Below are 115,343 nucleotides of genomic sequence, written 5' to 3' on the forward strand. Positions count from 1 at the left end.
AGATCGGCCAATCTCAATGCCTCTAGTTCTTCTGGCAATATGTTGACTTTTTCTAGCTCGTAAAACGGTACACCATTGGGCTTAAAGCAATGGTGCGCTGCACGTCCACATATGCGTCTTTCTATTTTTGGTCTCGCCATCACATCCTCTCTACAAAACGCCTTCACCTTACGCCCGTTTATGGCATATGCCAATTATAGTTTTTAGCATATGCCAATATCTTAGTTTGCAAAAATCGTATCCATAGCGAAATATTCGTTAGACATCTAATAATAATGCAACAACACATACAAACCACCATACGATTCATTGACATGAGTCGATAAAAAACCTCGCATTTCTGTGGCTATTTTCATCAAATGTTCACCATCATTTTCACGCTTGTTAACAAATAAAGCTATAATTCATCTAACACATTAGTTTGAACACTAATGATTAATTCGTTACCCTAAGTGAGCTATTTAGAGAAAGGAAACTCAATATGACGTACAAAACTCCCTTACTACTAGCGATTGGTGCGCTAGCAGCGACCAACGCAAACGCAAGTGAGTGTGGAACGGTTACCATTGCAGATATGAACTGGAACTCTGCAACACTGATTGCCAATGTGGACCGTTTTATTCTTGAGCACGGCTACGGCTGTGATGCCGAACTCATCCCAGGCGACACCATGCCTACCGGCACCTCAATGATTGAAAAAGGACAGCCCGATGTGGCACCAGAACTTTGGAGCAACAGCCTTAAAGATGCGCTAGACAAAGGTGTTGAAGAAAAACGCCTACGTTATGCTGGTAAAGCACTCGTCGATGGCGGTGAAGAAGGTTTCTGGATCCCTGCCTACCTTGTTAAACAATACCCTGAAATGAAAACCATCGAAGGTGTGAAAAAACACGCGAAGCTGTTCTCTCATCCTGAAGACAAAGCAAAATCCGCATTCTACAGCTGTCCTGCTGGTTGGAACTGTCAGATCAGCGCAGGCAACCTTTTCAAAGCAATGGATCTTGCTGACTCAGGTTTTGACATCATTGACCCAGGCTCAAGTGCCGGTCTATCTGGTTCCATCGCAAAAGCTTACGAACGCGAACAAGCATGGTTTGGTTATTACTGGGCACCAACTGCGGTTCTTGGTAAGTACGACATGGTTAAAGTCGATTTCGGTAGCGGCGTGAATGAAGAAGAGTTCGTGAGCTGTACTACTCAAGCGGATTGTGAAGCGCCAAAAGCAACCATGTACCCACCTTCACCAGTGCACACAATTACCACTGAAGAGTTTGCTTCACGTTCTCCAGCAGCGTACGACTACTTCACTAAACGTGGTTTCACCAATGCAGACATGAACCAACTGCTCGCTTGGATGGAAGACAATCAAGCAGACGGTGAAGAAACCATGTTCCATTTCCTAGAAAACTACCCACAGATCTGGACCGCATGGGTTCCTCAAGACGTAGCTAAAAAAGTGCAAGGTGCACTGTAAGACTTAGACGTTTCGTAAATGGTATAGGAATACCAAAATTGTTGTATGCCGAGACTCGCTTGAGTCTCGGCAAGAAAAGGAAGTAAACATGTCTGACTCGAATTGGCTTAGCGAATTCCCAGAAATGGATCGCTCAGATCTTAGAGCCATCCGCAAAACCTTAGATGGTGCCTATCGCGATTTCTCTCGCGAATACGGCGACCTAATTGAATCATTCTTCGACCCTCTTCTCTCATTTCTCGTTTGGTTTGAAAAACTCCTCATTTCTACACCATGGATGATCATCCTTGCTGTGTGTACCGCGTTGGTTTATGCCGCAAGTCGCTCATGGAAATTGGCTGTCGCGTGTTTCGTATCATTGATCCTGATTGGGTACTTTGGCATGTGGGAAGACACGATGCGGACGCTCAGCATCATCACGGTGTGTACCATGCTCGCCATTGCGCTCGGTATTCCGATTGGTATTGCCATGGCGCGCTCAAATCGCGTGCAATCCGTCGTAACCCCGCTTCTTGATGTTATGCAAACCATGCCCGCGTTCGTTTACCTGATTCCTGTCGTGATGCTTCTAGGTATTGGTAAGATTCCTGGCTTGATTGCCGTGGTTATCTACGCGATTCCACCAGTGATTCGTTTAACCAACTTAGGCATTCGACTGGTAGATAAAGAAGTACTTGAAGCCGCTACTGCCTTTGGTGCCAGTAAGAAGCAGCGCTTAGTCGGCGTGCAATTACCTTTGGCAATGCCAACCATCATGGCTGGTATCAACCAAACCATCATGATGGCGCTTTCTATGGTCGTTATTGCTTCGATGATTGGCGTAAAAGGCTTAGGTCAGCCAGTATTAAAGTCAATCACGAACCAGTATTTCACGCTTGGTCTGCTTAACGGCTTGGCAATTGTGGCACTGGCGATTCTGTTTGACCGTGCATCGCAAGCTTACGCAAAACGAACGCAAGCACACCTAGGAGATCTAAAACATGACTAAGCCACTTATTGAAATCAGCGGCCTGTATAAGATCTTCGGCCGAAAACCAAATTCTGTTATCGACCGTGTTAAGCAAGGACAAAGCAAAGACCAAATTCTTGCTGATACTGGACATACCGTTGGTTTAAAAGACATCAACCTGCAGATCAACAAAGGCGAAATCTTCGTTATCATGGGCCTATCTGGCTCTGGTAAATCGACTATGATTCGCCACTTCAACCGTTTGATTGACCCGACCATGGGGCAAATCTTAGTTGAAGGCGTCGACGTAATGCAGTTGTCGTCAAAAGAGCTGGAAGAGTTTCGTCGCCATAAGATGTCGATGGTATTCCAACGCTTTGGCCTGTTGCCTCACCGAACTGTGGTCGACAACGTAGCTTACGGCTTGGAAATTCAAGGTATTAAGAAAGAAGCTCGTCTTGCCAAAGCCAACGAATGGTTGGAGACCGTTGGCCTTAAAGGATACGAGAACCAATACCCTGCACAGCTTTCCGGCGGCCAGCAACAACGTGTTGGTTTGGCTCGCGCATTGGCGACAGACGCTGAGATCCTATTGATGGATGAAGCCTTCTCGGCACTTGACCCACTGATCCGAAGCGAGATGCAAGATCAGCTTATCGAACTGCAAGAGAAGCTACATAAGACCATTATCTTTATTACTCACGATTTGGACGAAGCACTTCGCTTAGGCGACCGTATTGCTATCTTGAAAGACGGCGAATTGGTACAGCAAGGTTCTCCAGACGAAATTCTGCTTCATCCTGCTGATGAATATGTAGAAGCCTTCGTTAAGGACGTTAACCGAGCACGCGCTCTTACCGTAGAAACCGTGATGCAGCCGCCAGCGTATCGCATCGCGGCGACGACCATTGAAGAAGCCTTGATAGAAATGAAACGCGTGAAGCAAGACTATGCCTACCATGTAACCGACGACGGCTATCAAGGCGTGGTGACCAAAGAGAGCTTGCTTGACGCAGCGAAAACCGATGCAGCACAAGAGCTGGATGAAGAGATCTACGAAGAAGTGCCTGTTGTCTCACCTGATTCTGTGATTGAAGAAGTGCTACCGGACACCATGTCTTGTGACTACTCACTGCCAGTTGTCGATGACGAAGGCAATCTGCAAGGCGAACTAGAACGAAGCGCAGTGGCCGAAATCTTCACTGACAATACCGAAGAGGAATCTCCGTCAAAGGAGGTCAAAACGCCACCAGCAATGGATAAGGCATCCTAATACGCAAAAGGCTCATCATCTGATGAGCCTTTTTGTTTGGTTTGTTGTCTCTTCAATATTGGTGTTATTGCTATCGCTACAGCCATATAAGCAGTGCAAAGATTAACAGACTCAACACGATACCAAGCAGAGCAATCCGTCCCTGCATTTCTGTCGAGACAGGACGATGCGGTCTTTTACCTAGCGTCAGAATATACAATCCCGCGTAACCGATACTGTAAGCAACCCTGTCTAAAAAAAGTTCGATCAACAACCAACGAACAAGTGCTCCCAATACCCTAAGCGCACCTATAACTAATTCTTCCATTTTCTTTCCTTTTCCTTCTTCTTTGCAAATCACTGACGTTAAAGAGTTTTTCTAACAGAGGCTGTTCAATGGTTTGCTTTGTTCTGACGCAGGTCTAGGAAACAAGTCTATTATTATCACGGTATACCTAAGTGACCTTAGCATACATGCAACGAGATTACTTTGGTATGTCAACTTGTTGATTTAGAGAGGAATAAAATGAAAAAGACATTATTAGCACTCACAGGTGCGGTCATTATTCTAGCAGGCTGTCAGGATGAGAAACCAGCGGAGACAACTGCGGTTGACGTTCCTCAAGCCACTGAAGTTGAAAGCACGGTTGATGCGACACCAATTGAAGAAGAGCAAGTGATCACTCCGGACACGTTCGTAGATTCTGGCCACAATGCGCAAAATGCATTGGATTGGAACGGCATTTACAAAGGTAAGCTTCCTTGTGCAGATTGTGCGGGTATCGATACCACGCTAACTCTGAATGAAGACGGCACTTACTCATTGGTAGAGCTTTATGAAGGTAAAGAAGGCGACCCAATCAAATCAGAAGGTAAGTTCACTTGGAACGAATCAGGCAACACCATTACATTGGTTGATGAGTCTGGTCCAAACCAGTACTTCGTTGGTGAAAACATGCTAATGAAGCTGGACATGAACGGCGAAAAAGCAACAGGCGAGTTGGCTTCATTCTACAACCTGAGCAAGATGCCTTAATGCTGAATAGCGATTCAATTTAATCCTGATAAAGACCAAATCCGAGCCTCCCCCGCTCGGATTTTTTCATTCTCGTTAATTAGAACGACAATCAAGAATTTTCATTTATTAAGAAAAATAACAATCCAACCAATTGACGCAAACGATTGCTATTGATAAATTGCGCCATCTTTTTTATTTGTAAGTATGTCGTATGCAAATCTTTAAACGTTTCGCTGCACTTGTTCCTGCAGTACTTTCCTTCTCTGTTTTCGCTCAAACTCAACCTATCCTTGTTCAGGGTGCAATGGATATTGAAACCAGCACATTAGTTGAAGCATTGGATGATGCGAAAGAAACCACCGTTGGTTCTTGGACTTTCTGGCAAGGTGAAATCGACGGCTACCCAGTTGTCGTGTCTCGTACCGAGGTTGGCTTAGCGAACGCTGCCGCTTCTACCACGATTGCGATTGAACACTTCAATCCTAAGTACATCATCAACCAAGGCACATCGGGCGGTCACGATCCTGAGCTATACCGTGGTGACATTGTCGTGGGCGAAGCCAGCTTCAACATGGGCTCTTACAAGTCTGAGTTTACGGAAAAAGGCAAAGGCATCGACCCAACGAAATGGCAGAACTTCGACGTAACCATGCGTCTACGTGAAAACGGTGAGTTTGTTGAACACAAACAATTCAAAGCAGATCCGGCACTGGTTGAAACCGCTCTTTCTTTGTCTGAAGAATACAAAAAAGGCAAAGTCGTGAAAGGCTTGATTGGCTCAGCAGACGAATGGAACCGCGAAGTGGATCGTATCAACTGGTTCCATGAAACGTACGGTACGTCTGTTGAAGAAATGGAAACGTCATCAGCGGCATTGGTTGCTCAAGCTTACCAAGTACCTTTCGTTGGCATCCGTATCCTTTCGAACACAGATCAACACAAGCAAGACTTCGAACCACAAACTGCGGTCGATTGTCAGCTATACACAATTGATGTGATTAAAGCGCTGATCAAAAAGCAATAGTCGCTTTTTTGAATCGCAAAGGGAGGCCGAGTGCCTCCCTTTCTTGTTTATAAGCACTGCTGTTTAAGCCAGTTGGTCAACTTAATGATTTCTGGCTGGCGAGCTCGATTCTTCTTATGCACGAAGTAAAAGCTGTCCCCCGTTTCTAAGCCGTGAGAGGGGATATAAACCAAGTCCTGAGCCTTATCCCGCTCATTCAACATGAAGTCATTGGCAAATGTAATGCCCTGATCGTAACGAGCAGCTTCGATAGCCAGCAGCATGTGACTGAAATGCTGCATATCAATATCTTTGGGCAGCTCAAACCCACCAGCTTTACACCACTCCGCCCAATCTTTACCACGCTCACGATAGATAGAATCAGTAGAAAGAATCGGATAGTGCCAAAGCGCATCTGGCATCGGTTGATCTTGAATTTCTTTCCAAATGTTGAGGCTGCATACCGGATACAAGGTCTCGTCATATAAGCGAACTGCCATGTAGTTGCGCTTTGGCTTCTGTACCGTGATAAAGCAATCACCAACGCTGTCGGTTTGCTCTGGGTCTCCTGCAACCATGTTGAGCGTCAGATCGATTTCTGGATGCTGACGCTTGAAGTCCGCCAATCGTGGGATCAACCATTTCACCGCCAGCGAGCTGTAAATCGCCAAACGTAGACTGCCCTTTTCGCCTTCACGCACTTTTTGGCTCGCCATCGCAATGGCACTGATCGCAGGGCTGATGTCTTCAAGATAGCGAAAACCGGTATCCGAGAGTGACAACTTACGACCTTGGCGAATAAACAGAGCTTCACCAAGGTAGTCTTCTAATATACGAATCTGATGACTCACGGCGCTTTGGGTTACGTTGAGCTCTTCTGCTGCAAGGGAAAAGCTCAAATTACGCGCAACGGACTCAAAACAGTGAACCGCTCTCAGAGGTGGCAATTTCATTATCTAAAAATCTCATACTTAAACTAATAAATATCATTTCACTTCATCCTATGACATCACCTACTCTTTGGCAAAGAATGAGGAGAGGAATAACGTGAAAGTCACATCTGTCGGCGCAGCCATGCTGCTATTAATTGTTGGTAACCTAATTGCGGTGCTCTCAGACGCTTTGATCAAAAGTGTCGGTAACGAGGTGCCGGTTTTTCAGTTCGTGTTTTACCGACAGCTGTCAGCAGTGATGATTTTGTTACCTGTATTCTTGCTCACCAAACAAGCACCGTTGATGGAAGGCTTTAAATGGCATGCAGTGCGTGCTCACGTTTGGCTAACTGGCGCGATTTTCATGGTGTTTGCTATCTCGTCTATGCCCCTCGCCACCGCAAATGCGATCTTTTATGCCGCTCCTTTGATCATGTTGCCACTGGCAGCGATCTTCTTTGGAGAGAAGCTTTCTGCACAATCTATTGCAGCGGCAGTGATGGGCTTTGCAGGCGTGCTTGTGATTATTCGTCCAGACCAAGTTGATTGGGCGGCACTATCTGCTCTGGTTGTCGCGGTTACGTTAGCGATCAACAACCTGTTGATCCGCAAGTTGCCAAAGAACCAATCAGTGCCACACACACTATTGATGACTAACCTAGCCGGCATTCCTGTGTCTCTATTGCTGGTGTTTATCGAGGGTGAAGCTTGGGATTGGAGCTCATTCCCGGTTGCGGCAGGTTCAAGCCTATTCATTATGATTTACGCGGCAACTTGTGTATTGGCTTATCGCTCTATCGATAGCAACAAAATCGCCAGCGCAGAATACAGCGGCTTAATTGGCGCGGTCATCGTTGGTTTGATTTGGTTTGGTGAAGTGCCAGATATCTTTATGGCAATTGGCACAGTGATGATTGTGGTGCCTTTGGTTTGGCTATCTAAGCGCGAACGCCGCAAACAAAAACAAGCCCAAGCAGCCAAACTTGCGGAAGAGCAAAAACATCATCAAGCGCCAGCAGCGTAAATGACCAAAAAAGCCGAGCATTCATCGCTCGGCTTTTTGTTTTTGGGCAACACAGATGAGCCTTGTCTTTCGTGGATTATCGACTCATTAGTTTTTGATGGCGTTAATGGTTACCGCTTTTTGCTGTAACGCTTTAAAGTCACCGCTCTGCTTAATTTGGTTCAAGGTGTCAGTAACATCAAACGTACCAACCACCTGCTTTGCGGCCTCAAAGGGTGTCACTCCTTTTTGCAATTGAAGGATGTCATAGCCTGCCGCCTTCAACGCATAAATTGCGGCTGCACCACTTGGATAGAAGTACCCCCAACCAAACTGAGACTCCACACTTTCACGGTTTTGATACTGAGTCGTAAACGCGTAGCTATCAACAAACTTGAGCTCGGAAAAATTTGGTAGCGCATTTCTCAATGCCATCACTTCAACATACCAAGCGCTGCCTTCAAACAACTCTTGGCCAAGTCCCATATTCTTCGCATAACGCTTACTGCTGGTATCAATATTGATTTGCTCCTGAGTCAAAACGATGTATTGCTTAAGCATGGTTTTCGCTTCGTCTTGGGTCATTGCTTTAGGCAAAGATTTAAACAGATCCAGTACCGCCAACTTGTAAGTTATCTGCTCTACATTCACAGGGTAACCGTTGAGCTCGTTAAAGTAATCGGCAGGATCGCTAAAGTGCTCCAACTGATAATCATGAAACATCTCATGCACAGCTAATGCAATGGTGTTGCGTTGATGCTCACCTTTTACGAAGGTCTCTGACGGCTTATACACTTGGAGATAGTACTTCGCTCCTTTAAACGCATATTGCCTTTCATACACCCCATTACCTTTGTTTATTGCGTCATGAAAGACGTGCATATTGGTTTCGTATTGATAGATATTCAGAGCACCACTTTCATTGACGCCTAACTTTTGCGCTTCTTCTGGGACTTTGGAAGGATTGACCAAATAAGCAGTGACTGGCGTGCTGCTCTTTTCATCCAAACGTAGAAAGTAAGCTGGCGTACCTGATAAGTAGTCCCCATAACCGCCCCAAACGGATTGGAATTTCAGTGCATTCACAGAGGCATTAAGTTGCTCGAAAAGCTTACTATCAACCTCACTGGTCAAAGCCGTTTCGCCTTCAGGGGAGATAAGTTTACCGAAGCCATACTTGGTTATCTCTTGCTCAGACATGTTGTGTATGTCTTGCGCCGGCGCTGCATTAATCGTGAAGTAGTAAAAACCTTCTGGGTCTGACAATCCCATTTTTTTGTAGTAATCGATGTAAGGTTGATGATACTTGTGACCAACAGGGAAATCCGTTGCAACTTGATCTTCCGTTGCCCATGAATGAACGCCAATCGTTGCGCCGCTCTCAATCGTTCGGTTTACACCTGCCAAAAACAAATCAGTGCCGCCAGAAGCAATTTGCCCACTGCTCGCAATATAGGAATCCAGCTGTTTAGCGCGAACTTGATAAGCCAGTTCGAGGTTTGATTCATCATCAACGGAACCATCAATACTGATAAACTTAAGCTGCTTCACGTTGGCGTGTTTTGTCATCATTTGCTCAAACGCCTTTGGTGAACCCTGACAAATAACACCTTGAAGCTCTGCGACGTCTCCTTTCACAACAAACGACAAACCCGGCTCTTGAGCTGACAGTTGGTCTCCACACTGAGAAGTAAATGTGTTGGTTGTGGATGTGCTTTGGTCTTTCCCTTCTGAACCACAACCAGACAATGCCACAGCAATGCTCAACGCCAATACTTGATTTTTCATTCCTTCCTCCAATAAAACACCGTTCGATAGAAGGGATGATAAACAAAAAAATCCTGTTTTCTGGCGATTCTTACGTTGGCTTACAGACGCTTAATAATCCATCGATAACACCGGTTTTGTAAGCAACTCGCATACAATTTAGGTTGCCTAAACGTTCGAGGGAGCCTCAGATAGGCATCAGCTGCTATAGTTAAAACAGTAAATAATAAAACTAGGGCAGTATTGAAATCGTCATCACCTCTCCTACTTTCTCAGCACTCTGGCATTTTTAGAGCGAGCGTTCGCTCTTGATTCGATTCATCGCTGCCTCTTTTTTGAGGGTCTGCGCATGCAAATTGGTTTCAAATCGACGCTTCAATCTTTTGTCCTTTCAACGCTTTTTCTTTTCTCTGTTTTCAGCCCTTATGCTTCTGCATCTTCACTAAAAGTAGGGACTTACCCCTGTCCTCCTTTTGTCATCGGCTCTGTTGATTCGGAGCTAAACGGCCTCAGTATTGAGTTGTGGGAACAAATAGCCAAAGAGATGAATGTCGAGTTCACTTTCGAAAACCACCCATTGGACGATCTTCTTAACTCGATAGAAATGGAACAAATCGACATTGGTGTTTCATGCATTTCTATTACTCCAGAACGTGAGTTATTCGCAGACTTCTCCCACTCTTTCTATGAGACCCACCTTGCGATTGCAGTTAAAAATCAAGGGTACCTACATACCTTACAATCGATCTTCATGAACCCTGCATTGTGGTTAATCGTAGGCGCGATCATTCTGGTTGCAGGTTTGGTTGGGGCGTTTTTCTACGCGATAGAAGAAGGGAAAAATGAAAAGCTGTATTCGATGAAAAGCCGAGTAGGACGTTGGGTTGAGAGCTTTATCCTTGGACTTCTCTTCATTACGCGAGGCCCCTTTAACTACTTCGAGTTTAAGAGTTTAACAGGACGAATCGTAACGGTGTTTATTGGTGTGTTTAGCATGCTCTTTATCGCCAGTATCACCGCCGTGCTGGCCAGCAAATTGACCCTAAGCCAAGGCTATTCTCAAATCAAAAGCATTAACGATCTCGCCAATGTCAAAGAGGGAACCAAAACCGCAACCACCTCATCTTTGTTACTGACGAGCTTCGGTATTCGTCATCAAGATTATCAAGACATGACCGCGCTTTTAAATGCATTGGATACTGGAGAAGTCGAAGCAATTGTTGCCGATGACGTAGTGCTCAAATACATGATTGGTAACGGCAGAATATCGGGACAATATGAAGATTTAGAGGTGCTGCCTTATCAGCTAGAAAAGCAGAACTATGGCTTCATCATTACGGAAAACAACCCGTATGAGGAAGAGATCAATCGCGCTCTACTGCAAATTCGTGAATCACGGAAATGGCGTAAGATTCTGGTCGATTATTTTGCAGACAAGTAGTGTTCACCACTGTCTTCTAAAATGAAAAAAGCCCTTAAGTTCAATGAACAAAAGGGCTTTTGTATTCAATCTCGTTGGCGATTATTGCGGTAGAACCACTTTGCCATCTTGAATTGGGAAAGTTTTACCTGCAGGTTTGCTTTGCATACGAACGGTTGTTGGCGCGCCAGCAACTTCGTAAGTGACATCGTAACCCACTACTTTCTCAGACGTGGTGTATTCAGTGTGACATTGCTTCTCAGTTGATGTCACAACATCACCCTTTTGTACATTGTCTTGGATCTTACGACCTGTCATCGCACCAGCAACAGTACCTGCAGCCGTCGCAATCACTTTACCTGAACCACCACCGATTTGGTTACCCAATGCAGCACCTGCCGCTGCACCACCCACAGTACCAAGGATCTTGTTGTTGTCCGTTGGTTCTACTTGATGTGTTACTACCACGTCTTTACACACTTGGTGTGGGTTTTTCACAGTTTCTGTTACCGCTTCAACAAGCGTGATATTTGCTTCTGTTGGTGCTGGTGGCGTTTTGTCTTTACAACCCGCTAGTACTGCAACAACCGCTGTTGCGATTGCGATAGATTTCATATTCATGATTTACTTTCCGATACGGTTATCTTTGTTTGGCGATATAGTAAATCTAGAAGAAAAATTCACATCAGGTGAAAACAAACGTCCGGTCATTAGCAGGTTAAAATACAGCGTTTTATAAACGCCGTGTTAGAGAAAGCTCAGAGAACGGTCAATTGGAGCGAGATCACATCAGTTTGAGCAATGAATATTGCGCTAACTACAATGCCAAGTTGAGCAAACTTTAGGCAGGCACCATCCAACGAGTCCAAAATGCAAGCAACATCGAGGCAAACATGACCCATACCAGGGTTGCAGCCGTCAATGTGCCCACCAAGCTCAAGCGGTAGCTAAAGTAGAAAACAGAAATTAGGTACGCCGCATAAGGAATCAAAGAATAGATGCCAAACAACGCCGTTTGGCGCAGAGCTTCCATGTCTCGCTCGCTACCGACAATAAAGTGTGCGATCAGAGCAAAGGTCGGAAACAAAGGCACGAGCCCTGCGATATAAAAGCTTTTCGACTTCGATAGCATGGCAATAATCAATACTGCCACGGCACCAAGCAAGGATTTAAGAAACAGACTGGTCATCAGTGTATGCCAAACACCCTAAGCTAGGCTCAAGAACAGCTCATCATCGGTTAGATACTTATGACGATGACTCAGACTGCGTAGGTGCATAAACATAAAATCAGGAAAACCAGGTGCGATAACGTTGTTTGGTTCCCAGAAGATGCCACCAACAAATACATAACGGCCTTGCTTCTCATCATCATGTAAAGGGTTGTTGATTGGTGTTGTCAATTCAGCACGACAACCTTCGACAACACAAACGATCTGACCTTTGAAGATCCCGATCACTCGTTTCACAAGATTAGCTTTAATCCCACACTTCCAAGCTTGGCGCGTTGCCCACTCATAGCCGTGTTTGTTGATCGCTTTTTTCTGTAGATGCACAACCAAATTCATCGTTCATTCCTGACTTGACCTTTGCTTGTACTATAACCAAATCGCCTGTTAGGTTTGCCGATATTAATTTATCGAAACCATAGAAGGTAAAAATCAAGAAACGAGAGCGTTACAACAAATCGCCATTTACTTAACGGTTTTTAGGATTTTTCTGACATTAGAAACAGAGTTGTGTTGCATAGAATAGCGTCACATTTATAAAAATAATTATGACAACAAGGTGACGTATGGCTTTTGATGACTACTGGAAGAAGGTTCGCGAAAAGCACCTGAAAAGTGCCAATCTAGAAGGGCTTATTGTAAAGAGGGTTCGCGCTAACACAGGAAGCAAACGCCTTCCCTATCGCACAAAATGTGGCGCGCTGTGCGAAATCAAATACAACGAAGTGTGTGAATCACAAAAAGAGTGATGACATTGCACCACCCTTTTTCATCATGACTCACTTCGATATTTAAGCGTCGATAAGGTAGTTATCACCCTCGTTTTCTAGACGGTCAAGCAATACACGACACTCATCGAGATCGAGCGGCTGCTCAAAACGACGCTTCAAATTCATCAAAAAGAAAATGTCTTCACACATCGCTTTCTCTGGCTCATCACTGATTTTCGCCACGGGAGAACCGTTACACGAAACCATCTTGATTACGATTGAGAGCGGCTTATAAACGACACCTTGTTCGTTAGTGTACTCGCCCATATCGTTTGCCAAAAACGTACCAATACCAAAGCTGATTTGTACTCGACCTTGGAAGTGCTCACAAATGTCCAATGCTTGATCAAAGTTCAAGCCGTCTGTAAATACCAAGGTTTTGGTCATAGGGTCGATGCCAAGCGATTGGTAATGCTCAATGATCTTCTCGCCCCATGTGTAAGGGCAACCACTGTCATGACGCACACCAGCGTAAGCATTACTTAGCTCTTCATCGAAGTCTTTTAAGAACGCATCAATACCAATGGTGTCTGTTAACGCAATGCCTAACGCACCGTTAAACATCTTTTGCCAACGCTGCAATGCTACCTTTTGTGAATCACGAACATTCACTAGCGCTTGGTGTCCCATAAACCATTCGTGTGCAACCGTACCGATTGGCGTGAGATCAAGCTCTTTCGCCAAATGGTAGTTACTGGTTCCAGTTAGGCTGTCAGGTAACTCTTGGCTCAGATACTGCAGCATTGAGCGCTGGGCTTGGAACGAGAAACGACGGCGGGTCGACATATCAGCAAACTTAAAGTTAGTGATATTGCGGCGTGTTAGTTCGGATTTTAGATGACTAACTTTCTTTTTAAGAACAGATTGGAATTGCTCAACTGGAATGTCTGCCCAACGTGCACGGCTGCGCACTTCGGACACAATACTCATGATGATGGTCTCGTAGAGAATGGTTTCTTTCCAAAGACCATTGATGGTGATGCGTAATTGGCTTGTGCCATCAGCCATGGTTTTAGTATTGAAAGAAACGTCACGTTGAGGGTTAAAACGAAATGCATGCAGAGCGTCAACAAACTCAGAGCTAAGATAAGGCGCGACGCCTTTCATGTACTCGATTTCTTCTGCCGAGAAAGTGATGTCTTGCAGTTCAAGAACTTCCGCTTTCACATCTGGCAGTAGTTCAGACAGGTCTTCTTCACTGCGAACAATGAATTTGTAGGACACCATCGCATCTGGATAAAGCGCTGCAACAGCACTCATCATATTCACTTTGTATACGTCAAAATCTAACGCACTTTGAATGATGCGAGACGAAAATAAATTGGTGGTCATTCGGAGCCCTTCTACACGCCCTTTTTCGTTTATACCCAAATTCCCTCAGCACGGTGCAAACCGCATCTTATTGTTTTCCCAACGAAGTTGGTGGGAAGTTCTCAACAAGGCAAACTTGGGTATATAACTTGTTGTTACTAACTAAATTGCGTAAACAATAAACACCCACTATTAGTTTGTCAACTTTTGTTACTAACCACTCTTTTTTATAAGGTTTTTACGCGCAATAATCCAACAGCTATTGTGGATAACCTGAACAGATACGCACATTCATGCTTAAACATCACCACTAAGAAAATGTATGTACGTTTCTAACAATCTGTTACTTACCCATTGATTGACTACTTGTTATGCGCTAGATTACTTACAAATCAATCTCAGGACCCAATCATGATCGTAACTGTCGACATCATTCCATTCAGACTATCTGGCTGTGCCGATAAAGGGTTGGAAGTGTTGCTGATCAAACGCTCAAATCCAGAACGCCCCTACCACGGCGTGTGGGCTTTGCCTGGTGGATTTGTGTTTGATAAAGACATGACGCACGAAGGTGGACGAGCAGCAGACGAAAACTTCGAAGCAGCACGACGTAGAATCTGCCGTGAAAAAATTCACACCTACCCTCGCCACTTTAGCGAAGCTTTTGTCGATGGCGATCCAAAGCGTGACCCTGAAGATTGGAGCCTGAACATCACCCACTACGCCTTAGTAGACCGCAATAACAAAGAACAAATCGACAACGCTGGTGTACCAGAGTGTCATTTGAAGTGGTTCCCGCTGCAGGCAATCCTTGATGGCGAAGAAACCCTCGCTTTTGATCACCAAAAGATGATTGAAAAAGCATGGCAGAAGCTGCGTGCCTCTATTGAATACACCTCAGTATTGTTGTTCGCACTCGATAAAGAATTTTTGGTCGCAGACATCATTGCCGCTTACCAAGAGTTCGGCATTGATATCAGTCGAATGACTATCAAACGCCGCTTGATTGATTCCGGTGTTCTCAAGCCAACCAACAAAGTCGCTTCCACCAATAAAGGTAAAGGCGGTAAGCCAGCCATGGTGTACACCCTAGCAAGCGACGAAGTGACCTTTTTCCAAAACTGTTTGCGTGGTTAACGCAAGCACAAAAGACAGACAAGGAGTCTGCCATGACCGTTCGAGTTAACTACCAAACCACCGCAGTTATCGACGTGGATCCTGAAAAAGGCTTCACCGAACTTTGCCCTGACGAATTGCCCGTCACTGGCGCATTAGAAATCGTTCCAGAGCTATTAAAGAACCACACTAAAGGTCGCTTAAAGCTCGTTAGCCGTGATTTGCACCCACCAAAAGCCGCTTGGGATGCAGAAACGCCAGCGAATATGCTTGAACCTGTCGGCCTACCTAATGTGGACATTAAGTGGAACCGCCATTGCGTGCTTGGTACTACGGGTGTTGAGCTGCTGGACGGTCTACCTCCTGTTCTGGAATACGATTTCCAAGTCAACAAAGGCATGGACCCAGACGCACACCCTTATGGCATCTTTTTCCACGACGTGGCTGATACCAAAACTACAGGTGCGAATGAGTTCCTTAAATTCAACCACATCGATACGGTTGTTGTTGGTGGCTTAGCGCTTGATTTTTGTGTGAAGAAATCCGTGACTCAAGCTCTCGATTTAGGTTTCAAAGTGATTGTGAACTTAGCCTCTAGCCGTGCAGTCTTGCCAGATACTATCGATGCAGTGATTGCGGAGATGGAAGAGAAAGGCGCAGTGTTTGTTAACAATGCAGATGACATCATCGTCGAGAACTTTGCGTAATTTAAGTCGGTTTAAACTAAGCCCATCAGCTTTTGCTTAAAAAGAAAACGGTCCAGCTTATCTGGACCGTTTTTTGTTTGTGGCATCTAAGAAGGGGATTACTTAATTACACCACACACAATGCGAGCACCGCCGCCGCCAAGTTTCGCCGGATGGTCAGAGTGGTTATCGCCTCCCGCATGAACCATCAAAGCACGACCTTTTACGTCATCAAGTTTTACTCGTGGTGCCAATACTGGCTGGTCCGCCATTCCATGAGCATTCACGTAAAGCGCTGGTAAATCGCCAAGGTGATTGTCGTCCGTCCAAGGGAAGCCATGCTTGCCTGTTTTTTCTGGGTCATAATGCCCTCCGGCAGCACCGCCAAGTATGGTTTTACCTTCTTTGGTAACGCTGTCGCACGAGCCGTTAGCGTGTAGATGGAAGCCATGTGTACCAGCAGGTAAACCCTGTAGTTTCGGCGTAAAAACGGTACCGTAATCACTGTCGCTGATCATCACGCTCCCGGTTGATTGACCAGAGCCAAGGTCAATCATTTCTACGCTGATTGTCTCCGCAAAAGTTGGGGAAGATAGAAGCGTAAGTGCAGCAAGCCATGTTGCTTTTTTCATACTGTGGGTCCTATTTATTGTTATTTATCAGTGTTGAAGCGATTTCAACACATTGGATTGACCATAGATCTCGGCAAACTCTTTCAAATTTAACCCGGCTTTATTGCGCAGCTCTGGTGAACAGTCCGCTTGATAGAGGTCTTTCGCTATGCCGATTTCACGCTTGATAAGTGCCCCCATTAATGCGGTGTTACCACGTTTATCTTGCAGGCAGGCGTTAGCGCCGGAATCGAGCAGCAAGCGAACGGTTTCTCGATGTCCTTGATACGCTGCCACCATCAATGCGGTATAACTTTGAGTATTACGTTGGTCGATGGGGAAGCCTTGAGAAACAAATGTATCGACCACTTCGTTATTGCCAATTCGCGCTGCGTCAAAGAACAGTTCAACCAAAGATTGGTATTCCTCTTCCAGCTTGTCTTCGGCGGCCAATAAGCTCAACGAAAAGCTCAAAGAGAACAGAACGGCACTGAGCAAAAACACGGTTTTCATTTACTCACCCTCACTAACAGAATTTGAGAATGACCCACGGGAGCCCTGATTTTCGGGCAGAAAAGAGCAGATAAATCTCCCGCAGGTCAAAACTTATTGCTTACATCATCGCTTTGTTTTTCACTTGCTTGAGATTGGTATCTGTCGCCTCAGCCAGACGCATACCGTACTCTTTATCTGCGCGATAGAAATAGCTCACCATGGTTTCCTTAACGTCTTTATCCATCACCTTGTTCAGGTCACCCGCTAAGTTGGCAATCAAATCACTCTGGTCTTGCTCGTTCATGCTGCGGAACAACACACCCGCTTGGTAGAAGTTACGAGGATTGCTGATCGCTTTTTGTTGAACAGTACCAACCAACTTGGTTTCAACCGCTTTAAATTGCGTGTCTTCTTCCAGTGCCAGTTTACGGCTTGGTTCGTAGTTCACATCACCATTGCCTTGCTTCGCGTTGTTGCTCAATCCATCTTGGTTATGGTTGTTCACTGATGCTAAAGGACGGTTTACTGGCAGCTGGAACAAGTTCACACCCACGCGGTACAACTGTGTATCTGCATAAGCGAACAAACGGCCTTGTAGCAAACGGTCTTCCGATGGCTCGATACCAGGAATCAAATTCGAAGGCGCAAATGCCGACTGTTCAGTGTCTAAAAAGAAATTTTCTGGTAGGCGGTTCAACGTCATAGTGCCGACTTTTTGATCCGGTACATTCAGCCATACTTTGGTCGCATCCAACCCGTTGTAATCCAGCTTGCTCAGAGCTTCTGGTGACAGCACCTTCACGTAGAGATCCCACTTAGGGTAGTTACCACGCCCAATTTCTTTATACAGATCATTGGTTAAATGGTTGAAGTCCTTACCCTGCATTGCGGTTACTTCATCAGGACGCAGGCTTTCGATACCTTGTTGGCTCTTCCATTGGAACTTCACATAGTTCACATCGCCTTGCTTATTAATCCACTTATAAGCGTGCACACCAAAGCCGTCCATTGTACGGTAGCTTGCTGGCGTACCTAGGTTGCTATAAACCCAAGTCAGCATGTTGGTCGCACTCGGCTCATGACTGAAGAAATCAAAGAATCGGTTTGGATCCTGAACGTTGGTAACAGGAGACGGTTTTAGAGAGTGCACCATATCCGGAAACTTAATTGAATCGCGGATGAAGAACACAGGCAGGTTGTTCCCTACCAGATCCCAATTACCCTGTTCAGTATAAAATTTAGTGGCGAAACCACGAGGATCGCGAAGTGTCTCAGGTGATCCTTTTGAGTGAATAACGGTCGAAAAACGAACGAAAACAGGGGTTACTTTTCCTTTGTTAGTAAAAGGAGCGGAAACCGTTAAGTCACTAAAATCACCCGATGCAACAAACTCACCATGAGCACCTGTACCACGAGCATGCACAACACGCTCAGGAATACGCTCTCTGGCAAAACGCTGCAATTTTTGGATCAGGTGAACGTCTTGCAGTAATACGCTGCCGTTTTCACCTGCTGTGATTGAATTCTGGTTGTCACCGACTGGTGCACCGTTGTCTCTTGTCAGGGTTTGCGCCTGTAGAGATGTGCTGGCTAAGCCAACTGTAATTAATAAAAAGCTTTTTGACATCTGCATGGTTGCTCTCCAATGCGTGCTAACCATTTGACCAGTCGAGTGGTCAATGGATACTCAAAAGCTCTTTTCTGCCCACGAAGAATATATCTTCAATGATTACATTTGTTTAATGGGAAATAACGATAGATTTAATAGGGATAACCAATGAAATTTTTGAGGTTTTATCAGTTTGATTAATAAAACCTAGACTCGGGCTGAGAAACTCGACCGAAGAGTTAATACACTGACAGAAAAGCACAGCGATGAAAAGGACACCTGAATGCACCAACATGAAAAGTTAAATTACGTTGAGTTTGGCACGCGAGACATCAATGCGACTAAACAGTTTTTCGAGCAAACCTTTGGATGGAGTTTCGTTGATTATGGTCCTGAGTACAGTGCCTTTTCAGGTCAAGGCTTGGACGGCGGCTTTTATGCAGCAGAGCAAGTCAGCCAAACAACAAATGGGGCAGCATTATTGGTGTTCTATAGCTCAGATATTCATGCCACGTTAGCCAAAGTCGAACAGTTCGGTGGGCAAATCATTCGCCCTATCTTCGAATTTCCGGGAGGTTGTCGTTTCCATTTTACCGAACCAAGTGGCAATGAGTTCGCGGTCTGGTCTGAAAACCAATAATTAGTGACAAGTAAAACAGTAATTAATGACAGGTAAAACAATAACGTACCACCGCATTCGATAATTGGCTCGAAGAGTTACAAACCCGCTCGCCCCGCCTTTTCATTTATTGATAGCGCGGGGCTTTTTGATTGCTCAAATCTTATACAGTTGCTTTTGTTCTTTAAATCAAAAACAAAGGTAAAACATGGAAGTTTTGAAGCGTTGGTTCATCGCCCTTTCTTTGGGGCTTGTGTTATCAGCATGCGGAGGTGGTGATGGCTCCGGTGTGGATTCCTCAACATCGGACAACAATCTCAATCAAATACAGGCAAGCATCTTTTCCAACATCACGGGCGTCACCTACCCGTATGATGTTTATTTGCCTGAGAACTACGAAGACCGACTTAATTCTTTACCCGTCATCTTTGTCTCGGATGGTGGAGGCACGGGATTGAGCTTCGCAGAGCTTATCGATGATTACGGTGCTGAAGTCATTCTCGTTGCTGTTCACGAAGGCCCTCCCGGACGCAGAGACATTGACTACTTGCCACCAGGCGTAGATGACTACTATCTCTTTCTTACGCAGGAACTCATTCCTATTGTTGAAGCAGAGTACGATATCGATCCGACTCAGCGCACGTTAGCTGGACATTCGTTTGGCGGTGCGAAATCCGCTTATGTAATGCTTACGGAAGATGTTGGTGCCGAGTTTTTCTCAAACTTTATCATCTCTGATGGTTCTTTTTGGCGTATTGAAGACACCATCTACCCTATAGAGGAAGATCGCTACCTTATTTCTCCTTGGCTCGAAGTGACGGCGATTTTTAGCGCCACATCTGGCAGAACAGGGAATTTTTATTGGGTAGATATCTTCTACAGCCATATTAAATCGAAAGATTACCAAGGATTCATTCTGCCTCCTTTAATTCACTATAACGGATTAAACCACGGCGTGATGTGGTACCACACTTATAGAGACAGTCTGCCAATCTTGTTTCCAAAAGAAGAAATTTAAGATCATCAAAATAAGTCAGCGGTAGCCAGATTCGGAACTGGCGTTGTATTTCTGGTTGATCTCATCCTTGGTTTAATCCACTGTTAGCGCAACAATTAATCAATGAGGCGCTAGACCTCGACCAAGGATGTAACATGACCGCAGCCAGTTTTTTTCGCTTACTTTGTCTCGCTGCTATTTGGGGTGGCTCGTTTCTATTTATGCGAGTCGCCGCCAATACGTTCGGACCGGCTTACTTAATCGAATTTCGAGTGGGGTTTGCAGCAATTGCCTTGTTGCTCATCTCCATTTATCTCAAAAAGAAACTCTCCTTCACCGCGCATACCAAACATTTCTTTATTATTGGACTGTTTAACACCGCGGCACCGTTTCTATTTTTCGCCTATGCAGCACAAACACTCAATGCCTCAACTTTATCGATACTTAACTCAACGGCTCCTATTTGGGGCGCACTGATTGGCTTTATCTGGTATCGCAGCCCGCTGACCAAGAAAGCGATTCTTGGCATGGCGATTGGTATCACTGGCGTCGCAGTATTAGTCGGTTGGAGTGCGGTGAAGATTGGTGAGGAGGCGATTCTGCCGATCATTGCTAGCTTGTTGGCCGCATGTAGTTATGGAATCGCGACCAACTACACTAAGAATGCTCCTCAGATTCCGGCTTTCAATAATGCACACGGCAGTATGTGGGCAGCGGTGATTTGGGTACTTCCGCTACTGCCATTTTTACCAATGCGTGCAGAGCCAACCAGCATAGAGTGGAGCTCTGTGGTTGCTCTCGGTGTGGTTTGTACCGGTTTGGCGTATTTGCTTTACTTCCGTTTGGTATCAGAAGTAGGCCCAGCATCGGCTCTTTCGGTTACCTTCCTCATTCCAGTCTTCGGAATCTTATGGGGCTATCTGATTCTAGATGAGCCAATCGGCTTCAATACCATCATAGGGACCATTCTGGTGCTTAGTGGGACAATGTTGGTAACAGGCTTCTCTCCTGCTGCAATGCTGACGAAGCGAAAAGAGAAAGTCGCTTAACCGTTTTTAGGCGTCATAAAATCAAACAAGGCCGCTATTCAAGCGGCCTTTTAATATCAACAACGAAATGACTAGTTATACGCCCTCGCCAACGTACCATTCCCTTGATATTGGTAGAACTTACAATCGTTAGTGATAAACGCGGATTCTCCGGCTTTAAGAGTCAGACTTGTTTCTAATGTCATGACCTCAACACTGCCTTCAACACAAAAAACAATCTCAGCACCACGCACAAACTGTTGCTTGCACTCCTCATCGGAAGAGAGAATATCAAACCCAAAATCGTCTACCGGAATTGGATAGCTCAACTTGCCCTCTTTGTGGATTGGCGACAGTTTAATCTGTTCCGGTTGCGTGGTGTGAAATGCCGTATTGGCGATAAGCTCATCCACATCAATGTACTTGGGCGTTAACCCAGCTCTAAGCACGTTGTCAGAATTCGCCATGATTTCCAACGCTGTACCTTGAACATACGCATGAGGCGTTTCGGCATGAAGGAACATCGCTTCCCCAGGCGCAAGCTCTATCGTGTTCAACATCAACGGAGACAGCAATCCAATGTCTTTCGGGTAATGCTTTTGAAATTCCGCCACATAACTGATCACTTCTCTTTCCAATGCCGTCTTTGGACCACGCTCTAATGCTGCGTCCAGTTCTGCCAAGGCTTGAATTTTATGAGCTTCGTTCAACGTCATGATCGCCGTGAAGAAACCTTTCAACCCGTCTTGATTGGGGTGCTCGGCTAACTCTGCCACCTCACCATCTAAACTGCGAATACCAAATTGGCGGAACAGCGTCAGTATCTGTTCTATTGGACGAAAGCCATTCATCGCCTTGTAGAAAGTCAGCGCATAGACCAACTCAGGCTTGTGATTGGCGTCTTTGTAATTGCGATTAGGAGCATTAAGCGGAATACCTTGTTCATTCTCTCTTGCAAAACCAAGCTCAGCTTTACGCTTGCTCGGATGAACTTGAATCGAGAGCGGAGAATCCGCCGCGAGCACTTTGAATAGATACGGAAGTTCGCCAAAACGCATCATGGTGTAATCACCAAACATGCTTGCTTTGTCTCTCGCAATCACATCAGATAATAACTCACCGGTTGTTGCAAGGCGCGAGCAACCATTAGGGTGCGCCCCCATCCAAATTTCAGCTTGAGGTTGATGGTTCACATTGTCGATGCCAAACAGTTTAGAAATCGACTCTTTGCTTCCCCAAGCGTAGTTTTGAATCACGTTATCTAGCTTGAACAGTGACATCTCACACTCTCCCGCGATGGTTTAACGCTGCAATTTGATCGCTTGAATCAAGGCTGAAACGCCCTGCTCGACTTTGCTTCTCGGACAGCCCAGATTGAGTCGGAGATAACCTTTACCGGACTCGCCATAAACATCTCCAGACATGATGGCGACATTGAACTGTTCAATTAACGCTTGATTAAGCAGTACCATATTTAGATTCAAAACAGATAAGTCAATCCATGCTAAATAGGTCGCGTCTGGGACAAGGTAGCTCACTTCAGGAAAGGCACTTTCCAGTGCTTCTTTCACGTATTGATGGTTAGCCAATACATACTCGTTGAGTGCCTTTAGCCAAGGCTCTCCGTGACGATAAGCCGCCATCGTACCAAGCACGCCCATGATAGAAGGCGATGAAAGACCATCCACCTCTTTGAGTTTATGTAGGTAACGTTCGCGCGTTGGTGAATCCGCGATCAACGCATACGCGCCATTCAAGGCTGGAATATTGAACGATTTAGACGCCGATGTAACCACAGCCCAATCTTGTGAACGGCCAAACCCCACGTAAGGGATGTGACGCTTAAAGCACACATCCATATGAATCTCATCCGAAATCACTTTGACTTGGTGTCCGTTACAAAGCTCCGCCATCTTTTCCAATTCGCTTTGGCTCCACACTCGCCCTGTTGGGTTATGAGGGCTGCATAACAACAGCACAGTGTTGTTCTGGTCAGCGAGTTTGGTTTCCAGATCTTGCCAGTCAATTTCAAATCGACCTTGCTGCTTGATGAGCGGACTGCGAACGCACTTACGGTCTTGCCCTTCAATCATTTTGTCGAACGCATCATAAGCTGGTGTATGGAACACCACGCCCTGTCCCGGCTGACTCCATTGCTCAATCAACTTTGACACAATGTAGATAACCGATGGTCCGTACACCACTTGCTGAGTGTCGATTTCGCAGTCAAAACGAGTTTGATACCAGTAGCGAATCGCGGACTTAAAATCCTCATGATTCCAGCGACTATAACCTAATACCGGATGCTCTAAACGTTGTTTAAGCACATTCATCACGGGTTCTGGCGCAGCAAAATCCATATCTGAAATGGTAAATGGCAGCAGACCCGCTTTACCAAATCTATCCTGAACGTAGTCCCACTGCGTGCAGTAAGTACCAGTGCGATCAATCGGTGTATCAAAGTCGAAATTCTGAGTCATACGAATATTCCAATGTTAAGGTCCCTCGTCACAATCTCATTGGGGGGGAGGATGGAGATTGTGCCGAAGGGGAGCATCTATCAAAGCAATGATTAGCTAGCAGACATGATGGCTTGCATTTCATTCTTCACTAGGTGAACTTGCGTACCAATCACAACTTGCAGGTTGTGCTCATCAAGCTTCACTACACCGAGCGCGCCGTTGGCTTTCAACTTAGCGTCGTCGACCAAACTCATGTCGTTAACAGATAAGCGAAGACGAGTGATGCAGTTATCCAGAGCCGTGATGTTCTCTTTACCACCAAGAGCTGCCAGTACTGCGGCACCTTTGCCAGATTCGTTGATGAATGCGGCTTCAAGCTCTTTGTCCACTTCCGCCGTATCGACTTCACGACCTGGTGTTTTTAGGTTGAACTTAGTGATCGCAAACTTAAACACTGAGTAATAAACCACGGACCAAACACCCGCCACCAGCGGTACTAAGTACCATTTCGTCGCCGTGCCTTGCAAGATACCGAACACCAAGAAGTCAATCAGGTTGCCGTCTGTGTTACCGATGGTGACATCAAGCAAGCCCATCACCATAAAGCCCAGACCAGTCAGAATCGCATGGACGAAGTAAAGCACTGGCGCAACAAATAGGAACAAGAATTCAAGCGGCTCAGTGATACCACCTACCACACAAGCTACGACGCCAGAGATGAGCAGTGCTTTAATTTTTGAGCGGTTCTCAGGGCGAGCACAGTGGTACATCGCCAGAGCTGCACCCGGTAAACCGCCTAGGAAGGTTGGCATTTTACCTTGAGACAAGAATGCAGTGACTTCCGGAGTAAACGCCGTTGTGTCAGGACAAGACAATTCAGAGTAGAAGATGTTTAGTGCGCCAGACACGGTTTGACCACACACATCCATAGTACCGCCTGCTTCAGTGAATCGAATCAGCGCAACCAAGATATGGTGAAGGCCGATTGGCAGCAATAAACGCTCGCCTGTACCAAACAGCATTGGACCGAAATCGCCCGCACCTTCAATCACATGACCGATACCATTGATGCCCGCAGCAAAGTAAGGCCATACAAATGGGATAAACACACCGACAACGCCCAGTACCAATGCAGAAATGATTGGAACAAAACGAGCGCCACCAAAGAACGCTAGCGCATCTGGCATTTTGAAGGTGTAAAAGCGCTGGTGAAGTTTCGCAACAATCACACCAACGATCACCGCACCAAGTATACCGGTATCAATCGATTCAATCCCGATGATGCTTTTCACGCCGTAAGCGGCACGTTCCGCTTCACTGTCTAGTACACCAGCGACGGTTAGGAAGAAGTTGATCGCAAGGTTGAAGGCAGCATAACCAACGAAACCCGCGAAACCTGCCACGCCTTTTTCTTCACGCGCTAATCCAAGTGGGATAGCAACTGCGAACATCACAGGCAAGTAGATGAATGCGACAAGACCGATTTTGGTCATCCACATAAACAGGTATTGCAGAGGGGTGTTGTCTAAAAATGGGATAGCTTCTTTGATAGCGGCGCTAGAAAACGAACTGCCGACACCAAGAAGAATACCTGAGAATGCCAGCAGCGCGACTGGCAACATGAAGGTCTTGCCGAGGCTTTGCAAGAACTCCCACATGGTCGATTTATTGCTTTTAGACATAGTTTGTCTCCGGAAATTGAGAACTTGTAGGGCTCATACACATCACATTATGTGCGCATGAAATGTTGTTTTTATGCACTCAATATACGCTGCTAAAAATTTTGATAAAACGTTTTACCAAAAATTCTGTGATCGAGTTAGATATCTTTTTCCACAAACTGTGTAGGGCTTTTAAAATCAACCTAATAGGGTTACAGTTTGATGATAAAACGTTTTTCTAATCCATAAAGTGAATCTATGTCGTCAAAAAAAGTGACCATTACAGAAGTCGCTAAACATGCTGGCGTGTCAGTTACCACCGTCTCTATGGTGTTGGGGAATAAAGGGCGGATCTCTCCAGACACAATAGAAAAGGTCAACGCTGCGGTTGAAGAGCTAGGCTATATCCGTAACCGTGCCGCTGCCAACCTACGATCCAATTCCAGTGAAATCATTGGACTTATCCTCAAAGACATCAGTGATCCCTATTACGCAGAAGTCGCAGCAGGATTGAGTGAAGAAATCGAGCAGCAAGGTTACATGCTGTTTCTGGCTCAAAGTGGGGATAGCCAAGAAAAGTTTGAGAAGTGTGTATTAACCATGGCACGCCAAGGTGTCGGTGGTATCGCATTTTGCCCGATTGGTGAAAGCCAGCAGTTCAACGTCGAAAACCTCAAGCAGCACAACCTGCCAATGGTGTGCATTTCACGCGCTTCGGTGGATAAGCAAATCGACTACGTGGGACCAGACAACATGTACGCCGCCAAGTTGGCGACGGAGCATCTGGTTAAGCAAGGTCATCGCAGAATCGCTTATGTCGGCGGTGCGAGCAGTTCTTTGTGTCGTGCTGAGCGTATTGGTGGGTATTGTTCAACTCTGATGCAGTTTGGTTTGCCTTTCAAACCAGAGTGGGTGGTCGAGTGTGAAAAAAGCCAAGCGTCTGCTGCTCAAACTGTGCAGCAGTTGTTGTTGGAACATCCACAGATTACTGCGGTTCTCTGTCACCATTCTTCGACGGCACTAGGCGCGGTTTATGGCATACATCGAGCGGGACGATCCATCGGTAAAGATCAGTTTATCGGCGAGCAAGTATCGGTGATTGGCTTTGATGATGTTGAAGAAGCAGAGTTAATTGAACCACCGCTCACCTTCGTTAATTCCAATGCACGAGAGATGGGAAGACAAGCGGCAAAACGATTGATCAATCAACTGAAGCAAGAAGACAGCGAGCCTTACAGCTTGATCCTGCCTCCCAAACTCATTGTTCGTGAGTCGGCTTAACCCAACACCACTTCCACGCCTTGCTTTCTCAGTTGTTCGAGGTCGCTTTTCGGAGCGGCTTCATCGGTTAACAGCACTGAGATTTCACTCGTTTTACCAATCGAAGATGGGTAGATTTGCCCAAACTTGCTTGAGTCCGTCAGCACGATATTACGACGCTTTTTCGCAATGATGGTTTCAGCAATTTCTGCGCGCATCATGTCTCGGCTAGTAAAGCCAGTATCTTGATGGAAGCCGTCAATACCCAAGAAAGCTGTGCTGAAGTGAATATTCTCAATACACAACTTGGTTAACGGACCAACCAAACTCTCGCCTTGATGCTGATACACACCACCGAGCAAGATGATGTTAGCTGAGGTGTTACGGATGAGGTGGGCAATGTACGCCGATGGGGTAATGATGGTGACGTCACCGCGTTCAGCCAGCGTGCGAGCCAATAGCGCATTAGCACTTCCGCCTTCGATCAATACGGTTTCGTTTGGTGATACCAAATCTGCCGCTTTGTTGGCTAACGCCTGTTTGATGTCGAAGCGCACTTCGAGTCGCGTATCAATATCGTCACTTTGTAGCGCCGTCGCAGCGCCATGAACACGCTTCAAGTAGCCTTGTTGCTCAAGGAAGTTCAAATCCTGCCTGATGGTCACGCCCGACACGCCAATGATGTCAGAAAGCTCCGTCACTTGAACACGTTTGCGGTCATTAACCAATTGCAGGATTTCATTTTGTCTTGAGTTCACAGGCTCGCTCCTTATAGATAAGCTTGCAGTATACGCCCGAACACTTTCATATGAAAGCAGCCTGTGAACGATAGAAGTAAGCTAAGCTGCGTTACACCGTAAGCTCAAGACGGTTGCCATCCGGATCTAAGATGCAGCTTTCGTAGTAACCGTCACCTGTTTGTCTCGGGCCGTCGATCCATTGGTAGCCATCATCTACTAAGGTTTTGGTTAGTTGATCCACTGCTTGTTCTGATCCTAAAGCAAAGGCAAAGTGTGCTAATCCGGTTACCTGCATCGCATGAGATTTTTCACAAGCGGTCACACCTTCCATCGACATCAACTCCAATCGTGCACCACTTTCAAACGAAAGAAAGTAAGATGAAAACTGCTTAGTTGGGTTGTGGTATTTGTCGTTAGACACCGCGTTAAAGTATTTCTCATAGAAGGCTTTAAGCTCTTCCAAACGTTCAGTCCAAATCGCGATATGTTCAATTTTCATTAGGATTCCCCTAGCTCTTAACTGCGTTCAATCTAACGAGGAAAAGCAGCACAAAAAAGAGAGCAAATCACCACCGAGTTGTTCCTGTTTTATGGTTGGAGTTGTGTTTGAATGAAAGTGATGCCCATAATGGCGCAAAGTTTTTCAGGACAGAATGATGGAAGAAATTTACTTCGCAGGCGGATGCCTTTGGGGCGTTCAAGAATTTATGCGCCACCTTCCGGGCGTAATTAGCACCGAAGCAGGACGAGCAAATGGCTCAACAGACAACACTCAATCTGAATACGATGGCTACGCAGAATGCGTGAAAACCCAGTTCGACCCTGAGCAGGTTTCGGTTGAAACTTTAATCGGGTATCTGTTTGAGATCATCGACCCGCACAGCGTTAACAAGCAAGGTGAAGACGTAGGTGAGAAGTACCGTACTGGTGTCTACAGCCAAAACGAACAACACCTAGCGATTGCCAAAGCGTTTATTGCAGCAAGACCAGATGCCGAGAAGATCGCCGTAGAAGTGCTGCCACTCACAAACTACGTACCAAGTGATGATGAGCACCAAGACCGACTCACGCGCTTTCCCAATGACTACTGCCATATCCCGTTAGATTTGCTGCACAAGTACAAGAATCCGTCTTAATGGATTAGCCAAATTCAACGTAACAACCCTTCCTAACCTCCTCTTGGCTTCAAATTCGGAGCCTACATTCGCCAATGTGTATCAAGGGGAGGAACTAGCTGAGCTCACAATCCGCTCTCCTAAGCGCTTTATTTCTTTTCTCAAAGAGACAGAAAATTACGTTAATAAAAGGGTTATTGCAGGAGCTTTAGCACAAAGCCTCTTTTTTATAGCAAAATTGAACCATATTTGATTCCCTTCTCGTTTATTTTCAAGCTTCATTATTAATTTCAAAATAAATGGAATATAAGTCACAATACTAATTCCCTTCTAGCTCATTGATATTAATGACTTCTATCACACTTAGCTCTCAGTGATACAAAAATATAGTTATTGGATTTTTTTTACTATTTCAGAAAACCGTAACATTAATTAAATTTGCCTCATTACTTCAGTACCAATGAGTCAAAAAATGATTACAGAACTAACAAACGTCAATTTAATTAAAGGCAACCTTCAAGCAAATAATAAAAAAGAAGTCTTTGAAGAGCTAGCACAGATGCTATTCGAAAATAATCGAATCAGCAGCAAAGAGGCTTTTTTAACCGACATCGAAGCACGTGAAGCATTAAGCGTCACTTCAATGGACGGCATCGCTTACCCACACGCAAAAAGCAAAGCGGTGACAGAGCCTGCAATCGCTGTTGGCGTAAAGCGCGAAGGCATCGAGTATGGCGACGAAGAGGGAGTCAAACCGACCGTATTCTTCATGATTGCCTCACCAGATAACGGTGCCGACCACCATATTTATGTTCTTCAAGAATTATTCGGTAAATTTAGCGAAGAGTTTATTGAAGATATTCATAACGCAAAAGACGAAAACCAAATACTAAATATTTTAATTAATTCATAAGGCGTGAAATTATGAGTACAATCACAGCTCAAGCTAGTAATAATAGCGATTTCAAAAAAATCCTAAGTACCATGAAAGGTCACCTTTTATTCGGTACTTCTCACATGCTTCCATTTATCGTTGCGGGTGGTGTACTACTGGCGCTAGCGGTAATGGCATCAGGTAAAGGTGCGGTTCCTGCGGACGGTTTATTGGCTGATATTTCTAATATCGGTATAAAAGGTCTGGTGCTGTTCCCAATTATTCTTGGTGGCTTCATCGGTTACTCAATTGCAGACAAACCAGCTCTAGCACCAGCGATGATCTCTTCTGGCATCATGGCTGACATGGGCGGCGGCTTCCTTGGTTGTATCGTAGCGGGTTTCATCGCAGGTGGTGTGGTATTCCAACTTAAGAAGATCCCTCTTTCTGCTAACATGACTGCGTTGGGCGCTTACTTCATCTACCCTCTACTAGGTACGCTTATCTCTGCAGGTATCGTTCTATGGGGTATCGGTGAGCCAATCAAGATCTTCATGGCGTCTATGAACGAATTCCTAGCTTCTATGGCTGGCGCTTCTAAAGTGGTTCTAGGTACGATTCTTGGTGGTATGACTGCATTCGATATGGGCGGTCCAATCAACAAAGTAGCAACGCTATTCGCTCAAACTCAAGTTGATACTCAACCATGGCTAATGGGTGGTGTTGGTATTGCAATCTGTACGCCTCCTCTAGGTATGGCACTAGCAACATTCCTATTCAAGAAGAAGTTCACTAAGCAAGAGCAAGAAGCAGGTAAAGCAGCAGCAATCATGGGTTCTATCGGTATCTCTGAAGGTGCTATCCCATTCGCAGCAAACGACCCTGTACGCGTTCTTCCTTCAATCGTTGCTGGTGGTATCGTTGGCTGTGTGTTCGGCTTCCTAACAGACGTACTACTACACGCACCATGGGGCGGTCTAATCACAGCTCCTGTATCAAGCAACATCCCAATGTACGTTGTGGGTATCGCACTAGGCTCACTAACAACAGCAGTTATCGTTGGCTTCTGGAAACCAGTTGCTGAAGAAGAAGCAGAAGACGAAATCGTAGAAGCAGCACCTGCACAAGCTCAAGCGGCTCCAGCAGCAGGCGAAGGCGAGTACGACATCGTAGCAGTAACATGTTGCCCATCTGGCGTAGCACACACATTCATGGCAGCGAAAGCACTAGAGAAAGCAGGTGCAGCAGCGGGTCTGAAAATCAAAGTAGAAACTCAAGGTCAAAACGGTATCCAGAACCGTATCACTGACCTAGATGTAGCAAACGCGAAGCTGGTTATTCTAGCTCACGATATCCAAGTAAAAGACGCTCACCGCTTTGCAAAAGCAAACGTTGTTGAGTGTTCAACGAAAGAAGCGATGCGTAACGCAGCGACTCTTGTGAAAGCTTAAACCTTAAGCTCCTCCCCCTAAGAGCCCTTTCCCCCAAAGGGCTCTATTTCAAGTTTTTAAGTTTTAGTAATACCCCTGATTTTTTTAATTATATAACCCTACAATTTACAAGGCTTTAAAAATGAAATTCAAACCTTCCCTACTCGCTTGCGCAGTTCTCAGTGGTCTAGTCGGTCTGACTGGCTGTAACGACGACACAACCAACATTTATGAAGGCGGTGACACCAACCCTGCACTGCCGGATATTCCTGACGGCGGCAAGCCAGTATGTCCTCCAGTTGGCGATGGCGACTGTGATGACAAGCCAAACCCTGAAACACCTGAAATCGACATGGGTGTTCACATCCCAGTAGATTTCGCCGATATGGACGTAACACGCTACGTCAACCCATTCATCGGTACAGGTAACCTAGGCAACACCTACCCTGGTGCAACTACACCACACGGCATGGTGCAGCTTTCTCCAAACAACGGTTCTAACGGCTGGGAATACATTTCAGGCTACTACTACCACGACGCACGTACTTCCGGTTTCTCTCATACCCACCTTTCCGGAGCAGGTGCTGGCGACTTGAACGACATTCTCGTCATGCCAATCAACTCGCGTTCGGATTACATGATTGATGAAGGTTCGGCAACGCTAAACCTAGAAGCGTCTCGCTTCCAACATCGTGACGAGCAAGCGACAGCGGGCTACTACAAAGTCGATCTATTGGATTATGACATCAAAGCTGAGTTGACGGCGTCTGATCGCGTTGGTGTGCACCGCTACACCTTCCCTCGTGATGAGAAGTCAGAAATCATCGTTAACACTGGCTTCAAAATTAACTGGGACTACACCTCTGATTCTTACTTGAAATGGGACAAAGACAATAACCGTCTAGAAGGTCACCGTTTCTCTGATGGCTGGGCACCAAGCCAAAAAGAATTCTTCGTAATGGAATTCGACCAACCAATCAAAAACGTTCGCTTTGCATACTACGATAAAGAGCAAGGTCGTTACATGGACGTGCCAGAAGGCATTACGGAAATCGGTAACGAAACACGTGGCAAGTATCAATACGCACGCGCTTACGTTGAGTTCGACACATCCAAAGACGGCTTAACGGTTGAAGCGAAATTAGCGCTATCAAACGTTGAGATTGGTGAGAATGGCAAGTCTGGCGCTTCTCTTAACATGACAGAAGTTGCGGGCATGAACTTCGACCAAGTACGCGAAGCGGCAACGAAGAAATGGGAAGACGAACTCGGCAAGATCCAAGTCTCTGGCGACGAGGATTACAAACAGACGTTCTACACCGCGATGTACCACTCGTACCTAGGTCAAACCATTCACTCTGACTTAGATGGTCGCTACCGCCAAGTTCACCAAGGTCGCAATGCATACCCAGATGGCAACACACCTTGGGGCGACAAGATCGATACGCTGAAAGAGTCGATCCGTACTGCCGATGCCAACAAAGATGGCAAAGCAGACTTCACGCGCTACGACACTTTCTCTTTGTGGGATACCTACCGCGCAGTTCAACCGCTGTCTTCGATTCTTGAACCTGACCGCCTAGCCGACGTAGTGCTGTCTATGCTGTCTTACGCCGAAGAAGAATGGGTAGATGACAAAGGCAACGTGCGCAAAGGTCGTCTGCCTGAGTGGACATTCAAAGGCAACGAAACAGGCATGATGATGGGCATGCACTCAACGCCTGTGATTCATGATGTGTTGTCGAAAGGCTCACTAGAAAAACGCATGATCGATCTTGGCTTCACAGAAGCAGAGCGCAAAGACGTTAAAGAACGTTTAGTTGAAGCGATGATCACAGATGCGCGCGCCGCAACAAGCCAAGGCGTAGCATGGATCAAAGAGTACGAAGAACAAGGTTACGTGCCTGCGCAATTGCACGACACTCCACCAGATTCTTACGGCGGTCACTCACCATTTAAAGACTCTTGGACAGCATCTTACTCGCTTGAATACTCAATGAACGACTGGGCAATCGCGCAATCGATCAAAGAAGTATTTGGTGAAGAAGATCCACGCTACACCGAGTTCGCTAACCGTTCTAAAAACTGGCAAGCACAATTCGACTTCGGCGGTAAGAAATACCAAGGTTGGTTCAAAGCCCGTGACTACGATGGCGAGTTTATCGATGCAGGGTGGGTAGACCCAATCACCGGTCGCGCGGTTGGTAAAGACTGGCGTCCAGATATGTTTAACTGGGCATTCTCTGAGTCTAACGGCTGGCAATACTCGTTCAGTGTTCAGCACGACATTCATGGCTTGATTGACCTGATGACACGCTTCGACAAGACACAAAACCCTGAAGCAGAACGCGGTGACTTGTTCGCAGCTCGCTTGGATGAATACTGGTCAACCTACCCAGATCGCAACGCAGGCGACAACCAATTCCCAGTGTTCAACACAGGTAACGTTGGTCAGCACGTTCAAGGTAACGAACCAGATATCCACGTTCCTTACTTGTACAACTACGTCGGTCAACCTTGGAAAGGTCAGGCAGCCATCGCCGCAGCAACCAACATTTGCTACAAGAACACCGCTGACGGCATTTGTGGTAACGACGACTTCGGTACGCTCTCTGCGTGGTTCGTGTTCCGTGCACTTGGCTTCTACCCAGTGAACGCTTCTTCTGGCATCTACGAAATCGGTACTCCGCTGTTTGAAAGCGCGTCTATCGATGTCGGCAACAACCAGAAGTTCACGGTTACCGCGAAGAACGTTAGCCGCGAAAACATCTTCATTCAGTCGGCTCGCTACAACGGCAAAGACTTCAACCGTACTTACCTGACTCATGACGAAATCATGTATGGCGGTGAGTTGGAGTTCGTGATGGGCGACAAACCAAATCAACGCTGGGGCTCTCTAGAGCAAGATCTTCCACCAGCACAAGGCATCGGTGAATTCTTGCATGAAGACGAGATGCCAGCAGGTTCTCGTTAATCCCAATAGTGACAACTCAGCCGGGGGAGCGCATCTCCCGGCTATCCCTACAAGCAAATTTTATAAGCAGTCCTTTAGAAACAGTCTCTTATAAACACTTTTATATACGAATAACGACAAAACGGTATGCACATGTTTAAACGTAATCTTATCTCTTTGGCTATCCTGGTTGGTCTGACGGGTGGCTTGGCTGGCTGTAACAGCGACAACGACTCCTCCTCTTCACTGCCGGGCGATCCAATTGTTGATCTTGCGGTGTTGAAATACGTCGATCCTATGATCGGCACAGCAGCTTCTGGTCATACATTCCCGGGCGCGACGGTACCGGCAGGTATGGTTCAACTGTCTCCAGATACTTTCATCGGTTCTAACACAGACCATGAATCAGGACTTAACCCTTGGCACTCGGCATCTGGCTACTGGGATTCATCCAACTACGAAACTGGCGAAGTAGTTAACACTGACGTTCCGCTGTACGGCTTCTCCCATACTCACCTTTCAGGTACAGGCGCAACGGACTTAGGCGACATCTTGGTTCTGCCATACGCAGACATGGCGAACACACAACTGAACTCGTTCGACAAAGCCAATGAAGAAGCAAGCGCAGGCTACTACAAAACCAAGCTAAACCAAGGTCAAATCGAAGTTGAACTGAGCGCAACCAAGCGCGTTGGCTTGCACAAATACACCTTTGCTGATGGCGCAGACCGCAACGTGAAGTTCGATTTGGGGCATACCCTAATGAACAACAACGGCAAGTCTTTGAAGAACAAAGTAGAAGTGGTGGACGAATACACCATTCGCGGTCGTAAAACCTCAACAGGCTGGTTCCAAGGGCAAGATCACCAAGGTCAGGACATCTTCTTCTACGCGAAATTCAACCAACCAATCACCAAAGCACTATTGGGTGAACAAGACAAAGAACCAACGCGCGAAATGCGTAATGGTGCGGTTTACTCAGGCGATGATCTGACCGCTTACCTAAACTTCGGCACAGGCGAAGAGCCAATTGAAATCCGCGTCGGTATCTCTCCAGTTAACTGGCAAGGCGCACAGAAAAACTTAGAAGCAGAAGCACCAAGTTTCGACCTAGCAAAAGTGAAAGAAGACGCAGAATACGCATGGGCTGAGAAGCTAGCAAAAATCAAAGTAGAAGGCGGCACAGATGCGGAGAAAACCAACTTCTACACTGGCATGTACCACATGATGATCGCACCAATCGAGTTCTACGATGTGGATGGTCAATACGTGGATATGCTTGGCACAGTGCGCACGCTGAAAGATGGCGACACACCAAACTACTCGATTTACTCAACGTGGGATACGTTCCGCGCGGTTCACCCAATGTGGACTATCATCGACCCAGACCAAGCAACGCTATACGTGAAAGACTTGATTCGTAAATCCAACGACGAGTTTGGTCTATTGCCGAAATGGGAAGGTCACGGCTCAGAAACCGGCACCATGATCGGCTACCCATCGGCAGCGATTCTTGGCGATGCCGTAACCAAAGGCTTGATTGATGCAGAGCAAGCTTACACCGCATCAGTAAAATCAGCACGCTACACACCGCATGAGTATCCACAGATTCATGACGACATCCTAAGCTCACTCATGGCAGGTCAGCTGAATTACCACGAGAAAGAACAGTGTGTTCGTTACCCGAACTGGAACTCAGTGTCGTACTCGTTAGAATTCTCATTCTACGATTGGACGATCGCAGAAATGGCAAAAGCCGCTGGCGATATGGACGCGTATGAAGAGTTCAAAGCTCGTTCTTACAACTCTTTGAAACACTGGGATGCAAAAGCAGGTAACGCAGATGGCACAGGCTTCTTCGTACCAACAGAGCTGAAAGAAGGCGACCCATGTGCACTGAAATACGCTTCAACTGACTTCGACCCTTACAAATCTGACGCGTTCTACTACACAGAAGGTAACGCGTGGCAGTGGCAATGGGCGTTCATGCAAGACTTAGACAAGCTGACTGAAATCATGGGCGGCACGCAAGGTCTGAACGACAAGCTGAACAACCTATTTACTGCCGATCCAAATGGCGGCGAAGCGCACCAAGACATGACAGGCTACATCGGTCAGTACATTCACGGTAACGAGCCTTCGCACCACGTCATCTACTTGTACAACCGTACTGAAGAGTCTTACAAGGCGCAGGAATATCTAGACCAAGTTTACGACCAGTTCTACAAGCCGACGCCAGACGGCATCATCGGTAACGAAGACGTAGGTCAAATGTCAGCTTGGTACTTGATGTCGGCACTGGGCTTCTACCAAATCTCGCCAACCGATCCAACGTACAGCATCGGTCGTCCAATCTTCGACAAAGCGACAGTAGACATCGGCTCTGGCACGTTCACGGTAACGGCTGAAAACAACGGTCCAGACAACATGTACATCAAAGAAGTGACCATCAACGGTAAGCCTCTGGATGTGTACAACACCTTCCAGCACAGCGAATTCAAAGCAGGCGGCGAACTGCACTTCGTGATGACGGCTGACAAGTCTGAAGCAATGCAAGCCAACCTAGGCGAATAATGATTTTGAGGGGACCTCGTGTCCCCTTTTCTCGTGGAATAAAAACAATGAAACTAAAAAGAACCCTACTCTCTACCGCAGTGTTAACCGCCATGCTTGGTCTTGCTGGTTGTGGCAGCGACTCTGATCCAGAAACTCCAGTTATATCTACCCCTACTTTGGAATTCGTTGATACCTTGATCGGCACTAAAGGTCTTGGCAACGTTAACCCTTCTCCAGTCATGCCAGAAGGTATGATTCAACCTTCACCAGATAACTTCGATCCAAACGGTTGGAATGGTAAAGGCTCGCCTGTTGAATACGATCCTGTGCACAGCTTGCTTTCTGGTTTCTCAATGACGCACATTTCTGGCGCAGGTAAAGGCGACCTAAACGACTTCGCTTTCTTGCCATACACAGGTTTCAATACTGATGCCGTGACCATGGATAAAAGCTCGGAAGTCGCGGAGGTTGGTTACTACTCGGTTGACCTGGTGGAAACTGGCGTAAAAGCTGAACTGTCTGCAACCGACCGCGTGGCGTTCCAACGTTACACCTTCAAACCGGGTGAAGATCGCAAAGTACGTATCGATCTTCAACACGAACTGTTGGAGCAATACGGCAACCACTCTCGCAGCATCTACTACAAACGCGTTAACGATACCACCGTCGTAGGCGCGCGTACCTCAAACGAATGGGGTCAATGGCAAACCGTGTTCTTCGCGGCAGAATTCTCTGATCCAATCATTGAAGAGAACCTGTACACCAAGCTGGCTTCTGAAAGCAAACTGACTCCAACTGACGCTACCGAAGTCGGCTTGGAAGATTACCGTGGCTACGCAGAGCACAAACCAATGCCGGGCGAGCCAGAACCTGACCCAGAACGTTTGGCAAAACGCGCAAACGATGTCCTGACGCATTTGAACTTTGGTAAGAGCGATGAGCCATTGGTGGTCAAAGTAGCGATTTCTGGTACTGGCGTTGACGGCGCACTGAAAAACCTAGAAGCAGACACCAACGGCTGGGACTTCGACAACGTCGTACAACAAAACCGCGTGGCTTGGGAAAACATCCTTGGCGAGTTTGAACTGGAAGGTGGCAACAAAGCCGACAAAACCATGTTCTACACCTCGCTCTACCGTACGTTTGTTGCCCCATTCCTATACCAAGACGTGGATGGCAAATACCGTGGCATGGATGGCAAAGTGCACCAAGCAGAAGATGGCTTAGTGAACTACTCAGTGTACTCAATGTGGGATACCTTCCGCGCCGCACACCCACTGAAAACCATCATCGACAAAGACCGCGCGATTGAACACGCACGCGATCTATTGAACAAATACCAAACGGGCGGCGTGCTGCCAAAATGGGAACTGCACTCGGATTACACCGGTGAAATGGTCGGTCATCCTGCGGTCTCGGTTATCGCCGATATCATGGTCAAACACCCAGAAGCCTTTACCACTGCTGAGTTTGATTTGGCATTGAAAGCCGCTGACGAAACAGTCAACTTCAACCTTGATAAAACTGAAAGCTGGGTGCCTTACCAAGATGCTTGGAACGGTGACAAACGCTTCACAGTAATGACGCGTCATAACGACTACCAAGAAGACGTTGGCTTTATTCCAGCTAACACCAAATGGGCGCCGGATTCTGGCGACAAACCGGGTTACGTGGAAGGCTTGAAAGTCGATAAATACGACGAGCTCGTGAACGAGTCAGTGTCTTACGGTCTTGAGAACGCATACTACGACTGGTGTATCGCTCAGATCGCTAAACTTGCGGGCAACGACCAGCAGTACGACCGCTACATGGCACGTTCTGAATCGTTCAAGAACTACTTCGACTACAACCCAGAACAATACGGCAAACTGCAAGACACCAAAGGCAACGCATTGGGTGCAACGGGCTTTATGCGTCCGGCTTACATGAACAGCGGCAGCAAAGTTTGGGCAAACAACCTGAAAGCCGAATGTTTGGACGAGAACATGGCGTTGTCTATCCCAGACGGTATGGACTACAACGCATGTAAAGACCGCAAAGCACTCAACGAAAGTGACGTGTTCTGGCCTTACCGCGCCGAGCACCGTGGTGAAGACTTCACCGAAGGCAATACATGGCAATGGACATGGTTTGCACCGCACAACTTGAACGGTCTGGCTAACGTGATGGGTGGCGAGCACATCGACCGTACTGACTTCTCTCTTCCTGAAGACGTAACCGAACAAGGCAAAGCGGCATTCCTCGCTAACTTGAATGCGCTGTTTAATGCGGACTCCAACGCCGATACGAGCCAATCACACGACATGTCGGGCTACATCGGTCAGTTCGTGATGGGTAACGAGCCTGATCACCACGTGCCTTACCTTTACAACTGGACGGCTGAGCCTTGGAAGACACAAGAAATTGTCGATCAAGCGATGAACGAGTTCTACCACCCAACCCATGAAGGTCTGATTGGTAACGAAGACGTCGGTCAGATGTCGGCGTGGTATGTGATGTCTGCATTGGGCTTCTACCAAGTCACACCGGGCGAAGCAAGTTACACCATCGGTCGTCCTCTATTCGACAAAGCCGTGATTCCAGTCGCGGACGGTAAATTCACAATCACCTCAGAAAATAACAGCCAAGAGAGCATCTACGTGAAGTCGGTGACCATCAATGGCAAACAATTGAGTGACAACTTCAGCTTCGCGCACAGCGATTTGAAAGACGGTGGTGAGCTGCATTTCGTGATGACTTCAGACAAATCTGAAGCGATGAAAGCGCAGTAACCGATACCCATCCAAATAACGAAAGGGGGCATCTAGCCCCCTAAAAAACTTCACTTCAGTGGAACCATAAAAATGAAACTAAAAAGAACCCTTATCTCTACCGCTATACTCGCTGCCATGTTTGGTCTTGCTGGTTGTAACAGTGATGACGACAACAGCAAATCTGGTACTCCATCCCTCGACACCACACTAACTCAATACGTCAATCCATTGATTGGTACAGGCGCAGATGGTCACACCTTCCCAGGGGCGGTTGTGCCTTATGGTTTGGTACAACTTTCTCCTGATACCGAAATGGAAGGTTGGGGCTCTGCTGCAGGTTACTTCGACCACGGCAAGCTGACTGAAATCCCAGTGTATGGCTTCTCCCACACTCACCTTTCTGGCACAGGCATTACCGATCTTGGTGACATCTTAGTTTTGCCTTTCGCCAAGAAAGAAAACGCCGTTTTCAATACCTTCGATAAAGACAACGAAACCGCAGAAGCGGGTTACTACGCGGTTGAACTGAACAAAGGCGAAATCAAAGCCGAGCTAACTACCACGCAACGTGTTGGCTTCCACCGCTACACCTTCAAAGAAGGCACGACACCACACATCAAGTTCGATTTAGACCACACCCTCAACAAAGGTCACTTCAACAACCGCACCATGAAGGGTGATTTAGAGTTCATCGACGCTTACACCATTCGCGGTTTACGTAGCTCGAACGGTTGGGCGAACAACCAGCACGTTTACTTCTACGCCACCTTCAACCAACCTATCGTCAAAGCCATCGCTTTGGTTGACGGCGCAGAAACCGAAATCGATGTAAACAACGACAACATCGACGCAGTGAAAACCATCGCTTACCTAGAATTCGCACCATCATCAACACCGCTAGAAATCCAAGTAGGCTTGTCACCAACAGGCACAGAAGGTGCGGAGAAGAACCTAGAAGCAGAAGCGAAAGACGTGTCATTTGATACTGCGCGCGCTCAAGCCAACGACGCATGGCACCAAGAACTTAGCCGCATGATGGTATCTGGCGGCACGGAAGATCAGAAAGAGATCTTCTACACTGCGCTTTACCACGCCTCTATTGCTCCAATGATTTTCCAAGATGTCGACGGCCAATACCCTGCGATGCGTACTCGCATTCAAAAAGACGCGGGCGACACACCAAACTACTCTGTGTACTCCATGTGGGATACCTTCCGCGCTGCGCACCCACTGAAAACCATCATCGACCCAGAACGTGCCGAAGAGTTTGCCAATGACCTGATTCGTAAATACGAAGACGGTGGCATCTTGCCGAAATGGGAACTACACAGCCATTACACGGGCACTATGATCGGCTTCCCTGCGGTTTCTATCATTGCTGACGCGATGGCGAAAGGCTTAGACATCGACCCACAACTTGCCAAAGAAGCGGCTGAGTTTACGGTGCGTTACCACGAGGCATCTGAATTCCCAGATTGGACGGAAGACAACAACATCGGCGCAGCAAACGTTGTGCAAGTGAAAGTGTACGAAGAAAACGGCTTTGTTCACCACGGCTACTGGAACAGTGCGTCTTACACGCTTGAGTTTGCTTACGGTGACTGGGCAATGGCAGAAATCGCGCGCATGGCTGGCGATGTAAAACTGCAAGAAGAGTTTATGACTCGTGCCGACAACTGGCTTAACCATTGGGATGCAGAGACGGGCTTCTTACGTCCGAAAAACCATCCGCTGAGTTCATCACCAAACAAACCGCCTTTAGAGTTCAACCAACCAATTGATGAAGAGCGTTTGGATGAGTGTGAAATGGTTGAGTGGCCAGAAGGCTCTGGCGTAATGAAAGAGAAATGCCCGCTGCTACCATTCGACCCTTACTACGTGGACGAGTTTGCCTACACCGAAGGGAACGCGTGGCAATGGAAGTTCCAACCAATGCACGATTTCAACCGTCTGAAACAAGAAATCTACCAAGCAGACTTGGCGCAAGGCAAAGACACCACGCCAGAGAAAGCCTTCCGTGAAGATTTGGACGAGCTATTTAATGCACGTTCTTCAAACACAGGCGAAGAGCTGCCAGACCTAACGGGTTATATCGGTCAGTACATGCACGGTAACGAGCCATCGCACCACATTCCTTACCTATATGCGCTAACCGATGAGCCATGGAAAGCGCAAGAGTACCTAGACCGCATCATGTCAGAGATGTACACCAGCGAACCAACTGGTTTGATTGGTAACGAAGACGTGGGTCAGATGAGCTCTTGGTACTTGATGTCAGCAATGGGCTTCTACCAAGTGACGCCTGCGGATCCGGTGTACACCATCGGTCGTCCTATGTTTGATGAAATCACCATTCCAGTCGAAGGCGGCGAGTTCACAGTCATCGCAGACAACAACAGCCCACACAACAAGTACGTGAAGTCTGTAACCATCAACGGCAAACCGCTGGATGCCAACTTCACCTTCAAACACAGCGAAATCAAAGCGGGCGGCGAGCTTCACTTCGTCATGACGGGTGACAAGCAAGAAGCGCTTCAAGCTCAGTAACGTTTTATGTAATTCGTGTTTAAAGAATAAGCAGATAGATTAACTCAGTGGCAGGAAGTGACGCGCTTCCTGCCTAAGGAATCAAGATTATGAACTTTACGAAAACCGCTATCGCAACCGCTGTGATTGCAAGTGTTATTGGTTTGGCTGGCTGCAACGATGACGACGATAACACCTCACCAAGCGTCGATACTTCCAACCTAAAATACGTCGACCCATTCATTGGTACCGGCTTTAACGGACACACCTTCCCGGGTCCTGTTGTGCCAGAAGGCATGGTGCAACTTTCTCCAGATACCGAGCTGATCGGCTGGCACTCTTCATCAGGTTACCACTTCGATAAAAAGACCCTATTTGGCTTCTCCCACACTCACCTTTCTGGCACGGGCATGGGCGGCTTAGGTGACATTCTGTTCCTGCCGTTTACCGAAGATAAAACCAAGTACATCGAAGACAGCGACGACTACCGCGAAGCGATTTCGGTCAAGATGGACAAAACCTCAGAAGTGGCAGAAGCAGGTTACTACTCTGTGAAGATTGCTGAGAACGGTATCAAAGCTGAGCTTACAGCTTCTGAACGTGTCGGCTTCCATCGTTACACCTACCCGCAAGGTCAACCACAACGTCTGAAGATTGACCTCAACTCCATCTTAAATAGTGACTGGGGTTCGACCTCTCTGCGCAACAAACTGACGGTGAGCGAAGACGGTCATACCATCACGGGCGAGCGCGATGCAGCGCACTTCTCTGGTTGGGCGAAAAACCAAAAAATCTTCTTCTATGCGACTTTCGATAAGAAGATCAAAGACGTCTACATCCTTGCTAATGGTGAGCCTGTTGACGGCCTAACGGCAGAGCACGTTTCTGAATTGATTTACGATGACCAAGGTAATCCAGTTAAGCGTGTCAAAGCGGACGTCACTGCCTACATCGAATTTGAAGATGAAGGCTCACAAGAGTTAAATGCGCAAGTGGCGTTATCTGCGGTTGACCCACAAGGCGCAGAAAACAACTACGATGCCGAAGCGAATGTCTCTTTCGATACTGCGCGCAACAACGCACGTGAGAAATGGGCAAAAGCACTCAACTTCTCAATTGAAGGGGGCACGGAAGATCAGAAAGAGATCTTCTACACCGCGCTTTACCACACCAAGATTGCGCCGATGGTGCATCAAGACGTGGATGGTCGATTCCGTGGCATGGGCAAAGGCTCAATTCGTGAAGGCGAAGGGGAATACTCCATCGCTTACGGTCAAGCAACGGAAGAACAGCCAAACTTCTCGGTTTACTCTCTATGGGATACCCAACGTGCATTACACCCACTAAAAACCATCACAGAACCAACCCGCGCGGTGCAATACGCGAAGAACCTAGTTCAGAAGTACACTGAAAGCGGCTTGCTGCCGAAATGGGAGCACTTAGGTGACGAAACAGGCACCATGGTCGGCTATCCAGCGGTAGCGGTGATTGCGGATGCGATCACCAAATTCCCAGAAGAGTTTACTCAACAAGAGAAAGACCTGGCGCTGAAAGCCGCGATCGACTCTTCGACTTACGACAACTACCCTTCACTGCAAGCCGATTGGGATCAGGGCGTATTGGATCGCACTTTAACCAAGCACATCGACTACATTGAGAAAAACGGCTTCACGCCAGCTATCCAACGTGTCGATGGTGAGCCAGTATTTGAAGACTACACGGTTGAGTCTGTTTCTTACGGTCTAGAAAACGCGTTCTACGATTGGGCTATCGCGCAAATCGCCAAAGCTGCGGGTGATACTCAAGCGGAAGAGCAATACCTTGAACGCTCGAAAGGCTACAAGAAGTACTTCGATTACAACCCAACAGAATACGCAGAACATGGCGTGACGGGTTTTATGCGCCCAGTGATGATTGATGAAACCTTCATGACGCCATTCGACCCATACGGCACAGAACACGAAACAGGCAACTACACCGAAGGTAACGCGTGGCAGTGGACTTGGTTTGTACCGCATGACATCGCGGGCTTAAAAACCATCATGGGTGGCGATGCTGAGTTCCAGAAAAACCTAGAAGCCACCTTCACCGCAGAAAGCCAAGGTACAGAAACACCGGATATGTCTGGTTTGATTGGTCAAGTTGCGTTTGGTAACGAGCCTTCGCACCACATTCCTTACCTATTCAACTGGACCGCAGAACCATGGAAGACACAACAAGTCGTCGACCACATTCTTGATGACATGTACTTTGCAGCGCCAGAAGGCGTCATTGGTAACGAAGACGTGGGCGCAATGTCCGCTTGGTATGTGATGTCTGCATTAGGCTTCTACCAAGTAAACGCAGCTGAGCCTGTCTACACTGTGGGTCGTCCGCTATTCGACAAAGCGGTGATTCCGGTTAAAGACGGCACGTTCACCATCACCACAGAGAACAACGCCGATGACAACATGTACATCAAGTCTGTCACCATCAATGGCAAAGCTTTGGATAACGGTTTCTTCTTCGACCATTCCGAATTCAAACCGGGTGGTGAGTTGCACTTCGTGATGACAGGCGAGCAATCTGAAGCGATGAAAGCGCCTCAATAAGTCTCTATCACTCTTCCCTCTTCAAAGGTCAGTTCGCGAGAGCTGGCCTTTTGTTCAACCACAGATCTTAATTACCGGGCACACATTTAGCTATTTAGTTTTGAAACCCAAGCAGAGCAACGAGTTTGCCTCGGTATAAACATCAACTTCGGCTCGAATAAAGAAGCAAAAAGGCAATTGTGATTCTATCGTCAAAAAACAATAAAACATTTGTTTCAAATTAGTTTATAAGTATGTTTGCTTAATCTTCAAGATGCTACACGCACATCAAATATTGCATTAAGCTCATAGCAAAGCATTACATATTGACCTCAATCATTATAATGCCGTACATCATATTTTTTGTAATACAGGTCAAAGCGAATGATTGAAGTAGTGAGTGCTATCGCCTACAACGGTACCCCTAGTGTCGACGCAAACACAGAGGAGCGTGTTTGGGCATTAGAGGCAGGCTCTGCTTGGGATACAAGTTCCGATAACGTTAAAAAGTTTGTTCAGAAATCAAACCTCAAAATCGATCAGGGCGGAAAAGAATACTCGACTTTCAAAAGTAATCCTAGCAACCATGAATTCCCTTCTCTATTAGGTAGCTATATAAAGGGAGATCTTACATTTGAAGATTTTCATTCTACGTTCGCCGAAAAGAAGTTAGCTCCACACCTGAAAAATTCCAGATTAGAACAAGGCGCAGTAATAGTTTTTGTTCATTTTAGAGTTAGACAAGACCCAGTAGTTATCGTACAAGAAGACGGAACAGAAGAAGTGCAGAATCCTGATGAAGAACTTGAGATTGTCAAAGAACATTTCTCTGTTCTTATGGTCAAAAATACTGGTGCACTCAAGTTCACTGAAGACTTCCAAATTGCTGAGACAGATGTCATTGATCTGAAACAATTCGTCCAAGGGTGTCAAGTTGACCTCATACGATTCAATACCCAAGAAACACAAGAAGGACAGGAAGAAGACGAAGTCGATAACTTCCTTACTTTTATCAGTGGCGGGGGCGACGTTCGCGAGTACTTCAAAGAGGCATTGTTTGCGGAAGCACTAATAACAAACAAAGCAAGCAGTGCAAATGTAGAGAAAGCATTGGTTGATTTCTGGAAGGAAAACAAAGAAGAATTTGGTACGAGAAAAATTCGTGACCAAATCAACAGCAGTGTATACACCTTCTCAGAGGGCCATAAAGGGCAAGTTGTCACGTTAGCGCAAATCTCTGCAATCGTTGACGGATGCATTCCAGATGAAAATGCAGAACTTCGCGGCACGTTCGAGACCTTTGCAAACGAGGGGCCATACGAAATAAATGATGAGTTTGAACTAAAGACCAATATAATAAAGGAATTGGTTTACGTTAACCTCGATGTAGGCTTTGCGAAACTAATTTTGGAAAAGAGATCGATAGGTAAGTTTACCGACCCAGATGACTTTCAATTCAAGTTTAACTCTGACACCGGTGAAGTGACATTTACAACAACTATCGAAGATCCAAGAGAAATACAGAAGATTAACTCGATATTAGAGAATGAATAACAGCACTATTTTGAAACATCTGAACCAGCTTCTGCAGGTTTCAGGCCAAAAAGCCGAAATAGATGGTCGCTATTTGGTTTTCCAATTTTTGTCTAACTGTGATGATAGAATCGCAGGGACGATCGACGCCCTAAGAGATATAGGTGACGGTCGGTCCTTAATCATGGATGAAGATATGGAGAAACATAAAGACGATAAGTACATCACTACTCTAGTAGTGGCTACTGATGGTGTTAATCATATTTATCAAAACTATCAGGCAATGTTCAATGATTACTTTAAGCTCGCCATCAAAGGCGAGCTTAAAGCAAAACACAGAGATTTCTTCTTTGCTACGCCAGGCGACTCTCATGCCGAAATAGCGAGAAGATTTGAATCTTTGCAAAGCTGGCTGAACTTGTTCAAATCACTAACGAGGAACTATATCTATAGCTCCAACTATAATGAGGTTTGTTTTTTTCTTATCGAAGAAATTGAGGAACAAAAGAAGATCAAATCACATGAGTTTGTGATTAGTTCTAAAGACACAAAGCTAAACTTTGATGAGCTAACAGAATTTCCAGCTAAGGAACTAGGCTTTAAAAAGCAGGACGATGCTTACACTGTTGAGAAGAAACTGGTTTGTAAATCTGCTTTACTGAAAACACTCAAAGGTAGAATTAAGCTTGGCGACAAGAATGGCCTATTGTCTATTATAATGAAGCCTACTGACTTCATTGAAAACTTTGATATTGGCTATGAGTTTTACACTTCCAAATACTCCATTGACAAGTTCACACGAGAAATCGAGACCGCTAAAATTGAGTATTTTGAAAAAATAAATGCGATCATTCACGATAATCAGGCGAAGGCTCTATCAATCCCTGTAGTTATTCTTGGAACAAGCCTGCTTCGTAGCTGGAATCCAATGTCAGCGGTACTGATTGTTGCTGCGATGCTTTTAGCTGTTTTTCTTGTGGTTCTGAATCTAAGACACAAAATCGTTGCTATTAATGATTGCGAAACGAGTGCGAAGAAAGCTCTTTCTATTATTGCCGAATCTACGACCAACGAGAACAATATGGAAAACAGTAGCAGTTCACTTGATGGTGTTTTCATTGAGATTCAAGTCAAGACTAAAGCTGCGAAAAAGCTATTGAATAGAATTAACATAGGAATATTAGTCGGCGTGGGAGTATGGGGTGTCTACTTGTTCATGCTCTATTCTGACAGCTTAACAAAAGCGGCCGCTGCATCATAAACTGATTCTTTTATTTTAAAATCCTCGATGTTCGGGGATTTTTCACAAGTTGAACCACAGTAAGAAAAGTGCCATAAGCCCCTCAACCAACACTGTATGCTTTAATTTCTGACGTGCTCATCTAGCCGCCAAAAGCTTTATTCGCGGCGCTGCGATTACCGCATTTACACCAACTGTAATCAGTGGAAGCATACATCTGTACTACTGCCATGTTGCCTCGCGCAACGCGTACGACATTAACAACAGCGGTAAACAAAACATGAGCTGGTGGGATGAAACATGGCGACGAGTAAATATTGAAAATGCACTGGGCAAATCGGCTTGGGTTTATTGACCAAAAAAGGCGAGCTCGATGATTCCGCGATTCACTCCCTTTTCCCCACACATCCAGATTGGAATTCGCGCTTCTGGCAACGCTATACCGAATGGCTTCAACCTAGCTACGCATCTCACCTCAGTTTGGCTCGAATACAACAGTGGCAAAGTATTTATCGCTTTTTGCACAATTTCACATTGTGCCGCCACGAAATCAAAATTGGATCTCGATTCACCGAACCAAGCCAAGTTACTGACTTAGTTGACTTCATAAACCATTATTCACTAACAAGTGAATAACCATAAATATCTGATTAAAAATGCTTTTTTATTGATAATAGCATTTTCATTTTTGGCTCTTTGTACAATGCCGTATTGCAGGTTAGAGAACTCTGTAATGTATAGTTTTCCGAATGATAAAAAGGACGAACTATCATGAAAGACTATGACGATGGCGGGCTTCAATTGGTTGATGAAGTGGTTGGCAAAGGCAAGCTGGCATTTATCAATAACATCCCATTTGACCAAAATCCCTACCCAGTTGTGACCCTTGAGTTCATGAGTTGGTGGTACGGCTGGTTGCTAGAAGAAGAACGCCAAACCATGGCTGCGTAAACCGCGTAATGACACCTTATTTCCACAATTAAACCGTTTCCAAGTTTACCTAATGCCAACAAGTGTCAGGTGCGCTTGCGGCTTTTTATTTTTTAAATACAGGTAGATATGGAAATCAATACAGCAATTAGAACCACAGTTTTTATCCTTTCGTTTATCACAACTTCATTCGCACTGTTTTTGAAGCATTCACTCACAGAAGAGCGAATGATGCTGTGTGCATTAGGGAATGATGTTCCGGTGTTTGATAGCGAAGATTGCTTATTCTATTTTGAGACGTTTGGCGTTTCGCAAGATTTACTAAGCTTAGTCGAGTATCAATATGGCATTTCGTCGATTCTAAGTGGTGACAGTCATAGCCGCTTTCGTATGGCAAACACCTTAATCGCACATGGGTTTGACGTAAATTGGCTGAACGAAAGTAACAGTCCGCCTCTGCACTCCGCCATCATTCATGATGATTTCGAAGCGTTTAAATGGCTGATACAGCAAGGGGCAAACAAAGATCTTTATTGTCCTAAGGTAGGAAAGAACACGACTGAGTTTTTGGATTGGATTTACACCGAGAACCCAACTGCCAATCGCGGCGCTATGTACGCACTTTTACACTAGAGCTTCAAAAACAAAGGGAGCCGCTCGCTCCCTTTGTTGTTTTTATATAGTTGAAATTAATCGATATTCTGGCTAATGCGCCACAGCACGCCACTAGGATCGTGCAAACAGAATTCTCGCATCTTCCAAGGTTGATCAACCAGCTCTGTCACCTTGGCTCCGAATGACGCCAGATCGACATTCGAAACATGTTCATGCCAGCTGGCAACATCTTCCACCAACAAATGCATCATGAAATTATTGCAGTGTTTTGGCTCATAAAAATCTTGTAGCAAGAATGAACAACTGCCCTTGAAGAAGTACGCCACACCACCAAAATCCGAAGGCATCTCAAACCCCAACGCCTGATAAAAGCGCTTTGATAGCTCGTAATCTTTCGCCGGAACAAAAGATTTAATTTCAACAATATTGAGGTTTTCCATTTCCTAAGTTTCCATTGTGTAGCACGTGTTCATCAACTCTAGGTAACTCAACGCGCCCTGACTAGGATCTCGCTGTATTTCTTAGGCGCAAGGCACACACTCCGCCATTTGGGTTTGTAGCCAAAGCACAAATTTTCGCTCCAGTTCAGAGCGTGCTTTGTCTTGAGTCAATAAGACATAGTCATGCCCTGACGGCACAAAACCAAATGGTGCAACGAGGTTGCCACGTTTGAGGTCATCCATCACCAGAGGATAAGAGCCCATCGCCGCACCTAAACCGTCGACTGCAGCTTGAATGCAAAAATAGAAATGCGCGAAAGACTGTTCTGCTTTTCCGTTTATCGACGCTTCACCAGAGCGCTGAATCCATTCTTGCCAAGCTTCAGGTCTGGTTTGGCTGTGTAATAGCTTCACGGAGTTCAAATCACTTTTTACTTGCTGCCAGTAGTCGGGTGAAAACACGGGACCCACCCACTCTTCCACTAACTTGGTTTTTGGGTAGTGATACAAAGGCTCAAAGTCATCTCGACGAATCGCCATAGCAAGCCCCGTCGAGCCAAGCGTTACAGGTCCTCCCGCAGTCGAAAGACGAACATCTGCGTCACAATCATCATTAAACGCGGAAAGCCTTGGCATCAACCAACGCATGGTTAACGTTGGCTCACAAGAGACTTCAAGGTATTGATGCTTTTCCTGCACCAGCTTGTTCACGCCAGTTTCCAACGCTTGGAATGCTTGCTCGGTGTAGCTTTTCAGCATCTCCCCCTCTTTAGTGAGCAGCATATTACGCCCCTGTTTGTAGAACAGAGGTTGAGCCAGATAGGTTTCCAACACTTTAATCTGCTTACTCACTGCACCATGCGTAATATTGAGCTTGTTTGCTGCTTCACTAAAACTCGCAGACGATGCCGCGACATGGAAAACATGGAAGGATTTAAGATGCCTCATCTGTGACTTTTTCTCACACTTAGCGGAATTTGTTTCGATTATAGTCTCCGAACTCTCGACCTACAATTGCCCCATTAATAACAACGAAGAAACAGGAAACACTATGGAGCTTTTCAGCCTTGCCTTATTAGGCATACTCATCGTTATAAGTCCCGGAGCTGATTTTGTATTGGTTCTTAGAAACAGCCTCAACAATGGCAGACAAGCGGGAATTTGGAGTGCCGTGGGCATTAGTCTTGCGATTTCGGTGCACATTACCTATTCATTGCTTGGTATCAGTTACTTAATCTCACAGAACGAATGGTTGTTCAGTTTGATTCGCTACCTCGGTGCGGCTTATCTGATCTATCTAGGATTAAAAGGGATTTTTGGGACTGACTCTCAGCAGAAGATAGAGGGGGAAACACAACAAAGCATCTCCATTTGGCAGTTCTTTTTCCAAGGCTTTTTGTGCAACGTACTTAACCCAAAAACCATGTTGTTCTTCTTGAGTATCTTTAGCCAAGTTATCGACCCGAATGCAGAATCGCAACACCTTGCTTTGGGTTACGGTGTCTACATGATTGCGCTACACGGGATTTGGTTTTCTATGGTTGCCATCTTGTTTACCTCTCCGCGATTACAGAGCTTATTACTGCGCGTGAAACATAGGTTGAATCAAGCTTGTGGTGCTGGGTTATTGGTGTTTGGTGCCATGTTAGGATTGAAGTCATAACACGCTGAGTTACGACATTTCGACTGGTGCCACATCGAAGTTTGATAATCGCACGTATAATCTCCATCAGAACGATTAAGGGTAATTGACCTTGAGGAAAGGAACTCAATGAAAAAACTACTTCCGATTGTATTCACTTGTTTGAGCTTAGCTTTCACCGCACCATCGGTATTGGCTTCTGAACGAGCAGAGCAAGGTTGGCAATGGATTGAGCAAGGCGCAATGATTGTCGATGTACGCACGCCACAAGAGTTTGCCGATGGTCACTTGGACAATGCAGTTAACTTCCCACTTTCAGAGTTAGACAAACACTTTGCTAATGTCGATAAAGACACGCAGATCGTGCTCTACTGCCGAAGCGGCAATCGCTCAGGGCAAGCGTATCAGTACCTGCAATCACAGGGGTTTACCAACCTTCATAACGCGGGCGGCTTGGTTGAGATGCAACAAACGAAGTCTTATTCCGAATAAAAACCTAAAAGAGGCTCCGTCGAGCCTCTTTGTCACTTCTCTTATTTATCAGCTAATAGCTTAGCAGCAGAGCGCATTAATGCAGGTGCTTTGGTTTCACCATAACCCGAATGGTACGGATTATTTGAGAACACCACCCCAACGAAATCACGTTTAGGATCGATGTAAATCATCTGCCCTAGGTTGCCACTCTTCGCCATGGCTCCATCTTCAAAAATGAAGTCGAAATGGTACGAGTTGTACTGTGCTTTCTCATTGAATGAATGTAGCGAACTCACCTCTTTCGCTGTGCCGACAAATGCGTTGTGGTCACCATTATTTAAAATGCGATCGATAACAGCAGGAGAAATCACGGCCTCATCGGCAACCGCATTCCAACTTGGCGTAAACAATATCCCCCAGCGTGCCATGTCTTCTAAGGTTGTCGATACGAGACCAACCGCAATTGCCATACCATCTGGCGTTTGATTAATCATCATTGGTTGGCGTGCTTTGACTTTAGACCAAACGCGATCTTCGAATACTTTAGTCCAAGTCGTTCCCTCGATATTCTCTACAATTTGCGTCAGAACAATCGTATTCATCGACGCATAACGGAAATACTCACTAGCCTCTTCGTTTGGTAACTTATGCGTATCTAAGGCGACATCCAACCAACTTTCAAGCTTGCCAGTCGAGTAACGTCGCGAACCAAACGCTGAAGCAAAGAAGCGAACCACTGGAGAGTCAGGGTTCATGATCGACTCACCGGTTTCCTCATTGTCCAAACCTGTCGCATGATTGAGTACATTTAGTACAGACACATCATCCCATACCGTTCCCTTTAACTCTGGAACGTACTCAGAAACCGGTTTGTTTTGGTCAACTTTTCCCTCTTCTACCAGCATCGCTATCACAGCACCCACTGTGGTTTTCGCCGCAGACGCCCAAATATGACGGTCAGTCGGCTTCATTCCCGGATACGCTTCATAAACAATTTTACCTTTGTGAATCAGCATGAAACCCTGAGTACGAAACTGAGGATCAGCCAAGTACTGATCCATGGTCATTTCGCCTTTTGTTTCTGTTTCGACTTTAAGGCTGCCGAGTTCTGGGTTAATGGCTTTGACTAATGGCTGGTATTCATGGCTGGGAGAGGCAACCGCCGTCGGCATAAACTCACTCATATGCATGTTGTAGTAAAGGGAGTGGTCACCGCCCATTTGCCAATGAAAATTATTGAACTGCTCACGAGCCGAATCTACAAACTGGTTGGAATAAGGGTGTTTTGCAGCGCTCACAGGTAACGTTACTTGCGCACCCTCTGCCTTTAGTGCGGCTTTGACTGGGTTTTCGTCGGCTGCGAATGCAGGTTGACTAAGAACAATGGCGCTTAAAATTAGGGTACTTGGTTTGACTGTCATGTGTGCATCTCCCGTGTTGTCTTGGGAGAACTATACTGATACCGTGAGGAACAAATTAGGTCATTTCCCGCCATATAATCTAACGAGAAAAGAATGCCTGAAAACATCAATATCACTCAGACTAACAACTTATTGCCCTTTATTCGTTACTTTGACTCAAAGGGCATTGAATGGAAGTCGGCGGCTCGTCTACATAACATTCCTGAAGATATTGACGTTCAACCTAACTGGGTTCCCACTCATCAAGTGATGGCGTTTTTAATGGCAATGATGAGGGAGAGCAAAAAGCGGATTGGCATTGAGGTAGGACGCCTAATTACCCTTGAACAAATCTCACCAGAATTGCATCAAACACTGTCGAATTGCCATGATTTAGGCGATGCACTGCATAAGCTGATTGAGATAATGCCGACACTCAATAGTCACGTCATGGTCTGGGTCGAAAACATTCAAGATCAATGGTTTCTGTGTCATCGAGGAGCCTATCACCCATCAACAATTGGTTTTGATCAAGCCGAATGGTTTCGTAGCTTTGCGCTACTATCAATGTGTCGTATGTTCATCGGAGAGGCTTGGCAACCACAGCAGGTCTGGATGAGCTCTGCAGAACACCTCAGCTCAAAGTTGCCAGCCACGTTTGACAACACCGAGTTTCTGTTTGAAAAAGACTATGGCGCAATCGCGATTAATTTACCGAGCAACTTCGTCCCAATTGATAGGCAAACTCTAACCACAGACTGGTTGGACAAAGTCGAACAGTTGATTGCTACCTACGCTGTGTTGCCTTGGTTTAATATCGACTGGTTTGTCAAACTGATTGGCACCTCTTCTCGGTCATTGCAACGCCAACTTCACATGCGCTGTACGAGCTTTCGAACACTGCGAGATCAAGCAAGATGCCGCTCAGCCAAAGTACTACTTACGCAAGGACAACTCACTCCATTTGAAACGGCTTGGCAATGTGGTTACAACGACCTCTCCAATTTTAATCGTGCTTTCAAAGCTTGGACGGGACAAACACCTGCTCAATATCGCAATGGTTATCTAGCTTCCGCTCGTTGAATCGTAGAGAACTCTCAACTCATCACAACTTGCTCTTCTCTGTCTGGACTCTGCTTGGGTCTTACATTAGGTTTGAATAAGACACTTTTGTAGGACCAAATCATCATGCACATCAGTTATGAGCAAGTCACCGCCTTTGTCGCTGTTGCGGAATGTGGCTCCTTTAGCGCAGCAGCAAAACAATTAAATAAGCATCGCACGACGCTTGGTCAGGTGATCACCAATCTCGAAATTGAAATCAACATGACCTTGTTTGACCGTTCGACCCGCTATCCTCAATTGACGGAAGAAGGATTAGCACTGTATCAACATGCTAAAAACCTCGCGGAAACGACCAAATCTTTTGAGCGTCTTTGCCAGAGCACGGAACAAGGGAACGAGAGCCAAATTACTATCTGCCACAGTGAATTGGTTCCGGGAAAACTGATTCAAGATGTGATGATTGGGATTCGCAAAAAATTCCCGCTAGTCAAAGTGAACTGGCTTCACAAAAACAATAACGAAACAAAAGCTCTGTTCGAACAAGATGCCGCAGATCTTGCTGTCATGCTTGTTCCGACGGGCAATGCCACGACAGCATTCAGCTACACCTATCTACTCAATCTTCCTTTTGTTGTGTGTGCCACCAGCGAATTTATTAAGCAACATCAGATTGTTGACCTCACCTCTCTAAAGCGAGCAAGGCAACTGTTGATGGCGGATTTTCACCATACTGGCATCGCGCAGACGCTGACGATATCGAATCTCGCACAACAAATCGAAAGTGTGAATGTACTCAAAAGCCTGTTAGTCGCAGGTGATGGCTGGGCAATTGTCCCGACCCATTGCGTGGAGGAGCTTTTAGCCACCCAGCAATTACAGACCATTGAGATAGACGAACTCCATGCCGTGCTTCAGTTCCCCATCAACCTTTGGCAACACAACCGCTTAGCCGGTCCTGTCACGCGAGAAATGATTCGACTGTTTAAAGAACACAGCCATGCTCATAGCATTCAAAGTGAGGATTGAATGCTCATAACGTGATTTAAGCTTTTTAGTTTTCCACCTTACACTCCAAATCGTTCCTAAACATGAATCGGAGTTACTATGAAATTGAAAGCAATCACCCTAGCTCTTCTTGCTGGCACTCTTACTACTGGTGTAGCGCATGCTTGTACCTCAGTCGCATGGAATACCGACTTGGGCACTTTCACTTCTAGAACGATGGATTGGATGGAATCAACCTCACCTGTGCTAGGTACCATTAACAAAGGCGACGTTCGCTCGCTTCAAGGTAATGGTCTAGGCAATACCTACACGGTGAAATACGACATGGTTGCAGTACTGGCTTATGGTGAGTTGGTGGCCGATGGCGTAAACAGCGAGGGCATGCAAGTCAACGCTCTGTTCTATCCAGATATGACCATGAAAAAGGCAGAAACAGGTTCAGAAGTCACGCAATTTACCATCGCTGAATACCTGTTAGCTAACTACGCAACAGTCGATGAAGTGGTTAAAGCGCTACCAACATTGGAATACGCATCTATCCCTATGGAGGGGATGCCCGTTGAAATGAAACTTCACTGGTCTGTCACGGATAAGAGCGGTGACCGTCTAGTGATTGAAATGGATAAAGACGGCTTGCATACCTACCGCGGCGAAGAAGCGATGGTAATGACTAACGACCCTTCGATGAAAGAACACATCGAAATGCGCAAGAAGGTTCAACCAACGTGGGAAAACGCGAGCCGCGATACCGACTATGGCTCCATTGGTAACGGCAACTCACACAGCCGCTTTGTTCATGCTAGCTACTTTATGAGCAAACTCACCGAGCCGACCAGCATCACCAACGGGATGATGAAGCTGTCGACTGTTCCTTACCGTGTGCCTGCAGATGCGCCATACAAAGACTTTGGCAACGGCAATGGAATGTCTAGCTACGCGACAGAATGGACCATGACACAAAGCTTGGATACTGGTGACAGCGTGTTCGAATACAACTTTGAAGAAAACTGGAACACGGTGAAATTCAACGTTTATGAAATGATGGGCAAAGATTTCCGCTTGCCACTGACTAAGTCATTTATGGCGAAGTTCTAGTCGCTGACAAAGAACTGAGCGCCATTTCGCACTCTAACAAAAGCACCGCAATGTCGGTGCTTTTTTCGTCCGAACACCAACCCCACTACTTCCCTCGTCCATACATCTTGTCGAAGTTTGGAATGTTCTTTTCCCAAATGGGCGTCTCTTCTCCCACAATGGATTTGAGTGTGTCGATGAATAACTTGGTTTTGATTGGTGCATCTCGGTGCGGATACACGGCGTAGAAGGTTCCGAAATCATCAATATTCAAGTGCGTCATAATCGGCACTAACTTGCCTTGTTTGATTTCGTCTTGAACCATTTGTGCAGTCACCACAGCAAGCGTATTTCCTCCTGCAGCGCTTCTTGCCAACATTTCCACATCATTCACTTTATAAGCGACATTAAGCTGAAAATGCTGTTGTTTACCTTGCTCATCTTGATAGCCGAATTTATCGAATAACAAACCTGGGGCGGCGTAAATAGTGGCGGGTAAAGATTCCAACTTCTCCAGACTGTTCACCTCACCATGCTTTTCTAAAAACGCAGGGGCAGCAACAATCAAAAGGCGACTTCGCGCAATCTTACGGGTAATCAAGCTTGAGTTTTTAGGTCGCCCAATGCGGAAGCCAATATCAAAGCCCTCTTGCACCATATCCACCATGCGATCTTCTAAGCGCAATTCAAACTCCACATCTGGGTATTGTTGTTGAAACACCGAAATCGCATCTTGGACATATTGACGCCCGAACATGGTCGAGCTGGTAATGCGCAAGACACCACGAGGCTCCTCGTGATAATTCTGCGCTAAACGGTGAGTATCACTGAGAAGTGACCGAAGGGATTTGGCTTGGTTGACCATTTCATTCCCAGCAGCCGTTAACGATAAAGAACGCGTGGTTCGGTTGAGCAATCGAACACCCAACTCCTCTTCCAAACGGCTGATCTGCTTTGAGATCACCGAACGATCCACATTCTTCTGTTCTGATACCTTAGTGAACGAACCAAGCTCGACCACTTCAAGTAGCAGCAATAAACGACTAGAGAAATCCATAACGTCATACCTAAAAAACCATTGTTGCTTTTATGGCACCAATTATATGCCATTTAGCTTATTTTTCTCATCTTATAACAAATCTATAGTAGCTGCACACAACGGGAGAGAGACAAACCTCCTCAATACCAAACCAATAAATTCGCGTGACCGAGGTCTGTTGATCTTACTAACGCTGAGGAAACAGCTATGAAAACTCTATCAATCACACAACAAAACGGCATCGCTACTGTTGAAATCAACAACCCACCAGTGAATGTACTGACTATCGATTTGATTAATGAAATCAACGAATTTGTACTATCACTTAAAGATGACCGCGATACGAAAGTGGTGGTATTCAAATCACTTCATGAGTCTTTCTTCTTGGCGCATTTAGATTTGAACGTTATCAACGGCACACAAGGTGGTCAGGCAGCATCAATTGAATTCAACCACATGATTGCCAATATCAAAGCGATGAAGCAAGTATCGGTTGCTGTGGTTGATGGTGTGGCTCGTGGCGGCGGTAATGAGTTTGTGATGGCGTGTGACTTGGCTTACGGCACTGAAAACGCAGCATTTGCTCAGCCAGAGATTCACGTCAACATCCCAACAGGTGGTCAAGGTGCGGTGCAGTTCGCTCGTCGCATGGGCAAAAACAAAGCGCTTCAAGCACTGCTACTTGGTAACGACTTTACGGCACAACAAGCAGAGCAGTTAAACATCATTACTCAGTTTGTTCCTAAAGCAGAACTGGATGGGTTCTTAGCGGCAACATTGGGCGTGATTAGCCAATTAGAAGTGCGTGACATCGTAATGTACAAAGAGATCATCGCAACCTCTATCAAAGATGAAGACGCAGGTGCAGAGCTAGAGTTGCGTTACTTCCTAGAGCGCGCAAAAGAGCAAAAAACCGCAGCGATCATCGACGCGTTCCTAAAACATGGTGGTCAAACAGAGCGTGAAGCGAAAGACATCCAAGGCATCTTTGTGGATACCGCGGCTGAGCTAAACAAACAATAGAACTTGGTTCAGCCTCGACCTAAGGCACCGACAGTCCGTTGGTGCCTTGTCTATTTGCAAACTCTGGCGAATCTTATTGCATGAAAAACGATTAAATCATTCGTTTATTGCAAACTTGGCTTATCAACAGCAATGTTAGAAACAAAATTGCGCGTGCGAGGAAATACAATGGAGACAGTTAAACAATAGCCAGATTATTAGAGAAACGAGGTCCTCCATGAATCAACTTCCCGACGAAAACCAAAAACGATTTGTTGCCGTAATCAGTAAAAAAGTCGAGGTGGGACGCGCCGTTAACGTATTAGGACACTTGAGCGTGAGCCTTGCGAGTCAACTTTCTGATGGCGACGCAGTCTATACCGATTATCACGACCTCGACGGCAATGTTCATCCAAATATCTCGCACTATCCGTTTATCGTCTTGAGAGCGGATAACTCCAACAAAATCAGAAAGCTTCGCCAAGAAGCACTCGATAAAGGTATCCCCTTCTCTGATTTTACTCACACCATGGTAGAAGGTGGCTCTGAAATACAACAGCAAACCACCAAAAACACACCGGAAGCTGAGTTAGAATACTTGGGTATTTGTTTGTTCGGCGAGACTGAAACTCTTCGAGAATTGACCAAGAAGTTCAGCTTATATCGCTAAAAGCACGTGATACCTTGGTGATCCTCTCATCATTTTTTCATCAAGCTATCTGTACATTGCCACTTTTAGAGTTAGAATCTAGCGCATCTATCAACCAAAAGTGGCAACACTTACAACGAAATTAAGGAGGAATTTATGTCTTTGTGGTGTTCAATCAACCCACGTTTTTATGGCATGAAGGACCGCTCAAGAGTTTCAGATTTCGCGCTGCGATAATCTCGACTTGAGCGAATAATTACCTTTCGACGAAAACACGTCACCCGAGTACTTTCCCTCAAGCTCGAAGAATTATTGTCAGCTATGACAACGGCGTTTTGCGCCCAAAATTCTTGAGAACACTATGAGTACTTTTTTAACTGCACAATCACTAACCCTTTCTCACACAGCAACACCAATCTTCAAAGATCTAACGTTTACGATTCATCGTGGCGACAAAATTGGTCTTATCGGTCATAACGGCTGTGGTAAAAGCTCCCTACTCAAACTGCTTAGCTGTCAATTTGAACCAAGCCAAGGCAAGGTTGCCAAAGCCAGTTCATGTTTAATGCGTTATGTTGAGCAGCATTTACCTGAATCTTTAAGCACACATTCTGTCTTAGATGCGTTAGCAGAATCCTTATCAGACGATGAGATTTGGCGCGCCGAACTCTTATTGGATGAACTCGGATTTTCGATCACAGAAAGACACATGCCGGTTGAGAATTGCAGCGGAGGTCAGCAAATGCGACTCCTGCTTGCTCGTGCGATTATCCATCAACCTGACTTACTGCTTCTGGATGAACCAAGCAACCACTTGGACTTGCCATCGCTCCTTTGGTTAGAGCAATTCCTATCAAACTGGAAAGGCTCATTCGTATTGGTATCTCACGATCAAACCTTACTCGATCGCGTCACCAACACCACTTGGGTCATGCGAGATCGATCTCTGCATCATTTCTCTCTGCCTTGTTCTCAAGCAAGACAAGCATTGAAAGAGAAAGATGAAACCGATCAACTTCGCCATGCCAGCGAGCAGAAAGAGATCGACCGAATCGAGAAAAGCGCCAAGCGTCTAGCCACTTGGGGCAAAGTCTACGATAACGAAGATCTTGCTCGAAAAGCCAAGACGATGTTTGCGCGAAAAGAACGTTTAGAGGAAGAACAAACCGAACTGACAGAAGGCACACCGTGGGCGCTACAACTTCAAGGTGAGTCAATGCCAGCAAATCGACTGTTAGAGGTTTTGCCTTTCTCGGTAACGCCACCAAACAGTGATTATCATTTGTTTGATATGGCAGAAATGCGCGTGAAAAGTGGCGACCGAATTGCCGTTCTAGGTAGTAATGGTTGCGGCAAATCGACCTTGTTGAATCTGCTTTATCGTCAGTATGAAGCCATCCAAACCGACCTAGCCAACAAACATGAGAGTGTGACTTTCCACGACCGCTGTCGCTTGGGTTACTACGATCAATCTCTAAGGCAACTCGACGATCATCAATCCATCTCGGATGCGTTGCAGTCGTTTGCCAGCATCAGCAGTGAACAGGCAAAACGTTCGCTTATTGGTGCAGGATACGAGTACGCAAGACACGAGCAGAAAGTCGTCAGTCTAAGTGGTGGGGAACGAGCAAGGCTGCTGTTTGTTGGTTTAACCCTGGCTCGTTATCACATGTTGTTTTTAGATGAACCGACCAACCATTTGGATATGGAAGGCAAAGAGGAGTTGATTGAAACTTTGCAAAACTTCGAAGGTGCTGCCTTATTGGTGAGTCATGACCGAAGCCTGATAGAACAAAGCTGTAATCGATTCTGGTTTATTGAAAATGGCTTACTGACGGAGTATTTAAGCGCGGAAGAAGTGTATCAACGCGTAACTGATACGGCTCCCAAATCAGCCATATTGCACCATTGCAATGAAGTAATGTCGATGGAAACAAACACCGCATCTGATGAGCAATCCGAAGAGCAAATGTTGGAAAGACTGTTGGAGCTAGAAAGCTTGCTGGAAGCCGATTTGGGGCGAAAACCCAAACATCAAAAACCAGCGATGCAAGAGCAATGGCAGCAAGAGATAGAGGAAATTACGGCGCAGCTATAAAAAACAAAAGGCACCATCAATTGGTGCCTTTCTTCTATTTTCTGTTTTCTGTTTTCTGTTTTCTGTTTTCTGTTTTCTGTTTTCTGTTTTCTAGGAAGGAGCTTATTAGTCTTTTTCGAACGTCGCTACGGTCTTAATCACGCCAGACATCATTTCGTTAGCGTCTGATTTCTTAGCCGAACTTTGCATGGTTTGAGTGTTTTGACGCAAGCGTTCACGCAATGCTTCTAGTTCCTTTTGTGTATCCGATAATTCCGCAGATTGGTTGTTACTCATCTTATTCTCTACTTGTACTTAACGATTAATGGAGCGATTGTCATCTAAAGTTTTTATAAGATATAGTTAGCTACCATCTAAAAATTAGATACATCGTTATGTTCAATCTTCAACAACTTGAAACGTTAGTCATGTGCGTGGAGTGTGGTTCGTTTTCTGCGGCGGCAAGAAAGCTTGGGAAAGCACAGTCTGCGGTCAGTACTACGATTTCAAACTTGGAAATAGACACAGGACTGACCATCTTTGATCGTACTTCTCGCTTGCCTACCTTAACGGCACAAGGCGAGCGACTGCATGCTCAAGCCCTCTCCTTGTTAGAGCATGCACAACACATCCAAAATATGCTGCAAACGTTCAATGTGGGAATAGAAGATAGGATCTCGATAGGAATCAATGCGCTTTTACTAACACCGCAGTTTTTTGGCGTGATTGAGGAGTTCTATCAGCAATTCCCGCACACCGAGCTCAATCTCAATGTCTTGAAAAACAATGACATTGCTGATGCTGTCGCGAGTAATGAAGTGGATATCGGTTTTATGTTGTGGGGCAGCACACAGCCTAAGAACGTGCTTTTAGGTTCGATTGGCTATGTGCCGTTTTCTATCGCTGTACATCAATCACATCCACTACTGGCCGAAGGCTCCGTTTCTTTTGAAACCCTTAAGGCGTATCGACAAATCGTATTGCAAGATTACCCTGCTCACTACAACGCGAACTTATCTAATTCACTGACCAAAGTGAATGACTTGGAAACCGTAATAGAGTTGATTAAATTGAATAATAACTGGAGCCTGATACCTGACCACTTGTTTCAAAAACACTTAGATATCGTTCCTCTTAAACTACAAGGGGAAGAGAAAGATTGGCTTTTACAGATTGACCGTGTGACGAGCAAAGCAAAAGAAGCAGGTCCTGTTATGCAGTGGCTTACTGAGCGTTGTTTGGATTTCTATCCTAGCGTACAGCCCAAGCAACAACATTAATGATAAAAAGAGAATATCCATATATATTTACTTCAATAATCAACTTTAAATTATTACCAATAAAAAACTAGTAGTTAAAATTGATAGTTGTATTCGATGCGATGATCACCATCATTAAAGTCAACGTTTTCACTCCAGTTTGCATAGTAACGAATATTCGATCTTTTATTTAATTGGTAAGAAAGCGTAAACTCATGGGTTAGAATATCTTTCTCTTCAGCATAATAATTATCTTTGTAATCACTCGAACCAGATAATGTGTGTATGTACATTGGGTTGTAGTTAATCCAGATTTTATCTGTGATGTCGATTTTAGAGTACATACCAACCACCATAAACGTGCCCGGAATTTCATAACCATTGTCTTCACCGCTGTAATCGTTCGCGACCGTCACGCCGACACCACCAAGAGGGTAGAGTTGTACAATACCAAATTTAGGAAGCGATTGGACATAGCTATAAGAGGCATCAAGTCTGTCGTTATCAACATCGTAATTGATATCGATTTGACGGCCTCGACCTGTAGTTAAGTCGGATTGAAAGTTACGAAGTCGAAGTGAGTCGATACTATCATCTACTCCCTTGTATAGTGGATCATCGTTGTCTCTGATCCCCAATAAGTCACCACCAATACCCTTCACTTCAATAACATTCATAGCAAGCGTATTTGGCTTATTTGAGTCATAGGCTTGGCCGACTTTAATGTTAATGCCTTTATCACTGATACCAAAACCAGCTTGTGTATATACCGCAAGTGGATCAGACATATCTTGCAGTTTTTCATCTTTATTTTCTTGAGAGACAGCAGGAATAGAGGCTAAAACACTTAGCGCTAATATAGGATATTTAATAATATTCATAGTATACACCTTTATATTATTTTTATATTTACGAACAAAAAACACCACTCACTATAAATTTTTATAGCAAGATATAACTTCAAATTTAAAATGTAGAGTTTAAGGAACAACCTGTTGCTATTACTAATTTAATAGCAACTAAGTTAGTAATTAAATAGTTTGTATAGAAATATAATAAAACTAATTAATAGCATGTTCGAAAGAGGCCATTAACTCGCTCAGTTCTGCCGAGGTCGCAGCGTCAAATTCACCGTCTTGGAACTTGTCGTAGAAGCCACCCAAGCTGTAAGTGCCTTTTACATCGCCGCCCCACCAAGGCATCAACTCAGCCATGGTTTTGATATTAGTTGCGCCGCCGTTTGCACCTGGAGATGTGCTCACTAGCAGAACTGGTTTCTTCGTGTCACCAAAGAAAGACGTACCTTGAGGCGCAACGCGTGATAGCCAGTCGATCGCATTTTTCAGGAATGCTGGCATTGAGCCGTTGTGCTCTGGTGATGCAATGATGATCGCATCGTATTCGTTTAACGTCGCACGCAGTTTGTGCGCGTCTTCTGGAATACCCTGACCTTCAATATCCAAACCATACATTGGCAATTCAAAGTCGTTTAGGTCAATGGTGCTTACTTCTGTTTGGATAGCTTGCTTTGCTAACGCTTGAACCAAAAGGCTGTGGATTGATTGGCTGTTGTTGCTACCAGTAAATGCGACAATCTTTTTCATAATGGAATCCTAATTACATTTGCCCTTACTTTTGTCGGGCACTCATTGAATGAGGTGATATTAATTAACTCCAATTGGTGAATAAACTCTATAATAGTGTCTATATAGTTCACTAATGGTGAATAATTATGAGTTCGAGGTAGCAAATACATGGATAAGATCAGAGCATTAACCGTATTTCGTCGAGTCGTGGAGCTAGGCAGCTTCGTTGCAGCAGCAGAAGATTTAAACCTTTCAAAAGCCGCCATCAGTAAGAACATCAATGAATTAGAGAGCTACTTAAAAAGCCCTTTGATTAACCGCACGACGCGTAACTTGCACATTACCGATAATGGTCAGCTCTATTATCAGCAAGTGTGTCAGGTTCTCGATGCACTCAACAATGCCGATCGTTCAGTGATCGAGTCTTCCCACACATTAAAGGGCACGCTAAAAGTCAGCATGCCGATGTCATTGGGGTTGATTGAGCTAAACCCTATCATTTGCGAGTTTATGAAGCTGCATCCAGAACTTTCCATAGAGGTAATCATGAGTGACGAGCACCTCGATTTGATTGAACAAGGGGTTGATATCGCCATTCGTGGTGGAGAAGAGCTTGGAAATTCAACTTTACGTTCGCGAAAGCTGCTAGACATTCGACGTGTGCTTTGTGCCTCTCCGAGTTACTTGGAAGCATCAGCACCCTTCCTCACTCCTAGCGATGTGGTTAATCATCGGCTACTGAGTTACAGCCTGTCATCAGCCTCACGTCGTTGGACTTTCAATAATGGCAATCAGATTTTAGATGTTGCGATTCCGCCTTGTGTTTATATGGTAAACAGTGGTCTTGCGCTTACCCAAGCGGCATGTGCAGGACTCGGTGTCGCACTACTACCGGATTTCTTTGTTGAGCCTCAATTAGCTTCAGGTGAATTGGTTGAGATTACTCCTGAATGGCAGATGGAAAAGCACGCGCTGTATATCGTCTACCCTTACCACAAAGAGCAATCACAAAAGTTACGTGCCTTTATTGATTATGTCGTAGAGAGCTTCCAAGCGCGATTCAGCCGTCAGTCAGACCCGCAACAGATGTACTCTTCGATTATCAAGCTAGGGTCTTGATAACAAGGTTTAGCTAAAGAAAAGGCAATAAAAAAGCCAAACTGGGTAGTTTGGCTTTTCATCAAAATCATCCTGCTCTTAGAGATCAAGCCTACAAGAACAAGAGTACTGAAAGTTTATCGACGGCGGTTGTTAAAACGAGCACGATCTGAGCGTTGCTTTGCTGAACGCTCTTTGTGCGCAGACGCAGCCTTCGCTTGTGAAGCCAGAATCGATTCAACCGTCAGTTCCATTGGTTCACGCGGCTCCAATCCATGACGGAAAGTACGTGCGCGTGGTGGTAGGTTGTATTCGTATTCAGACGCCTTTGGCATACGCTTGTAGCGGTATAGGTAGAAGTTCTCTACACGCTCGCGAGCCCATTCTGTTTTCTTCAGGTATTTAACGCTGCTCGCAATACTTGGCTTAGTGTTGAAACAGTTCATACGCATTGCTGTGTCGAGGATTTCCCAACCGTAATGGTCAACAAGCTGCTGCAACATGTCTTCTAATTTAAGACCGTGCAGAGGGTTGTTCTTCTGCAGTTCAATACGTTCTTCGTCGGTCATAAATTCATGGCTCATGAACGGCTCCTTAATTGTGGGTGGCGAGCGTTGTACTCACCACCTTACCTCTATTAGGTTTAGATTAAATCACTATTGCAAATAATCTGTTGTTTTCTTCGTCTCAAAGACGAACTTTACGTCCAATTATTCACGATGATCGGCGCTTGATTACGCAGCGCTAAGCACCTTTTGTTGGTGTGCCATGTACTCTTCAAATGTACCTTGGAAACTCACCAACTGTTTGTCTTTTACATCAATGATTGAAGTCGCCAATGACGATACAAACTCACGGTCATGACTAACAAAGATCAAAGTACCCGTGTAGTCTTTTAATGCGCTGTTTAACGCTTCAATCGCTTCCATATCCATGTGGTTGGTTGGCTCATCCATCACCAAAACGTTGATGTCTTGCATCATTAGCTTACCAAACAGCAGGCGGTTCTTCTCACCACCCGAGCAGTTTTTTGCTTTTTTGTTGGCATCGTCAGCGGTAAACAACAAGCGACCTAGAATGCCACGCACCATTAAGTCATTGTGCTTCACGGTGCGCCACTGAGAGATCCACTCAAAGATGGTCAGATCATTATCGAAGTCCGCGCTGCTGTCCTGTGGGCAGTAACCAATCGAAGCGTTTTCAGACCATTTTACTACGCCCTGAGTTTGCTCTAGTTCGTTCACTAGGCAACGTAGCAAGGTCGTTTTACCCACACCGTTTTCACCGATGATCGCAAGGCGAGTGCCTGCTTCGAGTAACAAGTTGCCTTTTTCAAACAACAGCTCATCACCAAACGAGTGACCAAGGTCTTGCAGTTCCAATGCTAAACGATGCAGTTTTTTACCCTCACCGAAATCAATCGATGGGCTAACACGGCTACTTGCTTTCACTTCGTCAAGTTGGATTTTTTCCATCTTCTTCGCGCGAGAGCTGGCCTGTTTTGCTTTCGATGCATTCGCACCAAAACGGTTTACGAATTCTTGAAGTTCATTGATTTCAGCGGTTTTCTTCGCGTTAGAAGCCAATAACTGCTCACGACGAAGACCAGACGCCTCAAGGAAGTATTCATAGTTGCCAGGGTAAATGCGCAGTTCGCCGTAATCGATATCTGCCATGTGAGTACACACAGAGTTTAAGAAGTGACGGTCGTGCGAGATGATCATCATCGTACACTTACGTTGGTTCAACTCTTCCGCCAACCAGTTGATGGTGTGAATATCCAAGTTGTTGGTTGGTTCGTCGAGCAGCAAAATATCTGGGTTAGCAAACAGAGCTTGCGCCAAAAGCACACGCAGTTTCCAGCCCGGAGCAACTTGCTGCATCAAACCAAAATGCAGCTCTTCTTCAATACCCGCTTGAAGCAAAATATCACCAGCACGGCTTTCTGCTGTGTAGCCATCCATTTCTGCGAATTCGCTTTCAAGCTCAGCGACTTTCATGCCGTCTTCTTCGCTCATTTCAGGTAATGAATAGATACGGTCACGTTCCTGCTTCACTTCCCAAAGCTTGCGATCGCCCATGATCACAGCGTCAATCACGCTGTATTGCTCGAACGCAAACTGATCTTGGCTCAATACGCCCAGTTTCAGCCCCGGAGTAATAGAAACGTTGCCCGAGCTTGGCGCAAGTGCCCCACTCAGGATTTTCATAAATGTCGATTTACCACAGCCGTTTGCGCCAATCAGACCATAACGGTTACCGTTGCCAAATTTAGCAGAGATATTTTCGAACAGTGGCTCGGCACCAAATTGCATGGTGATATTGTTTGTACTAATGATAGCGGCGTCCTCGAAGGAAATTTCTTTTAAATAACAAGTTGTTAAATCACTTTCGAGATACGGTTAGAAAAGGGCATATTGAAAGTGGCCGCCATTCTATCTGATTCGCTCAATAGGTGATATAGATCACGCTAATGTTGCGAAGGATTTTTATCAAAAATAAAGCGTGGCTTTAACCACGCTTTGCTTATTAACGACATCTTGGATTAAAAATCGAGATGGTAATTGTTGTTGGATTGATTCAACGAAATCACCCAGTTCTTCTCAGATTCACCAGCATTCATTGGGACCCATTGCGCGTACAACTTGGTCCAATTGCCATTCACCTCTAACTCAACCTGATTGGTTCGGGTCGGATAAATAGTGGTGATGCGTGACATTGGGTCTGCAATCACATCGCCGTTTTCCGCCGTAAATGCCTCTTTGGTGTAGAGATGTAATGCACCATCAGAAGCCCCTTGGTAGTTCATAGACAAGGTAATGGTCTCGCCAACATCAAAGGAAAAGTCTCGTTGTGCCACAATGTCTTGTGTGTCATCAGTCTCATCCACCACTGGCGCAGGAGCTGGGGTTGAAGAGCCGCCACCTCCGCCGCCACCGCCTCCACAAGCAGCAACTAAGGTTGAAGCAAACATGATGGTCAGTAGTTTTGTCGAAGTATTCATGTGATGCTCCTTGCTATTCCGTTGCTGAGATAACTTTGCCACTCGCTGGCGCGTTGTACCAACTGGTGTCCGTTTAGCCACTGCTGGTTACCCAAGTTGGAAATCCTGTGTAGGCATGGCTGATATCTGTGTTCTCGGTTGGGTGATCCCATTCATCACGAATGTTGATTGCCCAAGGCATGTTGTTGCTGGTTAGGAAGTATTCCGAGCCGCCTGTGTCATCATCATGCAGGTTGAACAATGCGTTATTCATGTCCCCAGTGCCTGAGAATGTCTTAAAGTGGGTTTGCCATGTCATACCCGGGAAGGTCGCAACAAAGTCCCCGTGGTACGTACCTTCTGCCGCAAAGATGAATGAGTCATATGGCGGGTAACCGATTTGATCTCGTGCGACTGGCGTGGTTAGTTCGACGACCATCTGGTAGCTGAGAATATCGGTCGCTTGCTGATTCAAACAATTGCTCTGAGTACGGTAATAAGTACAACCTGAAGTCAGAACACCAAGCGCATCCAGTTCAGCTCTTAAATCCTCCGATACCACCAACACGGTTTCGCTGCCAGATTGAAGCACCGTATGTTCCACTGCTTGCCCATTTTTGGTCACCGTTACCGATGCCACGTTGGACGAATCCACATTAGGCAGCTTCACGGCAAAACCATTAGAATAACCCGCCCCCATTGCTTGTAGGGTGTAATCGACGGTAATGGTCTTCAATTCACGTTGGCCATTCAACAGTTCGGTCACACGGTAGCGCCACACCACATCGTTAAAGTCGTAGTCACCCATTAACGGCCAGCGATCTTCGAATGCCATCGTCGCATAAGTATCGGAGCTTGGATAAACCGACGTCACTGTGACCTCTGGGTTGTTCTCTTGGACCAACACTTCGTATTTCGAGTCAGTAGTGCCATCGGTGTTCACGCCATCCACAGCCGAGAAAGGTGAAATGTCCACGGTGAAAATCAAGTCGTTGAAGTCGTTATCGCCACTCGGACGGCGAATGTCTTCAAAACCAAGCACCAAAAATTCATTCTCAGTATCCAAGAACGCAACGTTATGGCGGCGGTAATTAGCGGTCGTCTCTGGATTCAAACTGGATAAACTGTAAAAAGGGGTGTTCCAAGGGCCAAGGTAAGGAATGTTGTTATAGGTACTCACATACCAACCATTCGGGATGACGAAAAACGCAAGCGTCTGACCCGCAGTTAACTGCACATCGAGATCGATAGTGTCACCTTCCTGCATGTCACCATCTGGCGCTTTCGAAGCATTTGGGAAAATAACCATGTGCGTTTCGATATCGTCTTTGCTAGTTGGTGGATTGTTAGTGTCGTAGACAAAATAGCCTAGCGAATTTCGATAGCCAGCCCCCTCATTAAGAAAAGTCACTGAGGCCGTCGCGTACTCAGCGCCATCAAGCTCGTCATCGATATCAATATTTGAATAGCGTTCCGGTGCAATAAACGCACTGTTAACGTAAGTCCCTTCAGGAAGCATCGAGTACACATTGGTCAACGTGTCCTGAGGTAAGGTTTCCGCAATAGAAGTGGTCTCTAATGGTTTACCTTTGATGGTGTAGTTTGCATTGTCACTGCCTGATTCGAACGATAAATCACTGGTAGTGAGCGCGTATCCGGACATGGATACGCAACAACTGGTTAGCGCAATAAGTTTCCCTGCTTTCATGTTATTCCCCTCATCAACTGAATCGTTGGTCGTAGAGGGTTAACGCAAATATGATGCCGAAATTACCTCATTTAAAAACATGGAGTTATATTGATTTAAATATCATTCTCATTTTGAGAATTAAGCTGATAGGCAAAGTGAAGCGAAATGGGAAGAGAAGAAACAAATGCGAGAAGCAGACACCTGAAACAAAAAGAGCGCCCAGAAAGACGCTCTTAATATCGATGAATTTGACTCTATGAACGCGACGCCATTGGGTGGCTTGGGCTCATTTCTAGCAAGTCCCACAGGTTGCCATAGAGATCTTCAAACACGGCGACTGTGCCGTAGTCTTGCTTCGCTGGCGGGCGAACAAACTTAATACCCTGCTCTACCATTCGGTTGTAATCACGCCAGAAGTCATCTGTATTCAAAAATAGGAACACACGTCCACCAGTTTGGTTACCGATGAAGTCATGCTGCTCTGGCTTAGACGCTTTGGCTAGCAATAATGTCACACCATTAGAACCCGGTGGAGAAACCACAACCCAGCGCTTATCTTGCTCTGGTTGGTAAGTATCTTCCACCAGCTCAAACTTCAGCTTATTCACATAAAAATCAATCGCTTCATCGTAATCTTTTACGACCAAAGCAATATGGATAATGGATTGTTTCATCGCGTTATACCTTTAGTTTTCCGCTGATAACCGTCTTTGCGGAGCCAATCAGTTTAATACGTCCGTTTTCTAACAACTCGGTTTGTAAATGTCCACCGCGTGCCGACGCTTGATAAGCGCGGTACTGATTTTGACCGAGCTTCTGCGCCCAAAACTGAGTCAGTGCGCAGTGAGCTGAGCCCGTAACAGGATCTTCGTTCACGCCCACCCAAGGAGCGAAGTAGCGTGAGATAAAGTCGAGGTCTGGGGAATTCGACTGAGCAGTTACCACCACGCCGCGCCCTTGAATGTTCTTTAATGCATCAAAGTTAGGCTCGAGTTCCAACACGGTTTGTTCACAGTCGACTTCAATAAAGCCTTTGCTATCAAACTGAGCGTAAGAAACCACTTGCTCCGCTTTCAATCCAAGTGCCGCTAGCAACGTAGCGTCTTGTTCAACATCCATTTCAAGCTGAGTCGAAGGAAAGTCGAGCTCAATTGTCAACTCGTTTACTTTTGCATGAAGCTCACCAGAGAGAGTTTGAAAGGCAATGGTATCGCCAACCTTCGCTAATCCTTGTTCTTTTAAGATTTGCGCTGTGGCTAATGTGCCATGACCACATAGCGCCACTTCTACCTTAGGTGTGAACCAACGCAGTCGCATGTCTTTCAAACAGAGAAAAGCGGTTTCTGATACCGCCATTTCTTCAGCGATAGAGAACATCAATGCCTCTGGTAACGGTTCTGGTGAGAGGCAGACTCCTGCAGGGTTTCCTTTAAAAGGTTCGGTGGTGAAAGAGTCCACTTGGTAGATATCGAGATCCATGATGCGCTTCCTAATACTGCTATTTTGGCAAGATGCCAAACAGCTTATCGGTTTCATGGTAAAGCGACAATGCATGCCCTGTTTGTTCTTGCAAAACACAAACAAAAGGCACCCTTTGCGGTGCCTTTTTACATTCTGATGCTTGTTCAGCTCAAACCAATAACGTTCAATTTGCCTGAACGAAACTTTAAAATTACTAGATATAATTAACCATTCATATTGGATATCTTATTCCCGTGCTTTGACGGACATCAAAAACAAATCGTTTTTCCTGCCTCTTCAACACTTCTTTGGATGCTCACCCAAAGAAAATAAATAATAAAAATCAAACTCATAGGTATTCAATATGAAACAGCCTTTAAAAACGTTAGTGCTGGCTCTAGGGTTATCCTTAGGTGCAGCCAACTGTTACGCATTAACTGTCGAACCGCTCGAAAAAGATTTTACTTTGCAGCTACTCGGATCCGGCGGACCAATCTCTGATGACCTTCGTGCATCTTCTGGTGAACTGGTTTGGTGGAAAGGAAAATCACGCGTGATGATCGATGCCGGTGGTGGTGTTTATCTGCGTTTCGGCCAAGCAGGCGGCAAACTGGAAGACTTAGACTTCCTTGGTTTAAGCCATTTCCACACCGACCACGTCGCCGACGTTCCTGCCTTATTAAAAGGTGGCTACTTCTTTGACCGTCAAGATCCCCTCGATATCGCGGGCCCAGAAGCAGGCTCTGCATTTCCTAGCTTAACCGGTTACATGAAAGCGCTTTTCGACGGTGATGAAGGCGCGTACGCATATCTGAACGGTTTGTTTGATGGCAGCGATGGCTTGTTCCCAGTCACCATTACTGATGTGCCATACAAAACGTCCCAAGGCACCAAGGTGTACGAGCAAGATGGGTTAACCATTTACGCTCTCGGCATCCCACACGGTGACGTACCTTGTCTCGCTTTCCGAATCGAAAGTGCCGAAGGCGTAATGGTGATTTCCGCCGACCAAAACGGCAGTAACCCTGACTTCATCGACTTCGCTAAAGGTGCCGACATTTTATTGATGCCATTGGCAATTCACGAAGAAGCAGACGAAGTCTCGTCATTTATGCACGCTAAGCCATCGGTTGTCGGCAAGATCGCCGCAGAAGTAAATCCAAAACTCTTGGTGCTTAACCACTGGATGGGCTTAGGTCTAAAACTCAAACCCGCTTCCATCAAGATCGTCAAAGAGTACTACCACGGTCAAGTTATCGCTGGTCACGACTTATCTAGCTACCCAATGAGCGCAGCGAAGGAGATATCTCATGAACAATAAACTCGCTCTATCTATCGCGATGACGTCTGTCATTACTTTGAACTCAGGCATGGCGTTTGCCGATGCTCCCACCGAGGCTCCTGTTGAAGCTCAATCCAGCTCTCAACATGGCGGTAAGTGTGCGGCTGGTAAATGTGGTACAGAGAAACGCTTCGAGAAACAAGAGTTAAAAGATGATCCGCAAGGCCGTTTGGTACGCGCCCGAGACGGTAAATGTGGTGTGACAGGTGAAGGTATTAACCCTTCGGCTGAAACCATCAAATTAACCAAAAGCAAAATCACAGGTGGGGTATGCGGACAATAACCGATACATCAAAAGGGATTGGGCTGCGCAGCGAACACGTTGATTTGCTGTGTCAGTTGCCCGAGCACCCAGATATCGATTTCCTCGAATTGGCACCGGAAAACTGGATGAATATTGGCGGCTTGAAACGTGAACAACTGCAAGACATTGCAAAATATTATCCTCTTGTCGCTCATGGCTTGAGCTTATCGATTGGTGATTGCCAACCGTTAAACGAGTCTTTTGTACGAGACGTCGCACGCTTTCTCGATGAATTTAATATCGACATCTATAGCGAACATCTGAGTTTCTCTAGAGACAATCAGGGCTATTTGTATGAACTGCTTCCGATCCCTCGACATAAAGAGAACATTCCGTATTTGGTCGAACGCATTCAACGCGTGCAAGACATTGTTCAGCGTCCATTGGCGTTAGAGAATATCTCTTACTACCACGATTACGGACATGAAATGCCAGAGGGCGAGTTTATCGCTGAAGTGAGTGAGCGCAGTGGATGTAAGTTGCTTATCGACATTAACAATGTGTTCGTCAACAGCCGAAATCATCATTTCTGCCCTTACGACATGCTGAGCACTTTACCAAGCGATGCGATTCGTTATTACCACATTGCGGGTCACTTGAAAGAGCGTGACGACTTCTTGCTCGATACCCATGGTAAACCAGTACCTGATGAAGTGATTGATCTGGCTCGTTATACCTACTCGGTGCATGGCGGTAAGCCTTTGCTTCTTGAACGCGACCACAATGTGCCGTCGCTGCTTGTTCTGGCCGAAGAGCTTCGCTGTATTCATGGTGAGATCTTGGATTTCAGCCAAACCCTCGAAGTGTTGTGTAAGGAGGTGCTCAATGCTTAAACCTCCGAGCAAAATGCGCGCGCAAACCGAGTCCCTAACGGCTCTGATTCGCACGCCTATGAATCAGCATGCGCTGTGTCGATATAGCGAATTTATCCGCGACAACATCTTGGGTGTCGTTGCGAATACGTTCCCTCTATTTTCTTCGCAGTTCGCTGATGAACAACTTGAACACATGGTGGATGACTTTGTGGTGATGCACGGTGCATCCGAGCCTGAGTTTCATCATATTGCCACCGAGTTTGTTCAATTTTTGCAGCAGAAAGCGCATCAAGATTCCAGCTCCATATCTGCCGATCAGGAGGCGTTGTTGGAATATGAATGGGTGGCGTTCAATGTAGAAATTGACACCTTAGTCGCGGCATTTACTTCTTCACCGAATCAGATATTCGAAGAGAGCCAAGTGCTGCAACTCAACCCAACATTAAAGCTGGTCGAAGTGCCTTTCTTGTTGCATCAAGACTCCGTGACCTTCTTAACTGACAGGCGTCATCCTGTGTTTTATGGCGTGTTTCGGAACTCACAGCATCATGTGGTATCGCAAAAGCTCAGAGAAGTGGATGTCGCATTGATTCAGCTATTACAACAGCAACCAAACCTGACTCTGGCGCAACTACAACAAATGATTGCTCAGCAACTCGCCAGATTCAGTTTCATGGAGTGGGCTCAACACTTCAGTGAACTAGGACTCGTCAGCGTCCGCCCTTCAGGAGAAAAATTATGATTAAGTCAGCCCTCAATTGGTTCGACGGTCTCGTCGAGAAGTGCAAAAGATACGATTACTTAGCGTTACTTGCGATTCGTCTCTACCTCATTCCAGTCATTTTTGTTGGCGCTCGATCTAAGGTGCTGGGTTTCTCTGGCACCGTCGCGTGGTTTGGCGCGTCCACTGCAGATGGTGGTTTGAACTTACCATTTCCCGAGTTGTTGGCGTTTCTTGCCGCAGGTACGGAAGTGCTTGGCTGTATTTGTATCGCTTTGGGTTTGTTTACCCGAGTGATGTCGATTCCGATGATTTTCTTGATGAGTGTTGCGAGCGCAATGGTGCACTGGAAACACGGTTGGGATGCTATCGCTACTGGCGGCATGGAAGCAACGGTACGTTTGAACGGCTTTATTGAATGGTTAGCAACTAACTTCCCAGGTCGATACAACTACATCACCGAATTGGGTGACCCAGTAATGCTCAACAACGGTATGGAGTTCGCAGCGACCTACTTTGTGATGTTGCTGGTGCTGTTCTTCTACGGCGGTGGTCGCTACGTAAGCTTGGATTACTGGCTGAGAAAACCTTTCTCTCGCACGCCAGCAAAAGCCTAACTCAAGCGCCCCAAGCCTTAACGCTTAATTAAACAGACTAATAATAACCTTATCTAACCCGCTACTCTGGTAGCGGGAAGGAGTCCTTATGTTTGCAGATGTCGTTGATCTGTCGCGGTTTCAGTTCGCTAGTACCGCACTCTATCATTTTATATTCGTTCCACTGACCATAGGTTTGTCTTTCTTGCTGGCCGTTATGGAGTCTTTGTACGTCATGACGGGAAAAACCATCTACAAAGACATGACCAAGTTCTGGGGTAAGTTATTCGGGATTAACTTCGCCGTGGGCGTCGCGACCGGTCTTACCATGGAGTTTCAATTTGGTACCAACTGGGCGTATTACTCTCACTATGTGGGCGATATTTTCGGGGCACCGCTCGCTATCGAAGCCTTGATTGCCTTCTTCCTCGAATCCACCTTAGTCGGTATGTTCTTCTTCGGTTGGGATCGATTATCAAAACGCCAACACTTGTCGGTTACTTGGCTGACAGCTCTGGGTTCTAACTTCTCTGGGTTGTGGATTTTGATGGCAAATGGCTGGATGCAAAACCCAGTCGGCGCGGAATTTAATTACCAAACCATGAGAATGGAAATGATCAACTTTGCTGATGTGGTGTTTAACCCTGTCACGCAAGTGAAGTTTGTTCATACCGTGGCTGCCGGTTACACCACAGGTGCTTTGTTTGTGATGGGCATCAGTGCTTACTACTTACTTAAAGGTCGAGATATCTCGTTCGCTCGCCGTTCGTTTGCGGTGGCGTCCGCATTTGGCATGGCTGCGATTGTGTCTACATTGATGCTAGGTGATGAATCGGGTTACGAGCTTGGTGACGTGCAACAGGTAAAACTGGCGGCAATTGAGTCCGAGTGGCACACCGAAGAAGCACCCGCCTCGTTCACGCTATTTGGCTTACCAAACCAAGAAACTATGGAAACCGACTACGCCATTAAGATTCCATATTTAATGGGGATCATCGCAACTCGCTCGCTGGATGAACCTGTGATGGGCTTACGCGATCTGATGGCACAGAACGAAGATCGTATCCGCGATGGTATCCAAGCTTACGGCATGCTAGAGGAACTTCGCGCAGGTAACGACAGTCCTGAAAACATCGCTCAATTCGATGAGATGAAGAAAGATCTCGGCTACGGTCTGCTCTTGAAGAAATACACTGAGAACGTCACCGACGCGACTGAAAGTCAAATCAAGCAAGCGGCGCAAGACACGATTCCTCAAGTAGCACCTCTGTTCTGGAGCTTCCGAATCATGGTGGCTTGTGGGGTATTGATGTTCGCCATTATCGGTTTGTCTTTCGTCCAAGTCTGCCGCAGAAAATTGGGTTCGAGCCCTTGGTTATTGAGAGCAGCACTATGGGCGATCCCATTACCTTTCATAGCTTGTGAAGCGGGTTGGTTCGTTGCTGAATACGGACGTCAGCCATGGGCAATTGGTGAGGTGCTTCCGGTCAATATGGCGGTATCTAACCTCGCACCAAGTGACATTTGGATTTCGCTCGGCTTTGTTTATGTGCTCTACACAGCGTTCTTGATTGTAGAAATGTTCTTGATGGTGAAGTTTGCCAAACGTGGACCAAGCGTGCTTAAAACAGGTCGCTATCACCATGAAGAAAACAACGAAAAAGACAAACAATCCGACACATTCAAACTGATTGATCAGCACTAAGGAGGCACTATGTTTGATTACGAAAACCTACGCCTATTTACTTGGGCGGTCGTTGGTGTGCTGTTGATTGGTTTCACCATCACTGACGGATTCGATATGGGGGTAGCCGCGCTGCTCCCAGTTATGGGGAAAAAGAACCTCGAACGTCGCGTAATGCTTAACGCTATCGCGCCACACTGGGACGGCAACCAAGTTTGGCTGATCACCGCTGGCGGTGCCATCTTCGCGATATGGCCCTTGGTATACGCCGCAGCGTTCTCCGGATTCTATATTGCCATGCTGTTAGTGCTCGCATCCCTTTGGTTGCGTCCTATAGGTATGGATTACCGAGCTAAAATCGATAATCCGCAATGGCGCAACGCGTGTGATATCGCCTTGTTCATCAGCGGTGTGATTCCACCGATTATCTTTGGGGTTGGCTTCGGTAACTTGTTGGTCGGCGTACCGTTCGAGTTAAACAACTTGCTGATGTTGGATTATCAAGGTGGGTTCTTTGACTTGCTTACTCCATTCCCAATTCTGTGTGGCTTAGTGAGTTTGACCATGGTGGTGACACAAGGGGCTACTTTCCTTCAAATGAAAACCAAACATGAGCTGCGCAGTCGAGCACAAAACATCACGTTGTGGGGCGCGGGTGCAACCATGTTGCTATTTATGTTTGGCGGTTTGTTCGCGGCATCGCAATCGGGTTACATCATCATAGGCGCGATGCTTAAAGATGGCATTTCAAACCCACTCAACAAACAAGTGGTGAGCATCGCGGGTGATTTATTGCATAACTTCAGCGAAATGCCGCAACTTTGGTTGATTCCATTTACTGCGGTAACGAGCTTACTGGTGTGTTTTTGGGCAACGGTCTCTCGCCGTGCTGGGGTGGCGTTTACTATGTCGAGCATTGCGATTGCTTGCATCATCTTAACGGCAGGCGTCACCTTGTTCCCGATGATCATGCCATCAAGCATCAACCCATCGCACAGCTTAACGTTATGGGATGCGACATCGAGTGAGAAAACGCTCGGCATTATCTCTATCGTTGCCATCATCGTTGTGCCTGTGATTCTGGGCTACACCGCATGGTGTTACTACAAAATGTTCGGACGTTTGGATAACAACTACATCCGCAGCAACAGCTCATCGCTCTATTAAGGAGGCAAGTATGTGGTACATGTGTTGGGTACTTGGCGTATTACTCGCCTGCGCCTTTGGTGTCATCAATGGTTTATGGCTAGAGAACACAGGACGCTTTGAAGAGGAAGAGTTCTAACCTCTCACTTCAGAACGGAACATTCCCAATAACAAACGCCCTCAATCACGAGGGCGTTTGTTCATCTCAATGAGCTTACTCTGCCGACAATCGATAGCGGCGCACTTCGTATTGGTCTTGTTCTGAATAGAATGTATTGAGGAACTCGCCACCCGCTTTTTCGATCACGCGTCTTGATGCGGTATTGTTCACATCACAAGTGACGACAGCAAAGTCCTTAATGATTTCGGTTTTCACCCAATTCAACATGAATGTGGCGATGCCTTTACCTTGAGCATCTGGCGCAGTTTCGTAACCAATGTGCCCAATCACATTTTCAAGGTAGTCGTTATTCCCATCACGAACTCGAATCGAACCAAGTATCATCCCTTCTTCGATACAGAAGTATGTCGAAGACGGCGTCCAACCTTCAGGCAAACCTTCTCCCTTCGCGTATCCAATTCGTTTTTTCAGCAGCGCTTCGCTGTCGCTTTGGGCGGCGACGTACATTTCCATTTCCGCATGAGCACACTTTTCAACATACTGCTCAAACGCCTCTAAATGGTTGAGGTTGGCTTTGACTATTTGCATGATCGCTCTCCTCACCAGACATTCATTTTGAAATACAACAAGAAGCAGGTAATAAATATTAAGCCGCACCATGCGAAAAAGATCTTCGCTTTTTGCTCTGCACTGGCTTCTTCTGGATCAGGTTGCAGGATGAAGTAATAACAAACGATGGGAATGAGTTCGTAGGTTTTAGCAATGTATTGATGCCCCATTTCAAGAAATGGCGGGACGTACAAATACACCACGGTGTAAGCAATGAAATAAAGTGTACCAAGAATGCGGTGCAAACCGATGGATTGGCCTTCTCGGAAAAACCAAACTAATGCTGCCAAACCAGCGAAGACTGCGACGAGTAAAAACATCCGTTCTTCTACCCTTCTTTTTGAAACTGTCTCCTACCCTATTGAAACCACTCAATTAATCAAATGGTTATGTTGCCAAACACGATAAAGCTCAAACAGATTTGCTCAGTAAGCCTAGATCGAGGATTGATTGGCTTTCTTCCACTGCAAGGGGGGGATGCCATTCGCGCGTTTAAAGGCACGTACAAACTGAGTGGCATCAGCGTATCCCAAGTGCACGGCAATATCTCCAACGGCACTGTTTCTTTGAATCAAAACGCGTTTGGCAAAGGCAAAGTTGAGCACCTCTTTTACCTCTCGAAAACTGGTGCCTTCTTGCTTCAAACTGCGCTGCACCGTGCGCTTTGAAATGCCAATTAACTCGCTAAACACTTCCAAAGACATATCAACTCGCCCTACATACGCCGCCAAAGCTTGCTCAACATAGTAAGCAAAAGGCTTGTCTTCCGCGCATACATTTATGCTATCGATCCCTTCTAAAGCGGGATACTCCAACGCTAAATGTTCTTGACCAAGAAACTGCGGAATATCACTCCTGATTTGGAGCTCAGTTAAAGGCTGGCCTTGCGGGTGAAGCAGATAGTAAGCGCTCGGCTCTTGCAGATTTGGGTACCAAGCTTTCATATACGCATGAAGATAAACCGTTAGAAACAACTCGGCTTCTATTTGCTCAAAGGCACTAGCATGAGCTTCTACTCGAGTGACATGAGCTGACGTTTCAACATTCAAGGCTCTTAGCCCTAAGCTCGTTATGACGTTTTCCGACGTGGCTTGATTGAACTTCAAATTAATACTCGCGTGCTTCGAGATACGTTGTAATGAAGAGACAAATACCGTTGCGCCTAAGTGCTGCCCCAACCCAGATAGCAACCGAGAAAAAGCATGGAAAGGAATGAACTCAGCCGTTGAAGTGTCTAGCGCAAATGGCATGTCCGCTTGCTCTTGCAATAGCGCCAATGCTTTAGGCTCCAGAGCTAACTGCCCAAGAAAATCATACACGATTGTTTTTCTAATCAATGGGATGGAATGACTCACACCTTCTCCTAGGTTCAACGCGTCTCTTTTCATTACACGACTTCTGACGTTACTTGACTGGCTTTTCAAAAGATAGAACACGTGGCGCAAAATGCACATTTTTACATTCATAACTGACTAAGATAACCACATCGCTTGAGTGAAGTTAAGGCAAAAATTTGAGCCATAGATCGTATTTCACATCAAGTTTCCGTTATCGCTTGGAGATTGGCAGCAAGAACGTGAGTTTTGACTAATATTCAATTAGTTGAATTAAACCATTCACGACAAAAGCCATCTCTAAACGCTAGATGCACCCATCAAAATAAACGGACTTACACTCACTATTGAGAGGTTACTATGATCAAGAAAATGTCATTGGCAGCAATCACTATCGCCGTATCAATGGGCTCCGCTTACGCCAGCGTAGAAAGCAAAACGTGGCCAGCTTCAGACAAAGCGAAAGCCTTTGTTCAAGACACCATTGTGATTGGCATGCTAGCAAGCCCTTATGGTGCTGGTTGGACAGACGATCAACAACTTCTCGATTACTTCCAGTTAGCACGCGACAACGGAATTACTGGTCATGAATACACAATTACTGCGGCTGACCATAACTTTGATGACTTCATTTTCCACCACCACAAACACCGTGCAGCCATGGCGAAAGAACCAGACAACTTTATTGTTGCCCACTCCAACCAAGACATTGAGAAAGCGCACGTAGAAGGCAAAACGGCCGTTCTTTGGAATAGCCAAACTGCCACAATTTTGGAAGAAGACGTGACTCGTATGGCGCTGCTTAAAGACATGGGTTTGAAAAGCATGATCTTGGCGTACAACGATATTTTTCGTACCGGTTCAGGTCAATTAGCTGCCTATAATGGTCGCGATATTGGCTTAACGCCTTGGGGCCAATCAGTGATCGATGAGATGGTGAAATACCGCGTAATTCTCGACTTGAGCCATACCGGTTCCAAGACCGCCAATGATGCGATGGATTACATGGAAAAGAATCATGCTGGAACGCCATTTATCTACTCTCACTCAGTCCCTGCGGGTTTGTATAAGAGTGAACCCGATGCGACTCCAAAAGGCTGTTACCGTGCAATCCCTGATGATGAAGCAATTCGTGCTGCGAAATCTGGCGGATATGTATCTCCAACCTTTACCGAGTGGATGATGGATGGTGTATGGCCTGAGGACATTTCACCAAAACAAGCGGCAGATATGATTGATTACTATGTGAAATTGGTTGGTGTTGACCATGTTGGTATCGCTACCGATGACATGTTCTCGACAAAAGGCGTGGTCGATTTTGCGACGAAAAACGCCAAGATGTATGACGATGGCGGCTACATGATTGACGCCTTCAACAAGGGAGCAACAGGCAACGGCGAACTATCCAAGATCTTAGCCGCAATTACTGATGACTTATGGGCACGAGGCTACAGCAACGAAGACTTGGCGAAGATTTACGGTGGTAACAAGATGCGAGTATACGCTCAAGTTTCCGAAGGCGTCGACCCAAAAGCGTTCCAAGAGCAGTATTCAAAACGCTTGGAAATACTGACAAAAATGCGCCGCGAGCATATGGGTAAATAAACTCATACCAAAACGCAAAAAGGCACCGATTGGTGCCTTTTGTTTTACTTAGTGAGTGTACTTACAGCTCGTGCTCAGTACGTGCGATGATGTCGTCTTGAGCATCTGGTGATAGCGCGGTGAAGAAGGCTGAGTAACCTGCGACTCGCACAACAAGATCACGATATTGTTCAGGGTTCTTCTTCGCAGCTAGCAAGGTCTCACGAGAGACGATGTTGTACTGCACGTGCCAACCTTTGTGGTGGTTGAAGAAGGTACGAATCAACATAGAAAGCTTGAGCTTATCCCCTTCAGACTCAACCGCTGCCGGGCTTAACTTCTGGTTAAGCAGCACGCCACCAAGGATCTTGTTCGCTTGGATCTTACCGACCGAGTTGTACACAGCCGTTGGACCTAAACGGTCTGAGCCAGATGACGGGCTTGCACCTTCAGCTAACGGCGTTTTCGCTTTACGACCATCTGGCGTTGCCATGGTTGAAGCACCGAATGGGACGTTTGCCGAAATACTTGATGTACCTGCGTAGTAACCGCCGCCAATTGGACCACGACCATGACGCGTATTAACGAACTGCTCTAGCTCATCAATGTACACTTGGTACGCGTCTGCCAGTAGTTGGTCTACTGCGTCATCATCGTTACCGTATTTTGGTGCAAAGTTGATAAGACGTTGGCGAAGCTGTTCGTTCTCCATGCCGTCGAAATCTTCAGCCAATGCTTTTGCCAACTCTGGTTGGGTGATTTGCGCATCATCGAAAACAAGGTGCTTGATGGCGGCTAGGCTGTTACCTAAGTTGGCGATACCGACTTGCAAGCCAGATACCCAATCGTATTTCGTGCCACCTTCTTTCACAGTTTTACCGCGAGCCAAACAGTCATCCACTAGTGTTGAACAGAAGATGTCTTGAGCTTGCTGTTCAAGTACGCTGTCGACGACTGTATCAATCTCAATCGATTTACGGGTGTAGTAGCGGATTTGCTCTGCCCAAGAAGCCGTCACTTGCTCAAAGTTCTCAAAGTTGCCTTTTGCTAATGACTTATCGTGCGGCAAGAAAGCTTTACCCGTTGTTGCATCCACACCTTCATTCAATGAAGCGAGCAGGATACGAGCGAAGTTAATGAAGCTCATGCCCGTACAACGGTAACCCCATTTGCCTGGAACCGCCGTCTCGATACAGCCGATAGATGCGTAGTTGTAAGCGTCTTCTTTCTCTACGCCAAGCTTGATGAATTCAGGAATGACAATCTCATCGTTGTTGAAAGCAGGCATGCCGAAACCGCATTTAATCACTTCGATACAACCCATTAAGAATTCTTGGTTCAAACCTTCATGGTAACGCACACTCAAGTTAGGTTGCGTCGAACGTAACTGACCACAAGATTCCAGAATCGCCCAAGAAAGTGGATTCACTGCGTCTTCAGGCTCACCCTTTTCATTCAACTTCTGACCGCCAATACACACGTTTTGGTACAGCGGAGAACCTGCGGAGGCTTTTGAGTGTGCGCCAGAGCGAATCTTGTTCACTTCAAGTAGCTTCAACCAACAGCTTTGTAAAAGCTCTAGTGCAAAGTCTTCTTCAATCGCGCCGTTTTCGATATCACGAACATAAAACTCGTTGAGGAATTGGTCCATACGACCGAAAGAAACCGAGTGACCGTTCGATTCGATTTGTAGCATCAACTGAACGAAGTAGCTTAATTGCAGTGCTTGCCAGAAGTTTTCTGGTGCGTGGCTTGCTACATGACGACAGTTTGCCGCAATGCTTTCTAACTCAGCTTTGCGCAGCGGGCGTGTCTCTTCTAGCGCCATTTTTGCCGCCAATTCAGCGTAGCTCACCATGTGGTCTTGAATGGCAAGCAGTACAATTTCGACCGACTTGTAGAACTGCTCTTTCTTCAAGCCTTCAAAGGTCGAAACATCATTGTTAGCACAGTGCTGACGAACATCCTCTAACAAACCGTTCATGCCTAGCTTCAAGATTTTCTCGTTATCCACCGCAAGGTGCGCATCACCCGAAGTCATGTTGCCTTCAGCTTTAATGATGGTGCTGGCTAAGATCTCTTGCTGCTCATCAGTGAACAAGCCGTAACAACGGTCTTGAACGGTTTTACCGCGCCAGTACGGTGTGATGCTGTGGATGCTTTGCTTATCTTCTTCAGTGACCGCAAAGCCTGCACCAGGACGGTCGGCTAGCTCATCAATTTCCGCTTCAATCCAACGTACAGTGTATTCTGGGAAAATAGGCGCAGCGCGTACTTTGCTCGCTTGGTTACCGACGATTAACTCATCATGCTTAATCCAAATCGTACGAGTGCGTAAGTGCTCTTGCAGTGCTAGCGCACGTTGGACAATTACAGGTTTGTCTTCGTTCGCTTGATAAGCACGAGTGTATGCCTCTGCACGCTCGGTACAGACAGGTGGCGTTACGATATTTACCAGTGCCGATTTGTGCGCTTTGATACGCTCAGGAAGGTAATTCAGGTCCATAGTTAACCTCTTACAATCACGTTAAGTTGGGTGTTTTCGCTTGCGTATTGCATGGCGCTTTCTAGCAGTTCTGGTTTGTTTAATGGCTTGTCAGAACACTCGTAAGGCATATCGAGCAAACGGTATTTATTGATGCCGAGCGTGTGGTACGGCAGCAAGTGAAGTTCTTGGCAGCTTTCTAGTGAAGCCGCAAAATCGATGATGTCTTTCAACTCTTCGATGGTGTCATTGAACCCCGGCACAACGGGAACACGAATCACAATGCGCTTCGCGATAGGTGCCAGTTTTCGGAAATTATCTTTGATGCGTTTTAGTGAACCTTTCGCCCAGCTAAGAAACTTTTCTTCGTCGGTATGTTTTAAATCCGCCAACCAGCAATCAATATGCGGCGCGGCTTTTTCGACGTTCTTCCACGGCACATGCATGCACGATTCAATAGCGGTAGAGACTTGGTTGTCATGCAGACGCTGCGCGAGTTCTGCCACCAAATCCGCTTGCATGAGAGGCTCACCACCGGAGAAGGTCACGCCACCTTGGCTTTGGTCGTAGAAAGGTTTGTCTTTCATCAAGGTGTCGAACAGCATGTCTGATTTTGCCTCTTCACCGCAGACAGTCAGTGCTTGCGTAGGACAGACGTTTCGAAGCGCGATCAGTTGGTCTTCTTTGATGGCTTTGCGATTGATGATGATCTGGTTGTCGATACGTTGAATACCATCACCCACCGTTTCACTATCCGCTGTAGATTGAGTTGTGGCTTGATAAGCAGAAACGCACAGCTGGCAATCTTCCATGCAGCTTCGCTGATCAAACAACAGTGAATGCTTTTCGCTGCGACTTTCTGGGTTTTGACACCAAGGGCAAGACAAGCTGCATCCTTTAAGAAAAAGAATGGAACGAATGCCATCGCCATCATGGGTAGAGAATCGTTGGATATTGAAATACATCTCTGCTTGCCTCTTGGTCTGTGCTACCGCTGTGTACCTAATTCGTTTCTTTCTTGCTGGTTAAGTCTTATGAACGGCTTTTCTTTGTTCGAACTGAAAGCTTCATTTGAGCGTTTACAAGTTTCACTTAACTTTCATTTAATGAAATTATTATAGTTTCAAATGAAATTTCAATTGATCAAAATCAAGATCTCGTTCGATTGTCAGATCTATAGTGATCCCATCATCAAAACGAAGATTTTGTTTAAGGTAGAAACCATGATTGAACTTTATTTAGATACTGCTGATGTGGCAGAAGTAAAACGCTTTAACCAGTGCCTACCGCTAAAAGGCGTGACGACAAACCCAAGCATTTTGGCGAAGTCAAAACGGGGGCTGAATGAAACCCTAGCAGGCATGCAAGAAGCACTTGGCGGTACACCTCGCTTTCACGCTCAAGTCGTGAGTTCAACCGTCGAAGGTATGCTGGCAGAAGCGCGCCAACTGAATGAATTGCCTTACGATATGGTGGTAAAAGTGCCAGCAACAGAAACCGGCTTAGCGGCAATTAAGCTAATGAAAAAAGAAGGAATTCAGGTTCTTGCTACGGCTATCTATTCAGCTCAACAAGGTTTCCTTGCAGCACTGTGCGGTGCAGACTACCTAGCACCTTACGTAAACCGCATTGATGCGATGAACGGCAACGGTGTTGAAGTGGTCGCGGATCTTCAATTGTTGCTCGATCAAAACCAACTACCAGCGAAGATTTTGGCAGCCAGCTTCAAGAACACTCAACAAGCGATGGAAGTGATGAAACTGGGTATAGAAGCCATTACATTACCAACCGATGTGGCGGCACAAATGTTCGCTCACCCAGCAGTAAAACCGGCGGTTGAACAGTTCGATAAAGACTGGAAAGAGACGTTCGGCGATAAACTTTCATTTGAAAGCTGATTAAAAGTAAGAACTATAGATCTTAGTTAATAAAGGGAATCTCAACTCACCCTGTGCGTCGGTGAGTTTAAGATTCCCTTTTGTATTTCAAATAAAGAGGTGAGGTTTACAGCAGTTCTCTATTGGTCAGTGACCAAAGGTACACGTGCTTGAGTAAACTGGTTTTGAGCCTCTTACGAATACCTCGTTTGGAATGGCGGAGTCGGTTTGGTAGCACAATAGCTTTCATCTCGGTTTTCATTTCTTTTCCATCCACCAACACAGTAGACCTCCGATGCAGTAAGCCAGCAGATCTTTCCAATCAAATGTAGCGCCAAAAATTACAGCCAGAGGCGATGAAGATTCGATACCAAGCCAAGCTGCGACCTGAAGCAATTGCCCCAACTCGACAGCAAACGCAATCAACACCACCAATGAAACCAGCCAGTTAACGGGCATAGAGAACATACTTGCAAGAAAGTAGTAGAGCCAAACCACAACGAGAACATCACCAACTGTCGGACGAATAAAGCTGTCTCGAACATAGAGCGCAATAATGACCAATGCGATAAAACACACCAAGCTTTTCAGTCCATTTTTTGCAGATAATCGCAGGTGGATAGCGGATGTCTCTTCCACCATATCGCTTGGCTGACCAGTGAGAGTTGCTCGCTTAAACGTCTTCATGATTCGCCTTTGCACTTTCTTCTGCTTTCTTGTTTCGTGCGTACCAGTCGACGTTGCGTGTAATGACCATAGTGAAGCTCAAAATCGCGAAACACAGTAATGTCCCCATAACCAATGCGTAGCTTTCTGCTTGTAGCAAGCCAAACAGTAATCCGTAGAGAGTGAGCAAACACGCTCCGAACATCGCGCCGTGTTTGGTGTTGCTCAACATACCGCTCACGTACACACTTAAAAGCCCTGTCGATGCGACTGCTGATACCACATACGCCCAGTTAAAGCCGAGGTGTTCACTCATCGAAATCAGCAACAGATAGAAAAGCGCTAAAGCCAGACCAATAAAGCCGTATTGCACAGGGTGAACCGGACGCGCTTGGAACAGCTCCAGCAAGAAGAAACTCGCAAACACTAATGTGATAACCAACAGTGAATAGTTTACAGCTCGGTGGGATTTCAAATAGTGGTCAACGGGATCAATCAAATCTACGCCCATTTGCCGCTGTTCAAGCTCGTGACAAGCGTGATTCGATGACAAACAGCTTTGGAACAGCTGCGCGATATTGGTAGAGAAGTTATTGCTCGCCCATTGTGCATTAAATCCATCTTCGGATACCTCTGACGACACTGGTAAGTAATCACCGATAAAGCTTGGATGCGCCCATGCTGAAGAGAGCTCAACTGTTGTTTGACTGCCGATTGGCGTGACTTGAAGTTGCCCCATCCCTTGCAGCAAGAAGTTAAGATCGAAAGCCAAAGGTTGCTCTATGTTCAGGTCAGCGAGAGTCAGAGCACTATGGAAGCCTTGTGGTAACTGATTTAACCCCGTTCCCGGTACGACTTCGATATCAGCACTCGCCATGGTCATGTCATCCAAACGAATCAATCCACGGCTGTCTTCAATGCCAACCACTAGGCTCATGTTTTCAATATCAAGCCCCTGCAACGCCGCGAGATCGTCTGCATCGAAAGTGCCTTTCAGCGCCACTTGTGCTTTGTATAAACGCGCACGGTAAATGCCTCGGTACTTTTCAAAACTGTCCAGATTCGCGCTCATATCAAAAGTGCTAGGTAAAAGAAATTTACGACGCTCTTTAATCTGTACTTTGTCATCTCGGTAACTGGTTTCGGTGTAGTTAACCATGATGAATGGACCAATGATGCGCTGCTCGCCGCTGCTGCTGCGTGCGATGTCGTTTCTGACTTCATCTTGGCGATATGAGCGTTCTGAGATCAGCCCTGTGACCATTGAAAGCGGGATTTGCAGTAAGACAAACAAAAACAGCACGAAGGCGAACTTCGTGCCGAGTTGGTTATTGAGGATCTTTTTCATGTTTCATTCTCCATTTGCTGATGGAAGTAATCTAAATCAGCAATTTGGAGAACGAATGGAACTAATGTGGAGTTTCTATGGAGTTGGTAAAATCAAGGTCACTTTCACACCAGAATCGACGTTTTCGACTTGCAACTTACCTTTGTGCAGCTTGGTCACTTGCTCAACAAAATTCAGCCCGAGCCCAGTGCTCTTAACGCCATTTTCCCGAGCGAGGGAGTAGAAGCGCTCGGTTAAACGAGGCATTGCATAGTCGGGAATGTGAGGACCTGAATTGAAAATCGACAGGCACACTTTCTCTTTCGTGACCTCAGCTTTCCACTCAATGCATCCCTCTGAGTGGGCAAAATCCAGCGCATTATCCATCAAGTTAAAAACGGCTTGTTTCAGTAAGAAGGCATCACCAAGCACGGAGAGATGGTCATCAATTTGGATGTTGGCAATCACCGATTTAGCACTCAAGCGCGCATCCGCCGATTCAACCACTTCATTGACCATTTGTTTTAGCGAGATAGCTTCGACTTGTTCTAACTCGGGGCGCTTTTCAAGGCGAGCCAGTTCGAGCAACTTATCAATCAATGACTGCATGCGGTCGCTTTCTCGCTCAATGTTGCCAGCAAAGCGCGTGACCTTTTCTTCAGGCAACGGCATTTGCAATATTTCACTCGCGCCTTTAATCGCTGACAACGGGCTTTTCAGCTCATGAGTCAGCGTCTGTACGTACTCTTCCACATACTGTTTACCATCGAGCTGGTTGCGCATTTTCTCCAATGCGTCGCTTAGCGTGCCGTACTCATAAAAGATACGAAATGTTGGCTTAGAAACCTTTTCGCCCTCACCCATTTTGGTTGCGTAGTCTTCTAGCTTATTCAGTGCCGAGTGAATTCGCCAAGCAAACAATGCCCCTGCCAAAAGCACTAAACCACTCATCCACACCATCCAAAACAACACATTGCGTTTAGACAGATCGATGAAGGGTTGTACTGAGCGATTGGATTTTGCCACCGTCACGCTGCCAATGATTTCGCCTCTGTGGTAAATGGGCGCAGCAACGTGCATAACGGTTGAGAGCGGATCTTTCGGGTCTTCGATGGTACTGCGCGCGCCGTATTGACCACGCAACGTGAGATATACATCGTTCCATTGTGAGTAGTCTTTACCGACGTCTTGCTGCCAAGAATCCGCAATCACAATGCCTTGTTTGTCGGTAATGTAAATTCGATGGTTAATCGCTTTTTTGCCAATTTCCCAAATGCGCGCTTGAGGCTCTCGCTGACCATAAGCCGCTAGTAGTTTGGAGAAGCGACTCTCAGATAACTTACCGTTCGCAACATCTTCTTCTGCCAATACCGCGAGCAAGTTCGCCATATCCACCAGCGTTTCTTCGGTGGTTTGGCGCACGGTTGGCTTAAGTTCTTGGACAACGGTTTTGCTCACCATGTAAGCCGTCATCCCGACTAAGATGAAGTAGAGAAAAAACAGTCTGAGTCCAAGAGGGATCTTCGGCCAGCGATTCATCATTCACCTTTAATGCAGTAAAAGTAACCAAAGCCACGCTTGGTACAGATGCGCTCAGACATCTCAAACGGCTTTAACTTATGGCGAATGGCTTTGATGTGGGTATCGATATTGCGCTCGTATGCAGCCTCTGGCGCCATGTCTGCAGCGACCATGAGCTGCTCTCGACTCAATACATTGGAAGAGACGGAAATCAGTTTATCGAGAATCTTAAATTCAACCGCAGTTAACCCAAGCATTTGCCCGCCAACACCATAATCGAAGTTCTGCGCAACCAAATCATGGCTCAATTGAGGTTGTTCTGGAACAGCCACAGGCTCTGGTTTGTGCTCTATCATTGGCGCTTTAGCTTTGATTCGAAGTTTAATGCGCGCCAGCATTTCGCGCGGGCTAAATGGCTTAGTCACGTAATCATCCGCCCCAATCTCCAAGCCCACTACGCGGTCAATTTCATCGCTTCTTGCGGTGAGAAAGATAATGGGAATATCAGAAAACTCACGGATGGTTTTGCACAATTCAAAACCATTGCCATCCGGCAAGCCTACGTCTAACACAAGTAACGCTGCGGAGTTGTGCTGCAAAAAAGCTAAGCCCTCTCCTGCCGTTGCAAACCACTCTGCGTGGTAGCCATCCATCTCTAATACATGAATCAGGTTCTCTGCAATGGCAGATTCATCCTCAATAATGACGACGGTTGATTGGTCGCTCAATGTTCTAACCTCACTGACGATACTTGTTTAGATGCACATCTTATTCACTTACTTTGGCGCAAAGGCTATCGGATTGATACCACAAAGGCAAAATCCGTGAATAATATTAATCAAACACCCTCTCATTCAGCGTGGTGAACTTATCACTCACACTGATGAGTCACTACAATTGTGAATACAATGATTTCAACCATTGATATGAACAGTGTTCATTTTACACTCGAGTTATCAATTCGATTTTGTTTAAAGGACAGTAACTGATGAAAAGAGCGCTAATCCCCCTAGCTTTACTCACTTTGCTCTCTGGTTGCGCCAGCATGTCTCCGGATGAGTGCAAGACGGCGAACTGGTACAAGGTAGGTTATCAAGATGGCCGAGACGGCAACGATCCAAACGTTATTAATAGTTATACCGAAGACTGTGGTGAAGCTGGCGTGACACCAGACCGAGCGAAATGGAAAGAAGGCTTTGATAAAGGCACTATCCAATATTGCTCACCAGACAATGGTTACACTGTCGGTATCGAAGGCAAAGAATATTACGGTGTGTGCAGCAGCAAAGAATTCATTGAAAACTACCAGTTAGGTCATCAAGAATATCAACGCCAACAACGCATCCAAGAGATCGATACTGAAATCTCGGTCATCGATAATCAACTTGATGGCAATCCAGACAAAGACAATGCCAAACGTCTGAAAGAGAAGAGAAAGCGATTGGCTGACGAGCGTTCAGACCTGTTGTCGCCAACCATCAACTTGAATCTAAATTTCTAAATCAATTGGATTTAGCTTCTAAAAGTTAATGGCCCTAGCTCAGTTCTAGGGTCATGAATTGGCTGTTTGGATCGAGTTCGTAATCCCCGAACGGCTCGCAGTACACAAAGCCATGCTTTTCATACAACAGGCGCGCAGGTTTAAAAAACTCCATCGAGCCCGTTTCTAAACTCAAGCGCTGCAAGCCTTTTTGCTTCGCTCGCTCAATCACATGAATCAATAATTGAGATGCCACTCCTTGGTTTCTTGCCGCTGGCGTGGTGCGCATGGATTTCAGCTCCGCGTGTTGGCCATCCAACTCTTTAATCGCAGCACAACCAAGCAGTTGCTCACCCTTCCATCCGGTCCAAAATGTCACTTCTGGCGCTTTGAGCTTATCTAAATCTAACGCATGCACGCTCTCTGGTGGTGACGTGGCGTACATGTCTTGCAAATGTTCTTCTAGCAATGCAATGACTGCTGCTCTTTCTAAATTGTCGACTTCTATCTTCACGACTCTTCCTTGATAACCAATGGCCTTTCTGGAATTTATGTGAAAACAGCCACATAAACAACTGTCTTCAACATCAAAGATATCAAGAGTCATCGTAATCAAAAATCTGTGTCTACACTCTTAAAGTCATTTCCCCACCTAACTGATCATTGAGGACATACTATGGATTTCTTGATTGAGGATATTCTGGCGCGCGAAATTTTGGATTCACGCGGAAATCCGACTGTGGAAGTCGAAGTCACACTCGGTTGTGGCATTGCAGCAAGAGCATCGGTGCCCTCGGGTGCCAGTACAGGTTCACGAGAAGCGGTTGAACTGCGAGATGGTGACGACACCCGCTTTGGTGGCAAAGGTGTGCTCAATGCCGTTCAACTGATCAACACCGAAGTGCTTGAAGCCATTGTTGGTTTGGACTCACGCGATCAAGCGTTAATTGACCGCATTATGATCGAGTTAGATGGCACCGAAAACAAATCCCGTATCGGCGCGAATGGCATTCTTGGTGTCTCCCTCGCCGTTGCCCGTGCAGCCGCACTAACCGCTGACGTACCTCTGTATCAGTATCTTGGCGGTGTGGGCGCTAACCTATTACCTGTGCCTTGTATGAACATCCTCAACGGCGGTGTGCATGCTCGCTGGCAAGGTCCGGATTTTCAGGAATACATGATTGCGCCATACGGTGCTGAAAACTTCAGACAAGCGGTGCAATGGGGCAGCGAGGTGTATCATGCATTGCGCCAAGTTCTGTTGGAGTCTAATCACTCAGTCGGCGTCGGTGATGAAGGTGGCTTTGCGCCAGCTGTGAAGTCCAACCGCGAGCCGTTAGAGTTGATTGTCAAAGGCATTGAGAGAGCTGGATTAAAACCTGGTGTCGATGTCGGTATCTGTATGGATCCAGCCTCTAGTGAGTTCTATGAGAATGGTAAATACAAGCTACGCTCAGAGAACCGTGAACTGACCTCTGCAGAGATGATTGAATACTACGAGAAGTTGGTAGAAGACTTCCCTGTGGTTCTTCTCGAAGATGGACTTGCTGAAGACGATTGGGATAACTGGCCGCTATTGAATGAGAAGCTTGGCGGTAAGATCGAAATCGTCGGCGATGATCTTCTGGTTACCAACACCAAATACATCCAAAAAGCGATCGACATGAATGCTGCTAACTCAGCATTGATCAAACTGAATCAGATTGGCTCGCTAACCGAGACCATTGAAGCGATTCAAATGTGTCACCACGCTGCATGGGGCGCGTTTGTTTCTCACCGTTCGGGTGAAACCACAGACAGCTTTATTGCCGATATGACCGTTGCACTTCGCACAGGTCATCTTAAAACAGGTGCGCCATGTCGCGGTGAACGTGTCGAAAAATACAATCAGCTAATGCGCATTGAAGACGAGTTAGGCTCAATGGCGGTGTTCGCTGGGCGTAAAGCCTTCGTTCACTAACAGCTCAATACATCTAAAAGAAAGCCGCACAGTGTAGAACTGGGCGGCTTTTGGTTTTTTAGCACAATGACTACAAGGCTTGTCGCATGATGTGCTGAGGCCCAACCGGACCACCATGATACAGCTCATTAGTATCTTCAAAACCTGCTTTCAAATAGCACTGATAAGCCGGTACATTGCGGCAATTAACCGTCAAATAGAGAAAATCAAAGCTCGGAAAATGCAATTTAGCGTAATCAGCAAACTGGCTGATGGCTCGCTTGGCAATACCTTTGCCTTGATGACGATGATCCAACAACAACCAACGCACGCCTAAACTCTTTTCCGGACAGAAATCGTAGTTCTCGCTGTATACGGCATCGAAGACAAAAAAGCCAACCACTTGATCATCCAATAAGATCAAGTGTGCTAGCTCTGTCGGTTTAAGACTTTCCAATAACTCAGGAATATTCGCGACTGTGTATTGGACTTGATCCTCTAAGACTTGCAGCTCAAGGGTTTGCTCATGACGGCATGGCGTGTACTTTTCAATGGTAATCATAATCATCCTTGCTGTTTTTATACCCATTTCATACAGGGTATGTCGTAAATGGAAAAACCTGCTGTCGTATTTCCCACTCGCAGGCAAACGTTTAGCACACTATTATCCTCATCAACTGTTAGTGAGGTTGTCATGTTTCGTTTTCTGCTTTGTAGTTTCTCTCTTGTTTTACTCTATCCTACCGCCATTGATCTTTATCTTGTAGGGTTGCCTCAAATTGCCGCGGATTTAAACGCCAGTGAATCACAATTACACATCGCGTTTTCTATTTACCTTGCCGGTATGGCAACCACCATGCTGTTTGCAGGAAAAATCGCCGACTCCGTTGGCCGTAAACCGGTGGCGATGGTAGGTGCAGCCATTTTTATTGCAGCATCATTACTTGGCGGAATGGCAGAACAATCCAATACATTTTTAATCGCACGTTTTGCTCAAGGTATTGGGGCTGGCTCTTGCTATGTGGTTGCTTTTGCTATTTTGCGCGACACATTGGATGACAAACGCCGCGCTAAGGTGCTGTCGATGCTTAACGGCATTACCTGCATCATTCCTGTCATCGCCCCCGTTGTTGGCCATCTCATTATGCTCAAATTCCCTTGGCCAAGCCTGTTCACCACAATGGCAGGCATGGGTGTGGTGGTTTGTTTGCTTTCGACCTTGGTGCTGAAAGAATCAAAGCCTAGTGCATTGCCACAACAAAGCACCGCTTCAGCTTCTACCCAAGAAACGTTCGCGGAGCGCTTTTTCATCAGCCGACTCATCATTACGGCCATCGGCGTGACCACCATTCTTACCTACGTGAATGTCTCTCCAATGCTGGTGATGGGCGAACTTGGTTTTGATCGTGGTGGCTATTCTTCTGTCATGGCAGGCACTGCATTAGTCAGTATGATCACTTCTTTCTCTGCGCCATTGGCTTTGTCTTACTTTAAGCAACGTACTCTGATGCTGACTTCGCAAACCTTGCTTGTCAGTGCGGCGATGGTGATTGGTTTTGCTCATCTAAACCAATGGGGAATCCCATTTTACTTATTCGGATTTGGGCTGATTTGCGCTGGCTTCTCGATTGGCTTTGGCGTGGCCATGAGTCAAGCGCTCAGCCCTTTCTCTCTTCGTGCTGGTGTAGCAAGCTCACTACTGGGCATCGCTCAAGTATGTTGCTCTGCCCTCTACATCTGGTTTATGGGTTTAATCGGCGTTAATGCGCTGAATATGTTGGTGTTTGTGCTAGCTATAGGTGGCGCAATCAGCTTGGCTCTAATACTATTTATTCCTAAGCCTGCTCATGAAAGCCACTATGAAGAAATCACTAGCCCGTCTTGATCTCAACCTGCTGTTCACTCTGCAATTGCTGCTGCAAGAGCAGAGTGTTTCCAAAGCGTCGAAGAAATTGAACGTCACGCCGTCAACGGTGAGTAAATCACTCAATAAGCTTCGTGACTGGTTTGATGATCCTCTGTTTGTGAAAACACCAAAAGGATTAGCACCGACTCCATTAGCGCAAAGCATGGAGCAAGATCTGGCGGAATGGCTACAAATTGGCAGCCAAATTGCGGAGAAACGCAGCGATATAGCCCCAAAAGGCGTGCGCTTTGATCTGACCATTGAATCCCCTTTAGTGCTGACGATTCTTGATGATCTTCTTGTTGCCATCCACCAGCGCTACCCAGATGCGAAAGTCAAAACCAGTAACTGGGATTACGATTCACTCGCTGCGATTGTGCGGGGAGAAGCAGACATCGGCTTTACCGGAAGAGAGAGCCACCCCCGCTCAAAAGAGTCACTCAACCTGCTTCCTTACTTTCTTGATTTCGAAGTACTGTTCTCAGATTTACCTATGGTGTACCTACACAAAGATCACCCCGCTTTGGAGAAGGAATGGAACCTTGAAACCTTTTTGAGTTACCAACACATCAATATTGTTTGGGAAAAGAGTGAGACGTGGGCACTGGATGAAGTATTGAGTGAACTTGGCTTACAGCGCTCCATTGGCTTAACCATGTCGAGCTTCGAACAGTCTCTGTTTATGGCCGCGCAACCACACCACAATATGCTGACCACAGCACCGCAATACTGTGAGAGTTACACCAAGAAGCTGCATCCAGATTTGGTGTGCTTACCCATTCCTTTAAAGCAACCACAACAAGAAAAATTGCTGATCCCGTTCACCATGATTTGGCACAAACGTAATGCGTACAATCCCAAACTGGTGTGGTTGAGAAACACCATCAAGTCGCTTTATGGTTATTCCAGTGACATCGATTAATAGCAAAAGGGGGCGATATTCTCGCCCCTTTTTCTTCTAATGGTGTGATTAGCTAAAAAACTCGATGATCTGCTCAACAGCTTGATCAACGTATTCGTCTTCGTCATAGAGCCCAATGTGATTCGCACCTTCAATTCTAATCAATTGTTTAGGCTGCGAAGCCGCATCAAACATTTGCTCGCTTTCGTATGCAGAATCCGCTTCTGTACCGACAATCATCAGTAGTGGTGTCGGCGTCAAGTTTGCAGCAATATCCAAAGCTGAAAAGTTAGCCAACGTCTCATAAGACCAAGGCAAAAACTTGCTCTCGTATAAGCCTTTTGCTCCGCGCTCTGTCATGTAGTACTGGTAGAACTCTCGGAACAGACGTGGCATTTCTTCACTGTCTTCAGCTGGCGCGTGAGGCAGGAAATCAATCTGCCCAGTAGCAAGATATCGTTCTCTCGCTTCATTGCCTTTAAGTAGCAAATCTAACAAACCTTCTCGGCCAATTACGTTGTGATAAAAGCCTCGGTGGTCGAAGTAAGCACTCACGGTCGCAAGTGATTTTACTCGTCTATCTGTCGCAACGGCATGAGCTAAATATCCACCGCCAGAACAAACACCTAACCCATGGATTTGCTCACTCTTCACATACGCTAAGGAACGTAAATAAGTTACCCCGTTGCGGCAATCTTCCGCTTTATTGTATGGGTTCTCATGAAATCTTGGCGCGCCTTCACTCGCACCAAAACTGGCATGATCAAACGTTAATACCACGAATCCCTTGGCCGCAATTTTCTCGGCGTAGATTCTTACCGTCTGTTCTTTTACTCCCGCCTGCGGCGCAGCAATCAAAACCGCTGGTAAAGGATTTTCGACTTTGGATGGACGATGAATTTCCGCTGCAAGTCGGTTGCCATTGCTGAAAAATGAAGCCTCATATCTTGTTACTGTCACTCGATTCACTCTCTATGTTTAACGGTTTTTTAGACGATAAAGACGAGCATTCACAAACATTTGCACTCTGCTCTTCTCTTTTAAACAAGTATAAGGAGCGCTATTATTCGGATATATATAGGCATTATGAAAACACTGTTAGGTTTACATGAACAATCTATCTTGGCGAGGCATTCGAGCGTTTATTTATGTCGCGGAATGTGGAAGCTTCACCTCCGCGGCCGAAGCGATGGGCGCATCAAAGGCAAACGTAAGTCAGCTCGTGAGTGAATTAGAGTCCTCGCTAGGTGTTCAGTTACTCTATAGAACCACACGTCAGCTCCGCCTTACTGAGATTGGCGATGGTTACTTTCGTAAATGCAAAGAAGCGATGCTACAACTGGATGCCGCCGCAGAGTGGGCACAGCAAACCACCAGCGAAATTAAGGGTCGGATCCACATGAATTCTGTCGGAGGACCGATTGGCGAAGAGCTCATTGCACCATTGGTGATGAGTTTTCAATCCGCCTACCCGAACGTAGAAGTAGAGCTCGATTTCTCAAAACATCGCGTTGATCTTATTGAAGATAGCTACGACTTAGTCCTCCGTGTCGGCGAAATGCCAGACTCCACTCTCATCGCGCGCCGACTCACCACACTTCGCACGCACTATGTCGCAAGTCCAGATTTTCTGGAACGACACCCGAACATCCTCGTCCCAGAAGATCTTAAAGCCTTGCCTTTGATTCATGGCAGTGTTGATCATTGGATTATGAAAAATCACAAAGAACAGCGCATTATCAATGTAGGGCAAGGTATTAAAGCGGCTACTGGCAGGACCATGCGGCACGCGGCGGTTTCTGGACTAGGGGTAACGCGACTAACCGATGTGTACTGCCATGCTGATTTGGCATCCGGAAGACTTATCGAGGTGCTCCCGGAATGGTCAGAAAAAACCTTACTTTCGCTCGTCTGTCCGCCAGTCAAATATCAACTACCAAGAGTCAAAATGCTTATGGACTGGATAAGCGACCGATTCGAAGAACACTATAAACAGTTCAGAATTGAGGGCGAACATTCAAGCTAAGCTCGGTTTCAATCACTCGTGCGAACGCATTTTTTCTCAGCAAGTGCCATAGCGATATTGGCTTTGCTGTACGCACTCTCGTTGATGAAATGCGGATAGATATCCTGTTTGCCTTCCCAGAAAATATCGTAACCAAAGAAGGTCGCGAGTAGTGGTTCGCCCGGTTTGACTACCTCGAAATCTCGTCCACAGATCATAGGATGTACTGTCGCGACACGCATACCATCATGGTCGACAGGGATCATGACTTCTTCGGTGTAAAAATACGCGTCGTAGTCATTCAACTCACCAACTCGACCAAGGTTATGCTGTTCAAGGTAACCGAGCACCATGGTCAGCATCTTCTTCATTAGCTCTAGAGTGTCGTACTTCAGTGAACCATGTGCTTGAGCTCCAACTTCGATCATCACGCCATGCTGCCCGGTGGTGCACAAATAAGGTTGGTCATCCCACGCTTTTCTGTCTTCAAACAAGATGTTGGCTTCTGGCATGCGTTGCTTCACATACGCCCCCATCTTGCGATAGAACACGTCATTAGAAACCAAAATCAAGGTCGCACCCATGTTACTGGTGGTGTTGTGCAGATCGATGATCAATTGATTCTCTTGGTGAGCATGTACTTGCGTGAATTGCTGCGCGATTTCAGTTTCTTGCTGAGTCGCAGGCGATGATTGATTCGCCAAGGCAAATTCACGGTTGAGATCGGTCTCCACATAACGAACGTTTTGCTTTACCGCTTCAGGGTTGCCAAGCACACACTGAGTATTGAACGTCGAACGGTCGGCAACATAGAGGCGATCTTTGATGAGCTTTTGAAGATAAATACCAGAAAGCTCGTTACCATGCGTACCTGCCACGAGCAGAACACGATTAAGTTTGTCCATAAAAGTGATATTCCAAATATTGAGTAAAAGTGAGTTTTAATTGAGATTGAGCAGCGCCCTCTTAGCGAAACGCCATCGCTCCTTTTCCCACACCTTCATAGGCGATAATTTGCAGTGACTGCCCCTCATTTAATGAAGGAGCAATTTCATTAGCGATAAATACGGCAAGCAGTTCCACCGTTGTATCCGTGTTCAGCACTTCGGTTTCACTGTGTGCAATCGCTAACTGGAAGTCCCCTTGAGACGTGATGTAACGAAAGCCAAAGTGGGTATCGCTACTGCTGCCATTAGCGTGTTCACTCAACTCTAAATGCTCAACTTCAACTAAGTCTTCGATGGAGGCGAGATAGATATCTTGCCAACGCTGTGCAAAAGCGTGCTCGCGTTCGATATCACGCTGCCCATCCACTAGGATTTGGATCGGTGAACGATGTCCGTGTGCGATACGCTGACAATTACCATCGTGTTTTTTTAAACCGTGGGTGTAGTGATAGTAAGCGCCATCGAGTTTTTCATGACGTAAGGTCACATCAATCGATGCCACATTACTCGGTAGATGACCTTGTAGAACATGGTGAATGTGTTTCGTCACGCTCTCTATTGAGATTTCTTTAGCATCAACAAAGCAAAAGGCTTCATCCGGACAATGTAGATGAATGCCCTTTTCACCACGCATAAGGTCGACTTGGGAATAGCCTGATTGAATACTTGTGGTTTCCACCGCGTCATTATCTACGGGAACAAGCAAACGGTGATCAACATATTGATCGACCAATTGTTTGATTTGCTTCTTCACTTTCGAGAAATCCAGCACCATGCTCATCTCATTGAGATCGCCATGCATTACGACATCCAGAATCCAGCTCTCGCCGACCATGCCTCGTTTTTCACACAAGTACGATGCATCAATAACCGTGAGATCATTAACAAATAGATTCAACCCGAATTCCTCATTCTGTATTTATTACCGAACCAAATTGTTATGTTATAACAATTACTATTTTCACTCAATTTGGCAAGGCTTCGATATCTCAATGCACCATGAGTGTGCGTTTTCAGCTATAACTAATCACTTTATCAACTAATTAGCTTCTTATGTTTGGCGCTACACTGCGTATCTTGCTTAGGATTGAGGATAAGGAATGTCGACATTTTTACTGACCGCGATTGCTATGTTGGCGTTTGCTGCCAATTCACTGCTGTGTCGCTTAGCATTAGCAGCAGGTCTCATAGACGCGGGCAGCTTCACCCTTATCCGTTTACCCTCTGGTGCAGTCACCTTAGTTGCCATCCTACTTCTGAGAGGAAACTTTCGCAGCCAGCTACCGACAACCAAATTCAGTCTGTTTGCAGGAGTAGCCTTATTTGGATATGCCGCCCTGTTTTCTTTCGCCTATATAAAACTAGCAGCTGGAACCGGAGCCTTGTTACTTTTTGGTGCTGTACAGCTGACCTTACTCGCCCTTTATTGGTGGCAAGGGCAGCGCTTTAAATCGCTCGAAGTGTTAGGCATTGCGGTGTCGTTAGCGGGGTTTGCTTGGCTCATGCTGCCATCGGCAACTCGACCAGATGTCTGGTCTGCTGTATTGATGGTACTTTCCGGTGTCTGCTGGGCAGGCTTCACCGCTCTAGGTAAACACGCCCCAACTCCGAGCAGTGGGATTACTTGGGGGTTCATTACCGCTTCCATCTTAGGACTCTTACTTTCCCCACTGTTATTAGATTCAATTCAAGTAACCTTAAAAGGTACATTATTAGCCATTGCATCGGGTGCCATCGCCTCAGGTTTTGGTTATGTACTTTGGTATCAGGTAATGCAAAAGTTATCTCTGTTACAAGCAGCGGTTAGCCAGCTTTCTGTTCCTGCCATCGCTCTGATTTTAGGTAGCATATTGTTAGGTGAAGCCCTGACCCTACATTCGTTAATAACCAGTGCTATCATTCTTGGCGGCATTGCATTGGTCTTTTTATCTCGCTCCCAAAAATCCAAAACCACATCTACAAGCCAGTAAAAAACAAAAACTTCCCTCTCAACTTATTCCTCATCATCTATGCTTTTTGTTAGGCACTTGTTTTCACAATAATTTGGAAGTGAGCAAGACCTAACATGCTGGCGATGAACCTTGAATAGAAATTTGGTTTGATAATTCCTGCAAAACTGTATCAGTAATGAGACTTTCTAGTTAAACGTTTTCTTGGTCGTTTTTCCTCCCACGCTATGAGCAACGGGGCTCGAAGAACGATTTAGGCTTTTCAGTCCGATTGGGTTTTGACAAAGGATTTACAAACCTCTTCATTTCAATCGCTATATTCCGCGTCCGCAATTTTTTCAGAACGAAATTCTGATTATTGATTGAATAAATTCATCCACTTACAAGCATAAGCCTGAGCTAACGTTGACACTATGAACGAGAAAATCAAATTCGCCACAAAAGTAGCGCTTAGCCTAACTCTGGCTTATCTGATCCCGTTTGCAATGGGTTGGCCGCAAGCATCTACCGCGGCTACGACAGTCATGTTAATCGCTTGTACCGGTAGTCGACGTGAGTCTCTCGCCAAAGGCACATTGCGTGTGCTGGGTACTTTAGTAGGTGCGGTAATCGGTTTGTTGCTTGTCGGCATGTTTGCCCAAGATCGCTTGCTGTATATGCTCAGCGTTTCTGTCGTTGTTTCCTTTATTTTCTATTTCCGCAACGCGTACCAAAAAGACCCAACCTTACTTGCCTTAACTGGCGTAATGGTCTTAATGATGTCGAATGGTGGAGATGCAGAAGGCGCATTCATGTATGGCGTTGATCGCGCGTACATGACGATCTTTGGTGTAGTGCTTTACACCTTAGTGGGCACATTCCTATGGCCGACCAAAACAGAGCAAAACCTGCGTCAACTCATTGAGCAACTGAACCAAGCTCAACAAGCGTTGTTTAATGCCATTTTGCAAAACTTCGAACAAAAAACAGCGCTACAACAGGATGTGGTCACTAACGAGAAAGCAACTGAAAACGATGAAGCACCGTCACCAACCATCGATGAGTTGTTAGAAAAAGTATTCGCCGCACAAAACGCGCTAGAACAACGCTTTGCAACCGTCAGTGTCGAGTGCAGTGATGTCTCGGCCTATATGAAAGAGTGGCAACTCGCGGTCCACTTCAATAAGCAAATCACTCAAGAGCTTAGCGTGGCTGCACATAGTCACTTTAGCCACCAGCAAGACCGAAGCTGTATCAACAACTTTGATCAAGCGACTCAAGAAATCCAACAACTGTTCAAGATCAGTCAAGAGATGTGGGCCAACGAGGGAGCGGCTTACCGAGCTCAAGAATTAAACATCGAATACAACCAAGCGGCGCTGGCAGACGCGTCTCACCTTGTGAAAGGCTCAGCACTCACACTTGGTCACTTACTTAAACTCATGCACCAAAGCTTGTCTCGCTTAGCTGAGAGCATTAGCTGTATTGATTCTGTGACCAACAATGTGTCGTTTAAGCAAGAATTGCCGAAGCAGAAGAGTAAGTTCCTTTGGTGGGATGCTGAGAACTTCAAAACCGCAGTGAAAACCTTCACCACCTACTGGGTGGCAGGGTTAATTTGGATTTATTTCAACCCGCCAGGTGGCTACTCGTTTGTTACCTTCTCAACCATCTTTATGTCACTGCTGTCGTTTGTACCTGTTCACCCATTCATGTTGCTGATTTTGTTTACGTTTGGCTTCCTATTTGCAGTGCCTTCGTACGTCTTTATTTTGCCAGGTTTAGAGTTAGGTGCCGAACTGGGCTTGTTCATCTTTATCTATACCTTTATCGGTTTCTATCTATTCAAAGGACCGGTGACCATCTTTTATATGATCGGCTTGTTCGTGCTCGGTCTCGACAACAATATGACCTATCACTTTGGCATCCTAATGACGATCATGACCTTGTTCTACATGGTGGTGTTCATGATCATTTTCGCTCATTACTTCCCTTTCAGTTCACGTCCAGAGCATTTGTTCTTAACGCTGAAAGAGCGGTATTTCAGGCATGTTGGTGACCTATTTGCTAGCTATCACCAACAATCTGAGTCCTCTTTTAAAAAGCTGAAACGTTCTTTGCATTTGGTGACACTAAACGTCTCTTCCAAAAAACTGATGGTTTGGGGCTCAAAGATCAACCACAAGTTATTTGATAAAACGCCGCCAGAGGCCATCGGCGCATTCAGCAAGTCATGCAATGCCCTAAGTAACCACGTCAACATTTTGATTGCTGCCGAACAAAAGCTGTTAAGTAACCGACTTATCAAACAGTTACGCAGCAAGCATACCGATTCCATATTACCTCTGATGGCTGCCGCACTAGCAAGCCATCAGACGACCGACGAGCTCAATTCTGTGTTCGAACAATACAGCCAAGATTACCAATCCTTTGAAAATAAACTGGAAGAATTCTTTAGTGAGTTGGATTTATCTGACTACGCTTATTCAGAGATAGCCGGTTTTTATATCTTGCTGAATTTAAAACGGAACGTGTTCGAAGCAATAAACCAATGCAAGCAAACCTACGAGGATATCGATTGGGTGAACTTACGTCAGAAGCGGTTTTAAAGGTGAGGATATGATGCTTCTAAAACTAACTAAACCTAGCCTCGCCATACTCTCTGTACTCGGATTGAGTGCGTGTACGACTTTGGGTCCGGATTACGTCCATCCAGAGCAAACCGCCTTGCCAAGTGATTGGTCATTAGAAAAAGCGGCGCAAGACACACAGCAATCTGAGCAAAAACTGCAGCAGTGGTGGCAGCAGTTCAACGATCCAACACTGAACCAACTGGTTGAGATGGCGAGCCAACAAAACCTCGATCTTGAGGCGGCGGGTTTGCGCATAGTCCAAGCACGTTCGCTATTGGGCATCTCCACAGGATTGCAATACCCACAAGTGCAAACTGTCTCCGGTAACTTAGCCAGAGCTTATGTGAACGACCAAGGTGTAAATAACGCCGCGCTGTCATTTGATGCAGGGTGGGAAATGGACATCTGGGGCAAATACGCGCGTGGCATTGAATCTGCTGAAGCTGGCTACTATGCGTCGATTGCGTCTTACCACGACATCATGGTGACCATCACTGCGGAAGTGGCACGCAATTACATCAACTACCGCACGTTCCAAGAGCGTATTTTACTCTCTCGTCGAAACATCGAGATCCAAGAGCGCGTAGTGAATATTACTCAGGTGCAATTTGATTCGGGTAACGTAACCGAGCTCGACGTTCAGCAAGCGAAAAACCAGCTCTTCAATACTAAAGCGGCGCAACCTTCGCTTGAAATTGCAATGAAGCAGTCGCGCACTGCATTAGCATTGCTGTTGGGTGTGCTGCCAGAAGACGTTGAAAAGCTGTTGCAATCTGATGGCTTTGCTCAGCGGATGGCGGATTACGAAAACCAGTTTAAATCCTCAAGCAGAAAACCCGCACTATCAGGCAGCGACGAACGCTCCATCGTACCTCGCCCACCTCTACTGGATAACAAAGTGGATGCAAATTTGGTGATGCGCCGACCTGATCTTCAAGTATCAGAAATGCAAGCTCGTGCTCAGAGTGCTCAGATTGGCGTTGCCGAAACAGCCTTGTACCCAAGCTTCTCTCTGTTCGGCTCTATAGGTATCGATAGCACGGTTCCAGATGGCAGCAGCTTCAGTTTCAGTGACTCGTTAACCATGGTGGTAGGTCCAACGTTCAGTTGGAATATCTTCCAATACGGACGAGTGAAAAACAACATTCGATTTGAAGATGCGAAGTTTCAAGAAACGCTGACCAACTACAACAAGAAGGTGCTGCAAGCGGTTAATGAAGTAACCAATGCGCTGGAAGCTTACGACTTGTACTTGGAGCAAAAGTCGTTGCGTCTGCAATCGGTGAACTCATCCATTCGCGCATTCAACATCTCGATGACCCAGTACGAAAACGGTCAGATTTCTTTTGAGCGTCTTCTGAATTCAGTAGAGAAGATGACTCGCGCAGAAGACAGCTACGCCACCATCAAAGGTAACGTCGCAAACCAAGTAGTTGCCCTCTACAAAGCACTTGGTGGTGGTTGGGAAACCCAAACTGGTAAGCCTTTCTTATCAGAAACCGTTGCAAAACAGATGCAAGACCGCAGCGATTGGGATGATTTGCTAGACGAAGAAGAACGCGTTCTGCCGCCACTGCTTCTTGAGCAACCATCAGACAAAACGCAAACGGACAGTGCTGAGGAAAACAGTGCAGAGCAAGATGGGGAGGTGCAGTAATGCCACATGAACTCTCTTGGGGTGACGTTTACTTCTCTCCGCTGCTTTTGGTGCTGATTCTAGCGGTCACCGCCACATGGATAACGGTGATCATTTTGAACAAGACGCGCTTGTCTCGTTTCATTGCGTTTCCGTCTCTGACATTCATTGCCATCATGGTGTTCTACGTGGTGGCCATCGACAGTTTTTATATACAGTTTTAGGTGCCCAACAAGATGAAAAAACTACTCGTTATTGCACTCAATCTTGTCATTCTTGGTGGCGCGGCGTGGTTCGGCTATCAGAAGTTCGAAGAGTATTTTAATAACCCATGGACCCGCGATGGTCAGGTACGTGCGAACGTTATCAAGGTCGCACCTCGTGTGTCTGGCCCTATCGTCAATGTTGCGGTGATGGATAACCAAGAAGTGAAGAAAGGTGACCTGCTGTTTGAGATCGACCCAACCACTTACGAAGTTGCCCTATCACAAGCCGAAGTAGCGTTAGAGAAAGCCGTCGTTAGCTCTCGCGGTAAAAAGATCGAATACGATCGTTTGAAAGACATTCGAGCGAAAGACCGTGGCGCTGTCTCGCACAAAGATCTGATTCGTCGTGAGATCACTTACGAAGAATCACTACTGCAAATCAAATCAGCAGAAGAGCAACTTAAATCTGCACGCCTGAACCTTGGTTACACCAAAGTGTACGCATCGGTTGATGGCTTTGTATCGAACCTCGATATCCGTGACGGTACACAGGCAGTTGCAAACCAACCATTAGTAGCACTTATCGACAAAAACAGCTTCTGGGTCTTTGGCTTCTTCCGTGAAAACCAATTGGCTCAAATTGCTCCGGGTAGCGATGCACGCGTGACTTTGATGTCTCATCCCGATACGCCAATCGATGCAACGGTGGACTCAATTGGTTGGGGTATCGCACCAAAAGACGGCACCGTGGGCTACAACCTGCTGCCGAACGTGAATCCCGTATTCCAGTGGATTCGCCTAGCGCAACGTATTCCGGTTCGCGTCTCTCTGCATGAACTGCCAGAAGGTGTCGCTCTTCGATTCGGGCTTTCTGCTTCCATCATGGTGATGAAGGACTCATCACAAGAACAAGAGTAGGAGTTAAACAGGCATAACCATGGTTATTGGAAAAAAACTCAAAAACATCAATGAAGAAAACAACTTCTTCTATCTGACCTTAGCGCTCATCGGGCTTTTGATCGGCGGTGCGTTTGTACAGGTCGTTGGGGAAGGTGCGATGGAGCACTTGCTGCAAGGCTTCACCATCATCACCTTCATCGTCTGTATGGCGAGCTTGCGCTTTGACAAAAATTGGTCACGTTTCCTCTATACCCTATTGGGTACTTGGGTTGTGGTAATTGGTATCAAAGCCGTGCTAGGCATCAAAGAAATGGACGTAGTGATGCTCGCCCTCACCTTCGCGTTCTTCTTCGGCACATTTAAGTCTATCGCAAGGCAGATTCTGTTCACTGGGCATGTGAACACCAACAAAGTCATTGGCTCTGTTGCTCTATTTTTGCTGCTGGGTCTGATGTGGGCAATTGCTTACCTCATTCTTCTTGAGTTCTCTCCAAACTCATTCACTGGGATGGAAGCCATCTCTTGGGGTCAGAACTTCTCTAATGCAGCGTATTTCAGTTTCGTCACCTTAACCACACTCGGTTATGGCGATATCAGCCCTCTAACACCATTGGCACAAGTCGTTGTGTATTTAGAGGCCATCGTAGGCGTGTTTTATATGGCGATTGTTGTTTCAAGTCTCGTCAGTTCCAACATTGAACATCAGGTAAACAAAAATGGATAAACAATCGGTAAAAATCGAGAGTAAGGTTTTCATCAGTAATATGGTGGAATCCGCAATACGTATCGGCTTGATCTTAGTCTTGCTGATGTTTACATACGACATCATCAAACCTTTCATTCTTCCTGTGATTTGGGGTGCCATCATTGCCGTTGCATTGATGCCAATCTGTAAGAAGCTAGCAAAAGTGTATGGTGGTAAACGTGGCCTCGCGGCAACGACGATCGCCTTGTTGGGTATCGCACTATTGGTGACACCTTTAGTCATGGTATCTGGCTCTATCGTCGATGGTGCAACACACGCGCTAGACGTTTTACAAAGTGGCGATATTAAGATCCCGGGTCCAAAACCTTCTGTCGCAGAATGGCCGTTGGTCGGTGACAAGCTTTACGAAGTATGGACACTGTTCGCAACCAACCTAGAAAAAGCCATCCAAACCTTTATGCCTCAAATTAAGGCGGGTCTGACTTCTCTGCTTGGCATGGTCGGTGGTGCGCTGGGTAGCTTGCTACTATCAATCATCTCTCTAGCGATTGCTGCTGGCTTTATGACTTACTCTGAGTCTTTGGCTTCTGGTCTCAAAACGATCGCAGTTCGTACTGCAGGGGACAATGCGAAAAGCTGGACGACGCTGATTGCTGCGACCATCAAGAGTGTGTTACTTGGCGTAGTGGGTGTCGCTGCCATTCAAGCGCTATTGATTGGTGCGGGCTTCTTCATCTTTGGCGTACCGGCTGCAGGCCTACTAACGCTAGTGCTGATGATTCTTTGTATCGCACAGCTACCTGCTCTATTGGCAGTACTGCCAGTCGTTGGCTACATGTACATGACACAAGATACCAGCACAGCAACCATGTTTACCGTTTGGGTTGTGGTTGCAGCACTGTCTGAAAACCTATTCAAACCAATGCTAATGGGTCGTGGTGTTGATGTACCAATGCCTGTCATTCTACTGGGTGCCATCGGTGGTATGTTGTTCTACGGCATCGTTGGTCTGTTCTTAGGTGCGGTTATTCTTGCGATTTGGTACGAGCTATTCGTGTGGTGGTTGAACATTGAAAAAGCTCAACAACAGCAAGAGGCGTTAGCGGAAAATGCCGAACAAGCTTCAGAACAAAACGAAGCTGGACACGGCGCTGGTATCTAATCGTTCTATCAATTGAAACAAACCGCTGCCCTTTGCAGCGGTTTGAGCTATTTAGCTCACAGTTTCATAGTTTGGTATCCGATTAAAATGACGTTCTTGTTAAATTTTCAATCTTCTTACATTCGGGAGTTGCAATCGAACAATGAACGATGCACTCTCGATGACCACTAATTCAGTGCTTAGGATAAAAACAATGAAATTGATCAAGCCTTTAACTTGCGCGCTTGCTTTGGCTATGAGTGGCATGGCATTCGCGGATGTGACAGTAACCGTTCCTGACGACGTTTCTATTTTGGCGGCTAACGGCGAGAAGGTGAAACTATCTGGCGGCTTCTTTGCTTCAGAAAAATCATTCACGCTACCTGACGGCGTAAACCAAGTTGTGTTCCGCTACGCACCTTACTTCAGCCAAGGTAATGATCGCCTAAGCGTTGAGAGTGACGTTATCGTAACTCGCTTCGACGCAACAGACGCTGAACTAAGCCTACAAGTTCCTGAATACCGCGACCTTCGCCAAGCAGAAGACAAAATCAAAGATCTAGATTGGAAACTGGTTGATGCTTCTGGCAACGCAATTGCGGTAGAGCAAGACAAGCTAATCAAGCCTGGCATGCAGATCGGTCGTGACTACGTACGTGAAGTGGAAGATTACAACAAGACTGGCGGCGTTGCGGCAGTTGGCGTTGTAAGTGCCGCGGTTATCCAACCAGCAACACTTCCTGCAAAGATCCCAGCAGACATGAAGCAAACTAAACCTGCGACAATGAAAGCAGATTCAACGGCTGAAGAAATGCTGCATTTCTGGTACCAAAAAGCAGACGCTGAGACACAAGCGCGCTTTAAAGACTACATCAACCAACAATAATCCCGTTGGTTTAGTCGTACAGACTGGATACAAAAAGCCACACTCAAGTGTGGCTTTTTTATTATCAGAATTTATACGCCAAAGTCAGCATCGGGCCATAAAATCGATAGGTAACATCGAGCGCTGAATTGTCGCTCTCGTAATCCACCCCGACTTCGTAATAGTTGAATGACCCAGTCATACTAAACTGATCCGTGAAAAGATATTTCGCGCCAAAATCGACTTCCAACAAGTATCCCTCAATATCGTCTACTGCGAGATAAAAGACTTGGGCGTGACTTTTCAAAATCCAATCCTGATTCAGCGAATATTCGGCTCGAATTCCTAAATCAGGTAAAGGTGCCGTTACATCACTCAACACCGCATCATCGACAAACATGACAGGGATTTCATCCACCCCACTGACTTTTGCACCAAGCTTGCCATCTAATCCCAATGAGAGCCACATAACATGCAAACCAGCTAACACATCTACCGCCCATTTTTCAGTGGTATAAAACTGATAACCATAGCCAACTCGAGCAATGTCGATATTCAGTTCAGTGGTGAGTTTTGAGCCTGCTTGCACCACATAAGTGGTTCCATCAATGGCAAGTTCAAATGGTTTGGTGACAGACGTTCTGGTTGCTTCTCGATGCAAACTTCGCCAATCCGCATAGACACTGTGTTTTTGATTAAAGTAATACTCTAATTCCACATACGGCAACACAGTGAACTCTTTCAAATCCAAATCAGATTCAAAATCGATCGTATGTATTTGGTCGAAATAAGGGTCGTAAGCGTTGAGTTTAGTGTCAGTTCGAGAGAAGAAACCGCCTGCTTCAATCTCCCACTCCCCTGCTAAAACAGTCGATGAAAAGAGTGTCGCAAGACACACCGTCCAACCTGCTTTGTTCATCATCCTTGATCCTAAGTTGTTGAATTTATGCCTGATGAAAGTGTAGTCGTAAGATAAGAAGAATGGAAAGGTAAGTCGCTCGCAACTCTGAGTGAAACAACAGCTTTAATGCAAGATCAGCGAGTAATTTAGCAGTTGACGACTTTGGTGCCAGAGAGCATGTCATGTAACAAACGACGTTCTGGATGACAAAAGAGCAAAATGATGTTCACTAGTGGCGTAAATGGAATCAGCATTTCAATTAAGTAGCTTATGCACAGTCGAAGTGAAGCGGTGACTTTTGTCGTGTCGTGGCCGTTCTTCATCACCACTTTAATCCCTACTAAGCGCATACCTATGGTTTGCCCTTCACGCAGTAAATTCCAATTAACTAGCATCAACATGGGGATGGTAAGTACGTAGCTCGCCTTCGTATCCTTTACCAACTGAAGGTTCTCGCTCACAGAGAGTTCAAAGTCGTTCACAAATGAATTGATGGTCAACGCAATCAGTAATACTAACCCCGTTACGACCATCAGATCGATGAGACCACCAATCATCCTTCGTTTTCTATTGGCAATTGAACACCACATACCTTATCCCCTCAAATGCAAGCTGATGCATTCTAGGGATGAGGGTAAGTGTGCTCAATTAAGAGAAGTCATATTTGTGAGCCTCTCTCAGAAGTGAGATGGTCTAAAAATTGATCAGTCCTTACCAATATCTCTCGTAAATAATATTGCCACCCGTTCGGGCACGATACTTTTCCAAGCCTATCTCTTGCAGTACTGGAGAGGTGTCTTTGATCATCTCAGGATTGCCACACATCATCACAAAGCTGCTTTCTTTAGAAAACGGTAAGTCAGCGCGATTAACGAGCTCTCCCGACACAATCAGATCTGGAATACGGCCTTGAAGCTTACCCGGAATACTCTCACGGCTGACAATCGGCACATAACGAAGACGACCTTCATATCGCTGTTGGAGCTGCTCAATCAGGTATTTGTAAACTAAATCTCTTTCGTAACGCACACCATGCACCAGCACAATGTGATCGCTGTGTGGGAGTAGATTGATGTCGTCTAACAAAGAGAGAAATGGACCAATGCCTGTGCCGGTGGAAAGCAGCCATAGATCGTTTGCGTGTTTGGGAATGGTATCGTGGATCAGGTCACCATGCGCCGTTTCACCAACATAAATGCTATCGCCAGTTTGAAGCTGCTGCAGCCTTGGTGTCAGTTGCCCTTCTGGGTTCGCGACGACTAAGAATTCGAGCCATTCGAACTGCTCACTGGGCGCATTCACCACCGAGTATGCACGACTAATGGGATTGCCCTGTTCGTCGAGCAAGGCGAGTTTGGTAAATTGTCCGGCTTTGAAGGAGAGAGGCGCACCGGAAACTCGTAAACTGAACAGCTCACCTGTCCAGTCGATTCGTTTTTCTACTTTGGCAAGATTGAAACCTTTCAGTTCTGTCATTGGACATCTCCTTTTGGTTACGCTTACTTAAACCTACGCCTCACAACTGACTATGTAAAGTTTTTAGTTTACAAAAATAAGCATCTAATTCATTTCACATTTTACATACAATTTTATTACATTTTAATCAGTTCCATCTAGAATAAATACTCAAAGTGATAAGTCGCTTGGCAAATTGCGGCAACGTCGATGAAAAAGGAACATGAGTAATGGATACGTTATTAATTGAATTCCCAGTGATTACGGAAATCAAAGTCGCTTGGGGAGAGATGGATGCCCTGCAACACGTCAACAATGCGGTGTATTTTCGTTACTTCGAAACTGCGCGTTTGGACTACTTCAACAAGATTAATCTGTTGGTAGATTTGCAGACGTCTCACATCGGTCCGGTTCTAAGTGAAACCCAATGCCGCTATAAGCTACCCGTTACGTTTCCAGATACGCTTTTGATTGGCTCACGCGTAATTGATATGCAAGAAGATCGCATCACGATGGAATACCAAGTGCTGAGTAAGAAGTGGGGCAAGATTGCGACTATCGCGACCGCCACTGGTGTGATGTTTGATTTTAAGAACAATGTGAAAGCCGCGATTCCAGATCACGTCCGCCAATCGATTTTAGACTTAGAAGGCACCGTGGGCAGTACGCATCATTTGGAGTAATAAAGAGGCGAGATGCGAGATGCTAGATGCGAGATGCGAGATGCGAGATGCGAGATGCGAGATGCGAGATGCGAGAGATTAAGGTCTAAATAACCGACAACGCAACAAAAAATCAGCGTCATTCCGGACGAGCCTAAGCGAGCCATCCGGAATCTCTCTTTTAGACGTGTACCAAATCCAATTAGCAGAACGTCTCGATGTACAGCGCTTCTACTTTATCTCTTGCCCACTGCGTTTTGCGTAGGAACTTCAACGAAGATTTGATTGAAGGATCTTTCTTAAAGCAGTTCACACGAACGCGCTCATGCATTCCGTTCCACCCAAAGTGCTCAACTAAACGGGTAAGGATTTTCTCTAAACTCAACCCGTGAAGTGGGTTATTCGGCTGCTGTTGGCTCATGCTATTGATCCGGTAAAGTGAAGTTGCGCGCTAATCTAACTCAAACTCGCCGTGCAACCTAATGTTTTAACCTTGAATTGCCCTGCGACTCTCCCCTATAGTAGCCCAAACTTCTTAAAAGCCCTTTTCATTATGAAAGCCCTCAACGATCTGAATATCTTTGTCGAAACCGCACGCCAAGGCAGTTTTTCGAAAGCCGCCAACAGCATGGACATGACACCAGCAGCCATCAGTGCATCGATCAAACGTCTTGAGGGACAAATTGGCTTTCCGCTGTTTGTGCGCTCTACTCGCAGCCTTCGCTTAACGTCGGAAGGTGAGCTGTTCTTAGACAAAACCACCCAAGCACTCGCAACGCTGCAAGAAGGGTTAGATCAGATCTCAAGCGCGCGTGGCGAACTCTCGGGCCAACTACACATCACCGCGCCATCTGATTTTGGTCGCAACATGCTGCTTGATTGGGTTGATGAGTTTATTGATGTTTACCCGAACGTCTCTATCAAGTTAGAGCTGTCTGATAGCTTGACCGATATGTACACCAAACCTGTCGACATCGCGATTCGTTACGGCGAACCTGCTGACTCTAACCTCGTCGTATTGGCCTTGTGTGGCGCAAATGAACGAATCCTGTGTGCCTCTCCAGAATACGTCGCAAACAACCCTGTGTTGACCAAACCGGAAGATCTCAACCAACACAACTGTTTGTGTTACATGGTGGCAGATTCGGTTTACAACAAATGGACGCTGACTCGCGGAGACGAAACAGAACAGGTTGTCGTGAGTGGCAAGCTACTTAGCAACGACAGTGACTTATCCCATCGCTTAGCAATCAAAGGCAAAGGCATCGCCAACAAATCACTGATGGACATCAGCCAAGATTTGATTGAGGGAAGATTAGTAAGAGTATTACCTGAGTGGGATTGTGGTCCGGTACCGCTATACATGGTGTGCGCCGATCGTCGTTTGCTGACGCCAACCATTCGTACTTTCCGTGAATTCATTCATGAAAAATGCTGCCAGCAACGTAAGAAAGTGCTGGCAACATTCTGCTCAGAAGCTTAGCCGACAAACGTCATTGGGCGAATCTGAGAATATTCAACCCAATCGTTATCTTCTAACGTCGAGATAAACTGTGCGATATGTGGGCTTTGTAAGTGCTTATCTAACGCTTCTTGCGATGCCCAAATCTCTTGGAACATAAACAAGCCTTCGATCTTTTGATCCAAATACAGTTCGTATTGGCAACAACCCTCTTCTTCACGTGAAGGTTCTAGTAGACCAGAAAGTAAGTTGGTTACGTTGTCGATACTGTCTGGGTAGGCTTTAATTTCTGCAACTAAATGAATCATCTTGATCAGATCTCGGTAAATACAGTTTCTGCTTCCCAGCGTGACTTAGGCGTCTTGGCATTAAAGTCATCTTCCGCGTGGTAGCCAAGCGGCACAATCACAACGCCAGTGTAGCCTTTTTCACGTAGACCAAATTCTTCATCCAGCACTTTCGGGTCAAAACCTTCGATTGGCACCGCATCAATTTCTAGCGTTGAAGCGCCCAGTAATAACGTACCCACGTTGAGGTAAACCTGCTTCTCCATCCAATGATTGGCGTCTTTCAGGTCAAAACGGTGCATGTTCACAAAGTAACTACGACCACCACATACCGCTGCTTTTGCCTCTTCGGTTGGGAATCGACCGTCTTTTTCTTCCTGCGCCAATAGCGCTTCGATGTAGTCGTTATCGATGTCCGTTTTAGCACAGAACACCAACACGTGTGACGCATTCAAGATCTTCGCAGCATTGAACGCGTAGTTCTCTTGCGCTGCTTTTGCGATACGTTGCTTGCCCTCTACTGTGCTGGCCAGAATGAAGTGCCACGGCTGAGAGTTCACGCTCGATGGACTAAAACGGATCAGCTCTTTAACTGCGTCGATCTTCTCTTGTGGCAGCTTACGAGTAGGGTCAAAGACTTTGGTTGAGTAGCGGGATTTAGCAGCTTGAACGATGTCCATCGGGGTCTCCAGTCGAGTAGTTTATGCTGGTTATCACTTTAACCTTATGAGTTACAGGGAAAAACCGATTTCAGTTAAAAACATCTTCAAAATAAATTTGAAAATCGCCGATGTAAGAAGCTTTGAGCACTCTCACTGAAGCAACACCTGGTTTAAGCAATAATGTCGCCTTTGCTCTGTTACCGAACCACTTTCATGCTGCCTCAAGACAACATCATCACGCCCTTTCTCTGCAAAAAACTTGGGCATAATCACCTAAGAATTGCTGGCGAATATTGGCACATTGAAAAGCTGGTTGCCTTGCAATGTATGATGTTGCAAGAGGCACCGACGCTACGTGAAGGTTTGCTGTGGTGGAGCAAAAGTGTTTCGCTATTCGACCGTCGCTTGTACATTGTTTTCGAACACAGTGATAACCAGGTTCAGATGCGGCTAGAGTGCAGAGCTACCGAAATGCCAAGCTGGGCAGAATCGGTTTATGACTTGCTGCTGATGCAATTGGAACAGTTAGGTTTGAGTGAATCTGTGCGCATTCAGCTTCACAACCATGACCTTTACTCTGCTCATTTCGAACTAGAAGAAGACAGCAGCCCGAAACAGAACTCGGTTGTGTTCGACTTGGTGAAACATGTTTATTTGCTGCTGTCTCACCAGCCAATTGAACAGCCCGAATTGCTAAGCGTGCTTAATGCTCTTTTCGTCAAAAACAGCAATTACGCACTGAAACTAGAACAAGCCGCGCTACAACTAGGCGTATCCAAGCGCACCTTGCAACGTCGCCTGCAAGAAAAACAAATGAGCTATTCGCAATGCGTCGACTTCGCCAAGAAAAAGCACGCATTAGCCCTACTTGCAGATACTCAACTCACAACGCAGCAAATCGCTTATCAGTTGGGTTATGAAGAGCCTTCCAACTTCCATCGAACCTTTCGCCGTTGGTATCCGTTTTCGCCAATGCAATATCGTCAGCAGTGCTTGGATAACCGCACTCATCTCAATAACCAACCCATCCGCTTGTACTACGCCAAAGCCAATACTTTAGCCGATAACGACATTGACCAACCCGTCGGTAAAATCTGGATGGAAGTGGATAATATTGCGTTTGAAAAAGTGGTCTCCGTTGAGTGTCGAGACCGTGATGGCACGTGGCGTCGCTACCCAGCCTTCTTTGAGCGTTTCTTGAATAATGGCACCGAACTATGGGCGACGACAGAGCTTCCTGTCGCTCACCCACTGACGTTTAGACTGTGTTATGAAGTCGATGGTGAGCGCTATATTGATAACAACCACCAGCGCGATTATGTGGTTTCTAAAGGGCTTTTAATTGGCGCAACGGAATACATTGTCCCGACAAGGCAACTTATCCAACTCGGCACTCAGTACACCTTGTTTGTGGAACTCGCGTGTCGATTGAAAGACGTGGCGAAGATCGATTGCTATGTCGGTGACGCGCCAGCTCCGCACGCAATGAGCCTGACTCAGAATGCAGAAGATTACACATGCTGGGCGCTGCAACTGCCCCTACCCCAAACGGTTAAACAGTGCCGATTCCGACTCTATGATCATTCTGGTAATGAGTTAGCCAAAGACCATTACCCGATTCAATATCCAATTGTGCAACCACTCAGTTAAATATGTAGCACAGTTCAAATTCAGCTCTTCGTGACATCATTTCACGTCTCTTTTGGCGCAAAATGACACTCTCAATTTCAAACCTTTGTTTTATCGTTTCCGCATTGCTGCATAACGGAGACAAAAGCCGTGTTTGAAACCTTACCTAAACCTATGAATAAAATAAAAATACTTCCTTTAGCGATCGCCCTAGCTCTTTCTGGCTGTGGTAGCGATGAAACGACGCCAACCGATACAGGAAGCCACGTGGCATCTCCTGATTGGCAAGACCAGATCATTTACTTCTTGATGATCGACCGTTTTAACGACGGCGACAACACGCTTAACGATCAAGGTCAGAATGAGTACGATCCTACCTCAGACAAAAAATTCAGTGGTGGTGACCTTGTTGGTGTCAGTGACAAGCTAGGCTACATCGAAGACCTAGGCGCTCCCTCTATCTGGATTACACCGCCAGTGGCAAACCAATGGTGGGATGCAGAACAAAAC

At 46.1% G+C, this 115,343-nt stretch carries 112 protein-coding genes (2 of these 112 only partly in view); 63 read left to right on the plus strand and 49 right to left on the minus strand.

Features of this window, described 5'->3' with window-relative positions:
• Positions 1-140: the start of a DUF134 domain-containing protein gene (locus ATB78_RS01290; RefSeq protein WP_005452940.1), read on the minus strand. Its footprint begins 151 nt before the window's first position; only the first 140 of its 291 coding nucleotides appear in the window; its start codon is at positions 138-140; the stop codon falls past the left edge of the window.
• A gap of 341 nt (positions 141-481) precedes the next feature.
• Between ATB78_RS01290 and ATB78_RS01295 the strand changes: the two genes are divergently transcribed.
• The 3 genes from ATB78_RS01295 to ATB78_RS01305 all read left to right on the plus strand — a co-directional run bounded on the left by ATB78_RS01295 (position 482) and on the right by ATB78_RS01305 (position 3,696).
• Positions 482-1,474, plus strand: a complete 993-nt coding sequence (locus tag ATB78_RS01295; protein WP_005441515.1) for an ABC transporter substrate-binding protein — start codon at positions 482-484, stop codon at positions 1,472-1,474.
• An 88-nt stretch (positions 1,475-1,562) separates the two neighbouring features.
• Positions 1,563-2,462 (plus strand): proline/glycine betaine ABC transporter permease, encoded by a 900-nt coding sequence (locus tag ATB78_RS01300; RefSeq protein WP_020196104.1) that lies wholly within the window; start codon positions 1,563-1,565, stop codon positions 2,460-2,462.
• Positions 2,455-3,696, plus strand: coding sequence for a glycine betaine/L-proline ABC transporter ATP-binding protein (locus tag ATB78_RS01305; RefSeq protein WP_009706378.1), 1,242 nt, complete (start codon positions 2,455-2,457; stop codon positions 3,694-3,696). Before ATB78_RS01300 ends, ATB78_RS01305 begins: the two co-directional genes overlap by 8 nt.
• A 76-nt stretch (positions 3,697-3,772) precedes the next feature.
• On the opposite strand, the gene ATB78_RS01310 is transcribed toward ATB78_RS01305, so the two are convergent.
• The gene (locus tag ATB78_RS01310) at positions 3,773-4,003 is read right to left on the minus strand and encodes a hypothetical protein (protein ID WP_061007595.1); all 231 of its coding nucleotides are present in this window, start codon (positions 4,001-4,003) and stop codon (positions 3,773-3,775) included.
• Positions 4,004-4,201: 198 nt separating this feature from the next.
• Between ATB78_RS01310 and ATB78_RS01315 the strand changes: the two genes are divergently transcribed.
• Both ATB78_RS01315 and ATB78_RS01320 read left to right on the plus strand, forming a co-directional pair.
• On the plus strand, positions 4,202-4,711 hold the full coding sequence (locus ATB78_RS01315) for a copper resistance protein NlpE (protein WP_005441521.1): 510 nt from the start codon (positions 4,202-4,204) through the stop codon (positions 4,709-4,711).
• A 193-nt stretch (positions 4,712-4,904) separates the two neighbouring features.
• On the plus strand, positions 4,905-5,717 hold the full coding sequence (locus ATB78_RS01320) for a 5'-methylthioadenosine/S-adenosylhomocysteine nucleosidase (protein WP_009706380.1): 813 nt from the start codon (positions 4,905-4,907) through the stop codon (positions 5,715-5,717).
• Between the two features lie 47 nt (positions 5,718-5,764).
• Here ATB78_RS01320 and ATB78_RS01325 read toward each other — a convergent pair whose 3' ends face one another.
• On the minus strand, positions 5,765-6,649 hold the full coding sequence (locus tag ATB78_RS01325) for a LysR substrate-binding domain-containing protein (RefSeq protein ID WP_009706381.1): 885 nt from the start codon (positions 6,647-6,649) through the stop codon (positions 5,765-5,767).
• 94 nt (positions 6,650-6,743) lie between these two features.
• On the opposite strand from ATB78_RS01325, the gene ATB78_RS01330 reads away from it, so the two are divergent.
• Positions 6,744-7,652, plus strand: coding sequence for a DMT family transporter (locus ATB78_RS01330; protein WP_039988494.1), 909 nt, complete (start codon positions 6,744-6,746; stop codon positions 7,650-7,652).
• 87 nt (positions 7,653-7,739) lie between these two features.
• Here ATB78_RS01330 and ATB78_RS01335 read toward each other — a convergent pair whose 3' ends face one another.
• Positions 7,740-9,419, minus strand: a complete 1,680-nt coding sequence (locus ATB78_RS01335) for a hypothetical protein (protein ID WP_061007596.1) — start codon at positions 9,417-9,419, stop codon at positions 7,740-7,742.
• Positions 9,420-9,747: 328 nt separating this feature from the next.
• Here ATB78_RS01335 and ATB78_RS01340 point away from each other — a divergent pair, with 328 nt between their 5' ends.
• Positions 9,748-10,839, plus strand: a complete 1,092-nt coding sequence (locus ATB78_RS01340) for a transporter substrate-binding domain-containing protein (protein ID WP_061007597.1) — start codon at positions 9,748-9,750, stop codon at positions 10,837-10,839.
• 81 nt (positions 10,840-10,920) lie between these two features.
• Here ATB78_RS01340 and ATB78_RS01345 read toward each other — a convergent pair whose 3' ends face one another.
• The 3 genes from ATB78_RS01345 to ATB78_RS01355 all read right to left on the minus strand — a co-directional run bounded on the left by ATB78_RS01345 (position 10,921) and on the right by ATB78_RS01355 (position 12,385).
• A complete protein-coding gene (locus tag ATB78_RS01345) occupies positions 10,921-11,439 on the minus strand; it encodes a glycine zipper 2TM domain-containing protein (RefSeq protein WP_009706385.1) in 519 nt (172 codons plus the stop codon).
• Positions 11,440-11,659: 220 nt separating this feature from the next.
• Positions 11,660-12,007: a GlpM family protein gene (locus ATB78_RS01350; protein WP_005436374.1), complete on the minus strand. Its 348-nt coding sequence runs from the start codon at positions 12,005-12,007 to the stop codon at positions 11,660-11,662.
• A gap of 18 nt (positions 12,008-12,025) precedes the next feature.
• Positions 12,026-12,385, minus strand: coding sequence for a hypothetical protein (locus ATB78_RS01355; protein ID WP_005436373.1), 360 nt, complete (start codon positions 12,383-12,385; stop codon positions 12,026-12,028).
• Between the two features lie 227 nt (positions 12,386-12,612).
• Between ATB78_RS01355 and ATB78_RS01360 the strand changes: the two genes are divergently transcribed.
• Positions 12,613-12,795, plus strand: a complete 183-nt coding sequence (locus ATB78_RS01360; RefSeq protein ID WP_032802795.1) for a hypothetical protein — start codon at positions 12,613-12,615, stop codon at positions 12,793-12,795.
• 42 nt (positions 12,796-12,837) lie between these two features.
• Here ATB78_RS01360 and pncB read toward each other — a convergent pair whose 3' ends face one another.
• Positions 12,838-14,148 carry a nicotinate phosphoribosyltransferase gene (gene pncB / locus ATB78_RS01365; protein ID WP_061007598.1) on the minus strand — a complete coding sequence of 437 codons (1,311 nt, stop codon included), beginning with the start codon at positions 14,146-14,148 and terminating at the stop codon, positions 12,838-12,840.
• Between the two features lie 390 nt (positions 14,149-14,538).
• Here pncB and ATB78_RS01370 point away from each other — a divergent pair, with 390 nt between their 5' ends.
• The gene (locus ATB78_RS01370) at positions 14,539-15,264 is read left to right on the plus strand and encodes an NUDIX domain-containing protein (protein ID WP_005436370.1); all 726 of its coding nucleotides are present in this window, start codon (positions 14,539-14,541) and stop codon (positions 15,262-15,264) included.
• Between the two features lie 32 nt (positions 15,265-15,296).
• Positions 15,297-15,950: a nicotinamidase gene (locus ATB78_RS01375; protein ID WP_061007599.1), complete on the plus strand. Its 654-nt coding sequence runs from the start codon at positions 15,297-15,299 to the stop codon at positions 15,948-15,950.
• A 98-nt stretch (positions 15,951-16,048) separates the two neighbouring features.
• On the opposite strand, the gene sodC is transcribed toward ATB78_RS01375, so the two are convergent.
• The 3 genes from sodC to ATB78_RS01390 all read right to left on the minus strand — a co-directional run bounded on the left by sodC (position 16,049) and on the right by ATB78_RS01390 (position 18,668).
• Positions 16,049-16,561, minus strand: a complete 513-nt coding sequence (gene sodC / locus ATB78_RS01380) for a superoxide dismutase family protein (protein WP_061007600.1) — start codon at positions 16,559-16,561, stop codon at positions 16,049-16,051.
• A 27-nt stretch (positions 16,562-16,588) separates the two neighbouring features.
• Positions 16,589-17,053: an ankyrin repeat domain-containing protein gene (locus ATB78_RS01385; RefSeq protein ID WP_005436364.1), complete on the minus strand. Its 465-nt coding sequence runs from the start codon at positions 17,051-17,053 to the stop codon at positions 16,589-16,591.
• A 100-nt stretch (positions 17,054-17,153) separates the two neighbouring features.
• A complete protein-coding gene (locus ATB78_RS01390) occupies positions 17,154-18,668 on the minus strand; it encodes a catalase (protein ID WP_061007601.1) in 1,515 nt (504 codons plus the stop codon).
• 259 nt (positions 18,669-18,927) lie between these two features.
• Between ATB78_RS01390 and ATB78_RS01395 the strand changes: the two genes are divergently transcribed.
• The 3 genes from ATB78_RS01395 to ATB78_RS01405 all read left to right on the plus strand — a co-directional run bounded on the left by ATB78_RS01395 (position 18,928) and on the right by ATB78_RS01405 (position 21,309).
• A complete protein-coding gene (locus ATB78_RS01395) occupies positions 18,928-19,284 on the plus strand; it encodes a VOC family protein (RefSeq protein ID WP_061007602.1) in 357 nt (118 codons plus the stop codon).
• Between the two features lie 187 nt (positions 19,285-19,471).
• On the plus strand, positions 19,472-20,281 hold the full coding sequence (locus tag ATB78_RS01400) for an alpha/beta hydrolase-fold protein (RefSeq protein WP_061007603.1): 810 nt from the start codon (positions 19,472-19,474) through the stop codon (positions 20,279-20,281).
• A gap of 134 nt (positions 20,282-20,415) precedes the next feature.
• The gene (locus tag ATB78_RS01405; RefSeq protein WP_061007604.1) at positions 20,416-21,309 is read left to right on the plus strand and encodes a DMT family transporter; all 894 of its coding nucleotides are present in this window, start codon (positions 20,416-20,418) and stop codon (positions 21,307-21,309) included.
• Between the two features lie 71 nt (positions 21,310-21,380).
• On the opposite strand, the gene manA is transcribed toward ATB78_RS01405, so the two are convergent.
• From manA to malX, 3 genes are all read right to left on the minus strand, one after another.
• Entirely contained in the window at positions 21,381-22,568 is a 1,188-nt protein-coding gene (gene manA / locus ATB78_RS01410; protein WP_061007605.1) for a mannose-6-phosphate isomerase, class I, read from the minus strand.
• 21 nt (positions 22,569-22,589) lie between these two features.
• Complete coding sequence (locus ATB78_RS01415) at positions 22,590-23,768, minus strand: MalY/PatB family protein (protein WP_061007606.1); 1,179 nt, start codon at positions 23,766-23,768, stop codon at positions 22,590-22,592.
• Between the two features lie 92 nt (positions 23,769-23,860).
• Positions 23,861-25,432, minus strand: a complete 1,572-nt coding sequence (malX, locus tag ATB78_RS01420) for a maltose/glucose-specific PTS transporter subunit IIBC (protein ID WP_061007607.1) — start codon at positions 25,430-25,432, stop codon at positions 23,861-23,863.
• Between the two features lie 237 nt (positions 25,433-25,669).
• Here malX and malI point away from each other — a divergent pair, with 237 nt between their 5' ends.
• On the plus strand, positions 25,670-26,692 hold the full coding sequence (malI, locus tag ATB78_RS01425) for a Mal regulon transcriptional regulator MalI (RefSeq protein ID WP_005453001.1): 1,023 nt from the start codon (positions 25,670-25,672) through the stop codon (positions 26,690-26,692).
• On the opposite strand, the gene ATB78_RS01430 is transcribed toward malI, so the two are convergent.
• A complete protein-coding gene (locus ATB78_RS01430) occupies positions 26,689-27,429 on the minus strand; it encodes a DNA-binding transcriptional regulator YciT (RefSeq protein ID WP_005436345.1) in 741 nt (246 codons plus the stop codon). The two genes, malI and ATB78_RS01430, sit on opposite strands and share 4 nt — an antisense overlap.
• 91 nt (positions 27,430-27,520) lie before the next feature.
• Positions 27,521-27,910, minus strand: coding sequence for a VOC family protein (locus ATB78_RS01435; RefSeq protein ID WP_017189619.1), 390 nt, complete (start codon positions 27,908-27,910; stop codon positions 27,521-27,523).
• 157 nt (positions 27,911-28,067) lie between these two features.
• On the opposite strand from ATB78_RS01435, the gene ATB78_RS01440 reads away from it, so the two are divergent.
• The 12 genes from ATB78_RS01440 to ATB78_RS01495 all read left to right on the plus strand — a co-directional run bounded on the left by ATB78_RS01440 (position 28,068) and on the right by ATB78_RS01495 (position 48,524).
• On the plus strand, positions 28,068-28,547 hold the full coding sequence (locus ATB78_RS01440) for a peptide-methionine (S)-S-oxide reductase (protein ID WP_061007608.1): 480 nt from the start codon (positions 28,068-28,070) through the stop codon (positions 28,545-28,547).
• 451 nt (positions 28,548-28,998) lie between these two features.
• On the plus strand, positions 28,999-29,439 hold the full coding sequence (locus ATB78_RS01445; protein WP_005436338.1) for a PTS sugar transporter subunit IIA: 441 nt from the start codon (positions 28,999-29,001) through the stop codon (positions 29,437-29,439).
• Positions 29,440-29,450: 11 nt separating this feature from the next.
• Positions 29,451-30,851: a fructose-specific PTS transporter subunit EIIC gene (locus ATB78_RS01450; RefSeq protein WP_005453038.1), complete on the plus strand. Its 1,401-nt coding sequence runs from the start codon at positions 29,451-29,453 to the stop codon at positions 30,849-30,851.
• A gap of 121 nt (positions 30,852-30,972) precedes the next feature.
• Complete coding sequence (locus ATB78_RS01455; RefSeq protein ID WP_061007609.1) at positions 30,973-33,804, plus strand: GH92 family glycosyl hydrolase; 2,832 nt, start codon at positions 30,973-30,975, stop codon at positions 33,802-33,804.
• A gap of 132 nt (positions 33,805-33,936) precedes the next feature.
• Positions 33,937-36,357, plus strand: a complete 2,421-nt coding sequence (locus ATB78_RS01460; RefSeq protein ID WP_053349243.1) for a GH92 family glycosyl hydrolase — start codon at positions 33,937-33,939, stop codon at positions 36,355-36,357.
• 47 nt (positions 36,358-36,404) lie between these two features.
• Positions 36,405-39,110 (plus strand): GH92 family glycosyl hydrolase, encoded by a 2,706-nt coding sequence (locus ATB78_RS01465; protein WP_050933229.1) that lies wholly within the window; start codon positions 36,405-36,407, stop codon positions 39,108-39,110.
• A gap of 72 nt (positions 39,111-39,182) precedes the next feature.
• The gene (locus ATB78_RS01470) at positions 39,183-41,639 is read left to right on the plus strand and encodes a GH92 family glycosyl hydrolase (protein WP_061007610.1); all 2,457 of its coding nucleotides are present in this window, start codon (positions 39,183-39,185) and stop codon (positions 41,637-41,639) included.
• Positions 41,640-41,728: 89 nt separating this feature from the next.
• A complete protein-coding gene (locus ATB78_RS01475; RefSeq protein WP_061007611.1) occupies positions 41,729-44,209 on the plus strand; it encodes a GH92 family glycosyl hydrolase in 2,481 nt (826 codons plus the stop codon).
• Positions 44,210-44,572: 363 nt separating this feature from the next.
• Positions 44,573-45,742 (plus strand): hypothetical protein, encoded by a 1,170-nt coding sequence (locus tag ATB78_RS01480; RefSeq protein ID WP_061007612.1) that lies wholly within the window; start codon positions 44,573-44,575, stop codon positions 45,740-45,742.
• On the plus strand, positions 45,735-46,982 hold the full coding sequence (locus ATB78_RS01485) for a hypothetical protein (protein ID WP_061007613.1): 1,248 nt from the start codon (positions 45,735-45,737) through the stop codon (positions 46,980-46,982). The genes ATB78_RS01480 and ATB78_RS01485 overlap by 8 nt, the downstream gene beginning before the upstream one ends.
• A gap of 750 nt (positions 46,983-47,732) precedes the next feature.
• On the plus strand, positions 47,733-47,912 hold the full coding sequence (locus tag ATB78_RS01490) for a hypothetical protein (RefSeq protein WP_039986088.1): 180 nt from the start codon (positions 47,733-47,735) through the stop codon (positions 47,910-47,912).
• 108 nt (positions 47,913-48,020) lie between these two features.
• Positions 48,021-48,524 carry an ankyrin repeat domain-containing protein gene (locus tag ATB78_RS01495; RefSeq protein WP_240537352.1) on the plus strand — a complete coding sequence of 168 codons (504 nt, stop codon included), beginning with the start codon at positions 48,021-48,023 and terminating at the stop codon, positions 48,522-48,524.
• A gap of 56 nt (positions 48,525-48,580) precedes the next feature.
• On the opposite strand, the gene ATB78_RS01500 is transcribed toward ATB78_RS01495, so the two are convergent.
• On the minus strand, positions 48,581-48,946 hold the full coding sequence (locus ATB78_RS01500; protein ID WP_009702117.1) for a VOC family protein: 366 nt from the start codon (positions 48,944-48,946) through the stop codon (positions 48,581-48,583).
• Between the two features lie 81 nt (positions 48,947-49,027).
• Positions 49,028-49,894 carry a LysR family transcriptional regulator gene (locus tag ATB78_RS01505; RefSeq protein ID WP_061007614.1) on the minus strand — a complete coding sequence of 289 codons (867 nt, stop codon included), beginning with the start codon at positions 49,892-49,894 and terminating at the stop codon, positions 49,028-49,030.
• A gap of 103 nt (positions 49,895-49,997) precedes the next feature.
• Between ATB78_RS01505 and ATB78_RS01510 the strand changes: the two genes are divergently transcribed.
• Entirely contained in the window at positions 49,998-50,609 is a 612-nt protein-coding gene (locus tag ATB78_RS01510) for a LysE family transporter (protein ID WP_045421755.1), read from the plus strand.
• A gap of 108 nt (positions 50,610-50,717) precedes the next feature.
• Positions 50,718-51,080: a rhodanese-like domain-containing protein gene (locus ATB78_RS01515; RefSeq protein WP_061007615.1), complete on the plus strand. Its 363-nt coding sequence runs from the start codon at positions 50,718-50,720 to the stop codon at positions 51,078-51,080.
• 41 nt (positions 51,081-51,121) lie between these two features.
• Here ATB78_RS01515 and ATB78_RS01520 read toward each other — a convergent pair whose 3' ends face one another.
• Positions 51,122-52,483 (minus strand): serine hydrolase domain-containing protein, encoded by a 1,362-nt coding sequence (locus tag ATB78_RS01520; protein ID WP_061007616.1) that lies wholly within the window; start codon positions 52,481-52,483, stop codon positions 51,122-51,124.
• A 93-nt stretch (positions 52,484-52,576) separates the two neighbouring features.
• Between ATB78_RS01520 and ATB78_RS01525 the strand changes: the two genes are divergently transcribed.
• From ATB78_RS01525 to ATB78_RS01535, 3 genes are all read left to right on the plus strand, one after another.
• Complete coding sequence (locus ATB78_RS01525) at positions 52,577-53,545, plus strand: AraC family transcriptional regulator (RefSeq protein WP_061007617.1); 969 nt, start codon at positions 52,577-52,579, stop codon at positions 53,543-53,545.
• A 105-nt stretch (positions 53,546-53,650) separates the two neighbouring features.
• Positions 53,651-54,553: a LysR family transcriptional regulator gene (locus ATB78_RS01530; RefSeq protein WP_061007618.1), complete on the plus strand. Its 903-nt coding sequence runs from the start codon at positions 53,651-53,653 to the stop codon at positions 54,551-54,553.
• 78 nt (positions 54,554-54,631) lie between these two features.
• The gene (locus ATB78_RS01535; protein ID WP_061007619.1) at positions 54,632-55,627 is read left to right on the plus strand and encodes a linear amide C-N hydrolase; all 996 of its coding nucleotides are present in this window, start codon (positions 54,632-54,634) and stop codon (positions 55,625-55,627) included.
• Between the two features lie 85 nt (positions 55,628-55,712).
• Here ATB78_RS01535 and ATB78_RS01540 read toward each other — a convergent pair whose 3' ends face one another.
• The gene (locus ATB78_RS01540) at positions 55,713-56,663 is read right to left on the minus strand and encodes a LysR family transcriptional regulator (protein WP_017189639.1); all 951 of its coding nucleotides are present in this window, start codon (positions 56,661-56,663) and stop codon (positions 55,713-55,715) included.
• 189 nt (positions 56,664-56,852) lie between these two features.
• Between ATB78_RS01540 and ATB78_RS01545 the strand changes: the two genes are divergently transcribed.
• From ATB78_RS01545 to ATB78_RS01555, 3 genes are all read left to right on the plus strand, one after another.
• Positions 56,853-57,668 (plus strand): enoyl-CoA hydratase/isomerase family protein, encoded by an 816-nt coding sequence (locus ATB78_RS01545; protein ID WP_009700909.1) that lies wholly within the window; start codon positions 56,853-56,855, stop codon positions 57,666-57,668.
• Between the two features lie 217 nt (positions 57,669-57,885).
• Complete coding sequence (locus ATB78_RS01550) at positions 57,886-58,317, plus strand: DUF2000 domain-containing protein (RefSeq protein ID WP_061007620.1); 432 nt, start codon at positions 57,886-57,888, stop codon at positions 58,315-58,317.
• A gap of 340 nt (positions 58,318-58,657) precedes the next feature.
• Positions 58,658-60,394, plus strand: coding sequence for an ABC-F family ATP-binding cassette domain-containing protein (locus tag ATB78_RS01555; protein ID WP_061007621.1), 1,737 nt, complete (start codon positions 58,658-58,660; stop codon positions 60,392-60,394).
• Between the two features lie 105 nt (positions 60,395-60,499).
• On the opposite strand, the gene ATB78_RS29805 is transcribed toward ATB78_RS01555, so the two are convergent.
• Entirely contained in the window at positions 60,500-60,670 is a 171-nt protein-coding gene (locus tag ATB78_RS29805; protein WP_162998343.1) for a hypothetical protein, read from the minus strand.
• Positions 60,671-60,768: 98 nt separating this feature from the next.
• Here ATB78_RS29805 and ATB78_RS01560 point away from each other — a divergent pair, with 98 nt between their 5' ends.
• Complete coding sequence (locus ATB78_RS01560; protein ID WP_061007622.1) at positions 60,769-61,653, plus strand: LysR family transcriptional regulator; 885 nt, start codon at positions 60,769-60,771, stop codon at positions 61,651-61,653.
• Positions 61,654-61,727: 74 nt separating this feature from the next.
• Here ATB78_RS01560 and ATB78_RS01565 read toward each other — a convergent pair whose 3' ends face one another.
• Both ATB78_RS01565 and ATB78_RS01570 read right to left on the minus strand, forming a co-directional pair.
• Positions 61,728-62,513 carry a hypothetical protein gene (locus ATB78_RS01565; RefSeq protein WP_061007623.1) on the minus strand — a complete coding sequence of 262 codons (786 nt, stop codon included), beginning with the start codon at positions 62,511-62,513 and terminating at the stop codon, positions 61,728-61,730.
• 180 nt (positions 62,514-62,693) lie between these two features.
• On the minus strand, positions 62,694-63,236 hold the full coding sequence (locus ATB78_RS01570) for an NADPH-dependent FMN reductase (RefSeq protein WP_061007624.1): 543 nt from the start codon (positions 63,234-63,236) through the stop codon (positions 62,694-62,696).
• Positions 63,237-63,386: 150 nt separating this feature from the next.
• Here ATB78_RS01570 and ATB78_RS01575 point away from each other — a divergent pair, with 150 nt between their 5' ends.
• Positions 63,387-64,337, plus strand: coding sequence for a LysR family transcriptional regulator (locus ATB78_RS01575; RefSeq protein WP_061007625.1), 951 nt, complete (start codon positions 63,387-63,389; stop codon positions 64,335-64,337).
• A gap of 116 nt (positions 64,338-64,453) precedes the next feature.
• Here ATB78_RS01575 and ATB78_RS01580 read toward each other — a convergent pair whose 3' ends face one another.
• The 6 genes from ATB78_RS01580 to ATB78_RS01610 form a co-directional block, all read right to left on the minus strand.
• Complete coding sequence (locus ATB78_RS01580) at positions 64,454-64,885, minus strand: VF530 family DNA-binding protein (RefSeq protein WP_005436283.1); 432 nt, start codon at positions 64,883-64,885, stop codon at positions 64,454-64,456.
• 165 nt (positions 64,886-65,050) lie between these two features.
• Positions 65,051-66,655 carry an ABC-F family ATPase gene (locus ATB78_RS01585; RefSeq protein ID WP_081096548.1) on the minus strand — a complete coding sequence of 535 codons (1,605 nt, stop codon included), beginning with the start codon at positions 66,653-66,655 and terminating at the stop codon, positions 65,051-65,053.
• 206 nt (positions 66,656-66,861) lie between these two features.
• Complete coding sequence (locus tag ATB78_RS01590) at positions 66,862-67,320, minus strand: hypothetical protein (RefSeq protein WP_009702257.1); 459 nt, start codon at positions 67,318-67,320, stop codon at positions 66,862-66,864.
• Positions 67,321-67,393: 73 nt separating this feature from the next.
• The gene (locus ATB78_RS01595) at positions 67,394-69,007 is read right to left on the minus strand and encodes an LruC domain-containing protein (protein ID WP_061007627.1); all 1,614 of its coding nucleotides are present in this window, start codon (positions 69,005-69,007) and stop codon (positions 67,394-67,396) included.
• Between the two features lie 236 nt (positions 69,008-69,243).
• Positions 69,244-69,663, minus strand: coding sequence for a VOC family protein (locus ATB78_RS01605; RefSeq protein WP_045385414.1), 420 nt, complete (start codon positions 69,661-69,663; stop codon positions 69,244-69,246).
• A gap of 4 nt (positions 69,664-69,667) precedes the next feature.
• The gene (locus ATB78_RS01610) at positions 69,668-70,468 is read right to left on the minus strand and encodes a PhzF family phenazine biosynthesis protein (protein ID WP_061007629.1); all 801 of its coding nucleotides are present in this window, start codon (positions 70,466-70,468) and stop codon (positions 69,668-69,670) included.
• Positions 70,469-70,814: 346 nt separating this feature from the next.
• Between ATB78_RS01610 and ATB78_RS01615 the strand changes: the two genes are divergently transcribed.
• The 8 genes from ATB78_RS01615 to cydX all read left to right on the plus strand — a co-directional run bounded on the left by ATB78_RS01615 (position 70,815) and on the right by cydX (position 77,197).
• Positions 70,815-71,771, plus strand: a complete 957-nt coding sequence (locus ATB78_RS01615) for an MBL fold metallo-hydrolase (RefSeq protein ID WP_061007630.1) — start codon at positions 70,815-70,817, stop codon at positions 71,769-71,771.
• Entirely contained in the window at positions 71,761-72,075 is a 315-nt protein-coding gene (locus ATB78_RS01620) for a hypothetical protein (protein ID WP_005436274.1), read from the plus strand. The genes ATB78_RS01615 and ATB78_RS01620 overlap by 11 nt, the downstream gene beginning before the upstream one ends.
• Complete coding sequence (locus tag ATB78_RS01625) at positions 72,063-72,929, plus strand: DUF692 domain-containing protein (RefSeq protein WP_061007631.1); 867 nt, start codon at positions 72,063-72,065, stop codon at positions 72,927-72,929. Before ATB78_RS01620 ends, ATB78_RS01625 begins: the two co-directional genes overlap by 13 nt.
• Complete coding sequence (locus tag ATB78_RS01630) at positions 72,922-73,653, plus strand: putative DNA-binding domain-containing protein (RefSeq protein WP_061007632.1); 732 nt, start codon at positions 72,922-72,924, stop codon at positions 73,651-73,653. Before ATB78_RS01625 ends, ATB78_RS01630 begins: the two co-directional genes overlap by 8 nt.
• Positions 73,650-74,249: a DoxX family protein gene (locus ATB78_RS01635; protein ID WP_005429408.1), complete on the plus strand. Its 600-nt coding sequence runs from the start codon at positions 73,650-73,652 to the stop codon at positions 74,247-74,249. Before ATB78_RS01630 ends, ATB78_RS01635 begins: the two co-directional genes overlap by 4 nt.
• A gap of 88 nt (positions 74,250-74,337) precedes the next feature.
• Entirely contained in the window at positions 74,338-75,933 is a 1,596-nt protein-coding gene (locus ATB78_RS01640) for a cytochrome ubiquinol oxidase subunit I (protein WP_039840499.1), read from the plus strand.
• 9 nt (positions 75,934-75,942) lie between these two features.
• Positions 75,943-77,079, plus strand: a complete 1,137-nt coding sequence (cydB, locus tag ATB78_RS01645; RefSeq protein WP_061007633.1) for a cytochrome d ubiquinol oxidase subunit II — start codon at positions 75,943-75,945, stop codon at positions 77,077-77,079.
• Positions 77,080-77,089: 10 nt separating this feature from the next.
• Positions 77,090-77,197, plus strand: coding sequence for a cytochrome bd-I oxidase subunit CydX (gene cydX, locus ATB78_RS28155; protein WP_010453186.1), 108 nt, complete (start codon positions 77,090-77,092; stop codon positions 77,195-77,197).
• A gap of 75 nt (positions 77,198-77,272) precedes the next feature.
• Here cydX and ATB78_RS01650 read toward each other — a convergent pair whose 3' ends face one another.
• The 3 genes from ATB78_RS01650 to ATB78_RS01660 form a co-directional block, all read right to left on the minus strand.
• Positions 77,273-77,767 (minus strand): GNAT family N-acetyltransferase, encoded by a 495-nt coding sequence (locus tag ATB78_RS01650; RefSeq protein ID WP_061007634.1) that lies wholly within the window; start codon positions 77,765-77,767, stop codon positions 77,273-77,275.
• An 11-nt stretch (positions 77,768-77,778) separates the two neighbouring features.
• Positions 77,779-78,108 carry a hypothetical protein gene (locus ATB78_RS01655; protein ID WP_005436267.1) on the minus strand — a complete coding sequence of 110 codons (330 nt, stop codon included), beginning with the start codon at positions 78,106-78,108 and terminating at the stop codon, positions 77,779-77,781.
• Between the two features lie 114 nt (positions 78,109-78,222).
• Positions 78,223-79,143, minus strand: a complete 921-nt coding sequence (locus tag ATB78_RS01660) for an AraC family transcriptional regulator (protein WP_240537353.1) — start codon at positions 79,141-79,143, stop codon at positions 78,223-78,225.
• 339 nt (positions 79,144-79,482) lie between these two features.
• Here ATB78_RS01660 and ATB78_RS01665 point away from each other — a divergent pair, with 339 nt between their 5' ends.
• Complete coding sequence (locus tag ATB78_RS01665) at positions 79,483-80,727, plus strand: membrane dipeptidase (protein WP_061007636.1); 1,245 nt, start codon at positions 79,483-79,485, stop codon at positions 80,725-80,727.
• Between the two features lie 61 nt (positions 80,728-80,788).
• Here the strand turns inward: ATB78_RS01665 and ATB78_RS01670 are convergent, their stop codons facing one another.
• Positions 80,789-83,212, minus strand: a complete 2,424-nt coding sequence (locus ATB78_RS01670; RefSeq protein WP_061007637.1) for a formate C-acetyltransferase/glycerol dehydratase family glycyl radical enzyme — start codon at positions 83,210-83,212, stop codon at positions 80,789-80,791.
• 2 nt (positions 83,213-83,214) lie between these two features.
• Positions 83,215-84,156: a glycyl-radical enzyme activating protein gene (locus ATB78_RS01675; protein WP_061007638.1), complete on the minus strand. Its 942-nt coding sequence runs from the start codon at positions 84,154-84,156 to the stop codon at positions 83,215-83,217.
• Between the two features lie 258 nt (positions 84,157-84,414).
• Here ATB78_RS01675 and ATB78_RS01680 point away from each other — a divergent pair, with 258 nt between their 5' ends.
• Positions 84,415-85,089, plus strand: a complete 675-nt coding sequence (locus ATB78_RS01680) for a fructose-6-phosphate aldolase (protein WP_061007730.1) — start codon at positions 84,415-84,417, stop codon at positions 85,087-85,089.
• A 237-nt stretch (positions 85,090-85,326) separates the two neighbouring features.
• Here ATB78_RS01680 and ATB78_RS01685 read toward each other — a convergent pair whose 3' ends face one another.
• From ATB78_RS01685 to ATB78_RS01700, 4 genes are all read right to left on the minus strand, one after another.
• Complete coding sequence (locus ATB78_RS01685) at positions 85,327-85,755, minus strand: DUF2809 domain-containing protein (RefSeq protein WP_061007639.1); 429 nt, start codon at positions 85,753-85,755, stop codon at positions 85,327-85,329.
• Complete coding sequence (gene creD, locus ATB78_RS01690; protein WP_061007640.1) at positions 85,742-87,082, minus strand: cell envelope integrity protein CreD; 1,341 nt, start codon at positions 87,080-87,082, stop codon at positions 85,742-85,744. Before creD ends, ATB78_RS01685 begins: the two co-directional genes overlap by 14 nt.
• Before the next feature lie 75 nt (positions 87,083-87,157).
• Positions 87,158-88,600 (minus strand): two-component system sensor histidine kinase CreC, encoded by a 1,443-nt coding sequence (gene creC, locus ATB78_RS01695; protein WP_061007641.1) that lies wholly within the window; start codon positions 88,598-88,600, stop codon positions 87,158-87,160.
• The gene (locus ATB78_RS01700) at positions 88,600-89,310 is read right to left on the minus strand and encodes a response regulator (RefSeq protein WP_061007642.1); all 711 of its coding nucleotides are present in this window, start codon (positions 89,308-89,310) and stop codon (positions 88,600-88,602) included. The genes creC and ATB78_RS01700 overlap by 1 nt, the downstream gene beginning before the upstream one ends.
• A 260-nt stretch (positions 89,311-89,570) precedes the next feature.
• Here ATB78_RS01700 and ATB78_RS01705 point away from each other — a divergent pair, with 260 nt between their 5' ends.
• A complete protein-coding gene (locus ATB78_RS01705; RefSeq protein WP_009706451.1) occupies positions 89,571-90,083 on the plus strand; it encodes a DUF2799 domain-containing protein in 513 nt (170 codons plus the stop codon).
• Positions 90,084-90,117: 34 nt separating this feature from the next.
• On the opposite strand, the gene ATB78_RS01710 is transcribed toward ATB78_RS01705, so the two are convergent.
• Positions 90,118-90,576 (minus strand): GNAT family N-acetyltransferase, encoded by a 459-nt coding sequence (locus ATB78_RS01710; protein ID WP_061007643.1) that lies wholly within the window; start codon positions 90,574-90,576, stop codon positions 90,118-90,120.
• Positions 90,577-90,738: 162 nt separating this feature from the next.
• Between ATB78_RS01710 and eno the strand changes: the two genes are divergently transcribed.
• On the plus strand, positions 90,739-92,022 hold the full coding sequence (eno, locus tag ATB78_RS01715; RefSeq protein ID WP_061007644.1) for a phosphopyruvate hydratase: 1,284 nt from the start codon (positions 90,739-90,741) through the stop codon (positions 92,020-92,022).
• 70 nt (positions 92,023-92,092) lie between these two features.
• Here eno and ATB78_RS01720 read toward each other — a convergent pair whose 3' ends face one another.
• Complete coding sequence (locus tag ATB78_RS01720) at positions 92,093-92,563, minus strand: GNAT family N-acetyltransferase (protein WP_061007645.1); 471 nt, start codon at positions 92,561-92,563, stop codon at positions 92,093-92,095.
• A gap of 132 nt (positions 92,564-92,695) precedes the next feature.
• Between ATB78_RS01720 and ATB78_RS01725 the strand changes: the two genes are divergently transcribed.
• Together ATB78_RS01725 and yidZ are read left to right on the plus strand one after the other, a co-directional pair.
• Complete coding sequence (locus ATB78_RS01725; protein ID WP_061007646.1) at positions 92,696-93,886, plus strand: MFS transporter; 1,191 nt, start codon at positions 92,696-92,698, stop codon at positions 93,884-93,886.
• Positions 93,861-94,829 (plus strand): HTH-type transcriptional regulator YidZ, encoded by a 969-nt coding sequence (gene yidZ / locus ATB78_RS01730; RefSeq protein WP_061007647.1) that lies wholly within the window; start codon positions 93,861-93,863, stop codon positions 94,827-94,829. The genes ATB78_RS01725 and yidZ overlap by 26 nt, the downstream gene beginning before the upstream one ends.
• Positions 94,830-94,877: 48 nt before the next feature.
• Here the strand turns inward: yidZ and ATB78_RS01735 are convergent, their stop codons facing one another.
• Positions 94,878-95,768 (minus strand): alpha/beta hydrolase, encoded by an 891-nt coding sequence (locus ATB78_RS01735; protein ID WP_061007648.1) that lies wholly within the window; start codon positions 95,766-95,768, stop codon positions 94,878-94,880.
• 148 nt (positions 95,769-95,916) lie between these two features.
• On the opposite strand from ATB78_RS01735, the gene ATB78_RS01740 reads away from it, so the two are divergent.
• Entirely contained in the window at positions 95,917-96,834 is a 918-nt protein-coding gene (locus ATB78_RS01740; RefSeq protein WP_009699284.1) for a LysR family transcriptional regulator, read from the plus strand.
• Positions 96,835-96,842: 8 nt separating this feature from the next.
• On the opposite strand, the gene ATB78_RS01745 is transcribed toward ATB78_RS01740, so the two are convergent.
• Both ATB78_RS01745 and ATB78_RS01750 read right to left on the minus strand, forming a co-directional pair.
• The gene (locus ATB78_RS01745; protein WP_061007649.1) at positions 96,843-97,718 is read right to left on the minus strand and encodes an aspartoacylase; all 876 of its coding nucleotides are present in this window, start codon (positions 97,716-97,718) and stop codon (positions 96,843-96,845) included.
• 61 nt (positions 97,719-97,779) lie between these two features.
• Positions 97,780-98,658, minus strand: a complete 879-nt coding sequence (locus ATB78_RS01750; protein WP_017189665.1) for a 6-carboxytetrahydropterin synthase — start codon at positions 98,656-98,658, stop codon at positions 97,780-97,782.
• 202 nt (positions 98,659-98,860) lie between these two features.
• Here ATB78_RS01750 and ATB78_RS01755 point away from each other — a divergent pair, with 202 nt between their 5' ends.
• The 8 genes from ATB78_RS01755 to ATB78_RS01790 all read left to right on the plus strand — a co-directional run bounded on the left by ATB78_RS01755 (position 98,861) and on the right by ATB78_RS01790 (position 107,796).
• Entirely contained in the window at positions 98,861-99,730 is an 870-nt protein-coding gene (locus ATB78_RS01755; protein ID WP_061007650.1) for a DMT family transporter, read from the plus strand.
• A 392-nt stretch (positions 99,731-100,122) separates the two neighbouring features.
• On the plus strand, positions 100,123-102,297 hold the full coding sequence (locus ATB78_RS01760) for an FUSC family protein (protein WP_061007651.1): 2,175 nt from the start codon (positions 100,123-100,125) through the stop codon (positions 102,295-102,297).
• Between the two features lie 10 nt (positions 102,298-102,307).
• Positions 102,308-103,978, plus strand: coding sequence for a TolC family protein (locus ATB78_RS01765; RefSeq protein WP_061007652.1), 1,671 nt, complete (start codon positions 102,308-102,310; stop codon positions 103,976-103,978).
• On the plus strand, positions 103,978-104,181 hold the full coding sequence (locus ATB78_RS01770) for a DUF1656 domain-containing protein (protein WP_005453214.1): 204 nt from the start codon (positions 103,978-103,980) through the stop codon (positions 104,179-104,181). Before ATB78_RS01765 ends, ATB78_RS01770 begins: the two co-directional genes overlap by 1 nt.
• 12 nt (positions 104,182-104,193) lie before the next feature.
• Complete coding sequence (locus ATB78_RS01775; protein ID WP_061007653.1) at positions 104,194-105,081, plus strand: HlyD family secretion protein; 888 nt, start codon at positions 104,194-104,196, stop codon at positions 105,079-105,081.
• Positions 105,082-105,100: 19 nt separating this feature from the next.
• A complete protein-coding gene (locus ATB78_RS01780) occupies positions 105,101-105,787 on the plus strand; it encodes a potassium channel family protein (protein WP_005436230.1) in 687 nt (228 codons plus the stop codon).
• Positions 105,780-106,931 carry an AI-2E family transporter gene (locus ATB78_RS01785; RefSeq protein WP_005436229.1) on the plus strand — a complete coding sequence of 384 codons (1,152 nt, stop codon included), beginning with the start codon at positions 105,780-105,782 and terminating at the stop codon, positions 106,929-106,931. The genes ATB78_RS01780 and ATB78_RS01785 overlap by 8 nt, the downstream gene beginning before the upstream one ends.
• Before the next feature lie 193 nt (positions 106,932-107,124).
• A complete protein-coding gene (locus ATB78_RS01790; RefSeq protein ID WP_020195365.1) occupies positions 107,125-107,796 on the plus strand; it encodes a DUF2057 domain-containing protein in 672 nt (223 codons plus the stop codon).
• Positions 107,797-107,860: 64 nt separating this feature from the next.
• Here the strand turns inward: ATB78_RS01790 and ATB78_RS01795 are convergent, their stop codons facing one another.
• From ATB78_RS01795 to ATB78_RS01805, 3 genes are all read right to left on the minus strand, one after another.
• On the minus strand, positions 107,861-108,697 hold the full coding sequence (locus ATB78_RS01795) for a DUF481 domain-containing protein (RefSeq protein ID WP_061007654.1): 837 nt from the start codon (positions 108,695-108,697) through the stop codon (positions 107,861-107,863).
• Positions 108,698-108,822: 125 nt separating this feature from the next.
• A complete protein-coding gene (locus ATB78_RS01800; protein ID WP_061007655.1) occupies positions 108,823-109,266 on the minus strand; it encodes an RDD family protein in 444 nt (147 codons plus the stop codon).
• A 121-nt stretch (positions 109,267-109,387) separates the two neighbouring features.
• Positions 109,388-110,152, minus strand: a complete 765-nt coding sequence (locus ATB78_RS01805) for a ferredoxin--NADP reductase (protein ID WP_061007656.1) — start codon at positions 110,150-110,152, stop codon at positions 109,388-109,390.
• A 209-nt stretch (positions 110,153-110,361) separates the two neighbouring features.
• On the opposite strand from ATB78_RS01805, the gene ATB78_RS01810 reads away from it, so the two are divergent.
• Positions 110,362-110,814: a thioesterase family protein gene (locus ATB78_RS01810; RefSeq protein WP_061007657.1), complete on the plus strand. Its 453-nt coding sequence runs from the start codon at positions 110,362-110,364 to the stop codon at positions 110,812-110,814.
• A gap of 181 nt (positions 110,815-110,995) precedes the next feature.
• Here ATB78_RS01810 and ATB78_RS01815 read toward each other — a convergent pair whose 3' ends face one another.
• Entirely contained in the window at positions 110,996-111,214 is a 219-nt protein-coding gene (locus ATB78_RS01815) for a VF530 family protein (protein WP_005436214.1), read from the minus strand.
• Positions 111,215-111,346: 132 nt separating this feature from the next.
• On the opposite strand from ATB78_RS01815, the gene ATB78_RS01820 reads away from it, so the two are divergent.
• Positions 111,347-112,276 (plus strand): LysR family transcriptional regulator, encoded by a 930-nt coding sequence (locus ATB78_RS01820; protein ID WP_029788322.1) that lies wholly within the window; start codon positions 111,347-111,349, stop codon positions 112,274-112,276.
• On the opposite strand, the gene ATB78_RS01825 is transcribed toward ATB78_RS01820, so the two are convergent.
• Both ATB78_RS01825 and nfsB read right to left on the minus strand, forming a co-directional pair.
• Positions 112,273-112,563 (minus strand): putative quinol monooxygenase, encoded by a 291-nt coding sequence (locus tag ATB78_RS01825; protein WP_005436210.1) that lies wholly within the window; start codon positions 112,561-112,563, stop codon positions 112,273-112,275. The genes ATB78_RS01820 and ATB78_RS01825 overlap by 4 nt on opposite strands.
• Before the next feature lie 5 nt (positions 112,564-112,568).
• The gene (gene nfsB, locus ATB78_RS01830) at positions 112,569-113,222 is read right to left on the minus strand and encodes an oxygen-insensitive NAD(P)H nitroreductase (protein WP_061007658.1); all 654 of its coding nucleotides are present in this window, start codon (positions 113,220-113,222) and stop codon (positions 112,569-112,571) included.
• A 195-nt stretch (positions 113,223-113,417) separates the two neighbouring features.
• Here nfsB and ATB78_RS01835 point away from each other — a divergent pair, with 195 nt between their 5' ends.
• On the plus strand, positions 113,418-114,854 hold the full coding sequence (locus tag ATB78_RS01835) for a helix-turn-helix domain-containing protein (protein WP_061007659.1): 1,437 nt from the start codon (positions 113,418-113,420) through the stop codon (positions 114,852-114,854).
• A 129-nt stretch (positions 114,855-114,983) separates the two neighbouring features.
• Positions 114,984-115,343: the start of an alpha-amylase family glycosyl hydrolase gene (locus tag ATB78_RS01840; protein WP_061007660.1), read on the plus strand. The gene runs 2,298 nt beyond the window's last position; 360 of the gene's 2,658 nt are visible here — the first part of the coding sequence; it begins with the start codon at positions 114,984-114,986; the stop codon falls past the right edge of the window.

Origin of the sequence: Vibrio sp. CUB2 (genome assembly GCF_001557945.1) — a bacterium.
GTDB classification, from domain to species: domain Bacteria; phylum Pseudomonadota; class Gammaproteobacteria; order Enterobacterales; family Vibrionaceae; genus Vibrio; species Vibrio owensii.

What these genes read in the sequence shown, in the direction of transcription:
- ATB78_RS01295 (WP_005441515.1), top strand. Translation starts at nt 482, where the DNA reads ATGACGTACAAAACTCCCTTACTACTAGCGATTGGTGCGCTAGCAGCG.
- ATB78_RS01300 (WP_020196104.1), top strand. Translation starts at nt 1,563, where the DNA reads ATGTCTGACTCGAATTGGCTTAGCGAATTCCCAGAAATGGATCGCTCA.
- ATB78_RS01305 (WP_009706378.1), top strand. Translation starts at nt 2,455, where the DNA reads ATGACTAAGCCACTTATTGAAATCAGCGGCCTGTATAAGATCTTCGGC.
- ATB78_RS01310 (WP_061007595.1), bottom strand. Translation starts at nt 4,003, where the DNA reads ATGGAAGAATTAGTTATAGGTGCGCTTAGGGTATTGGGAGCACTTGTT.
- ATB78_RS01315 (WP_005441521.1), top strand. Translation starts at nt 4,202, where the DNA reads ATGAAAAAGACATTATTAGCACTCACAGGTGCGGTCATTATTCTAGCA.
- ATB78_RS01320 (WP_009706380.1), top strand. Translation starts at nt 4,905, where the DNA reads ATGCAAATCTTTAAACGTTTCGCTGCACTTGTTCCTGCAGTACTTTCC.
- ATB78_RS01325 (WP_009706381.1), bottom strand. Translation starts at nt 6,649, where the DNA reads ATGAAATTGCCACCTCTGAGAGCGGTTCACTGTTTTGAGTCCGTTGCG.
- ATB78_RS01335 (WP_061007596.1), bottom strand. Translation starts at nt 9,419, where the DNA reads ATGAAAAATCAAGTATTGGCGTTGAGCATTGCTGTGGCATTGTCTGGT.
- ATB78_RS01340 (WP_061007597.1), top strand. Translation starts at nt 9,748, where the DNA reads ATGCAAATTGGTTTCAAATCGACGCTTCAATCTTTTGTCCTTTCAACG.
- ATB78_RS01345 (WP_009706385.1), bottom strand. Translation starts at nt 11,439, where the DNA reads ATGAATATGAAATCTATCGCAATCGCAACAGCGGTTGTTGCAGTACTA.
- ATB78_RS01350 (WP_005436374.1), bottom strand. Translation starts at nt 12,007, where the DNA reads ATGACCAGTCTGTTTCTTAAATCCTTGCTTGGTGCCGTGGCAGTATTG.
- ATB78_RS01355 (WP_005436373.1), bottom strand. Translation starts at nt 12,385, where the DNA reads ATGAATTTGGTTGTGCATCTACAGAAAAAAGCGATCAACAAACACGGC.
- ATB78_RS01360 (WP_032802795.1), top strand. Translation starts at nt 12,613, where the DNA reads ATGGCTTTTGATGACTACTGGAAGAAGGTTCGCGAAAAGCACCTGAAA.
- pncB (WP_061007598.1), bottom strand. Translation starts at nt 14,148, where the DNA reads ATGACCACCAATTTATTTTCGTCTCGCATCATTCAAAGTGCGTTAGAT.
- ATB78_RS01370 (WP_005436370.1), top strand. Translation starts at nt 14,539, where the DNA reads ATGATCGTAACTGTCGACATCATTCCATTCAGACTATCTGGCTGTGCC.
- ATB78_RS01375 (WP_061007599.1), top strand. Translation starts at nt 15,297, where the DNA reads ATGACCGTTCGAGTTAACTACCAAACCACCGCAGTTATCGACGTGGAT.
- sodC (WP_061007600.1), bottom strand. Translation starts at nt 16,561, where the DNA reads ATGAAAAAAGCAACATGGCTTGCTGCACTTACGCTTCTATCTTCCCCA.
- ATB78_RS01385 (WP_005436364.1), bottom strand. Translation starts at nt 17,053, where the DNA reads ATGAAAACCGTGTTTTTGCTCAGTGCCGTTCTGTTCTCTTTGAGCTTT.
- ATB78_RS01390 (WP_061007601.1), bottom strand. Translation starts at nt 18,668, where the DNA reads ATGCAGATGTCAAAAAGCTTTTTATTAATTACAGTTGGCTTAGCCAGC.
- ATB78_RS01395 (WP_061007602.1), top strand. Translation starts at nt 18,928, where the DNA reads ATGCACCAACATGAAAAGTTAAATTACGTTGAGTTTGGCACGCGAGAC.
- ATB78_RS01400 (WP_061007603.1), top strand. Translation starts at nt 19,472, where the DNA reads ATGGAAGTTTTGAAGCGTTGGTTCATCGCCCTTTCTTTGGGGCTTGTG.
- ATB78_RS01405 (WP_061007604.1), top strand. Translation starts at nt 20,416, where the DNA reads ATGACCGCAGCCAGTTTTTTTCGCTTACTTTGTCTCGCTGCTATTTGG.
- manA (WP_061007605.1), bottom strand. Translation starts at nt 22,568, where the DNA reads ATGTCACTGTTCAAGCTAGATAACGTGATTCAAAACTACGCTTGGGGA.
- ATB78_RS01415 (WP_061007606.1), bottom strand. Translation starts at nt 23,768, where the DNA reads ATGACTCAGAATTTCGACTTTGATACACCGATTGATCGCACTGGTACT.
- malX (WP_061007607.1), bottom strand. Translation starts at nt 25,432, where the DNA reads ATGTCTAAAAGCAATAAATCGACCATGTGGGAGTTCTTGCAAAGCCTC.
- malI (WP_005453001.1), top strand. Translation starts at nt 25,670, where the DNA reads ATGTCGTCAAAAAAAGTGACCATTACAGAAGTCGCTAAACATGCTGGC.
- ATB78_RS01435 (WP_017189619.1), bottom strand. Translation starts at nt 27,910, where the DNA reads ATGAAAATTGAACATATCGCGATTTGGACTGAACGTTTGGAAGAGCTT.
- ATB78_RS01440 (WP_061007608.1), top strand. Translation starts at nt 28,068, where the DNA reads ATGGAAGAAATTTACTTCGCAGGCGGATGCCTTTGGGGCGTTCAAGAA.
- ATB78_RS01445 (WP_005436338.1), top strand. Translation starts at nt 28,999, where the DNA reads ATGATTACAGAACTAACAAACGTCAATTTAATTAAAGGCAACCTTCAA.
- ATB78_RS01450 (WP_005453038.1), top strand. Translation starts at nt 29,451, where the DNA reads ATGAGTACAATCACAGCTCAAGCTAGTAATAATAGCGATTTCAAAAAA.
- ATB78_RS01455 (WP_061007609.1), top strand. Translation starts at nt 30,973, where the DNA reads ATGAAATTCAAACCTTCCCTACTCGCTTGCGCAGTTCTCAGTGGTCTA.
- ATB78_RS01460 (WP_053349243.1), top strand. Translation starts at nt 33,937, where the DNA reads ATGTTTAAACGTAATCTTATCTCTTTGGCTATCCTGGTTGGTCTGACG.
- ATB78_RS01465 (WP_050933229.1), top strand. Translation starts at nt 36,405, where the DNA reads ATGAAACTAAAAAGAACCCTACTCTCTACCGCAGTGTTAACCGCCATG.
- ATB78_RS01470 (WP_061007610.1), top strand. Translation starts at nt 39,183, where the DNA reads ATGAAACTAAAAAGAACCCTTATCTCTACCGCTATACTCGCTGCCATG.
- ATB78_RS01475 (WP_061007611.1), top strand. Translation starts at nt 41,729, where the DNA reads ATGAACTTTACGAAAACCGCTATCGCAACCGCTGTGATTGCAAGTGTT.
- ATB78_RS01480 (WP_061007612.1), top strand. Translation starts at nt 44,573, where the DNA reads ATGATTGAAGTAGTGAGTGCTATCGCCTACAACGGTACCCCTAGTGTC.
- ATB78_RS01485 (WP_061007613.1), top strand. Translation starts at nt 45,735, where the DNA reads ATGAATAACAGCACTATTTTGAAACATCTGAACCAGCTTCTGCAGGTT.
- ATB78_RS01490 (WP_039986088.1), top strand. Translation starts at nt 47,733, where the DNA reads ATGAAAGACTATGACGATGGCGGGCTTCAATTGGTTGATGAAGTGGTT.
- ATB78_RS01495 (WP_240537352.1), top strand. Translation starts at nt 48,021, where the DNA reads ATGGAAATCAATACAGCAATTAGAACCACAGTTTTTATCCTTTCGTTT.
- ATB78_RS01500 (WP_009702117.1), bottom strand. Translation starts at nt 48,946, where the DNA reads ATGGAAAACCTCAATATTGTTGAAATTAAATCTTTTGTTCCGGCGAAA.
- ATB78_RS01505 (WP_061007614.1), bottom strand. Translation starts at nt 49,894, where the DNA reads ATGAGGCATCTTAAATCCTTCCATGTTTTCCATGTCGCGGCATCGTCT.
- ATB78_RS01510 (WP_045421755.1), top strand. Translation starts at nt 49,998, where the DNA reads ATGGAGCTTTTCAGCCTTGCCTTATTAGGCATACTCATCGTTATAAGT.
- ATB78_RS01515 (WP_061007615.1), top strand. Translation starts at nt 50,718, where the DNA reads ATGAAAAAACTACTTCCGATTGTATTCACTTGTTTGAGCTTAGCTTTC.
- ATB78_RS01520 (WP_061007616.1), bottom strand. Translation starts at nt 52,483, where the DNA reads ATGACAGTCAAACCAAGTACCCTAATTTTAAGCGCCATTGTTCTTAGT.
- ATB78_RS01525 (WP_061007617.1), top strand. Translation starts at nt 52,577, where the DNA reads ATGCCTGAAAACATCAATATCACTCAGACTAACAACTTATTGCCCTTT.
- ATB78_RS01530 (WP_061007618.1), top strand. Translation starts at nt 53,651, where the DNA reads ATGCACATCAGTTATGAGCAAGTCACCGCCTTTGTCGCTGTTGCGGAA.
- ATB78_RS01535 (WP_061007619.1), top strand. Translation starts at nt 54,632, where the DNA reads ATGAAATTGAAAGCAATCACCCTAGCTCTTCTTGCTGGCACTCTTACT.
- ATB78_RS01540 (WP_017189639.1), bottom strand. Translation starts at nt 56,663, where the DNA reads ATGGATTTCTCTAGTCGTTTATTGCTGCTACTTGAAGTGGTCGAGCTT.
- ATB78_RS01545 (WP_009700909.1), top strand. Translation starts at nt 56,853, where the DNA reads ATGAAAACTCTATCAATCACACAACAAAACGGCATCGCTACTGTTGAA.
- ATB78_RS01550 (WP_061007620.1), top strand. Translation starts at nt 57,886, where the DNA reads ATGAATCAACTTCCCGACGAAAACCAAAAACGATTTGTTGCCGTAATC.
- ATB78_RS01555 (WP_061007621.1), top strand. Translation starts at nt 58,658, where the DNA reads ATGAGTACTTTTTTAACTGCACAATCACTAACCCTTTCTCACACAGCA.
- ATB78_RS29805 (WP_162998343.1), bottom strand. Translation starts at nt 60,670, where the DNA reads ATGAGTAACAACCAATCTGCGGAATTATCGGATACACAAAAGGAACTA.
- ATB78_RS01560 (WP_061007622.1), top strand. Translation starts at nt 60,769, where the DNA reads ATGTTCAATCTTCAACAACTTGAAACGTTAGTCATGTGCGTGGAGTGT.
- ATB78_RS01565 (WP_061007623.1), bottom strand. Translation starts at nt 62,513, where the DNA reads ATGAATATTATTAAATATCCTATATTAGCGCTAAGTGTTTTAGCCTCT.
- ATB78_RS01570 (WP_061007624.1), bottom strand. Translation starts at nt 63,236, where the DNA reads ATGAAAAAGATTGTCGCATTTACTGGTAGCAACAACAGCCAATCAATC.
- ATB78_RS01575 (WP_061007625.1), top strand. Translation starts at nt 63,387, where the DNA reads ATGGATAAGATCAGAGCATTAACCGTATTTCGTCGAGTCGTGGAGCTA.
- ATB78_RS01580 (WP_005436283.1), bottom strand. Translation starts at nt 64,885, where the DNA reads ATGACCGACGAAGAACGTATTGAACTGCAGAAGAACAACCCTCTGCAC.
- ATB78_RS01590 (WP_009702257.1), bottom strand. Translation starts at nt 67,320, where the DNA reads ATGAATACTTCGACAAAACTACTGACCATCATGTTTGCTTCAACCTTA.
- ATB78_RS01595 (WP_061007627.1), bottom strand. Translation starts at nt 69,007, where the DNA reads ATGAAAGCAGGGAAACTTATTGCGCTAACCAGTTGTTGCGTATCCATG.
- ATB78_RS01605 (WP_045385414.1), bottom strand. Translation starts at nt 69,663, where the DNA reads ATGAAACAATCCATTATCCATATTGCTTTGGTCGTAAAAGATTACGAT.
- ATB78_RS01610 (WP_061007629.1), bottom strand. Translation starts at nt 70,468, where the DNA reads ATGGATCTCGATATCTACCAAGTGGACTCTTTCACCACCGAACCTTTT.
- ATB78_RS01615 (WP_061007630.1), top strand. Translation starts at nt 70,815, where the DNA reads ATGAAACAGCCTTTAAAAACGTTAGTGCTGGCTCTAGGGTTATCCTTA.
- ATB78_RS01620 (WP_005436274.1), top strand. Translation starts at nt 71,761, where the DNA reads ATGAACAATAAACTCGCTCTATCTATCGCGATGACGTCTGTCATTACT.
- ATB78_RS01625 (WP_061007631.1), top strand. Translation starts at nt 72,063, where the DNA reads ATGCGGACAATAACCGATACATCAAAAGGGATTGGGCTGCGCAGCGAA.
- ATB78_RS01630 (WP_061007632.1), top strand. Translation starts at nt 72,922, where the DNA reads ATGCTTAAACCTCCGAGCAAAATGCGCGCGCAAACCGAGTCCCTAACG.
- ATB78_RS01635 (WP_005429408.1), top strand. Translation starts at nt 73,650, where the DNA reads ATGATTAAGTCAGCCCTCAATTGGTTCGACGGTCTCGTCGAGAAGTGC.
- ATB78_RS01640 (WP_039840499.1), top strand. Translation starts at nt 74,338, where the DNA reads ATGTTTGCAGATGTCGTTGATCTGTCGCGGTTTCAGTTCGCTAGTACC.
- cydB (WP_061007633.1), top strand. Translation starts at nt 75,943, where the DNA reads ATGTTTGATTACGAAAACCTACGCCTATTTACTTGGGCGGTCGTTGGT.
- cydX (WP_010453186.1), top strand. Translation starts at nt 77,090, where the DNA reads ATGTGGTACATGTGTTGGGTACTTGGCGTATTACTCGCCTGCGCCTTT.
- ATB78_RS01650 (WP_061007634.1), bottom strand. Translation starts at nt 77,767, where the DNA reads ATGCAAATAGTCAAAGCCAACCTCAACCATTTAGAGGCGTTTGAGCAG.
- ATB78_RS01655 (WP_005436267.1), bottom strand. Translation starts at nt 78,108, where the DNA reads ATGTTTTTACTCGTCGCAGTCTTCGCTGGTTTGGCAGCATTAGTTTGG.
- ATB78_RS01665 (WP_061007636.1), top strand. Translation starts at nt 79,483, where the DNA reads ATGATCAAGAAAATGTCATTGGCAGCAATCACTATCGCCGTATCAATG.
- ATB78_RS01670 (WP_061007637.1), bottom strand. Translation starts at nt 83,212, where the DNA reads ATGGACCTGAATTACCTTCCTGAGCGTATCAAAGCGCACAAATCGGCA.
- ATB78_RS01675 (WP_061007638.1), bottom strand. Translation starts at nt 84,156, where the DNA reads ATGTATTTCAATATCCAACGATTCTCTACCCATGATGGCGATGGCATT.
- ATB78_RS01680 (WP_061007730.1), top strand. Translation starts at nt 84,415, where the DNA reads ATGATTGAACTTTATTTAGATACTGCTGATGTGGCAGAAGTAAAACGC.
- ATB78_RS01685 (WP_061007639.1), bottom strand. Translation starts at nt 85,755, where the DNA reads ATGAAGACGTTTAAGCGAGCAACTCTCACTGGTCAGCCAAGCGATATG.
- creD (WP_061007640.1), bottom strand. Translation starts at nt 87,082, where the DNA reads ATGAAAAAGATCCTCAATAACCAACTCGGCACGAAGTTCGCCTTCGTG.
- creC (WP_061007641.1), bottom strand. Translation starts at nt 88,600, where the DNA reads ATGAATCGCTGGCCGAAGATCCCTCTTGGACTCAGACTGTTTTTTCTC.
- ATB78_RS01705 (WP_009706451.1), top strand. Translation starts at nt 89,571, where the DNA reads ATGAAAAGAGCGCTAATCCCCCTAGCTTTACTCACTTTGCTCTCTGGT.
- eno (WP_061007644.1), top strand. Translation starts at nt 90,739, where the DNA reads ATGGATTTCTTGATTGAGGATATTCTGGCGCGCGAAATTTTGGATTCA.
- ATB78_RS01720 (WP_061007645.1), bottom strand. Translation starts at nt 92,563, where the DNA reads ATGATTACCATTGAAAAGTACACGCCATGCCGTCATGAGCAAACCCTT.
- ATB78_RS01725 (WP_061007646.1), top strand. Translation starts at nt 92,696, where the DNA reads ATGTTTCGTTTTCTGCTTTGTAGTTTCTCTCTTGTTTTACTCTATCCT.
- yidZ (WP_061007647.1), top strand. Translation starts at nt 93,861, where the DNA reads ATGAAGAAATCACTAGCCCGTCTTGATCTCAACCTGCTGTTCACTCTG.
- ATB78_RS01740 (WP_009699284.1), top strand. Translation starts at nt 95,917, where the DNA reads ATGAACAATCTATCTTGGCGAGGCATTCGAGCGTTTATTTATGTCGCG.
- ATB78_RS01745 (WP_061007649.1), bottom strand. Translation starts at nt 97,718, where the DNA reads ATGGACAAACTTAATCGTGTTCTGCTCGTGGCAGGTACGCATGGTAAC.
- ATB78_RS01755 (WP_061007650.1), top strand. Translation starts at nt 98,861, where the DNA reads ATGTCGACATTTTTACTGACCGCGATTGCTATGTTGGCGTTTGCTGCC.
- ATB78_RS01760 (WP_061007651.1), top strand. Translation starts at nt 100,123, where the DNA reads ATGAACGAGAAAATCAAATTCGCCACAAAAGTAGCGCTTAGCCTAACT.
- ATB78_RS01765 (WP_061007652.1), top strand. Translation starts at nt 102,308, where the DNA reads ATGATGCTTCTAAAACTAACTAAACCTAGCCTCGCCATACTCTCTGTA.
- ATB78_RS01770 (WP_005453214.1), top strand. Translation starts at nt 103,978, where the DNA reads ATGCCACATGAACTCTCTTGGGGTGACGTTTACTTCTCTCCGCTGCTT.
- ATB78_RS01775 (WP_061007653.1), top strand. Translation starts at nt 104,194, where the DNA reads ATGAAAAAACTACTCGTTATTGCACTCAATCTTGTCATTCTTGGTGGC.
- ATB78_RS01780 (WP_005436230.1), top strand. Translation starts at nt 105,101, where the DNA reads ATGGTTATTGGAAAAAAACTCAAAAACATCAATGAAGAAAACAACTTC.
- ATB78_RS01785 (WP_005436229.1), top strand. Translation starts at nt 105,780, where the DNA reads ATGGATAAACAATCGGTAAAAATCGAGAGTAAGGTTTTCATCAGTAAT.
- ATB78_RS01790 (WP_020195365.1), top strand. Translation starts at nt 107,125, where the DNA reads ATGAAATTGATCAAGCCTTTAACTTGCGCGCTTGCTTTGGCTATGAGT.
- ATB78_RS01795 (WP_061007654.1), bottom strand. Translation starts at nt 108,697, where the DNA reads ATGATGAACAAAGCAGGTTGGACGGTGTGTCTTGCGACACTCTTTTCA.
- ATB78_RS01800 (WP_061007655.1), bottom strand. Translation starts at nt 109,266, where the DNA reads ATGTGGTGTTCAATTGCCAATAGAAAACGAAGGATGATTGGTGGTCTC.
- ATB78_RS01805 (WP_061007656.1), bottom strand. Translation starts at nt 110,152, where the DNA reads ATGACAGAACTGAAAGGTTTCAATCTTGCCAAAGTAGAAAAACGAATC.
- ATB78_RS01810 (WP_061007657.1), top strand. Translation starts at nt 110,362, where the DNA reads ATGGATACGTTATTAATTGAATTCCCAGTGATTACGGAAATCAAAGTC.
- ATB78_RS01815 (WP_005436214.1), bottom strand. Translation starts at nt 111,214, where the DNA reads ATGAGCCAACAGCAGCCGAATAACCCACTTCACGGGTTGAGTTTAGAG.
- ATB78_RS01820 (WP_029788322.1), top strand. Translation starts at nt 111,347, where the DNA reads ATGAAAGCCCTCAACGATCTGAATATCTTTGTCGAAACCGCACGCCAA.
- ATB78_RS01825 (WP_005436210.1), bottom strand. Translation starts at nt 112,563, where the DNA reads ATGATTCATTTAGTTGCAGAAATTAAAGCCTACCCAGACAGTATCGAC.
- nfsB (WP_061007658.1), bottom strand. Translation starts at nt 113,222, where the DNA reads ATGGACATCGTTCAAGCTGCTAAATCCCGCTACTCAACCAAAGTCTTT.
- ATB78_RS01835 (WP_061007659.1), top strand. Translation starts at nt 113,418, where the DNA reads ATGCTGCCTCAAGACAACATCATCACGCCCTTTCTCTGCAAAAAACTT.